General features: G+C 47.5%; 100 protein-coding genes (1 of these 100 running past the window's edge). 66 read left to right on the forward strand and 34 right to left on the reverse strand.

Annotated elements, in window-relative coordinates:
* Positions 1 to 1,819 carry the 5' portion of an RNA polymerase recycling motor HelD gene (gene helD / locus ACWP87_RS03345; protein ID WP_005716749.1) on the reverse strand. Its footprint begins 470 nt before the window's first position, so 1,819 of the gene's 2,289 nt are visible here — the first part of the coding sequence; it begins with the start codon at positions 1,817 to 1,819; its stop codon lies beyond the left edge, outside the window.
* Positions 1,820 to 2,263: 444 nt separating this feature from the next.
* Here helD and ACWP87_RS03350 point away from each other — a divergent pair, with 444 nt between their 5' ends.
* The 3 genes from ACWP87_RS03350 to ACWP87_RS03360 are packed head-to-tail and all read left to right on the forward strand — an operon-like array spanning position 2,264 to position 6,086.
* Positions 2,264 to 3,796, forward strand: a complete 1,533-nt coding sequence (locus ACWP87_RS03350) for an ABC transporter permease/substrate-binding protein (RefSeq protein WP_005716747.1) — start codon at positions 2,264 to 2,266, stop codon at positions 3,794 to 3,796.
* Positions 3,796 to 4,755, forward strand: a complete 960-nt coding sequence (locus ACWP87_RS03355; RefSeq protein ID WP_005716745.1) for an ABC transporter ATP-binding protein — start codon at positions 3,796 to 3,798, stop codon at positions 4,753 to 4,755. Before ACWP87_RS03350 ends, ACWP87_RS03355 begins: the two co-directional genes overlap by 1 nt.
* Positions 4,756 to 4,760: 5 nt before the next feature.
* Positions 4,761 to 6,086, forward strand: a complete 1,326-nt coding sequence (locus tag ACWP87_RS03360; protein WP_005716743.1) for a dihydrolipoyl dehydrogenase family protein — start codon at positions 4,761 to 4,763, stop codon at positions 6,084 to 6,086.
* Positions 6,087 to 6,223: 137 nt separating this feature from the next.
* Here the strand turns inward: ACWP87_RS03360 and ACWP87_RS03365 are convergent, their stop codons facing one another.
* The 5 genes from ACWP87_RS03365 to ACWP87_RS03385 are packed head-to-tail and all read right to left on the reverse strand — an operon-like array spanning position 6,224 to position 9,566.
* A complete protein-coding gene (locus ACWP87_RS03365; RefSeq protein ID WP_223804843.1) occupies positions 6,224 to 6,640 on the reverse strand; it encodes an ABC transporter ATP-binding protein in 417 nt (138 codons plus the stop codon).
* Between the two features lie 38 nt (positions 6,641 to 6,678).
* A complete protein-coding gene (locus ACWP87_RS03370) occupies positions 6,679 to 7,344 on the reverse strand; it encodes an ATP-binding cassette domain-containing protein (RefSeq protein ID WP_014570149.1) in 666 nt (221 codons plus the stop codon).
* Positions 7,328 to 8,068, reverse strand: a complete 741-nt coding sequence (locus ACWP87_RS03375; protein WP_005716741.1) for a hypothetical protein — start codon at positions 8,066 to 8,068, stop codon at positions 7,328 to 7,330. Before ACWP87_RS03375 ends, ACWP87_RS03370 begins: the two co-directional genes overlap by 17 nt.
* Positions 8,069 to 8,071: 3 nt before the next feature.
* Positions 8,072 to 8,773: a hypothetical protein gene (locus ACWP87_RS03380; RefSeq protein WP_005716740.1), complete on the reverse strand. Its 702-nt coding sequence runs from the start codon at positions 8,771 to 8,773 to the stop codon at positions 8,072 to 8,074.
* Positions 8,774 to 8,777: 4 nt separating this feature from the next.
* The gene (locus tag ACWP87_RS03385; RefSeq protein ID WP_014570147.1) at positions 8,778 to 9,566 is read right to left on the reverse strand and encodes a hypothetical protein; all 789 of its coding nucleotides are present in this window, start codon (positions 9,564 to 9,566) and stop codon (positions 8,778 to 8,780) included.
* Between the two features lie 467 nt (positions 9,567 to 10,033).
* Between ACWP87_RS03385 and trpS the strand changes: the two genes are divergently transcribed.
* The 4 genes from trpS (at position 10,034) to ACWP87_RS03405 (ending at position 14,577) form a co-directional block, all read left to right on the forward strand.
* Positions 10,034 to 11,050 (forward strand): tryptophan--tRNA ligase, encoded by a 1,017-nt coding sequence (gene trpS / locus ACWP87_RS03390; protein WP_005685198.1) that lies wholly within the window; start codon positions 10,034 to 10,036, stop codon positions 11,048 to 11,050.
* A 152-nt stretch (positions 11,051 to 11,202) separates the two neighbouring features.
* Entirely contained in the window at positions 11,203 to 11,811 is a 609-nt protein-coding gene (locus ACWP87_RS03395) for a LemA family protein (protein ID WP_005685199.1), read from the forward strand.
* A gap of 8 nt (positions 11,812 to 11,819) precedes the next feature.
* Positions 11,820 to 12,677, forward strand: coding sequence for a TPM domain-containing protein (locus ACWP87_RS03400; protein ID WP_005717828.1), 858 nt, complete (start codon positions 11,820 to 11,822; stop codon positions 12,675 to 12,677).
* 544 nt (positions 12,678 to 13,221) lie between these two features.
* Positions 13,222 to 14,577 carry an MATE family efflux transporter gene (locus ACWP87_RS03405; RefSeq protein ID WP_014570146.1) on the forward strand — a complete coding sequence of 452 codons (1,356 nt, stop codon included), beginning with the start codon at positions 13,222 to 13,224 and terminating at the stop codon, positions 14,575 to 14,577.
* A gap of 133 nt (positions 14,578 to 14,710) precedes the next feature.
* Here ACWP87_RS03405 and ACWP87_RS03410 read toward each other — a convergent pair whose 3' ends face one another.
* The 3 genes from ACWP87_RS03410 to ACWP87_RS03420 form a co-directional block, all read right to left on the reverse strand.
* A complete protein-coding gene (locus tag ACWP87_RS03410; protein WP_005716734.1) occupies positions 14,711 to 15,205 on the reverse strand; it encodes a GNAT family N-acetyltransferase in 495 nt (164 codons plus the stop codon).
* Between the two features lie 18 nt (positions 15,206 to 15,223).
* A complete protein-coding gene (locus ACWP87_RS03415) occupies positions 15,224 to 16,048 on the reverse strand; it encodes a class I SAM-dependent methyltransferase (protein ID WP_005716733.1) in 825 nt (274 codons plus the stop codon).
* A gap of 94 nt (positions 16,049 to 16,142) precedes the next feature.
* Complete coding sequence (locus ACWP87_RS03420) at positions 16,143 to 17,075, reverse strand: aldo/keto reductase (protein ID WP_005716732.1); 933 nt, start codon at positions 17,073 to 17,075, stop codon at positions 16,143 to 16,145.
* A 360-nt stretch (positions 17,076 to 17,435) separates the two neighbouring features.
* On the opposite strand from ACWP87_RS03420, the gene ACWP87_RS03425 reads away from it, so the two are divergent.
* The 5 genes from ACWP87_RS03425 (at position 17,436) to ACWP87_RS03445 (ending at position 23,465) form a co-directional block, all read left to right on the forward strand.
* Positions 17,436 to 18,965: a Ppx/GppA phosphatase family protein gene (locus ACWP87_RS03425; protein WP_015765074.1), complete on the forward strand. Its 1,530-nt coding sequence runs from the start codon at positions 17,436 to 17,438 to the stop codon at positions 18,963 to 18,965.
* A complete protein-coding gene (locus tag ACWP87_RS03430; RefSeq protein ID WP_014570144.1) occupies positions 18,962 to 21,124 on the forward strand; it encodes an RNA degradosome polyphosphate kinase in 2,163 nt (720 codons plus the stop codon). Before ACWP87_RS03425 ends, ACWP87_RS03430 begins: the two co-directional genes overlap by 4 nt.
* Positions 21,121 to 22,062 (forward strand): exopolyphosphatase, encoded by a 942-nt coding sequence (ppx, locus tag ACWP87_RS03435; protein ID WP_005690971.1) that lies wholly within the window; start codon positions 21,121 to 21,123, stop codon positions 22,060 to 22,062. Before ACWP87_RS03430 ends, ppx begins: the two co-directional genes overlap by 4 nt.
* A gap of 91 nt (positions 22,063 to 22,153) precedes the next feature.
* Positions 22,154 to 23,137, forward strand: a complete 984-nt coding sequence (locus ACWP87_RS03440; RefSeq protein WP_005713465.1) for a DUF1002 domain-containing protein — start codon at positions 22,154 to 22,156, stop codon at positions 23,135 to 23,137.
* 49 nt (positions 23,138 to 23,186) lie between these two features.
* Positions 23,187 to 23,465, forward strand: coding sequence for a hypothetical protein (locus tag ACWP87_RS03445; RefSeq protein WP_005716729.1), 279 nt, complete (start codon positions 23,187 to 23,189; stop codon positions 23,463 to 23,465).
* Between the two features lie 101 nt (positions 23,466 to 23,566).
* On the opposite strand, the gene ACWP87_RS03450 is transcribed toward ACWP87_RS03445, so the two are convergent.
* A complete protein-coding gene (locus ACWP87_RS03450; RefSeq protein WP_005685214.1) occupies positions 23,567 to 24,076 on the reverse strand; it encodes a YbhB/YbcL family Raf kinase inhibitor-like protein in 510 nt (169 codons plus the stop codon).
* Between the two features lie 131 nt (positions 24,077 to 24,207).
* On the opposite strand from ACWP87_RS03450, the gene ACWP87_RS03455 reads away from it, so the two are divergent.
* Positions 24,208 to 25,134 carry a hypothetical protein gene (locus ACWP87_RS03455; protein ID WP_005716726.1) on the forward strand — a complete coding sequence of 309 codons (927 nt, stop codon included), beginning with the start codon at positions 24,208 to 24,210 and terminating at the stop codon, positions 25,132 to 25,134.
* On the opposite strand, the gene ACWP87_RS03460 is transcribed toward ACWP87_RS03455, so the two are convergent.
* Complete coding sequence (locus ACWP87_RS03460; RefSeq protein WP_005685216.1) at positions 25,131 to 25,277, reverse strand: hypothetical protein; 147 nt, start codon at positions 25,275 to 25,277, stop codon at positions 25,131 to 25,133. The two genes, ACWP87_RS03455 and ACWP87_RS03460, sit on opposite strands and share 4 nt — an antisense overlap.
* Positions 25,278 to 25,495: 218 nt before the next feature.
* Between ACWP87_RS03460 and ACWP87_RS03465 the strand changes: the two genes are divergently transcribed.
* From ACWP87_RS03465 to metG, 7 genes are all read left to right on the forward strand, one after another.
* Positions 25,496 to 26,188 carry an NAD-dependent protein deacylase gene (locus tag ACWP87_RS03465; protein WP_005716724.1) on the forward strand — a complete coding sequence of 231 codons (693 nt, stop codon included), beginning with the start codon at positions 25,496 to 25,498 and terminating at the stop codon, positions 26,186 to 26,188.
* Between the two features lie 34 nt (positions 26,189 to 26,222).
* Positions 26,223 to 26,819, forward strand: coding sequence for a TMEM175 family protein (locus ACWP87_RS03470; protein WP_005713460.1), 597 nt, complete (start codon positions 26,223 to 26,225; stop codon positions 26,817 to 26,819).
* A 24-nt stretch (positions 26,820 to 26,843) separates the two neighbouring features.
* On the forward strand, positions 26,844 to 27,749 hold the full coding sequence (locus tag ACWP87_RS03475) for a lactate/malate family dehydrogenase (protein ID WP_005685219.1): 906 nt from the start codon (positions 26,844 to 26,846) through the stop codon (positions 27,747 to 27,749).
* 157 nt (positions 27,750 to 27,906) lie between these two features.
* A complete protein-coding gene (locus ACWP87_RS03480) occupies positions 27,907 to 28,386 on the forward strand; it encodes an NUDIX hydrolase (RefSeq protein WP_005685220.1) in 480 nt (159 codons plus the stop codon).
* Positions 28,379 to 29,191 (forward strand): DUF72 domain-containing protein, encoded by an 813-nt coding sequence (locus ACWP87_RS03485; protein ID WP_015765072.1) that lies wholly within the window; start codon positions 28,379 to 28,381, stop codon positions 29,189 to 29,191. Before ACWP87_RS03480 ends, ACWP87_RS03485 begins: the two co-directional genes overlap by 8 nt.
* 536 nt (positions 29,192 to 29,727) lie before the next feature.
* Positions 29,728 to 30,606, forward strand: coding sequence for a proline iminopeptidase (gene pepI, locus ACWP87_RS03490; RefSeq protein ID WP_015765071.1), 879 nt, complete (start codon positions 29,728 to 29,730; stop codon positions 30,604 to 30,606).
* Between the two features lie 519 nt (positions 30,607 to 31,125).
* On the forward strand, positions 31,126 to 33,108 hold the full coding sequence (gene metG / locus ACWP87_RS03495) for a methionine--tRNA ligase (protein ID WP_005685224.1): 1,983 nt from the start codon (positions 31,126 to 31,128) through the stop codon (positions 33,106 to 33,108).
* Positions 33,109 to 33,166: 58 nt separating this feature from the next.
* Here metG and ACWP87_RS03500 read toward each other — a convergent pair whose 3' ends face one another.
* From ACWP87_RS03500 to ACWP87_RS03535, 8 genes are all read right to left on the reverse strand, one after another.
* Positions 33,167 to 33,613, reverse strand: coding sequence for a hypothetical protein (locus ACWP87_RS03500; RefSeq protein ID WP_005685225.1), 447 nt, complete (start codon positions 33,611 to 33,613; stop codon positions 33,167 to 33,169).
* 50 nt (positions 33,614 to 33,663) lie between these two features.
* The gene (locus ACWP87_RS03505) at positions 33,664 to 33,876 is read right to left on the reverse strand and encodes a helix-turn-helix transcriptional regulator (protein ID WP_005685226.1); all 213 of its coding nucleotides are present in this window, start codon (positions 33,874 to 33,876) and stop codon (positions 33,664 to 33,666) included.
* Positions 33,877 to 34,039: 163 nt separating this feature from the next.
* The gene (locus ACWP87_RS03510) at positions 34,040 to 35,953 is read right to left on the reverse strand and encodes an ABC transporter ATP-binding protein (protein WP_005716716.1); all 1,914 of its coding nucleotides are present in this window, start codon (positions 35,951 to 35,953) and stop codon (positions 34,040 to 34,042) included.
* Entirely contained in the window at positions 35,940 to 37,766 is a 1,827-nt protein-coding gene (locus tag ACWP87_RS03515) for an ABC transporter ATP-binding protein (protein WP_005685229.1), read from the reverse strand. The genes ACWP87_RS03510 and ACWP87_RS03515 overlap by 14 nt, the downstream gene beginning before the upstream one ends.
* A gap of 53 nt (positions 37,767 to 37,819) precedes the next feature.
* Positions 37,820 to 38,731 (reverse strand): sensor histidine kinase, encoded by a 912-nt coding sequence (locus ACWP87_RS03520; RefSeq protein WP_005685231.1) that lies wholly within the window; start codon positions 38,729 to 38,731, stop codon positions 37,820 to 37,822.
* Positions 38,718 to 39,422 carry a LytR/AlgR family response regulator transcription factor gene (locus tag ACWP87_RS03525; protein WP_005685232.1) on the reverse strand — a complete coding sequence of 235 codons (705 nt, stop codon included), beginning with the start codon at positions 39,420 to 39,422 and terminating at the stop codon, positions 38,718 to 38,720. The genes ACWP87_RS03520 and ACWP87_RS03525 overlap by 14 nt, the downstream gene beginning before the upstream one ends.
* Before the next feature lie 135 nt (positions 39,423 to 39,557).
* Positions 39,558 to 40,439, reverse strand: a complete 882-nt coding sequence (locus tag ACWP87_RS03530; RefSeq protein ID WP_005685233.1) for an aldose 1-epimerase family protein — start codon at positions 40,437 to 40,439, stop codon at positions 39,558 to 39,560.
* A 421-nt stretch (positions 40,440 to 40,860) separates the two neighbouring features.
* Positions 40,861 to 41,859: a tagatose 1,6-diphosphate aldolase gene (locus tag ACWP87_RS03535; protein ID WP_005685235.1), complete on the reverse strand. Its 999-nt coding sequence runs from the start codon at positions 41,857 to 41,859 to the stop codon at positions 40,861 to 40,863.
* Between the two features lie 214 nt (positions 41,860 to 42,073).
* Here ACWP87_RS03535 and ACWP87_RS03540 point away from each other — a divergent pair, with 214 nt between their 5' ends.
* The 7 genes from ACWP87_RS03540 (at position 42,074) to ACWP87_RS03570 (ending at position 47,449) form a co-directional block, all read left to right on the forward strand.
* Positions 42,074 to 42,565 (forward strand): PTS sugar transporter subunit IIA, encoded by a 492-nt coding sequence (locus ACWP87_RS03540; protein WP_015765068.1) that lies wholly within the window; start codon positions 42,074 to 42,076, stop codon positions 42,563 to 42,565.
* A 6-nt stretch (positions 42,566 to 42,571) separates the two neighbouring features.
* The gene (locus ACWP87_RS03545; RefSeq protein ID WP_005685237.1) at positions 42,572 to 43,351 is read left to right on the forward strand and encodes a TatD family hydrolase; all 780 of its coding nucleotides are present in this window, start codon (positions 42,572 to 42,574) and stop codon (positions 43,349 to 43,351) included.
* Positions 43,348 to 43,917 (forward strand): ribonuclease M5, encoded by a 570-nt coding sequence (gene rnmV / locus ACWP87_RS03550; protein WP_005685238.1) that lies wholly within the window; start codon positions 43,348 to 43,350, stop codon positions 43,915 to 43,917. Before ACWP87_RS03545 ends, rnmV begins: the two co-directional genes overlap by 4 nt.
* On the forward strand, positions 43,904 to 44,794 hold the full coding sequence (gene rsmA, locus ACWP87_RS03555; RefSeq protein ID WP_087307807.1) for a 16S rRNA (adenine(1518)-N(6)/adenine(1519)-N(6))-dimethyltransferase RsmA: 891 nt from the start codon (positions 43,904 to 43,906) through the stop codon (positions 44,792 to 44,794). The genes rnmV and rsmA overlap by 14 nt, the downstream gene beginning before the upstream one ends.
* A 345-nt stretch (positions 44,795 to 45,139) precedes the next feature.
* Positions 45,140 to 45,391 carry a Veg family protein gene (locus ACWP87_RS03560; RefSeq protein ID WP_005685240.1) on the forward strand — a complete coding sequence of 84 codons (252 nt, stop codon included), beginning with the start codon at positions 45,140 to 45,142 and terminating at the stop codon, positions 45,389 to 45,391.
* A 245-nt stretch (positions 45,392 to 45,636) separates the two neighbouring features.
* The gene (gene ispE / locus ACWP87_RS03565) at positions 45,637 to 46,515 is read left to right on the forward strand and encodes a 4-(cytidine 5'-diphospho)-2-C-methyl-D-erythritol kinase (protein WP_005685241.1); all 879 of its coding nucleotides are present in this window, start codon (positions 45,637 to 45,639) and stop codon (positions 46,513 to 46,515) included.
* A gap of 55 nt (positions 46,516 to 46,570) precedes the next feature.
* Positions 46,571 to 47,449: a cation diffusion facilitator family transporter gene (locus ACWP87_RS03570; protein ID WP_005685242.1), complete on the forward strand. Its 879-nt coding sequence runs from the start codon at positions 46,571 to 46,573 to the stop codon at positions 47,447 to 47,449.
* A gap of 95 nt (positions 47,450 to 47,544) precedes the next feature.
* Here ACWP87_RS03570 and ACWP87_RS03575 read toward each other — a convergent pair whose 3' ends face one another.
* Both ACWP87_RS03575 and ACWP87_RS03580 read right to left on the reverse strand, forming a co-directional pair.
* Complete coding sequence (locus tag ACWP87_RS03575) at positions 47,545 to 48,306, reverse strand: ABC transporter permease (RefSeq protein ID WP_005685244.1); 762 nt, start codon at positions 48,304 to 48,306, stop codon at positions 47,545 to 47,547.
* The gene (locus ACWP87_RS03580) at positions 48,303 to 48,953 is read right to left on the reverse strand and encodes an ABC transporter ATP-binding protein (RefSeq protein WP_005685245.1); all 651 of its coding nucleotides are present in this window, start codon (positions 48,951 to 48,953) and stop codon (positions 48,303 to 48,305) included. Before ACWP87_RS03580 ends, ACWP87_RS03575 begins: the two co-directional genes overlap by 4 nt.
* A 221-nt stretch (positions 48,954 to 49,174) precedes the next feature.
* On the opposite strand from ACWP87_RS03580, the gene purR reads away from it, so the two are divergent.
* From purR to ACWP87_RS03610, 6 genes are all read left to right on the forward strand, one after another.
* Positions 49,175 to 50,023, forward strand: coding sequence for a pur operon repressor (purR, locus tag ACWP87_RS03585; protein WP_005685246.1), 849 nt, complete (start codon positions 49,175 to 49,177; stop codon positions 50,021 to 50,023).
* Positions 50,020 to 51,225 carry a VanZ family protein gene (locus ACWP87_RS03590; RefSeq protein ID WP_005685247.1) on the forward strand — a complete coding sequence of 402 codons (1,206 nt, stop codon included), beginning with the start codon at positions 50,020 to 50,022 and terminating at the stop codon, positions 51,223 to 51,225. Before purR ends, ACWP87_RS03590 begins: the two co-directional genes overlap by 4 nt.
* Positions 51,226 to 51,748: 523 nt before the next feature.
* A complete protein-coding gene (glmU, locus tag ACWP87_RS03595) occupies positions 51,749 to 53,137 on the forward strand; it encodes a bifunctional UDP-N-acetylglucosamine diphosphorylase/glucosamine-1-phosphate N-acetyltransferase GlmU (protein ID WP_005685248.1) in 1,389 nt (462 codons plus the stop codon).
* 97 nt (positions 53,138 to 53,234) lie between these two features.
* Entirely contained in the window at positions 53,235 to 54,209 is a 975-nt protein-coding gene (locus tag ACWP87_RS03600; protein ID WP_005691037.1) for a ribose-phosphate diphosphokinase, read from the forward strand.
* Between the two features lie 96 nt (positions 54,210 to 54,305).
* Positions 54,306 to 54,635, forward strand: a complete 330-nt coding sequence (locus tag ACWP87_RS03605; protein ID WP_005685250.1) for an ASCH domain-containing protein — start codon at positions 54,306 to 54,308, stop codon at positions 54,633 to 54,635.
* Between the two features lie 88 nt (positions 54,636 to 54,723).
* Positions 54,724 to 55,164 (forward strand): hypothetical protein, encoded by a 441-nt coding sequence (locus ACWP87_RS03610; RefSeq protein WP_014570138.1) that lies wholly within the window; start codon positions 54,724 to 54,726, stop codon positions 55,162 to 55,164.
* Between the two features lie 145 nt (positions 55,165 to 55,309).
* On the opposite strand, the gene mscL is transcribed toward ACWP87_RS03610, so the two are convergent.
* Together mscL and ACWP87_RS03620 are read right to left on the reverse strand one after the other, a co-directional pair.
* Positions 55,310 to 55,690 (reverse strand): large-conductance mechanosensitive channel protein MscL, encoded by a 381-nt coding sequence (mscL, locus tag ACWP87_RS03615; protein WP_005685253.1) that lies wholly within the window; start codon positions 55,688 to 55,690, stop codon positions 55,310 to 55,312.
* A 62-nt stretch (positions 55,691 to 55,752) separates the two neighbouring features.
* Entirely contained in the window at positions 55,753 to 56,811 is a 1,059-nt protein-coding gene (locus tag ACWP87_RS03620; RefSeq protein WP_005685254.1) for a YdcF family protein, read from the reverse strand.
* 71 nt (positions 56,812 to 56,882) lie between these two features.
* Between ACWP87_RS03620 and ACWP87_RS03625 the strand changes: the two genes are divergently transcribed.
* On the forward strand, positions 56,883 to 57,335 hold the full coding sequence (locus ACWP87_RS03625; RefSeq protein WP_005685256.1) for an NUDIX hydrolase: 453 nt from the start codon (positions 56,883 to 56,885) through the stop codon (positions 57,333 to 57,335).
* An 11-nt stretch (positions 57,336 to 57,346) separates the two neighbouring features.
* Here ACWP87_RS03625 and ACWP87_RS03630 read toward each other — a convergent pair whose 3' ends face one another.
* Both ACWP87_RS03630 and ACWP87_RS03635 read right to left on the reverse strand, forming a co-directional pair.
* The gene (locus ACWP87_RS03630; RefSeq protein ID WP_005685257.1) at positions 57,347 to 58,699 is read right to left on the reverse strand and encodes an HD domain-containing protein; all 1,353 of its coding nucleotides are present in this window, start codon (positions 58,697 to 58,699) and stop codon (positions 57,347 to 57,349) included.
* The gene (locus tag ACWP87_RS03635; RefSeq protein ID WP_005685259.1) at positions 58,689 to 59,537 is read right to left on the reverse strand and encodes a lipoate--protein ligase family protein; all 849 of its coding nucleotides are present in this window, start codon (positions 59,535 to 59,537) and stop codon (positions 58,689 to 58,691) included. Before ACWP87_RS03635 ends, ACWP87_RS03630 begins: the two co-directional genes overlap by 11 nt.
* Before the next feature lie 338 nt (positions 59,538 to 59,875).
* On the opposite strand from ACWP87_RS03635, the gene ACWP87_RS03640 reads away from it, so the two are divergent.
* The 5 genes from ACWP87_RS03640 (at position 59,876) to ACWP87_RS03660 (ending at position 63,138) form a co-directional block, all read left to right on the forward strand.
* Positions 59,876 to 60,322: a YwiB family protein gene (locus ACWP87_RS03640; protein ID WP_005685261.1), complete on the forward strand. Its 447-nt coding sequence runs from the start codon at positions 59,876 to 59,878 to the stop codon at positions 60,320 to 60,322.
* A gap of 52 nt (positions 60,323 to 60,374) precedes the next feature.
* On the forward strand, positions 60,375 to 61,046 hold the full coding sequence (gene rpoE, locus ACWP87_RS03645) for a DNA-directed RNA polymerase subunit delta (RefSeq protein WP_005685262.1): 672 nt from the start codon (positions 60,375 to 60,377) through the stop codon (positions 61,044 to 61,046).
* A 226-nt stretch (positions 61,047 to 61,272) separates the two neighbouring features.
* Positions 61,273 to 62,148 carry a TMEM175 family protein gene (locus ACWP87_RS03650; protein ID WP_005685263.1) on the forward strand — a complete coding sequence of 292 codons (876 nt, stop codon included), beginning with the start codon at positions 61,273 to 61,275 and terminating at the stop codon, positions 62,146 to 62,148.
* 249 nt (positions 62,149 to 62,397) lie between these two features.
* Positions 62,398 to 62,754, forward strand: coding sequence for a hypothetical protein (locus tag ACWP87_RS03655; RefSeq protein ID WP_005685264.1), 357 nt, complete (start codon positions 62,398 to 62,400; stop codon positions 62,752 to 62,754).
* Positions 62,755 to 62,793: 39 nt separating this feature from the next.
* Complete coding sequence (locus ACWP87_RS03660; protein ID WP_005685265.1) at positions 62,794 to 63,138, forward strand: hypothetical protein; 345 nt, start codon at positions 62,794 to 62,796, stop codon at positions 63,136 to 63,138.
* A gap of 100 nt (positions 63,139 to 63,238) precedes the next feature.
* Here the strand turns inward: ACWP87_RS03660 and ACWP87_RS03665 are convergent, their stop codons facing one another.
* Positions 63,239 to 64,426: an NAD(P)/FAD-dependent oxidoreductase gene (locus tag ACWP87_RS03665; RefSeq protein ID WP_005685266.1), complete on the reverse strand. Its 1,188-nt coding sequence runs from the start codon at positions 64,424 to 64,426 to the stop codon at positions 63,239 to 63,241.
* A gap of 431 nt (positions 64,427 to 64,857) precedes the next feature.
* Here ACWP87_RS03665 and ACWP87_RS03670 point away from each other — a divergent pair, with 431 nt between their 5' ends.
* The 3 genes from ACWP87_RS03670 (at position 64,858) to ACWP87_RS03680 (ending at position 68,457) form a co-directional block, all read left to right on the forward strand.
* Positions 64,858 to 66,462 carry a CTP synthase gene (locus ACWP87_RS03670; RefSeq protein WP_005686647.1) on the forward strand — a complete coding sequence of 535 codons (1,605 nt, stop codon included), beginning with the start codon at positions 64,858 to 64,860 and terminating at the stop codon, positions 66,460 to 66,462.
* 387 nt (positions 66,463 to 66,849) lie between these two features.
* The gene (locus tag ACWP87_RS03675; RefSeq protein WP_005686643.1) at positions 66,850 to 68,109 is read left to right on the forward strand and encodes a UDP-N-acetylglucosamine 1-carboxyvinyltransferase; all 1,260 of its coding nucleotides are present in this window, start codon (positions 66,850 to 66,852) and stop codon (positions 68,107 to 68,109) included.
* Positions 68,110 to 68,205: 96 nt separating this feature from the next.
* Complete coding sequence (locus ACWP87_RS03680; RefSeq protein WP_005686641.1) at positions 68,206 to 68,457, forward strand: type B 50S ribosomal protein L31; 252 nt, start codon at positions 68,206 to 68,208, stop codon at positions 68,455 to 68,457.
* A gap of 437 nt (positions 68,458 to 68,894) precedes the next feature.
* Here the strand turns inward: ACWP87_RS03680 and ACWP87_RS03685 are convergent, their stop codons facing one another.
* Complete coding sequence (locus ACWP87_RS03685) at positions 68,895 to 69,323, reverse strand: hypothetical protein (RefSeq protein ID WP_005686640.1); 429 nt, start codon at positions 69,321 to 69,323, stop codon at positions 68,895 to 68,897.
* A 254-nt stretch (positions 69,324 to 69,577) separates the two neighbouring features.
* Here ACWP87_RS03685 and ACWP87_RS03690 point away from each other — a divergent pair, with 254 nt between their 5' ends.
* The gene (locus ACWP87_RS03690; RefSeq protein ID WP_005686639.1) at positions 69,578 to 70,252 is read left to right on the forward strand and encodes a hypothetical protein; all 675 of its coding nucleotides are present in this window, start codon (positions 69,578 to 69,580) and stop codon (positions 70,250 to 70,252) included.
* Positions 70,253 to 70,267: 15 nt separating this feature from the next.
* Here the strand turns inward: ACWP87_RS03690 and ACWP87_RS03695 are convergent, their stop codons facing one another.
* Positions 70,268 to 70,909 carry an SMI1/KNR4 family protein gene (locus ACWP87_RS03695; protein ID WP_014570136.1) on the reverse strand — a complete coding sequence of 214 codons (642 nt, stop codon included), beginning with the start codon at positions 70,907 to 70,909 and terminating at the stop codon, positions 70,268 to 70,270.
* Between the two features lie 201 nt (positions 70,910 to 71,110).
* Here ACWP87_RS03695 and ACWP87_RS03700 point away from each other — a divergent pair, with 201 nt between their 5' ends.
* From ACWP87_RS03700 to ACWP87_RS03745, 10 genes are all read left to right on the forward strand, one after another.
* On the forward strand, positions 71,111 to 71,875 hold the full coding sequence (locus tag ACWP87_RS03700) for a hypothetical protein (protein ID WP_005686637.1): 765 nt from the start codon (positions 71,111 to 71,113) through the stop codon (positions 71,873 to 71,875).
* 146 nt (positions 71,876 to 72,021) lie between these two features.
* Entirely contained in the window at positions 72,022 to 73,410 is a 1,389-nt protein-coding gene (locus tag ACWP87_RS03705; RefSeq protein WP_015765066.1) for a UDP-N-acetylmuramoyl-tripeptide--D-alanyl-D-alanine ligase, read from the forward strand.
* Positions 73,411 to 73,683: 273 nt separating this feature from the next.
* Positions 73,684 to 75,192, forward strand: coding sequence for a DEAD/DEAH box helicase (locus ACWP87_RS03710; protein ID WP_005686635.1), 1,509 nt, complete (start codon positions 73,684 to 73,686; stop codon positions 75,190 to 75,192).
* A 168-nt stretch (positions 75,193 to 75,360) separates the two neighbouring features.
* A complete protein-coding gene (gene acpS / locus ACWP87_RS03715; RefSeq protein WP_005686634.1) occupies positions 75,361 to 75,735 on the forward strand; it encodes a holo-ACP synthase in 375 nt (124 codons plus the stop codon).
* Entirely contained in the window at positions 75,722 to 76,861 is a 1,140-nt protein-coding gene (alr, locus tag ACWP87_RS03720; RefSeq protein ID WP_005686633.1) for an alanine racemase, read from the forward strand. Before acpS ends, alr begins: the two co-directional genes overlap by 14 nt.
* A 111-nt stretch (positions 76,862 to 76,972) precedes the next feature.
* A complete protein-coding gene (locus ACWP87_RS03725) occupies positions 76,973 to 77,221 on the forward strand; it encodes an antitoxin (protein ID WP_005686632.1) in 249 nt (82 codons plus the stop codon).
* 19 nt (positions 77,222 to 77,240) lie between these two features.
* Positions 77,241 to 77,624, forward strand: a complete 384-nt coding sequence (locus ACWP87_RS03730; RefSeq protein ID WP_005686631.1) for a type II toxin-antitoxin system PemK/MazF family toxin — start codon at positions 77,241 to 77,243, stop codon at positions 77,622 to 77,624.
* Between the two features lie 436 nt (positions 77,625 to 78,060).
* Positions 78,061 to 78,588: a QueT transporter family protein gene (locus tag ACWP87_RS03735; RefSeq protein ID WP_005686630.1), complete on the forward strand. Its 528-nt coding sequence runs from the start codon at positions 78,061 to 78,063 to the stop codon at positions 78,586 to 78,588.
* Between the two features lie 296 nt (positions 78,589 to 78,884).
* Entirely contained in the window at positions 78,885 to 83,351 is a 4,467-nt protein-coding gene (gltB, locus tag ACWP87_RS03740; RefSeq protein WP_005686629.1) for a glutamate synthase large subunit, read from the forward strand.
* A gap of 64 nt (positions 83,352 to 83,415) precedes the next feature.
* Positions 83,416 to 84,852, forward strand: coding sequence for a glutamate synthase subunit beta (locus tag ACWP87_RS03745; protein ID WP_005686628.1), 1,437 nt, complete (start codon positions 83,416 to 83,418; stop codon positions 84,850 to 84,852).
* Positions 84,853 to 84,931: 79 nt separating this feature from the next.
* On the opposite strand, the gene ACWP87_RS03750 is transcribed toward ACWP87_RS03745, so the two are convergent.
* The 4 genes from ACWP87_RS03750 to ACWP87_RS03765 all read right to left on the reverse strand — a co-directional run bounded on the left by ACWP87_RS03750 (position 84,932) and on the right by ACWP87_RS03765 (position 88,872).
* The gene (locus ACWP87_RS03750) at positions 84,932 to 85,630 is read right to left on the reverse strand and encodes a L,D-transpeptidase (RefSeq protein WP_005686627.1); all 699 of its coding nucleotides are present in this window, start codon (positions 85,628 to 85,630) and stop codon (positions 84,932 to 84,934) included.
* Positions 85,631 to 85,926: 296 nt separating this feature from the next.
* On the reverse strand, positions 85,927 to 86,592 hold the full coding sequence (gene cbpA / locus ACWP87_RS03755) for a cyclic di-AMP binding protein CbpA (RefSeq protein ID WP_005686626.1): 666 nt from the start codon (positions 86,590 to 86,592) through the stop codon (positions 85,927 to 85,929).
* A 168-nt stretch (positions 86,593 to 86,760) separates the two neighbouring features.
* Positions 86,761 to 87,357, reverse strand: coding sequence for an NAD(P)H-dependent oxidoreductase (locus tag ACWP87_RS03760; protein ID WP_005686625.1), 597 nt, complete (start codon positions 87,355 to 87,357; stop codon positions 86,761 to 86,763).
* A 63-nt stretch (positions 87,358 to 87,420) separates the two neighbouring features.
* Positions 87,421 to 88,872 (reverse strand): YhgE/Pip family protein, encoded by a 1,452-nt coding sequence (locus tag ACWP87_RS03765; protein WP_005686624.1) that lies wholly within the window; start codon positions 88,870 to 88,872, stop codon positions 87,421 to 87,423.
* Positions 88,873 to 89,018: 146 nt separating this feature from the next.
* On the opposite strand from ACWP87_RS03765, the gene ACWP87_RS03770 reads away from it, so the two are divergent.
* Positions 89,019 to 89,555 carry a PadR family transcriptional regulator gene (locus ACWP87_RS03770; RefSeq protein ID WP_005686623.1) on the forward strand — a complete coding sequence of 179 codons (537 nt, stop codon included), beginning with the start codon at positions 89,019 to 89,021 and terminating at the stop codon, positions 89,553 to 89,555.
* 128 nt (positions 89,556 to 89,683) lie between these two features.
* Here ACWP87_RS03770 and ACWP87_RS03775 read toward each other — a convergent pair whose 3' ends face one another.
* Both ACWP87_RS03775 and ACWP87_RS03780 read right to left on the reverse strand, forming a co-directional pair.
* Positions 89,684 to 91,054, reverse strand: a complete 1,371-nt coding sequence (locus ACWP87_RS03775) for a L,D-transpeptidase family protein (protein WP_005686622.1) — start codon at positions 91,052 to 91,054, stop codon at positions 89,684 to 89,686.
* Positions 91,055 to 91,461: 407 nt separating this feature from the next.
* Positions 91,462 to 92,469 (reverse strand): L-lactate dehydrogenase, encoded by a 1,008-nt coding sequence (locus ACWP87_RS03780; protein ID WP_029943808.1) that lies wholly within the window; start codon positions 92,467 to 92,469, stop codon positions 91,462 to 91,464.
* Between the two features lie 433 nt (positions 92,470 to 92,902).
* Between ACWP87_RS03780 and pth the strand changes: the two genes are divergently transcribed.
* From pth to lysS, 12 genes are all read left to right on the forward strand, one after another.
* The gene (gene pth, locus ACWP87_RS03785) at positions 92,903 to 93,460 is read left to right on the forward strand and encodes an aminoacyl-tRNA hydrolase (protein WP_005691240.1); all 558 of its coding nucleotides are present in this window, start codon (positions 92,903 to 92,905) and stop codon (positions 93,458 to 93,460) included.
* 75 nt (positions 93,461 to 93,535) lie between these two features.
* Positions 93,536 to 97,063, forward strand: coding sequence for a transcription-repair coupling factor (mfd, locus tag ACWP87_RS03790; protein WP_014570133.1), 3,528 nt, complete (start codon positions 93,536 to 93,538; stop codon positions 97,061 to 97,063).
* A gap of 77 nt (positions 97,064 to 97,140) precedes the next feature.
* Positions 97,141 to 98,715, forward strand: coding sequence for a putative polysaccharide biosynthesis protein (locus ACWP87_RS03795; RefSeq protein WP_014570132.1), 1,575 nt, complete (start codon positions 97,141 to 97,143; stop codon positions 98,713 to 98,715).
* Between the two features lie 6 nt (positions 98,716 to 98,721).
* Positions 98,722 to 98,985 carry an RNA-binding S4 domain-containing protein gene (locus tag ACWP87_RS03800; protein WP_005686616.1) on the forward strand — a complete coding sequence of 88 codons (264 nt, stop codon included), beginning with the start codon at positions 98,722 to 98,724 and terminating at the stop codon, positions 98,983 to 98,985.
* A 92-nt stretch (positions 98,986 to 99,077) separates the two neighbouring features.
* The gene (locus ACWP87_RS03805) at positions 99,078 to 99,479 is read left to right on the forward strand and encodes an FtsB family cell division protein (protein WP_005686613.1); all 402 of its coding nucleotides are present in this window, start codon (positions 99,078 to 99,080) and stop codon (positions 99,477 to 99,479) included.
* Between the two features lie 283 nt (positions 99,480 to 99,762).
* On the forward strand, positions 99,763 to 100,242 hold the full coding sequence (locus tag ACWP87_RS03810) for a S1 domain-containing RNA-binding protein (protein WP_005686611.1): 480 nt from the start codon (positions 99,763 to 99,765) through the stop codon (positions 100,240 to 100,242).
* A gap of 120 nt (positions 100,243 to 100,362) precedes the next feature.
* Entirely contained in the window at positions 100,363 to 101,670 is a 1,308-nt protein-coding gene (tilS, locus tag ACWP87_RS03815; RefSeq protein WP_014570131.1) for a tRNA lysidine(34) synthetase TilS, read from the forward strand.
* Positions 101,670 to 102,215 carry a hypoxanthine phosphoribosyltransferase gene (gene hpt / locus ACWP87_RS03820; protein WP_024129392.1) on the forward strand — a complete coding sequence of 182 codons (546 nt, stop codon included), beginning with the start codon at positions 101,670 to 101,672 and terminating at the stop codon, positions 102,213 to 102,215. The genes tilS and hpt overlap by 1 nt, the downstream gene beginning before the upstream one ends.
* Before the next feature lie 61 nt (positions 102,216 to 102,276).
* The gene (gene ftsH, locus ACWP87_RS03825; RefSeq protein ID WP_014570130.1) at positions 102,277 to 104,427 is read left to right on the forward strand and encodes an ATP-dependent zinc metalloprotease FtsH; all 2,151 of its coding nucleotides are present in this window, start codon (positions 102,277 to 102,279) and stop codon (positions 104,425 to 104,427) included.
* Positions 104,428 to 104,848: 421 nt separating this feature from the next.
* The gene (gene hslO / locus ACWP87_RS03830; protein ID WP_005686604.1) at positions 104,849 to 105,733 is read left to right on the forward strand and encodes an Hsp33 family molecular chaperone HslO; all 885 of its coding nucleotides are present in this window, start codon (positions 104,849 to 104,851) and stop codon (positions 105,731 to 105,733) included.
* 62 nt (positions 105,734 to 105,795) lie between these two features.
* Positions 105,796 to 106,797 carry a tRNA dihydrouridine synthase DusB gene (gene dusB, locus ACWP87_RS03835; RefSeq protein WP_005686603.1) on the forward strand — a complete coding sequence of 334 codons (1,002 nt, stop codon included), beginning with the start codon at positions 105,796 to 105,798 and terminating at the stop codon, positions 106,795 to 106,797.
* A gap of 147 nt (positions 106,798 to 106,944) precedes the next feature.
* Complete coding sequence (lysS, locus tag ACWP87_RS03840) at positions 106,945 to 108,444, forward strand: lysine--tRNA ligase (protein WP_005711014.1); 1,500 nt, start codon at positions 106,945 to 106,947, stop codon at positions 108,442 to 108,444.
* Positions 108,445 to 108,715: the final 271 nt, after the last annotated feature.

The following is a 108,715-nucleotide window of genomic DNA, read 5'->3' on the forward strand; positions in this document are numbered from 1 at the left end:
GTTTTGGCAACAAGGCTTTGGCAAAGTTCGTAATCGGTTGGGTTGACCGGTAACTCTTGTTCAACGTAATCAAACGGATCTTATAGCCGGAAAAAACATCCTTAATTTCGTGGATGAAGTCGCTGGGCTGGTAATTGCTGGTGAAGACGTCTTGTTTGGCATCCCCAAGCAACGTTAATTTCGCCTTGGGAAAAGCATGTTTCAGATACAACAATTGCGCCATACTGAAGTCTTGCATTTCATCAACGAACACATATTGAATCAAACTATTTTGGCCGCTGCCAGTGCTCAGGTCGCGCAGATAAAGCAAGGGAGCCGCGTCTTCTAAGCGTAAGTGATGAGCTTCAATGCCGTTGCTAAAAGCAGTGATCATCGTCTGCCAAATCGGCACGTTCACCGGAGCTGCTACTTGCTCCATGAATTGTTGATAATCCTGGAAGACGTCATAAAAATGATCATTGTACAGTGCGTCGTAAATCGGGGCGAAGGCTTTTGCAACAATGGCTTCGGAAACGAATTGTTGCTCGTCTTCACCGGTTTCAAATTCGTGATCAGCTGTCAACGTTTCTAATTCGGTTTGGGATAAGTCAGAGACACGCAGTTGAGCCCAGTCGTGCGTGGCTTCGTCGTGAATACGAGCGTTTAACTGTTTAATCAGTGCGTTTTTAGTAGCGGTAAATTTGTCGATGGGTTTCATCAAGGTCGGTTGCGACTGATAAATATTGTCAATCGCGGTGGCAGAAAAGAAGACTTCACCATTGAATTCAACGTCAATGAAATGAGGGACGCGATCCGGATCGTTGGCGTAATCGGCAATGGCTTGTAAGTAGCTAGGAGCCTCTTTAAAGCGGCGAATGGTTTCGGCTGCTTGCGGTAAACCGGCTGCATCGTGTTCGTACCGTTCAAATAAGGTTTCGACATGCAGGCCGGTAAAACGATTGGCGAGGAACTCGAACAAGGTGGCCTGACGCATATTCTTTTCACCTAAGCTTGGCAAGACTTGAGAAATGTAGTTGGCAAAAAGCCGGTTAGGAGAAAAGAGCACCATTTGGTCGGCATCCAAATCGCTGCGGCTGTGGTAAAGCAAGTAGGCAACCCGCTGGAGGACCGCACTGGTTTTGCCTGAGCCCGCAACGCCTTGAACGACTAGCAAGTCACTTGAGGTATCGCGAATGATGTCGTTTTGTTCGCGCTGAATGGTGGCGACGATGTTTTTCATATATTCGTCAGACTGGTCGCCAAGCACCGATTGCAGAATCTCATCGCCTACTGTTTCGTTCGTATCAAACATGGTTTTGATATGACCGTGTTCGATTTGAAATTGGCGTTTATTTTTCAATGTCGCATGTTGCTCGCCAGCTGGGGTTTCATAGGTCACATCCCCCAGCGTGCCGTTATAATAGATGGAACTGATCGGGGCGCGCCAATCATAAACCAGAAAATCGCCATCTTCGTCAATGAAGGTCGCGGTGCCAATGTAGAGCGTATCCGGTTCGCCGTCTTCGTCAATGTCGATGCGGCCAAAATACGGGTTGTCTGCCAATAAAGTTAAGCGATCGCCTTCATGTTTAAGGATGGTTTCATTTTCAACCGCCCGTGCAACCATGACTTTTTGTTGCTGAACGGCGGCGTTGGTTTCCATTTGGTCATCGACTTCAGTCACGTTGACTTTGGTGTTTTCGCCATATGCCCGTTCGATGCGACTGGTTTCACGGTGCGCCGCTTCGATTTGCTCATGGATGGCAGCCAACCTCGCTTTTAGTTTCGCAATGACCGCCGTGACCCGTGCCTGTTCTTCTGCTTTCGTTGCATTCTTCATAACCGGCGCTCCTCTCCGATTCAGTATGCGTGCGTTGATGTGACCAGGATCGAATCCTGAACCAGCGAACGCGTTATCGTGTTTAAAATAGTGTCGATAATCTTACGCCCGGTTGAGGGAAAAGTAAAGTGAGCGCGAACCGGCGCGGTTAGAAGTCGGAGTGTAAGCGGCCTTAAGCGTGATGGCCCGGTTTTGGCCATTGCGCTTAAGGTCCTTACACGCAGACTTCTGCGCCGGTGAGCGCGTTATGGGCGTAAACCAGAACGTAAGCGGCCTTAAGCGTGATGCTGGGCTTTAGTCATTGCGTTTTAGGGCCTTACACGGAAATCACTTAATTAGAATAGAACCGAGAAAAGTTGACACTTACTACACTTTGCTTCATGTTGTTGCATCGGAAAACAAGGTGGTACACTTAAACATAATGACTTCACACGGAGGTTCGAGATGGCTGATTTATGGCGGACGATTGCTGAGCGCCACGGTGAATTGCTAAGTGCACTGGGACAGCATATTGAAATATCACTGATTGCGCTTATTTTAGCGGTGGTAATTGCGATTCCGTTGGCGGTTTGGGTCCAGACACATGCCAAAGTCGCGGCAGTTTTGCTTCAGATTACCGGCGTGTTGCAGACGATTCCTTCATTGGCATTGCTGGGGTTATTGATTCCGTTTGTCGGGATTGGAACGTTGCCGGCGATTATTGCGTTAGTGGTCTATGCGCTGTTGCCGATTTTTCAGAATACATATATCGGCCTGCGCGACATTGATCCTTCTTATGAAGAAGCGGCGGATGCATTTGGGATGAGTCGGTTGCGGAAACTATTTAAAGTCGAGTTGCCGATTGCGCTGCCGGTGATCTTGTCGGGCGTCCGGACGGCGATGGTAATGATCATCGGCACGGCGACTCTGGCAGCGTTGATTGGTGCAGGCGGGTTGGGAACCTTCATTCTTTTGGGCATTGACCGTAACGATGCCGCACTGACACTTATGGGTGCCCTCGCTGCGGCGTTATTGGCGATTGTCTTTTCGTGGTTATTGAACTTGATGCAAAAAATTAACTGGAAGCTGAGCGTCGGGGTTGTGGCGTTGGCGGTTTTCGGACTCGTCGGCACGCAGGTTTACAGCCGGGTGACTGCGCCGAAAGAAACGATCACCATTGCGGGTAAATTAGGCAGCGAGCCGGATATCTTGATTCATATGTATAAGGAACTGATTCAAAAAGCCGATCCTGATGTTGGGGTCACATTGAAACCAAACTTTGGGCAAACGAGCTTCTTGTACAATGCTTTGCGAACCGATAAGATCAACTTGTACCCAGAATTTTCCGGAACGGTCTTGGCTAGTCTGACGAAACCCTCTGCAACCCAACAGCAGCAGGTAGCGGCAGGCAAAAATAATTATCCATTAGCCAAAAAGTTGTTGGCCCGGCAAGGCTTCACTTATCTGAAACCAATGGCCTATAACAACACATACGCACTGGTGGTTAAAGCAAGTTTTGCCAAGCGTTATCAGTTGCAAACTATCAGTGATCTGGCAAAAATCGCACCATCAATTCGCGCTGGCTTTGACTTGGAATTTATTGATCGCCAAGATGGATATAAAGGCATTCAATCTCAATATGGTTTGCAATTTAAGGTGGATTCCATGGATGCCTCGTTGCGATATCAAGCATTAGATCGCGGGCAGATCAACCTGACTGATGGCTACACAACTGACGCGCAATTGCGACAGTATCATTTAGTGGCCTTGAAAGATGACAAAGGTCTGTTCCCGATTTACCGCGGGGCACCACTCATGCGGGCTGCGTTTGCCAAGCAGCACCCACGACTGGTTGCGGCGTTGAACCGGTTAGCCAATCACATCACCGAAAAACAGATGCAGGCGATGAATTATGCCGTGAGTGTGCAAAATCAAAAAGCGGCCACGGTCGCTCATCGCTATCTCGTGCAACATGGTTTGCTCAAGGAGGTGCGCTGATGGCATTGATCAGTCTGGAACACGTCACGAAGACTTATGATGACAAGCCGGTTGTCAACGATTTGAGTCTACAGGTCGATCAAGGTGAACTGTTCGTCCTGGTCGGCACTTCCGGCAGTGGGAAAACCACCACGTTGAAAATGATCAATCGGCTGGTTGATCCAACGGCAGGTGTCATCAAATTTGCCGGTAAACCACTGATGGCATACAAGGTACGTGACTTGCGTTGGGATCTAGGCTATGTTTTACAGCAAATTGCATTATTTCCAACGATGACAGTTGCGCAAAACATCGCGGTCATTCCGGAAATGAAAGGGTGGTCACGGCAAAAGATCCGCACGGCAACCGATGACTTATTGGCAATGGTTGACTTGCCGCCAGACGAGTATCGAGATCGCATGCCCAGCGAGCTTTCAGGTGGCCAGCAACAGCGGATTGGTATTTTGCGGGCTTTAGCATCGCGGCCGAAAGTGGTGTTGATGGATGAACCATTTTCCGCGCTTGATCCGATTTCACGGACCCAGCTTCAGGATATGTTGCTGCACTTGCATCGGGCAATGAAAACCACGGTTGTTTTTGTCACGCATGATATGGCTGAAGCGATGAAACTCGGCGACCGGATTGGCGTCATGCATAACGGTCGGCTCTTGCAGGTGGACACTCCGGAAGCAATTGCCACGCAGCCAGCCAATGATTTTGTTGCTGATCTTTTCAAAGGAGCGCAGGCAAATCAAGGGTTGCAGGTGACATTGAGTCAATTAGCACCATTTGCGGTTGAGCAATCAGCTGATCATGCAGTTGGCGGTAATTTAACGTTGGCCGAGGCGCTGCCGTTGTTGGACGCCCATGAAACATTGCGGGTCAAGAGTGACCATGGCGTCTTCGTGATTGATACGCATAGTGTGGTGGCGTATCTTGCAAGTGCATTTGTTGATCAGGACACAGAAACGAAAGGATGATCGAAATGGCGTATGATTATGACACGATTGTCATTGGTGGCGGTCCCGGTGGGTTGGCGGCTGCTTACGGACTTGCCGCCAAGCAAAAGGTGCTGGTGATTGAAAGCGATCTGTGGGGCGGCACCTGTCCCAATTACGGCTGTGATCCCAAGAAGATGCTTTATCGCGGAGTTGAAGTCAAAAACGCTACTTTGCGGATGAACGGTTTTGGCATCAGTGGTACGGCTAAGATTGATTGGCCGTCACTCATGGCCTTCAAGCGCAGTTACACAACCGGTATTCCGGCTGGGACGCTAACCGGCCTAACGCAGACTGGCATTAAAACCTTATACGGACGGGCCCAATTACTCGGCCAGCATATGGTTAAAGTCGGGTCGCAAAATGTGACCGGTGAACATATTGTCATTGCCACCGGTCATACGCCGCGTTTTCCGGATATCCCCGGTGCCAATTTGTTGAAAACCAGCCGTGACTTTCTAGACTTGGACGAATTACCGACTAGCATTGCGTTTATTGGTGCCGGTTATGTCAGTGTCGAGCTTGCTAACATTGCCGCGGCAGCTGGAGCAGATGTGCATATCATTGGTCATTCCGACCGACTTTTACGTGCTTTCCCTAAAGTTGCCACAGAGGCATTGAAGCAGCTGTTGCTTAAAACCGGGATTCATTTTCACCCTAATGTTGAACTGACAAAAATCAGTCCGCTTGGAACGATGACGCACTTGCATGCAGATAGGTTTGATCTCAATGTGGATATGGCAGTTACGGCGATGGGCCGAATTGCCAACGTTGCGGATTTAGGCTTGGCCAATGCTGGGATTAAATCCGACCTCCGCGGTATTCCCGTTGACGATCACTTACGGACGGCGGTTGCCAACATTTATGCAATTGGGGATGTCAACTTAAAACCTCAACCGAAACTGACACCGGTTGCTGGCTTTGAAGGCCGCTATGTAGCCCAACAAATTCTTGGCAGTCAGGAACCGATTCATTACCCGGCGATTCCAACCATTGTCTTTGGCCCCACAGAGCTGGCTAAAGTCGGCGTGGCGCTTGAAGATGCCCTAGCCGCACCGGAACAGTATCAGGTCACCCACAACGAGACAACGCATTGGTACACATACAACCGCATACAAGACCCGGATGCGCAGGTATGGACGATTGTTGATAAAAGCACCGGCAAACTTGCAGGCGCCGTTGTCCTCGCAAGTCTGGCGGAAGGCCTCATCAACACTTTTGCCGCTGCAATTGATGCCGGTCAGGAACCTAGTGATCTCAACCGGATCTATGCTTATCCGAGTGCGCAAAGTGATTTGCAGTACTTGTTTTAATCTGCAGAAGTAGGTTTGAGGAATTCGAACGTTAAAACAAAAGGGATAGATTTAGCAATCAAGTTTGCTAGGTCTATCCTTTTTTGAGTGCTCGAGGCGGGGGCATCATTCATGCAGTATAGATGCATAAAAGCGATCTACTCAGCCTGAATAATTTGAATTTTATTTGGCTCGTTAAGGCTTTTTGGCAGCGTGATGATGGCAAGACGATTTTGATTGGCAGCGCTATAAACCGGGTTAGTAAACTGCAGTGTGTGTTTGTCCGCACTGATAACCGGTCGTAATGAAGACGGGACATCGCGGCCTTTTCGTTTTTGTGACAGCATGAAGGTCATTTGCTCTAAATCTTGATGCGTCAGGGTGCTAGCAAAATGCAATTGCAAGTGCCATTCACCATTCTGTTCATTGCATTTGAATGCGGTCAGCCGGACTTGACGCCGCCCCAACATGATACGCGCTGGCACTCGATAGGTTTTGGTAACGACAGCAGGCTGGGTAATCGGTTGATTGACTTGCTGATAGCGCCATATGACTAACCCAATTAATATGAGCATTGGGAGGATAAACATGGCTATTTTTAGGCTTTTTTTCATCAGACATTCGCCTCTTCCACTGGTTTTAGCTGGCCATCCGTCAGTTCGTAACTGTGATCGGCTAACGAGTAGAGCCAAGCTAAGTCGTGGCTGGCAATTAGCACCAATTTGCCTTGTTGGCGTAGGTCGGTTAGCAATCCAGTGAGCATTTTAACGCCATCTTTATCCAAAGCATTCGTGGGCTCGTCCAAAAGAATGACATCCTGGTCTTCCATGATCGCTTGGGCAATGCCGAGCCGTTGAATCATCCCTAGCGAATAAGAAGCGACCGGTTTTTTATCAGCAGCCAGTCCGACGCGTTTTAAGACGTTAACCACTTCATCATGGCTAAGCTGACTGCGTATACGCCCCAAGGCCATCAAATTATCATACCCGCTCATATCCTCGATGAAACCCGGATGCTCAATCACCGCGCCAATCTTTGCTGGAAAAGGACGCCGTGGATCGATCACCACCTGATTAATGGCAACGGTGCCTTGTTGTGGTCGAATGAACCCCAAAATTGTTTTCAAGAGAACCGATTTACCGGTACCATTTGGCCCAACGATGCCGTAAATACCCGGTCCGGCAAATGAAATGGTGATGTCGCTGAGAATTTTCCTACGCTTGAGGACGACCGAAAGCTGCTTGATTTCGATTTGATTGTTGTTAGTGGGTTGCGCCATTATTTAACCACCTTCCTGGCATGTAGATGACTTGAATGAGTAGCAATAAACAAATGAGTATGAGCAGATAACTGCTAGTGCCAAGTAGTTGTGCATCAGTCGGGAACGTGCTGCCAATCAAGGTGGCAAATGGCATGAATGGCACCTGCAACATACTAAGAAACAAGATGCTTAGCGAAACGGTAATGCCAATGACAAGATTGAACCGGCCTTCAATGACCAACATGATGACTAATTGCAGGATTTGAGCCAAGACAAGTGCGAGCCAAAAAGCCGGATGCGTAAACCCGCGTGACCCGAAAAAGCCCGCCTGATTTGCCAGTAAGATCGTGCCACCCATGAAGATGAGAAAAATCATTTGCAATAAGAGCAATTCTCTCAGCGGCCATAAATAAGCCCAAAATCGCTGATGGAAGCGCACAGCGTAATGGATAAACATATTCTGCTGATAAGCTGACGTGACGCCAGCACTCAAAACGATCGGCAAAAACAAGTAACCAAACCACAAAAATAACCACAGCACCTGGCCACTCGCAAAGTCTTCCGGTGGCGCACCTAAAAAAATCGCCTGTACGGTGTCTTGAGTTGCCACTAAGAAATGATTATGTACATATTGCGCATCTAACCCGATGGAGCCGCCCAATAAAACCAGAAATAGTCCACAACAGGTAACTAAGCGTTTATATCCCGATTTTGAAACCAGGCGTGTTCGCCGTAACCACAAAGATCACACCTCCGCCGGTAACCGGATCACGTTCAGCACCATCCGTAACGCTTCTGCCACCGCGATTAAAAGCAACAGCTGTTTAACGACATCAATTGGCCACAGTGCATCGCTTAGGGTTAAGCTTGGCGTGATCAACGATAAAAAAGGATCAAGCTGCAAAACATAAATCGAAATAACCCCACCGAGGCTAATCAGGACACCAATGGCAGCTGAACGCACCAGGAGCATGATAACGATGGCCGCAAGTGTATATGTAAAACAGGCCGTCAGCGTGTTCATGACCAAGTTGATGATAGCGGCCACGCTTGCCATCGTCAGCGTAAAAGAACCAACAACGGCAAACGTCGCTAACCAGATACCCACAATCAAACCGGTCACAATAGCAGTTAATTTGAGTAAACTAATTAAAAGGTAATTTGCAAGGGCAGCTCTTGAACCTAAGCGAATTAACAGATTGGCTTTTCGTAATTTACTAATGATCATCAATGCCATGATGCCAATAATCGGCAGAAAACATATCAGTTGTCCGAATGTCCGCTGAATGACGAGATTAGCCCATAGAAGACTGACCGAAAACTTACTGGCAGTGCGGCCAATGAAAGTCAAACTGAGCGAGCACGCAAGACTCATCAAACCAAACAAAAAACTCTGCCATTTTGGTAATAAACCAAAGACGCCAATAAGCGGTTTCGAATTCACCATCGCATCAAACCTCCACGGCTGGCCGATGAAAAGCAAGCAGACTCAACGCAATAAAGACAAGCGGCCAAAGAAAGACGTAAGCCAGTGATGGCTGGCCGATAGTTGGTACGACTTGCATGTAACCAATTGGCGCAAGACTCTGACCCAAGATCATCGACAGTCCTAATAGCATTAGTTGCAAGACCATGACGCCGAGCAACGAGATCGTCATCTTTTTGGTCTCAAAATATAAATAGTTAGAAAAGATGGCATAACTAGCACCATACACACCAGCCAGTAGTATCCACCCCACAACGTACCAGCCTGAATGCGCATAGAAAAAAGCGCCAAAAAAGCCCAAGTAACTAATGGCAACATTGTTATTCAACCACGCATTAGGAGCAACATTGGGCTGAATCAAAAATTGCATTAAAAAGTCCACCGTTAAGAGAAAAATCGGCAAAAGTGCGCCCCAAAAGCCACCAGCCAGTAAAGTCTTACGCCGATATGCTGTAAAACTAAGCCGGGTTCGCAGCATTTTCGAAAAGCCCTTTCGTCCCTCAAAAGCAGCAAACATCCCGCCTGCCAGCACAGACAAAAGCGGCGCGGCCATGCTCCAAACCACAAATAAGTTAGACGAAATGTCGACCGGTAACCAATTCATATAGGGCGAAAAGAAGAAAAAGCCTACTGTTTGTTTCCCGCCAAACTTATCAAGTGAAAGTAAGGTCATCAGGTGCGAAATAAGCAGCAGAAATCCTAATAAAAAGGCGATGAGTGTTGCCTTTGACTTCCAGTAGCGTTGATTAAACACTGAGTCACCTCCAGAAAAAACTATCTCACTGAAAATATCATTTCGATGATCTCCATATTTTCAATTTAGACTTCTCACGCTTGAAATCAATTAAGATGATGTAAACAAATAGTAAATTGACTGTAAATGTATCCTATGGTGGTTCGAAGCACAGTCTATCTTTAAAATTTAAGGTTTTTGGTCAAGATGTTCCTTTTTAAAGCCATTGACTTCTACCAAAATCTTAGCTAACCTAAACCCATATTCATACAAACGATGAGTACCCTATCCAAATGGTCGCCAGAGAGTCGGCAGCGCTGAGAAGTCGATGGCCAGGGTAGGTGAAATTGGGTCGTTTGCGTTACGTTCGGTGGGTGCGCCTTAAGCCAAGAGCGGTCCGAAATTCGGACAAGTTAGGTGGTACCGCGCGCTTGCGTCCTATGTTGTCATGACATAGGACGCTTTTTTAAATTAAGGAGGAAACACGCATGGCAAAAAAAGTGATTTTGACGGGTGATCGGCCAACGGGACGGTTGCATATTGGGCATTATATTGGTTCTTTGAAGAATCGGGTTGAGCTCCAGAACTCAGGCGAATATGAGCCGTTTGTGATGATTGCCGATACCCAGGCATTAACCGATAATGCCAATGATCCAGAGAAGATTCGTCACTCGTTGTTGGAAGTGGCATTGGATTATCTGGCCGTCGGGATTGATCCGGATAAGACGACCATTTTGGTACAAAGCCAAATTCCGGCGCTTTTTGAGTTGACCGCTTATTATCTTGATTTAGTGACAGTCAATCGCTTGGAACGCAATCCGACAGTGAAGGCAGAGATTAAGCAAAAAGCGTTTGGCGACAGCGTTCCCGCGGGATTCTTTATTTATCCGGTGAGTCAGGCAGCAGATATTACCGCTTTTAAAGCTACCACGGTCCCGGTTGGCGATGATCAGGAACCGATGCTTGAACAAACGCGCGAAATCGTGCGCACGTTCAATCGGACCTATCACAAAGACGTCTTAGTCGAACCAGAAGGCTACTTCCCGCCAAAAGGTCTGGGACGACTGCCGGGGATCGATGGTAACGCCAAAATGAGCAAGAGCCTGAACAATGGCATTTACCTAGCCGATGATGCGGATACTGTTCAAAAGAAGATTATGTCAATGTACACCGATCCAAATCACATTCATGTCAGCGATCCGGGCAAGGTGGAAGGCAATGTTGTCTTCACTTATTTGGATATTTTTGATCCGGACAAGGACCAGGTGGCTAAGTTGAAGGAGCAATATCAACATGGCGGCTTAGGTGATGTGAAGATCAAGCGCTACTTAATTGACGTGATGGAGGCGGTTCTTGAGCCAATTCGGACGAGGCGGGCCCACTATGCCGAAGATATGGGTGCAGTGGCCGAAATGCTTCAGCAAGGGTCGGCGAAAGCTAATGTTGTCGCGAATCAAACGCTGCAAGAAGTCCGGGATGCGATCGGCTTTAACTATTTTAAGTAGGTAATTACGTCTTAAGCCGGATGTCGAATGCAACCAACATGGTAAAATATAAAGGAAGTGGTAATTGATTACGATGCGAGTTAATAAGTTTATAACTGAAGACGACGATTAACAGTCTTATTAACGGCGCATGTACTAGAGGAGAATCCATGATGAAAACGAAACGATTAAGTCCAGTTGCAGTCACGAGCATTGTGCTTGGTGTCATTGTTGCGATCTGCCTGATTTTTGGTATTGGCACTTATAACTCGTTGGCCAAGCAGAATCAAGCTGTTGAAGCCCAATGGAGCCAGGTGGAAAATGTGATGCAGCGGCGCGCAGATTTGGTGCCGAATCTGGTGAATGCAGTTAAAGGCCAGATGGGTCAGGAGCAAAAAGTCTTCGGCGATATTGCTGAGGCCCGGAAGTCTTATGCTAACGCCGACTCAACAACCAGCAAGGCTAAAGCCGATGATCAACTGAATAAGAGTGTTGGGACGTTGATTAATGTGATCAAGGAGAACTATCCTAACCTCCAAAGCAGTAATCAGGTCAACACGCTGATGACGCAGCTTGAAGGTAGTGAAAACCGGATCTCGGTTGAACGCAAGCGTTACATTGATCAGGTTCGGGATTATAACCAAAGCGTTGTTACCTTCCCGAAGAATATCTTTGCAAGCATGATGGGGCTGGGCAAGAAGGACACCTTCAAAGCTACCCCATCAGCACAGACCGTCCCGAGTGTTGATTTTTCAAGCAATAGCTCCAGTTCTGGGAAGTAGGTGGCGCCATGCGCAGGCATTTAGCGTGGTTACTAGCCGCGCTGACGGGCTTGTTGTTGTTTACCGGTGCAGCTCGTCCGGTAGCAGCGGCCGAGGATCTGCCGGCACGACCAACTGACCATTACTACCTGGACCAGGATCGTTACCTTGATCAGGAAACCGAACAACTGGTTGATCAAAAGAATCGTTATTATCAAAGCACCAAACAACAGCCGCAAATTGCGGTAGCCGCACTAAAGTCTACCCACGGCGATCCATTGTCGGATTATGCGCCTGATCTTTTCCAAAAATGGGGGATCGGGAAAAAAGGCACCGACAACGGCGTGTTGATTTTATACGCTGATAATAAAGGTAAGCAAAATCTGCGGATCGAAGTAGGGTACGGCCTTGAAGGTGACTTGCCAGACGCTTTGGCGGGACAAATCCTCAATACGAACCTAAAAGGGATTAAATCGGGTAATAAAGCCGAACTGAATCAGGCTTTGCGTAAGGTCTTCAATGCCGTTGCGACCGTTATTGATAAAAAGTATAAATTCCCTAAGGATCAAAACACGGTCTCGGATGAAACGATGAATCGCTACCAAAATGCAGACCGAAATCGCGGTGGCAGTTTGTTAGGAAAGATTGTTGTGATCTTTCTTGTCGTTGTGGTCGTAGCAGTCATCTTCGGCGGTCGCGGCGGCGGTGGCCGTGGCGGACGGCGCCGCGATGGCGATGGCGGCTTCTGGCTATGGCTCATCCTAGATGCTTTGTTCTCTGCAGGCCGAAGAGGCGGCGGAGGCGGATTCGGCGGTTTTGGCGGCGGCTCCGGCGGTGGCTCAAGCTGGGGCGGCGGCAGCTCCGGAGGCGGCGGTGCCGACGTTTGATTGCAAATATATTTCAATTGCCAGACAGTTATTCAGCTGTCTGGCTTTTTGTGATATCGTGGGGGGATTGCAGTTTAGTGAGCGCGAGCCGGCGCGTTTAGAAGTCGGAGTGTAAGCGGCCTAAAACGTGATGGCCGGTCTTTGGCCATTGCGTTTTAGGTCCTTACACGCAGACTTCTGCGCCGGGGAGCGCGTTATGGGCGTAAAGGAGAATCCCGTGGCCTCAGGCGTGATGGGCCCGGTCTTGGCCATTGCGCCTAAGGTCCTTACACGCAGATCCCTGCTCCGGGGAGCGTGTTATGGGCGTAAAGTGGTTCGTCGTGGCCTAAAGCGTGATGGCCCGGTCTTTAGCCATTGCGTTTTAGGTCCTTACACGCAGACTTCTGCGCCGGGGAAGCACATTTGAGCGAAAAAAGCGCAGAAAGCCCAAAACTACAAACCGCTCCCGTACGTCACAACCCCATAAGTTTCGATGATGCCCAACCAACACACGCGCTGACATCATCACGTAACCAGGTATGAAAGAATCTTGGAGGATAGATTGATGCGCAATTTAACAATTGGCAAACCCTTGAAACTGATCATCTTATTTACGATCCCGTTGTTAATAGGGAATCTTTTTCAACAGCTTTATAGTTTTATGGACGCGCTGATTGTCGGTCGTACGATTGGCAAAGCGGCTTTGGCTGCGGTTGGTGCGACTTCGAGTATCGTCTTTTTGATTATCGGCTTTGCGCAAGGCACGACAGCTGGACTGTCAATCTTGACAGCCCAAGCATATGGAGCACGTGATTATCGGCGGGTGCGGCGTAGTTTCGGGACGAGTGTCTGGATCACGCTAGGAATTTCCGTTATTTTGACAATCGGTGCCGTGACCATGACGCGGCCGTTATTAACCGTTATGCAGACGCCGCCGGATATTATGGATGACTCGATTGCCTTTGTGCGGGTGATTTATTTTGGCATTATTGCTTCGATGAGTTTTAACTTGCTGAGTAATATGTTGCGGGCATTGGGGGACTCACGAACACCGCTGTTTTTCCTGATCATTGCGACGATTATTAACATCGTGCTGGATTTCTGGTTTATTCTGGGTTTTCATTCCGGCGTGGCGGGTGCCGGGTATGCAACTGTCAGTGCGCAGGTGATTGCGGCGTTACTGTGTTGGATCTATATTCGCATGCGGATTCCGTTGTTGGTCATTAACCGCAGCGACTTGCGCTTTGATTGGCAGGATATTGTTAAACACTTAAAAGTCGGCTTGCCAATTGGGTTCCAAATGTCGATCATTGCAATCGGTGCTGTTATCTTGCAAGTGATGCTAAACACGCTTGGTACGAATGCGGTTGCTGCCTATACTGCAGCTGGCCGGATTGATCAGCTCGCGACACTACCTTCAGCTTCGTTTGGGGTAGCGATGGCAACGTTTGCCGCGCAGAATCTCGGTGCCAAGGCGTACGGTCGAATTCGCCGCGGCGTGTATCAAACCTTACTGGTCAATGTTGGCTTATCGCTGGTGTTGGGTGCCTTGATCATTGTCTTTAGTAAACCGTTAGTCAATTTGTTTCTCGGACCGAATCAGCCCGCCGTTACCGCTTTGGCCCAAACGTATTTCCACTACAATGCCAGCATGTATTGGCTGCTAGCCATCCTATTTACCGTCCGGAACCTGCTTCAAGGATTGGGACAGACGCTGGTGCCGACTGTGGCCGGATTTTTTGAATTAGGTATGCGGGCATTTGCGGCGATTTTCCTTGTAGTACCGTTTGGCTTTGCCGGGGCATCGGCGGCCAATCCCTTGGCATGGCTTGGTAGCGTGCTCGTATTGGTCAGCTCCTACATCCGCACCATGCGGCGGATTAGACAGCAAGAAGATACGAAAGCAGGGGAAAAAGCGTAGAAGTAGCCGTTATGGGAAAAGCAACATGACGGAATATAAAAATCAGTTCTTCCTAAGTTAGTGGGCTGCAGGAAGAACTGATTTTTTTGGCGATTAACCTTAGTAGGAAATTTTTTGTTAGTGGGCGCCCCAATCAGCTTTTAAAATGTTTGCCGTAAATTTCCAGATCGGCTTTTCCTTCTGGTAGATCGGCAATAGCTGGTAGATGGCCCCAGTGGTCGTAGTTAAATTTCTTAAATAAACGCCGACTGGCCTGGTTGTGGCCGAAAATTCTTGCGATGATCGTTGTCAATCCGCGAGCCGGTGCTTCTTGATCCACAAATGCCAAGGCCGAACTGCCGATATGGTGACCGCGGGCAGTGATGTCCAGATACAAGCTGATTTCCGCGGTTTGATCATACGCTGCCCGGTCACTGTAGGCGGAAAGCGTTAGCCAGCCGACATTGTGATGATCAACCTGAATCATCCATGCCGGAAAATGATCATTGTGCGCTGCAAACCAAGCAGCTTTTTGGTCAACAGTTTGAGGTTGCAAATCTGCTGTTGCCTGATGCGTGGGGATGGTCTCATTATAAATGGCAACAATCTTGGGTAGATCTGCGGTGGTGGCGGGAACAAATTCGATCATGCTGACGCCTCCTATGCATTAGAACGTGATTCGACCGGTAAATGTGGGCAAACTAGCGGTACCATTATGCTGCATGGCCTCTAGCTGCGGCTTTACGCGATCACGCAAATCGGTACTAAGTTTTAGCTCGGTCAATAAAGCCTTAGTGGTGGCGATTTCCCACTTGGCATCATCTAGATCCGGACATTCTATTAGCTTGCCAGCAGTGTAGGACCATGTGTGATCATGGGCAATCTGCGCTAAGGTATCAGGCGTGATTAAAGTGCGAATGTTGGCAACATCACTTGGCGCAATCGCATAAAGTAACCCTTGAATCATCGCGGCTTGTAAATGACCAATTTGATTGAGTGCGGTGGGGTGAAGTGACCATTCGGCAAGATCGACATAATCGCCAATGGTGCGCAAGTTTTTCAAAAGCAAGGCAAACGCATTGGCTGATGCGAAGTACCATAAACTATGCGCCATCACAATGCGGTCAAAATGTTGATTGGCAACCGGTCCGAGGCTGGCGGTGAGATTGGTATCAAAGTGTACTGTCAGCCGACTTGCTAACGGCCCGTTTAACAGATGATCCCACGCTTGTCCGAGTGTGAGCGGCGCACCGTAATCGCGCGAAGCAATGTCGATCCCGGTGACATGCCCGTTGGGACCCACTTGATCTGCCAAAACAGCACTTAAGTCACCTTGACCGCAGCCGATTTCCAAGATGTTTTCGCCTGGTTGAATTTGCCAAGCGTCTGCAATTGCGATTCGGTGGGCGGTTTGACGTCGCTGAATGTCACGGGCGTCCGGGGTCGGACCAAGTGCCATTAAATCTGTAATATCATCGAGTCGATTCTTCATGCGAAACTCCCTTTATAGAAAGATTAAATGTGTCAATTTTTAGGTCATTTACGAGTTGGTGTCTGATAGCTACCAATCAAAATGGCATTTAGGCTTAAGGCAGGTCGTTACCGGCCGCAAAATAAAGATCATACCATTCTTGACGGCTTAAGGTGATGTCTGCTGCCTCAGCAATCGCCCGCAGACGCGCCGGTTTGGTGGTGCCGGCGATGACCTGCACATTCGCTGGAACGCGCAAAAGCCAAGCAGCCGCGATGGCATTAGGATTGGTGGTGTATTGGTCGGCTAGTTTTTGAAGCAGCGCATTTAACTTAGGGAATTGATCATTATTGATGAAGACCCCTTCAAAGAAACCGTATTGGAACGGACTCCAAGCCTGAATGGTCATATGATGTTGTTGACTATACGGCAAAAGGCCACCATCATGATCGATGGAACGTGCATCGGCCATGTTGGTATGCATGCCGGCATCAATCATGCCAGTATGCATGAGCGAAAATTGCAACTGATTGATGATAAGGCGTTGCGGGACAGCTTGCTGCAGCAAATCGACTTGAGCAGGATTAAAGTTGGAAACGCCGAACTGACGCACTTTGCCTTCATTCTGCAACTGAAGAAACGCCTCAGCGACTTCTTCAGGTTCCATGAGCGGATCGGGACGGTGTAGCAGTAAACTATCAACATAATCCGTTCCCAGACGCTTTAGACTTTGGTCGACAGCCGTCACCAGATGCGTTTTGGAAAAGTCATAGCGGTGCATGCTTTTGCGATCATTGATAATCCCGACTTTGGTTTGAATCAAGACTTGATCACGGGTGAAGCTCGCTTTTTTCAGTGCGTCACTGAATAACTGTTCGGCCTTACCATTACTGTAAATATCGGCGTTATCAAAGAAGTTAATTCCGACATCGTAAGCAGCATCGAGCAATTCCGTTGCGCGCGGACGATCAAGATTCGGTAGGCGCATGACGCCAAGAGCGATGGCAGAAGCGTTTAAGCCGGAGCGCCCGAGATTGATCATTTTCAATTGTGAGACTTCCTTTCAGAAAGGTTTCATGATGATTTAAGACTATCACAAAAATGATGGCGCTTGCGCAAAAGATTGGGTCGTTACAATCTTTTTACGCAAATACCAATAGTTGAGGTGATGACCCCAGTGGAAGCGCGCAAAAACCGGATTGCCGATTGATGGCTATCTGAGAAAAAATAAATAGCACTCTTTATTTATAAAAGAAATGATGGGATCTTTGGTAAACTGAAACTGCTTGAGAAAACGGCTTTGAATAAGGCTTGTCTAAAAATTCTCACAGCGGATAATAGCCGTGCTATCATGGCATTAGAACATTAATGATCTTTGGAAAATTCAGAAGAAACGGATGGAGCGGACATGGCAAACAATATACAGGGGTTCGTGATGATTAGCGCACAGTCGATTCTTTTTAGTATCACGAATCTACGGACGCTTAAGGCAATCGAGCGCGGTAAATACCCAGTTGCTATTGGTGATGATTTTTATGCTGAACATGAAATTTTACCGGAAACCGTTGACACCATTGTGCAGGCCTTTGACGCTATTGATCAGATCTTTAAAGACTATGGCGTTGCAACCGTTAATGTTTATGCCAGTACAAGCTGGGCAGAGGCGGATAATGCCGAGTTTGTTCGGGATCAGCTATACACGCGTACCGGCTGGCTCATTAAAACCACTTCTTTGTCAGAAGAGGCATTTTTCCGTACCCAGGCGATTATGGTCAAGTTTCCCCAGTTTGAAACGATTACCCAAAAAGGAACCGTGCTTATTGATATCAGTTCCGGTTCAGTCGAGTTGACGACTTTTAGTCAAGGAACGTTTGGGTTTTCACGTAACCTGTCACTGGGACCGTTGCGGGTATATGAAATTATGAGTGATGTCCAGCGCTCGGTAACCAATTACGTTGAGGTTATGCGTGATTATATTGACAGCCGCTTACTGGATTTTATGCGCTTATTGCCACAAGGGGTTGAATATACCAATGTGATTTTAATGGGCAGCAGCTTGTCGATTTTTCAAAACCTGATTCCAGAAGGTAAGCGGCAAGTTGAGACTGATCGTCCCGGCTTTGATTTGCTTTATGATGAAGTGACAAAAGCTTCCGACCAATATCTGGCCGATACTTATGATTTAACTTCAAATCAAACGTCATTGGTTTTACCGACAGTCCTGTTGGTTTATCGGTTGATTGAAACGTTAAACAGTCAATCAATTTGGATTTCGGATTTAAAGGCGATTGATGGTTTGGAAGTGCACGCGGCCCATGCTGGTGGCTTCAAAAAGCTGGGTTTTGATCCAGATGAAGAAATTGTCATCAGCGCTAATAATCTGGCTAAACGTTATCGGGTTGATTGCGACCATATGCAGACAACCCGTACATTTGCCTTGCAATTGTTTGATCGACTCAAGAAATTACATGGAATGGGCAAGCATGAACGGCTGCTGCTAGAGGTTGCGGCAACGGTTAGTGATATTGGTAGTTATATTGAAACGCACAAACACTATGCGCATTCGAATTACATCATTAAGGCTTCTGAAATTATGGGTCTAAATGCACTGGACGTCACCATGGTCGCTACCATCACGCGCTTTCACAGTTCGGTAACCCCCCAGTCGGATTTGAAGAACTTCCCGATCATGTCGACCGAGAATCGCTTAGTTGTCGCCAAACTATCAGCCATTTTACGGGTAGCAGACAGTTTAGATGCATCGCGGCAGCAAAAGATTCAACGAATGCGCGTTTCGCTGAAGCCAGACAAAGTGGTGTTGTCGGCGAAGGCCAATGATGATATTGAACTTGAACGCTGGACCTTGGCGCGTAAAGGTGAATTTTTCTCCGAGGTTTTTGGCGTAGGACTTGAGCTGAAAGGACGAAACACGTTATGAAAAAGCTTGATTTTTCGAAGCCGCGGTATTTTAATAACCGCGAACTAAGCTGGTTGGCGTTTAACGATCGGGTGTTGGAAGAAGCCCGGGATAAAAATAATCCCTTACTCGAACGGGTTCGGTTTTTAGGCATCACCCAAAGTAATCTGGATGAGTTCTTCAATATTCGCGTTGCATCATTGAAAAAAATGGTGACGGTTAATTACGATAAGCCTGATGCTGCAGGGATGAAGCCTCAGGAACAGCTTGATGCCATTTCAAAAACTGCCCACGAAATGGTCGAAAAACAATACAACACACTGGTACGCTCGTTGATACCAAAATTGAATGCTGTCGATATTCAGTTGCTGCATGCCAAAGACTTAACCCAAAAGCAACAGGATTTTGTGTCGGATTATTTTCACTATGAGCTTTATCCGGTATTGACGCCAATGGGAGTGGATCCAACCCGGCCATTTCCGTTTCTCAGTAACAACAGCCTGAATTTGGCAATCCGACTTGTGCGACCAGACGATGATGACGATAAGTCACGATCGTTTGCGATGGTGCAGGTTCCCGATGTCTTCCCGCGGGTCTTGCGGCTTCCAGGCGGTGATAACGTATTTATTTTGCTGGAAGAGGTCATTCGCATGTTTGTGGGCGAACTCTTTGTAGGCGCTGACATCAAAGAAACGGCAACTTTCCGGGTGACGCGTGATATGGATATGGACGTGGCCGAAGAAGATGCCTCTGACTTGATGAAGGAGATTCAGTCACAACTTAAGAAGCGCCAACGTGGTAAAGTGATGCGGCTGGAGATTGAAGCAGGGATGGGTAAACACCTGCGCAAACGCCTGACCAAGGCCATGAACGTCAAGGAAGAAGATATTTACGAAATTCACGGCCCGATTGATTTGAACTTTCTCAGTAAGTTGGTTAAGCAGGTGCATGGACATAAGGAACTACTCTTTAAGCCATTTACCCCGTATATCGATCCGGCATTTAAAGACACTTCGATTTTTGATGTGATTAAAGAACGTGATGTTTTCATGCAGCATCCGTATGACAGCTTTGAGCCAGTTGTTGACTTTATTCGGGAAGCTGCTCAGGATCCGCAAGTTTTAGCTGTAAAAATGACGCTTTATCGGGTATCGAGCAAATCACCCATTATTCGTTACCTTAAAAAAGCGGCGGAAAATGGCAAACAAGTGACTGTATTGGTGGAATTAAAAGCACGATTTGATGAAGAGAATAATGTCCACTGGGCGCAAGAACTTGAACATGCCGGCTGTCACGTTATTTACGGGTTAGTCGGACTGAAAACCCATTGCAAGCTCGCGTTAGTGGTTCGGCGTGAAGAAGATGGCATTAAACGCTATATGCACATGGCAACCGGTAATTACAACGATGTCACCGCCCGCCTTTATACGGATATGGGCTTGTTCACCTGCAATAACGAAATTGGCGAAGATGCGTCAAACATTTTCAATATGCTATCGGGATTTTCCGAGCCGCCTTATTTCCACAAGTTAGTCATTGCGCCGCTTGGCATTCGTGATTATCTAATGGATCGGGTTGACGAAGAAATCGCGGCAGCTAAGGCCGGACGCAAAGCTTTGATCCAAATGAAAATGAACTCACTGTCTGATACCGCCATGATCGAGAAGCTTTACGAAGCCTCGCATGCCGGCGTCGAAATTCATTTACTGATTCGCGGCATTTGCAATTTGAAAGTCGGAATCCCCGGTGTTTCGGATAATATTACCGTTCATTCCATTGTCGGCCAGTTACTGGAACACAGCCGCATCTATTACTTTTATGCAGACGGGCAGGAAAATGTGTATCTGTCCTCGGCAGATCTGATGAATCGGAATTTAAGCCGGCGCGTTGAATTGCTGTTTCCGATTTTGCAAGATGATATTCGGGAACGGATCATCAAGATTTTCGATATTATGTGGCATGATAACGTCAAAACGCGTATTTTACAGCCAGACAGTACCTGGATCCGGGCACAATTGCGCGGTGTGACAAAACTCAACGCTCAGGCTTACTTCATTGAACACGCTGTGGCCATGGGTGAGGCGTTACGACGTGAAGAAATTGATCAGGCACCTGAGGATTTACACGCAACCCACACGTTTATCCCAATGACAGCACCAAAGGAGGATGATGATGCATGACGCACCACTTCGCAGTCATCGATCTAGGTAGCAACTCTGCACGAATGACAATCTGGTCAATTGAGCAGGAAGTCGTTAAGCCCGTCAAACGGCTAAAAGAAATGGTGCGCTTGTCAGAAGATATGGGATCCTCCCGTATTCTGCAACCTGCCGCCATGGCGCGGACGCTCAAGGCGCTGCAAGGGTTTAAAGCCGAACTGGATAAGTACGATGACATTGATCTAAAAGCCGTGGCAACTGCTGCCGTTCGTGAGGCCAAGAATCAAAAGGACTTTCTTAAACGGGTCAAAAACGAAGCCGGTTTAACGATTAGCGTCATTCCGGGTACGCGTGAGGCAGAATACGATTTTCTGGGTGTTATCAATACGTTGCCGATTCAAAACGCCTTGATTATGGATACTGGCGGTGCTTCGACGGAATTGATTCTGGTTCAAAATCGTAAGTTGCAACACCTGGTATCGATTCCATTCGGGTCGGTTAACTTATCTGAGCGGTTTTTGAATCCTGATGTAATTTCAGCCGCCGAATATTTTGCGCTAAGCACCTTTATTCAACAGACTTTTAATAGTGTCTGGTGGTTACGACGCGCGCAAAACCTGCCAATTATTGCGTTGGGCGGGAGTAATCGGACCTTGGCGAAGATCGAACGGCGTAAGGAAAAATTAGCCGATTTTGAAGCCATTCACGGTTACCGCATGCCGACACAGCAGGCCAACAATATTTTTAAAGAAATTCTCAGCTCCGACCTGGCAGCCCGCGAAGCCATTCCGGGATTGTCCAAATATCGGGCTGACATTATTGTCGGCGGACTCATGCCGGTTATTTCGATGATTCGGTACCTTGATTCTGATCGCTTAACCTTTTCACAGTTTGGGTTACGTGAAGGCGCGCTTTACGATCACCTGAACACCCGAGCCGTGAATCAGCGGGAACATTAATTAATCATTGCTTAAACCGAATGCTGATTTCTGACGAGCCGCAGCAAATCAGCGATAATAGTCGTAACAACTTAAAGGACGGTTTTGAGTTATGAAAAAACTGATTAAATGGCTGGGACTGGCTGCGGCTGGGCTGGCATTGATTACAGCGGTACCACAAGTCGTGCGGGCTGATGATGCCTGGACCCAGCCGGTTGCAACGCTAGGGTCTTCGCTGACAACCGACCAGAAAAACGGAACGCTGAGCACATTACAAAACGCAGCGGGCGTCTCCAATGCCACACAGTTGACGGTTAATGGTGCCACCTTGGTGAAGTATCTCAATCCTTCTGGCAGCTCGTTTACGGAAAGCTCCGGCGTGTGGTCCAGTGCCTTAGTACAAAAGACAAATAATGGCGGTATTAATGTCACCATTGTGCCGTATAACGGAACGAATAACATTACCACGATTACGGCAGATCAATACCGAAACGCCGCATTAACGGCCGGGGTCAGCAATGCTAATTTATACATCACCAGTGCGGTCAAAATCGATGGTTCCGGTGCGTTAGCGGGGGTTTATGCAGCGTTTGCCCAAAATGGCGAGAACCTGAATAACCAACAGATTAATGCCGCCCAGCAGGAAGTCAATACGCTGAGTTCGATCACGCAGGCTAATAAAGGCAAAGATGGCTATACCGACAAACAGCTGAACAATGCAGTTGCCGGAGCCAAACAGCAAATGGCTTCGCAAAGTAACAATGGGCAGCAAACCCTGTCGCAGAACCAAATTGGCAATATCGTTGACAGTCAGCTGAAACAGAATAATCTGACCACGATTATTAATAACAATCAGCGGCAATTAATCATTAACTTGCTAGTGAATGTCCAAAAGGCCGGTTCCTTGAAGAATACCGATTTTAAAGCGCAGGCTGGCAAACTGGCAGATTCAATTCAAAATTCAGCTAAAGGCTTATTCGACAAGCTTAATAGTAGTTTGAATACGCAGGAAAATCGTAATTTCCTACAGAAAATCTGGGACGGCATCGTTAGCTTTTTTAGTGGCATTGTCCAGTGGGTTCGCAGCATGTTTTAGTCAAATCGGGCAGCTGCGTGGGATTGGCCATTAAGAGAGGTGAAGTTTCATGATGTTACCAAGTATGCTGGCAAGTACACAGAGCGAAAACGGACATACGCTAACAGGTGCCATCACGATTGGCGCTATTGTTGCCATCATTATTATCCTGTTCTTGGTTGTTAAACTCCTCGGTGCAATTTTGCGGCACCCGTTTATTAGTCTGGCGCTGTTTGCACTCGGCGGTTTTGCAATTTTCAAATTTGCCTTGGTCGGTATTATCGGCATTGGCCTGGTAGCCGCGGTCGGTGCCGGAGCGTTATGGATGAACACCGGCGATGGCAGTTGAAGGACTGGACTGTAAAGTTGCGAAGTTGAGCTAAATTCAAAAAGCCTGCTGAAACTGATCAGCAGGCTTTTTGAGTAACTTACTTTTTAGCAACCCCGCACTTAAACCCGTGATGGGAGGTCAACTTCTGCCTGGGCTAAAATATGACCTTTCATGGCATGGCGGGCTTCATTTAACCAGAAACCCGGTTGCAGTGGTAACTTAGTATCTAACGCGAAAACGATCAACGTGTAATCGTGATCCTTGTCAGGTGGTTGCGGGCCAACATAGCCTTCCCGTGTAAATGGATCCGTGTTACCCACCAAGTGACCGGCCGTCGCATTTTTACCTTCAATCATCGGCACGAGGTCGTGATGACTGGCACCAGCAGGAATCTTAGTGACCGATGCCGGAATATTGGCTGCGTTCCAGTGAATCCACGGCAGGCCGCCAACCGGAACGGCATCATAGTCGAGGAACCAAAGGGCAAAACTGACGGTGCCTGCAGGGGCATCTTCAATCGTAAACGGAAAACTCGTAATCGGGTAACCGTTTTTAACATCAGCACCGGTAGCATGTTTGCCATAACGATCATCAAGCTGGCCGTTAACAAGTGGTACGGATAGTTTCATTTGAATTTCCTCCTTTTTATCGCTACCTTAATGATAGTGGATCAAAAACATGAAAGCCAATCGTTACCGGAAAAATGACTGCTTAATTGGCTCAATATTCCGATCACGCAGGCAAAAGGAGAATTATTGGCATGCAAGAAAATGTTCAGGTATTACTTGACGAGGTTAAACAACACTATGATCATCCGTTAGAAGTGGTCATTCAAGGCGAGGCAAGTGGGGTCTTGACTCACGACCAGAGCCATCAGCGATTGAAAAAAGATGGTACGCTAGAGGTAGTGGTGACGGATACAACGAATGCGGATTACACACTGAGTCACGAATTACTTCACTTGTTGTATCAGATGAAAGGCTATCCGCAGTTGCAATTTCATTTGCTAAGCGGTGATCCTCAAGTCGATGATCAGCTTTACGCCACCAGTACCGCTTTGTATAACGCTGCGGTGCATATGTTGGTGGTGGCATGGCAACGCGAACACGGGTTAATCACGGATGCGGTCGTGGCGCAAGTGTTAGCCGGATTCAAGCAAAATGTACCTGCTGAAGCTGACAATCAATTGGTCATCTACCGAATTTTATCGTTACTTGATCTGTTAGGCTTTTTAGATGGCAAGCTGCCCGCTGATTTGGCAGCTGCCTACCCGCAAGCATTGCCTTACGCTCAAGAACTTTTTCAGTTGATTAACGAGCAGAAACTCGATTCACCGTTTGGGTTGCGCCGTGCCATCGTGCATTTGTTTAGCCGCTTTGATGCCTTAATTGAGCAACTAGGCTATCAACCCACAAACGATCAGGAATTCGCTACGTTGTCACCGGTTTTATCCAAACGGCAATTGCGACTCACCTTGGATCAGGTTTACCTAATCAAGCACAGCGGCTACCGCGATCGGGAGACTAAGCAGCCTGCTTATGTTGCCATGGGTCGAAGTGATGACCAAAATGCATTCGTCTTGCCGCTGCCCGAAAACGCAACAACGCCAGAAGCCTTCCAGCAGCTGTATCAACAACCGCTGAATGACGTTCTGGCGCAGTACCAACTGGATTATACAATCCGTTAATGATGACCGAAATTAATAAAGAAGCCGTTAGTGACGGATTGAATACCAAGCATGACTACCTGGTAAAGAACAATGGCAAAGAAAACTAAAACAATGGCCATAATCAAATAACTAAAGAAGTGCGACCACCGAAAGGATTTCATGACAATCAAGACTCCTTTCTATCAATCTTTATATAGAATAATATTACACCTTTCGACCGTAGAATGTTAAGAAATACAAAATTATTTTTGACGGCTGAATGCGCTGTCATGGACTTGAAACGACTTGTCAAGGGGAAACGTTGACGGCAATTAAATAATACTGGTTGGGATGCTTGCTATATTGGTGATAGGAAGAGATAACGACGGAGGGATGGCTAATGTTTGATTTACAGACGGCAGTGACTCAGGCTAAGTATGTGACGTTTATGACCGGAGCAGGGGTGTCAACGGCTTCGGGGATTCCGGATTATCGCTCAAAGGGTGGCCTGTATGCTGATAAGGTTGATCCCGAGTACGCGCTTTCCATTGATAATCTGCAGGCACATCATGAAGATTTTCATGAATTCGTCGTGAACAACATGTATTACCCTGATGCCAAACCCAATGTGATTCATGAAAAAATGGCGGCGATTAGTAATCAAAAGGGCGCCATTGTTACGCAAAACGTTGATGGACTTGACCGCCAAGCAGGAGCCAAGCATGTGGTCGAGTTTCACGGTAATCTGTACCGCATTTATTGTCAGAAGTGTCACCAACATTTTGATTATCAGACTTATTTGAAAAGCGATGTGCACGCAGCAGATGGCGGTATTTTACGGCCGGATATTGTGTTATATGGCGAACCAATCAACCCGGATACGGTCAGTGCCGCCATTAATGCGATTGCTTCGGCTGACTTATTGATTGTCGTTGGCACCAGTTTTGTGGTTTATCCATTTGCCGGACTTATCGGTTATGCGCAACCGGATGCGACGATTGTGGCCGTTAATCGGGAGCAGATTGCCTTGCCTCAAGGTGGCCACATGGTACTGGGAGATGCCACCGATATTTTTGCCGATTTGCACGTCTGATCATTTACAAGGTGCACGAAAAGGGGAATGGCTTGTGAACAAAGGACGGCTAGAAGCATTTACCGATGCTGTGATTGCCATTATTTTGACGATTTTGGTGTTGGAATTAAATCCGCCCCACAGCGGTTCATTGGCTTCGCTTTGGGAACTTCGCGGCGTGTTTGGTATTTACCTGGTCTCGTTTTTAACGTTGATGGTGTACTGGAATAATCATCATCACCTTTTTCAGCTGGTTAAGCGCATTGATTGGCGGGTGATGTGGGCCAACTCGCTATTTATGTTAGCTATTTCAATGTTTCCTTTTGCTACCAGCTGGGTTGGCGAAGGGCATGTTGATGCGTTTGGACCGGAATTGATCTATGGCTTTGTGGTTTTAATGGCCAATATTAGTTATCTATTGTTGGTAGAAACATTGCGGCGAGTTAATGGACCACACTCTGAACTGGCTGCTTTATACAATCGCCAGCATAACTGGAAAGCAATCGGTTCGATCATCATCGCATTTGTTGCCATGATTTTGGCTTTGCTTTGGCCACCGTTAACGATCATACTGGACTTGGTAATGTTACTCTTGTGGGCCATCCCGGATCAGCGGGTTGAACGGCATTTGCTACATGGCCCGAAAAACTAAACTTTGTGAAAAGGGGTTTTTATCTTGGCAAGAACCATTGGTATTATCGGTATTGGACATGTTGGGGTGACAACAGCATTTAATCTCGTTAGCAAGGGGATTGCGGATCGTCTGGTGCTAATTGACCAAAAGGCTGATTTAGCTGAAGGCGAAAGTTATGATTTGAAGGATGCACTTGGTGGATTGCCGACTTATACCGAGATTATCGTCAATGATTACGATGCTTTGAAAGATGCAGATGTTGTCATTTCCGCGGTTGGCAATATCGGTGCGATTTCAAACGGCGATCGAATTGGTGAAACCCAAACGTCAAAACAAGCATTAGACGATGTGGCACCAAAGTTGAAAGCGTCCGGATTCCATGGCGTTTTGCTGGATATCACCAATCCTTGTGATGCTGTCACCAGCTATTGGCAATATTTACTTGACCTACCAAAGTCCCAGATTATTGGCACCGGCACCTCGCTGGATACTTATCGGATGCGGCGCGCGGTTGCTGAATCGCTAAATGTGAATGTCGCCGATGTTCGCGGTTATAACATGGGTGAGCATGGCGAGTCACAATTTACGGCGTGGTCAACGGTGCGGGTTAACAACGAGCCAATCACGGATTATGCGCAAGTAGATTATGATCAATTAGCTGATGCGGCGCGGGCTGGCGGCTGGAAGATTTATCAGGCCAAACATTATACCAGCTACGGTATTGCCACCATTGCTACTGAAATGACACAGGCGATTATCAGTGATGCCAAGCGGATTTTTCCGTGCGCTAACTATGATCCTGAATTCGGTATCGCCATCGGTCATCCGGCGACGATTGGCAAGCTCGGTGTTGTTAACACGCCTAAGTTGAAGCTTACCGATGAAGAGCGTGCTAAGTATGTTCATTCCGCGGGCATCATTAAAGCTACAGTGGAAAAGATGAAGTAAGATTAATCCAGTAGCATTGATGTCATGCATAAAAAGACGCCAAATTGTGACCGGTATTCTCTAACGTTTTACTCCAACGTTGAGGGTGCTGATCAAATCGGCGCCTTTTTACTAGAGTTAATTTGAATGTTACGCCTTAATAAGGAGTTTTTCGGGTATGGTTAAAAAATATACGTTGGTGACTGTTGAAACGCCAAGTGGTTGGTTGTTAATTAACCGGACGAATCCACCGTATCGCGGGATGTGGAATACGTTGGGTGGTAAGTTCCTGCCTGATGAAACACCTGCTGTTTGTGCAGCACGGGAGTTACAGGAGGAAAGCCACATTATCATCCCTGCTCATGAGTTAACGGGCGTTGGGCGCGTTTTTTGGCATGTTGATGGCCAATTACGGGGTGAGCTTTACGCCTTTTTCGGGAAAACCGATGAGCCGTTTTTAGGACCGCGAGCGACGCGGGAAGGTATTTTAGCGACCTTTTCCAAAACGTGGCTGCTGGCGGATAATCCCGGGTTGGTGCCGGATCTGCAGCCGTTGTTGAAATATGCGTTGAATGGCGAAAAACATGATTATGCTTCCTACTTTAACGGCGACACGCTTCAGGCATTTCGAATTGCGGATGGTGAGTTCCATGATTAGGGTCGGATTAACCAGCGTGGCCGATCACCCTAGCTTGGCGGCCAATGGTAAGCGCAGTACGTTTGCTGATTACGCCCAGTATTTTCCGGTCATTGAACTGGATACCACGTTTTATGGGTTGAAAACCGCTGATCTAGTGCGACGGTGGCAGGCGCAGGTGCCGGCCGGCTTTCAGTTTATAATCAAAGCAAGCAAATTGATGACGAAACACGCCGCAACGCAAGACCTGGTGGCCGAATTTTCGCGCTTCAACGACATGGTGGCGCCGTTGACTGCCACGCATCAATTACACGCGGTTTTGTGCCAGTTCCCACCATACTTTGGCGTAACGGCGGAAAATGTCCGATATTTACAAAATATGAATCAGTGGCTGCCTGATCTACCAGTGGCTATTGAGTTTCGTCATCCTAGCTGGTACTTACCGGCGTATCGTGCCGCAACGATTGACTTGCTCAAAGCAGCTGGTGACATTCATGTGGTGGTCGATGAGGCGCAGACCGTGAGCGGTTCAGTCCCATTGGTGCCAATTGCAACGAACCCTGAACTGACAATTTTACGGTTGCACGGACGCAATCAGGCTTGGGGGCAAAGCGGTGCTAAGACAACGGAACGAACTAATTATCGGTATAGTCAAGCCGAGTTAGAGGCGTTTGCCTTAATCGTGAAGCATTTGAAGAGCAAAAATGTGACGGTTATCTTCAATAACAATGGCGGACATGACGCAGCAGCAAACGCTCAAAGTTTCATCGAAATGTTAGGGCTGGATTTTCCCGGGTTGGCGCCGCGGCAGTTGGATTTGTTTTAGCGTTTTAATGGTTTTTTTAGACAATTTCCATATTTTGTCTGACAGTATTGCCGATGCGTAGTAAAATCGCAGTAAGTACGCTAGGTTGCGTGCGTGCGATTTTTGGCAACGATAACGTAACGTGTTTGCTAGCGTAGAAGACCGTTTGTTCGCGCTCACCATAACGCGCTCCCCGGCGCAGAAACCTGCGTGTAAGGACCTTAAGCGCAATGGCCAAAGCCCGGCCATCACGCTTAAGGCCGCTAAAGTTCTGGCTTATGCCCATAACGCGCTCACAGGGCCAGAAACCTGCATGTAAGGACCTTAGACGCAATGGCCAAACCCGGGCCATCACGTCTAAGGACGCTTACACTCCGGTTTCTAACCGGCCCTGTTCGCGCTCACCATAACGCGCTCCCCGGCGCAGAAACCTGCGTGTAAGGACCTTAAGCGCAATGGCCAAAGCCCGGCCATCATGCTTAAGGCCGCTTACACTCCGGTTTCTAACCGCGCCGGCTCGCGCTCACTTTCTTGAAAGGTCGAATGTTTGGATGGTTGTGAAGATTAAAGAAGGATACATGCCGTTTCATGAATATAAAACCTACTATCGCATTGTCGGTGAACCTAGTGCCGATAAAGCGCCGTTGTTGTTGATTCATGGTGGCCCGGGTTCGTCGCATAATTATTTTGAGCTCATGGATGACTATGCCGAAACCGGTCGGCAGTTGATTATGTATGATCAGGTTGGCTGTGGTAAGTCATCGCTTCCGGAAGATCCGGGGGTTTATGTGAAGGAAACTTGGGCCGAAGAGCTTGTTGCTTTGCGTAAGTTCCTGCACTTGGATGAGTTACATATGCTCGGTCAGTCATGGGGCGGGATGTTGGAGATGTATTATCTGACTAGCTTTGACCCGCAAGGCATTAAAAGTGTCATGATTGATGGCTCACCGGCATCAATTAAGTTGTGGGTTCAAGAGCAACATCGGCTAATCAAGTATCTTAGTTACGAAGACCGAGTGGCAATTGCTGAAGCAGAGCGCACCGGTGATTTTACCAATGTGAAGTATCTGGCAGCAAATGATCGCTACATGGAAAAGTATTGCTGGGATGATCCAGATGAAAATTCGCCTGAACCATTACGCCGACCCACGAATGGGAAACGCGCTAGTCTCATTGCGGAAGGGCCAAATGAATTTACGGAAAATGGTACCATCAGTGATTTTGATGTGACTGACCAGTTGCACAAAATCCATGTGCCTGTTTTGGTGACGAGCGGAACGGATGATCTGTGCACGCCTTTGATTGCCAAAAGCGTGGTGGACCATATTCCCGGTGCAAAGTGGCATTTGTTCGCTAATAGTCGGCATTTGGCGCTGCTAGATCAGCATGATGAGTTCATTCATGTTCTGGATCAATGGTTGGCGGCAAATGATTGACTGCTTGGGGCGTATGGATTTTGGCTTGAGAAGAGTAGCTGGATAAAGGTGGAGCGGGCCATCGTGTCTGAGATCGCTTGTGCTCCAGCTTATGCCCATAACCGCGCTCACAGGGCCAGAAACCTGCGTGTAAGGACCTCAGGCGCAATGGTCAAAGCTCGACCATCACGCCTGAGGCCACTTACACTCCGGTTTCTAAGCGGCCCTGTTCACGCTCACCATAACGCGCTCACCGGCGCAGAAACCTGCGTGTAAGGACCTTAAGCGCAATGGCCAAAACCCGGCCATCACGCTTAAGGCCGCTTATGTTCCAGCTTATGCCCATAACGCGCTCACCGGCGCAGAAGGCTGCGTGTAAGGACCTCAAACGCAATGGCCAAAACCGGGCCATCACGTTTGAGGCCACTTACACTCCGACTTCTAAGCGCGCCGGTTCACGCTCACTTCGATTTCTAAGCGTTCCTGCTCACACTCTGTTATACTAGACTCATTCTGAATTAATGTACGGGAGGCACTTGCATGGCAAGCAAACCAACTTTTTATGTGACGACACCGATTTATTATCCATCTGGCAAACTACATATCGGCAATGCGTATACGACCATTGCGGCAGATGTATTGGCACGATATAAGCGGTTGATGGGTTATGATGTTTTCTTCCTGACCGGGACAGATGAGCATGGCCTCAAGATTGAGCAAAAAGCCGACAAGCTAGGGGTCACACCGCAAGCTTATGTTGACGGGATGGCAGCACAGATCAAGCAACTGTGGAAAATGCTTGAGATCACGAATGATAAGTTTATTCGGACAACGGATAAGGAACATGTCGAGGCAGTTCAGGAAATCGTTGAACGGCTAATTAAGCAAGGCGATGTTTATCTGGGCGAATACACTGGCTGGTATTCAGTCGAGGATGAAGAATACTTTACCGAGTCGCAGCTGTCTGAAGTTTATCGTGATAAAGATGGCAAAGTCATTGGCGGCAAGGCTCCATCTGGTCACGAGGTTCAGCTGGTTCATGAACCAAGCTACTTCTTTAAGATGAGCAAGTACACGGATCGTTTGCTGAAGTATTATGATGAGCATCCTGATTTTGTGCAGCCGGCATCGCGTAAGACGGAAATGATTAACAATTTCATCAAGCCTGGTCTAGAAGATCTGGCAATGAGCCGCACCAGTTTTAATTGGGGCGTTCAGATTCCGTCTGATCCTAAACACGTGGTTTATGTCTGGGTCGATGCGTTGTTAAACTATATTACCGCGCTGGGCTATGGCAGCAACGATCACGCCTTATTTGATAAATACTGGCCGGCTAATGTTCAGTTAATCGGGAAGGAAATTGTTCGCTTCCACATCATTTACTGGCCGATTATTTTGATGGCCTTGGATTTGCCATTACCGAAAAAGATTTACGCACATGGCTGGCTGGTCATGAAAGACGGCAAAATGAGCAAGTCAAAAGGCAATGCTATTTATCCGGACATGATTGTGGAACGTTACGGACTGGATGCGCTGCGTTACTACCTGATGCGCGCGATTCCATTTGGTAACGATGGTATTTTCACGCCTGAAGATTTCATTGATCGGATTAATTATGATTTAGCGAACGATCTGGGCAACTTGTTGAATCGGACAATTGCTATGATTAACAAGTATGAAGACGGGATCTTACCTGCCTTCAAGCCGGATGTTACCCCATTTGATCAGGATCTTGGCGATGTTGCGCAGGCAGCGTTGGCGCAATATCACAAGCTTATGGATGAATTACGGTTCTCAGATGCGTTGGATCAGGTCTGGAAGATCGTTTCCCGCGCCAATAAATATATTGATGAAACCGAACCATGGAAACTCGCCAAAGACCCAGCCAAGAAAGACCAGCTTGATTCGGTCATGGCACACTTGGCTGAAAGTTTGCGCCTGATCGCTTTACTCATTCAGCCAGTGATGACCCATGCACCGGTTCAAATTTTCGGTCAACTTGGCTTAGATCACGAAAACGAAGATCACAAAGTCGTGAAGTGGGGAGCCTTGCCTGCCGGTGCCAAAGTCGTCGAACAAGGCACACCGATCTTCCCGCGGCTTGATGCTGAAGAAGAAGTAGCGTATATCAAGAGCAAGATGACGCCTGGCACGGCTAAAGCAGCTGTCGATGAAAAGACCCGCAAGCCGGAAATCGACTTCAAGCAATTCGATAAGAGCGAAATCCGAGTGGCAGAAATTCTAAACGTTGAACCGGTCAAGGGCGCTGACAAGCTGTTGAAGTTTACCCTTGACGCTGGTGATGAGGGTACGCGCCAGATTCTGTCCGGTATTCGTGAATTTTATCCGGATTACCAAAAGTTGAAGGGTAAAAAGGTCATGGCTGTGGTCAACCTCAAGCCACGCAAACTTAAAGGCGAAATGTCCGAGGGGATGCTGTTATCAGCCGAAAGCTTGGACGGCAAGAAGATTACATTGCTGGAAGTCTCAGAAAACCTGGAAAATGGCAGTTTGGTTGGTTAATTGAACGCTATAATAAAAGGGCACTTCAAAATGAAGTGCCCTTTTTATGCGTTTATGGTTACATTGTTCGATTCAAGTGTACCTGAAGGATGATATTGAGAATTGGGATCATAATAGTGCTTAGTGCAAGAAGAACTATGGCAACGCTTGATACGTCCAATGCTGCCATGACAAACAAGGCGGCGATGTTCAAAAGGACAATCCACTTAATAGAGAGAAAGGCTGCTTTGCCGATAATCATTTGATTGCGCTCATCGTTCATCTCATTAGCAAGCCTCTTATCAGAAAGCGATCCATGTTGCAGCTTTTGGATTCGCTGAGTTTCGGTTCGCTGCTGAGTGGCAAAAATAGCATAGCTGACAAGGACCGCAACTGTTACCAAAAGAACCTTTCCGATACTTTCTGGAACAGTGGCCTTGCTATACCGGTATAACATGGCAAAGACGAAAGCGCCAAACCACGCTAACCAACTCGTTAAAGGCATAACGTGCAAAATTCTTTTCATGACGGTTACCTCCTTGGTAAAGCAAACAGTGATTGATCATTCAGGATGGGTTATAGCAACTTCGAATCCGCACTTTCATCGATAAAAATGCGTTCGATGGGTAGGTTAAATACATGTGAAAGCTTAAATGCGAGTCCGAGTGAGGGGTTATATCTGCCGTTTTCGAGAGAACTAACGGTTTGGCGCGACACTTCTAAGCGATCGGCTAAGTCTTGTTGCGTTAAGTGATGTTGATTGCGCAATGCTTCGATCCGATTTTCCAAAAGCTACACCTCGCTTTGTAAAGCTTACTTTACATCATGAATGTAGTCTCTTTTGGCTAAAATGTCAAGCAAACTTTACATTGGTATTTTTAAAAATAATAAAAGACACACCATGCCAAGATTCTTCATAGTGTGCCTTCTGGGTGACGTCAGAATAAGTTGTCTAATCCGCCACTGCAGTTGTTGTCGTTGCCACTTTTTTACGAGCCGCTTTGATGCGATCTTCGGTGTAGTATTGCGCCTGAGCATTGAATAAATCGCGATAAATACCGGGTTCTGCCATGAGGCTGTTGTGAGTACCGTCCTGAACAATCTTGCCGTGATCGAGTACAACAATTCGTTGCGAAAAACGGGTTGAGCTCATTCGGTGGGAGACGTAGATGGCAGTTTTACCTTCGATGAGCTCATCAAATCGCTGATAAATTTCATATTCCGAGATGGGATCGAGTGCTGCGGTTGGCTCGTCAAGAATCATGATCGGGGCGTCCTTGTACCACGCCCGCGCAATGGCAATCTTCTGGGCCTCACCGCCGGAAACGGTCACGCCGTCATCACTCAGCGCCGTCGTAATCGGTGTATCGATGGTTTTAGGCATACGCTTAACCCGGTCGGCTACATCGGCTACTTTCAAGGCTTTCCAGACCCGTTCACGATCGGGGTGAGCAGTAGCGGCAACATTTTCGGCAATGCTGTAGGCAAAGAGGCGGAAGTCCTGGAAAACCACGCCCAAAAGACTGCGATATTCGTCTTCATCGTATTTTTGAATGTCGATATCGTTTAAGGTGATGACGCCCTCAGTAGGTTTAAATAGCCGCACGAGTAGTTTGATTAGCGTTGTTTTCCCGCTGCCATTGCGACCGACTAAGGCAAGCCGTTCGCCGATATTCAGTGTCAGGTTCACGTGTCGCAAGGCCCATTGATCGCTGCCCGGATATTTGAAGCTGACATCATGAAACTCGATAGCGAATTCATTGTCGTTGCGTTTTTCAACCGGCAGTGTGCCAGACTGATCGTGGTCCGGCAAGTTGAGAAAATCAGCATAAAATTGGAGGTAATCAATCATGTTGATATACCCGCCAACTTCTTGGAGAAACTCATAAGCAGTTGTCATGAGTTGCTGAAAATAACCAACGGCAATCATGACGCTGCCAATGGCGAGAACCCCCATTAAGGCTTTGGCTCCGACAAGGATGTACAAACCGATGACGGATAAGGCAATAGCAACATTGGGCCAATGACCGAACTTAGCGATTTCCCAGTAACCAAGCCGAAGCTGATCCATGAAGTGATACATGCTGTCGCGTTCATTCTTCATGACAAGCGCGGATGCCTGATAAAGCCTAATGACTTGATGATTGTCCATATTTTGCGTGAAGTTTGAAAAATAGGTGAATCGGCGGTTGTTTGGCAGAATCTTTCTGATAAGTTTTTGCTGGATCTGATTGTTATGATGAACACTCCAACCACCCACGATGATTGGAAAAAGGAGTAACGCGATGATCAAGAGCGGATAGCGGGCGTCATTAAACCAAGTAGCTGCATGATTGGTTGCCTGCGTGAGGTTGATTAAAGTGGCGACCGCAAAACCGATGGCGATCACTAGCGAGAAGAAGTCTTGAAGGCCATCTTTCATAAGTGATGTGATCCCGCCACTAAAAGTCTTACCTTCTACGGCACCGGCGTATTGATTACGCATATCCGGATCTTGAAGCGTTGTATAGCTTACGGTGAGCAGCTTTTCAGTGGTAGCGCGATCAAGTCGTCGATTTACGCCGGTCTCATGGTCTTCAGCCAGTTTGGCAAACCAGTTACTAGCAAGTTGCAACAGATATCTGGCAAGCAAAAAGCCGCCAATGAGGAGAATGACTGGCCGAAAAGTTGCATGTTGCTGCAATTGATTCAAGACCAACCCTAAGAAGGCGATGTTTAAATAGGGGATACCGACAGTTGTCAAAGCGCGGAGAAATTCAACCGGGATGGCTAATTTATCGAGCTGGTGGATGATGCGAACCACTCGCAGTGCCCGGTTTGCGGTTTGCTTTGAAGGTTTTGGTTCAGAATGATTAGAAGTTGCCATTAGCCGTTACCTCCTTTGCAGCTGGTTGGTAATACTTGCTTTGAATCTGATACATGTGGGCATAGTGGCCGGCCTTAGCCATCAACTGTTCATGAGTGCCGGACTCAAGTACCTGTCCGTGGTCCATGAACAAAATGCGATCGCAAAAGCGGGTTGAAGCCAGTCGGTGAGAGATAAACAGGGAGGTTTTACCAGCCGCTAGTTGGGCGTAATCCTGATAGATTTCATTTTCGGCAATGGCATCCAAGGCGGCAGTTGGCTCATCTAAAATGAGCACTGGTGCGTCTTTATATAATGCCCGAGCCAGCATCAACTTCTGCGCCTGACCACCGGATAATTCAACGCCATCATCGCTGGTGTATCGCGTCATGGGGGTGGCGGCTTTTTGCGGTAAGGTTGCTACGAGTGCGTCTAAGTTTGCGGCTTTCAATGCGCTCATGACGCGGGTTGCGTCTGGGTGGTTGGTCATTGCTACGTTATCGGCTAAACTCTGAGCCAGCACAATGGTTTCCTGAAAAACCGGTGCGAACAAAGCAAACCGAGCTGCTAGCGGTATTAGCTTCGCATCCAAACCGTTAATGGTAATGGTGCCTTCAGGGGGATGCAGCAGTCCCATCATCAGCCGGGCCAACGTTGACTTGCCGGCTCCGTTGATCCCGACAATGGCCAATTTTTGACCGGCTGTGAGTGTGAAGCTGACATCGTTAAGACTGGCACTTTTCGCTTCCGGATAGCGGTAAGTCACATGTGAAAACGTGATGGTGACAGGACGCTTGGCTAATTGGGCTTGCTCTGCTTTTGTCAGTGTCCGTGCTGGCGTTTGCGGTTGCAGGGCCATAAATTCGCGTACCTCTTGTAAGTCGATGCTGGCATTTTGCAAGCCGTTAAAATCAGTGAGTAATTGATCCAGTAAGATGATGAAACTATTGGTCATGCCAAACATCAAGGTGAATTGAGCGATGGAAAGACGCCCGCGAAGAATCGCTGCAATCAAGGTGCCATAGACAATTGCGTCCCGCACCAAGCCGGCCAGTTGTCCCGCTTGTTCGCCTAAGAAGCGCCGGAGTGAGTTGCGACGTTGCCAAGCGTCTTGCAATGTCACCAGACGATCGAGATGGTGATGGTACCAGTCGGCCATGCCGAACATGCGAATGTCTTTTCCGTTTTCCAAAGCATAGGCATTGCGGGTAATATAATCCTGTTGGCGCCCTAACTTGTTCCACTTGACGTTGTTTTGTTGATACCACTGCCGATACCAGCTCATGCCGGCGTAGCTAATTGCCGCGCTGATTAAAACCAGTGCAAAAACCCATGGCACCGCAAATGACAGTGTCGCTAAGAAGACAATCAAGGTTGTCAGATCGACCAAAGTACCACGACCGTAAATGTAGATAGCTTCGGCCCCTGCTAAAGTGCGACTTAAGCCCTTATTGAAAGCGGTGTGGGCCAATTCTTGGAGTTTGCCGCTGCTAATCTGATCGTAATCAAGCTCCCACTGTTTTTGGTGGAAGTCCATTTCAATATCGACTCGTACTGCAGAGCTTGCAACGCCATCATGATTCATAATCAGATACGCTATCTCACTAGTTAGCGCTAATCCTAGTCCGGTTAACACTGCCAGCCAGGCGAATTCACCTAAGGTAGCATGGGTGGTAATAGCGCCGACTAACAGTGCCGGTGTAAAAACACCAAGCAAAGCCGCGGCCGCCTTATCAAGAGCCAAGCCGCTTGCAGTCCATGCCAAAGCAGGTTTGGATTTGCGTAAATTGGCAAAGTACCAGCGAAGGTTATTCCATAGGCTATATTTTTTCATCGCATTCACCTCGTTGACCTTAACCTACCAAAAAACCGACTCGCTGACGCAAATTATGCGTGAGTGGTCGGTTTGGCTGCGTGAATGGGAATGGCAATTTCGGTGACAAAAACCGAAGCTTCATACTGACGATTGATCATGCCATCATATTTTGCCACTAATTTATTGACCCGGCGAATTCCCAATCCTCGTTTATCGCTTTTGGTTGAGGCGTATTGATAGTCAATGACTTGATCGGCCGGCCGGGTGTTGGTGACCGAGATGTAAAATTGCTGTTTAACGATGCCGATGTAAAGCCGCAACTGCCGCTTTTCGTCGGGCGGCTGTTCACTGATTGCTTCAATGGCGTTATCGAGTAAGTTCCCCAAAATCACCACGAGGTCAACATCTTTGATCAGTGGGGTGTTGCCGACAATGACTTTTTCGTTTACCGGAATGTGCAGTCGTTCGGCCAACGTCAATTTAGCATTTACGATGGCGTCAAGCATGGCATTGCCGGAATGCACAAGTGGATCAACCGCATCAAGCTTGTCTTCCAGTTCATTTAGGTATTGGCGCGCGGCAGCAGTATCTTGATTGTCTAAGTAGGCTTTTAAAGCTTGAAGGTGGTCGTGGTAGTCATGCCGCCAGCCGCGCATATTCGCATAAAGTTCTTGTACTTCTTCTGAATATTGGGCCATCATTTTATCAAGACTGCGGGCAAACACCGCATCCTGGTCACTGAGAAATTGGCGAATTAAGATGAACTCCAAACTGCCTGCTAACACAGTGATGGTAAAAAGCAAGCCGCGGACAACCGGAAGCGGCCATAACCACCAACTGCTCAACGATACGATGGCAATGATGAGGTTTAACCAGCGCACCGGCCAGTTTTGCTGGCGCCGAAAAATCCACCATAACTGCCACATACAACCTACTACTAGCAACCCAAAGGCGACCAGCCAGAACCAACTAATTGCTGTCATGGGTCAACCCCCGAAAATGCTTGAAGAATGCCTGTTTAACTAGCGGTGCCTGCTGGCGGGAAACGGGATAAGTGGTGCCATCTGCCATCACAACGGTTCGTTTATCCAGCTGCGAGAGGAAATTCAGGTTAATGACGATGGAGCGGTAAATCTGAATAAAGTTGTCATCTAAGCGCGGTAAAAAGTCTTTTAACTGTCCGTTTACCAGATAGTGATTTTTTTGCGTATGGACTTGAAGCCGGTGATCCGTGACTTCGATGGCGCTGATGTCATACATTGGCACGCGTACTAGACCGGCAGCGGTTTGCAATGCCAAGAGTTTTGGCTGCGTCTGGCTAGCTACCTTTTCAATTAGGTGTTTGAGTTTTGCCACCGTAAGCGGCTTGAGGATGTAGTCAATCGCGTTCACATCGTAACCATCGAACACGAATTCGTCGTAGTTACTGACAAAAGCGATGGCGGTTTCGGGATCATGTTGGCGAATTTTTTTGGCAAGCGCCATGCCGTCCATGCCAGATCCCAACTTAATATCAAGCAACAGCAGATCGGCTGATTTTTCTGCAAACAGGAACTGCTCGGCATTTGAATAAGCCGCCACCTGCAATGGCTGTGACGGTTGCGCTAACTGCCGAATGAGCTTGACCGTTGCTTCTCTAGTCGCTGCTTGATCATCAATGACTGCAATGTGCATGAACCCTTCATTCCTTTCACCGCTTTGGTGCTATTGTACCGCAACTATTTTGCAGTCGCTTAGTGATGGTGTTTGTACAAAAAGTGTGCACAAAAAAGCCGTCTGCATAAACCTCAGGCGGCATTAAAAGATTGTTTAGTGCAATTCAATTTTCAAGGCAAGCTGTTTATTGGCACCTGCAGAAAGTGTGGTGTTGCCAAGCTTAGTGTACCAATCGGATGGTTCGCCGGCTTGGTCAGGTAACCCGTCAAACGGTTCAACCGCAATAAACGGAGCCTTTTTATGTTCAGGACTCCAGATAGTGAGATAAGGGAAGTCATTGATATCAAGCGTGAGACTGTGCTTGTGATGCGGGGAGGATAAGGTTGCTTTGCTGATTTCACTGTTAGCAAGAATCACTAACCCACCGTCTAACAGATCATGTGTGAGTGGCAATTTATTGCCTTCTGCGCCTGCAATATCTTCAACGTCACCATTGCGAAACGGTACTGGCCCGATACCAAAGCGCTGCAACGGGCTGTTTAACGGTTCAACCGTCAAATCGTAGTCGTCAAAGCTGCCATCCGCCTTTAATGCAACGTTGAAGGCGGGGTGGAACCCTAACGCAAACGGCATCGAATTGCTGTCATCATTTGTCACGGTGTAATGAATGCTCAGACCATCTTCGGTTAGCATATAAGTAACGGCTAAAGTATATTTAAACGGGAACTTTTTCAAGGTTTCTGAATTTTGGTGCTGGGTGAACGTCACCGCTGAGTCGCTATGATCGCTGACCTCAAAATCATAATCACGCGCAAAACCATGTTGGCCCATCGGAAATGTTTTGGCACCTAGCCGATATTGGTCTTCGTTAGATTTACCAATGGCCGGGAACAGAATCGGTGCGTGGCGATTCCAAAAAGTCTTGTCGCCGTTCCAGATATAATCATAGTTATCGGTTTTGTTGACGAGTGACTGCAGTTCAGCACCGCGTTCGGCAATGCTGGCTTTAAATTGTTGATTCTCAATTGTGATCAAGCTTAACAACCTCCTAAAATAAGAAAACGCATTCATCTATCAGTCTACCACTGTGCCAGCGTGCTGCAATGGTTGTTGATGATTTATCTTTGCGTTGGCCCTTACTTGCCCCTTACTTGCCATAACGCGTTCACCGGCGCAGGGATCTACGTGTAAGGACCTTAGCCGCAATGGTCAAAGCCCGACCATCACGGCTAAGGCCACTTACACTCCGGTTTCTAAACGGGCTGGTTCACGCTCATAACGCGTTCCCCAGCCCAGAAACCTGCGTGTAAGGACCTTAGCCGCAATGGTCAAAGCCCAACCATCACGGCTAAGCCCGCTTACACTCCGGTTTTTAAGCGGGCTGGCTCACGCTCACCATATAAAAAACCAGCCGCATCTGTGGCTGGTTTTTGAACGATTAATTAGTTAAAAAGAATTAGCCTTCAACCTTGTCTGTCCAAGGAGTAGCAGTGTCAGCCAAAACCTTGTTCAAACGATCGATGTTAGCTTTACCTTCCGTTTGCAGCCACTTCTTGCCGGCAGCTTCGCCTTCAGCAGCAAATGGCTTAACGCCTGGCTTCCAGGTTGCCCGGCCGCAAAGCACACCGTTAAAGGTTGAACCGGCTTCCTTAGCAAATTTGAGTTCTTCAAGGAACAATTCGTTGGAAACACCAGCGGACAGGAAGATGAATGGCAAATCGGTTGCATCGGATTGAGCCTTGTAGTACTTAGCAGCTTCTTCCTTGCTGTAAACCGGCGTTACGCCTTCATCGGTGTAACCTTCAACAAACTTTTGATCAACCGGAACTTCAAGCTTCAAAACAGAAACGTTGTATTGCGCCTTGCTGAATTCCTTAGTGATCTTGATAACTTTTTCAGGCTTTGCTTTTGCCCATGCAGCGGTGCCGGTTTCGTTGGTCTTGCCATCGTAGGAAACTAATTCCAAGAACAGTGGCAGATCATTAGCCTTAGCTTCAGCACCAACCCGTTCAACAAACGCATATTTACGATCGTTGATACTATCAGGTTCGTCAGGGTCAATGTACAGTAAGAACTTGACTGCATCGCCGCCTTCGTTCTTGATGCGCAAAGCACTTTGGTTATCAATCAAATCTGGGAAACGGCCAGGTTCAGTCGCATCGTAGCCGGTCTTTTCATAGGAAAGCAAGAGGCCGGACTTAGGATCGCGAACCTTGGCAGCTGGCAGGCCGTATTCTGGATCAAGCAGAATCGCGCTGGCGTATTTGGTTAATTCTTCAGAAACAGCTTTCTTGAAATCAACAATCGTGGTTTCGTCAGCTGGCTTGTTCGCTGCAGCTGCAAGCATCTTCTTCAGGGAACCGCGTTGGTCAATGGCTAAAGCCGAGATGACGTTGTTGTCATTGGACAATTGCTTCAAATGCTCTAACTGACCAGCAGTAAGTTTAACAGACATGTAAAAATACCTCCTAGGTAATCCTTAAATGTTCAGTACACGATTAGTATAGAACAAAATGACAATAATAGACATTTTTCGCCGATCATTTTCATGAAACTCAAAGAAAGTCAGTCAATAATAGAAGCTTTAACCCAAAAACCACCTGCGAGCTGCTTGGCTTGGCGTGCTATACTCTAACCATATTGAGTTTATGTAAAGATAGGTGAAGCGCTTGGCTGAGTTTAGTATGACCCCATTAGTTTACTTTTTAGAGACGCCAACCCAAGAAATTTTTTTTGATGAGATTAGTCGCAAACTGGTTGCACGCAATGTGATGCAGACGGAGGGAAAAGCGGCACTGATTGCCCGGGAGCAGACATTTCCTTCCGGTATGCAATTGAATCAGATTGCCAATGGTTTGCCTAATATTGCGATACCACATTTAGAAGGCTCATTGGTGCAGACGGGCTGCTTAGTGGTGGTACATTTTGAAATCCCGGTTGCCTTCAAAGACTTGGCCGATGTGAGTCGGATTTTACCGGTTAGCTGGGCCTTTATGTTGTTCAATCCCGAGCTTAAACAACAACCGTTACGAATGGCGCAGTTAATTCGAACTTTGACCCAGTCGCCGGTTGCCAAACTACAACGGCTTTTTGCAGCCAGAAAACCGACCCAAGTTGAGCAGTTGTTGCCACAATTACTGGCAGCAGCGGAAAAGGAGTAAGCGTCCATGGATATTTTTGATTCGCATACCCACTTGAATGACACGCCTTATCATGGCAAGGAAGCGAGTTACATTGAAGCGGCTCGAAAGCTGGGCGTGAAGAAAATGGCGATTGTCGGCTCGGATACGACGTTGAACGCCGGCGCGCTGCAATTAGCCCATCAATATGCCAACTTATATGCAATTGTCGGTTGGCATCCGGAATCAAGCAAGGACTATGATGCCGCTAAAGAAGCCGTATTGCTAGAACAGTTAGCTGATCCTAAAGTGGTGGCGTTAGGCGAAATCGGGTTGGACTATCACTGGAATACCTCGCCGCGTGAAATTCAACGGCGGGTGTTCCGGCGCCAACTGGAACTGGCGCGCTCGCTGCACATACCGGTGTCCATCCACAGCCGCGATGCTTTTGAAGATACCTATGCGCTTCTAAAAACGGCGCATGTTGAAGAATTTGGCGCGATTATGCACAGTTTCACCGGTGATGCAGACTGGGCACGGCGGTTTTTGGACTTAGGGATGTATATTTCCTATTCCGGCATCGTCAGTTTCAAAAATGCCCCAGAAGAACATGCCAGTGCCAAGATAATCCCCAGTGACCGCTTGTTGGTTGAAACCGATGCCCCATATTTAACGCCAACGCCTTACCGGGGCCGACAGAATCAGCCGGGCTATACGCGCTATGTGGTGGAAGCTTTAGCTAAACTACGCGAAACCACCCCGGAAGTGATTGCTAAGCAGACGTGGGATAATGCCCACCAAATTTTCAAGTTAAAGGAAGACGCATGACAACGATTAAACAAATTGTGGTTGTAGAAGGCCGCGATGATACTAAGCGATTAAAAGAAACTTTTGGCAGGATCGACACCATCGAGACTCGCGGTAGTGCCATTGATGAAGCAACATTGGCGCGGATTCGGCAAGCCCAAGCAAAACGGGGCGTGATCGTCTTAACTGATCCTGACTTTCCCGGTGAAAAGATTCGCAAAACCATTTCGCGTGCCGTACCAGGTGTTACCCATGCATTTTTACCGCGGGCGGAAGGCGTGCCGGATCATAAAGGGTCGCTTGGGATTGAGCATGCTTCTCCAGCGGCGTTGCGGGCAGCACTCCAGCACTTGTTTACTGAAGTGCCCGATGCTCCGCAAGTGATCAGTCAGCAGGATTTATTGGCAGCGCATTTGCTCGGTGGAACCGGTGCTCGTCAGCGTCGGGAACAGCTAGGCGAACGGCTGCATATCGGCTATACAAATGGGAAACAGCTTTTACGGCGGCTGGCTGAATTTCAAATCAGTCGCGCAGATTTTCTAGCCGCGGTTGCCCAGGTGAACGAAGGAGCGAATAACCATGCATGAAAAAGTGGCACAACCAGCCGTAACCAATGCCATTTTGAAGCGGCATGGCTTTCATATGCGTAAAGGGTTAGGGCAGAACTTTTTGACCGACCCGCAGATTTTGCAAAAAATTGTAGCTGCAGCTGATGTCTCCGAGCAAGATGATGTGATTGAAATCGGTCCCGGAATTGGTGCACTGACGCAGTTTCTGGCTGATCAGGCGCATCAGGTGGTGGCATTGGAAATTGACGATCGTCTGCTGCCGATTCTCGCGGAGACACTTGCGGATTATCCTAATACAACCGTGGTCAATGAGGATGTTTTAAAAACAAATTTGACCGAGCTGGTAGCGACGCATTTTGATGGGAACCACACGCTAAAAGTCGTTGCTAACTTGCCTTATTACATTACAACGCCGATTTTACTGCACTTGTTGCGAGCACATTTACCACTGCACAGCATGACCGTGATGATGCAAAAAGAAGTGGCAGCGCGATTAAGTGCAGTGCCTGGATCGAAGGATTATGGCAGTTTAAGTATTGCCGTGCAACTGGTGGCAGATGTGGCGACAGCTTTTACCGTCAGCCGGCACGCGTTTGTTCCGGCACCAAATGTGGATTCGGCCATTGTTACGTTGACCCAGCGCTCAGAACCGTTGGCGACCGTACAAAGTCCAGAAAGTTTTGACCGGCTTGTCCGTGGGGCGTTTGCGTCTCGGCGTAAAACGCTTTGGAATAATCTAGTGGCTTTGTTTGGTAAACCGAATAAGGACGCTATTCGTACGGCGCTCTCGGTGGCGGAGATTGCACCGGAGACGCGGGCAGAACAGTTGGCGATTGCGGATTTTGCACGGTTGGATGAAGCGTTGCGGGGTGAAGGCTTGGGCATTGCGGGATAGCGGGTTGTCACAGTTAAGGCTGCGAGCCCAACTTTAGGTCCATAACGCGCTCCCCGGCGCAGGAGTCTGCGTGTAAGGACCTTGAGCGCAATGTTCAAGAGCGGGGCATCACGCAAGTTCTCCTTTATGCCCATAACGCGCTCCCCGGCGCAGAAGCCTGCACATAAGGACCTTGGGCGCAATGGCCAAAACCCGGCCATCACGCCCAAGGCCACTTATGCTCCGGCTTCTAACCGCGCCGGCTCGCGCTCACTCCTTATAAAAATCTTGCCGAAATAAGAAACACATGGTATAATTGCAAATTTCTTGCATTCGTGTTATGATGTATTTCAAGAGGTGAAGTGCATGCCAATCACACTAGCAAGCATCAAACGGAAGCTCGATGGGAAAATCGGTGAGAATTTAACGGTCGTTGCACAAGCAGGACGCAAGAAGGTTACTCGGCGTCGGGGGACCTTGAAGGAAACTTATCCGGCTATTTTTGTGGTCGATCTCGACCAGAATGAAAATGCGTTCGAGCGTGTCTCTTATAGTTACGCGGATCTTCTGACTAAGTCAATCAAGATCACCTTCGAAGGCGAAGAAAAAGCGTCATAATTTCAGATACTAACCGACGATTAAATCGTTTATTTTGAGCAGGCCTCGATGTCATTGGCATCGAGGCCTTTTGCTATCTTCTTGAAAGACTGATCTGTACAAGGTGACGAATTTTTGACACGCGGCAATGAAAATCCGGACGCAAAACAGTATACTGAAAATAACGATACGGCGGATGCATGCATCGTCGTTTGCAGTGTGAGCTCTCCCTGTAAATACATGCATCGCCAGAGACTGGTGGTTAGATGGAACTGATCGAGAAAGCGCCGGCCAAGATTAATCTAAGTTTGGATGCTTTGTATCGTCATGCTGACGGCGAACATGAGTGGCAGATGGTGATGACATCAGTTGATTTGGCTGATTACGTGAGCATTAAGCCTAGCCATAGCATTCAGGTTTCCACAGATAGCGGTTTTTTACCTGAAGATCCGCGAAATCTGGCCTATAAAGCGGCATTGGCGCTCCAACGCCATGCCAATATCCGCCAAGGTGCGCGGATTCATATTGAAAAACACATTCCCGTCGCTGCAGGTTTGGGCGGTGGTTCGAGTGATGCAGCTGCCGTTTTGCGGGGCTTAAATTCACTATTGCAGTTAGGTTATAGTCGCTCGCAGCTGGCTCGCATCGGCTTACAGGTTGATAGCGATGTGCCTTACTGCGTTTACTCGGAGACGGCCTTGGTTACCGGACGCGGCGATGTGGTCACGCCATTGGGAAGTTTACCGAACTTTTGGGTTGTTTTGGCTAAGCCGCGGGTGTCAGTGTCAACGCCAAGTATTCTTAATGCAATTGACTATCAGGCCGGCCTTTTGCACCCAAATACACCTGAAGTCGTTTCCGGGATTCAAAACCATGATTTCGCCCAAATGATTAGCGGAATGGGGAATAGTTTAGAGGCCATTACGGCAAGTCGTTATCCTGAAATGACCGCATTGAAACAGCGGCTAAAAAAGTACGGCGCTGAAATCGCTCAAATGTCAGGTAGCGGTCCAACGGTGTTTGGTCTTTGTCAGAAGCATTCTCGGGCAATGCGGGTTTACAACAGTATGAAGGGATTTTGTCGTGAGGTTTATCTGTTGCGGCCATTTTGCCTGTCAACGAATAGTCATCGGCTGAGGGGTTGATTTTTAGGTAGCACTAAACCATGATGGAAAAGGAAACTGAGGAGCTGATGATAAGATGGAACAAGTTCAGCCAAACAAGGCCTTTTTCTGGGGTATTCTGCTTAATTTGATTTACATTATTGCCGAGGTTGCTTTTGGGATCGGGATTGGCTCGGTCGCGTTGGTCGCCGATGCCATTCATAATATGAGCGACGTCCTAGGCTTGGGCTTAGCGTGGTTTGCGGAGTGGCTTTCCAATCGGCACCCGACCGTCCAGCGTACATACGGGTATAAGAGTTCGTCCATTTTAGCGGCGTTAGCAAATGCGGCATTTTTACTGGTGGCGATGGGTGCGATTATTGTCGAGGCGATTACCCGATTGTCACAAAATGCTCCGGTTGAAGGCGGCTGGATGATGGTCGTCGCTGGTGCCGGGATTTTGGTCAATGGCGCAACTGCAATTCTTTTTCATAGCGGCTCGCAACATGATTTGAACATTCGTGGTGCGTTTATGCACATGGCTGCCGATGCTGGCGTGTCGCTGGGAGTTGTTTTAGCCGGGGGATTGATCCTGCTGACTGGCTGGGAATGGCTTGATCCGGTCATGTCCATTTTAGTTGCAATTGTGGTTTTGATCGGGACTTGGGATTTATTGCGGGATGCCGTTAATTTAGCAATGGCCGCGGTGCCTAAGGAAATCGATCCAGTGGCGGTTAAAACATTGGTTAACGCCTATCCAACCGTTGCATCTTGCCATGACCTGCACATCTGGGCGCTGAGTACAACTGATGTCGCGTTGACGGTACATGTGGTGCGAACAACTGCTGAAGGCAATGACGCCTTCTTGGACGCACTGAGTTTATCGTTGCGAGAAAGCTTTGACATTGCCCACACCACGATTCAAGTTGAATATGGGCCGTATTTACCGGATAACAAGATGGAAAATCCTTACTGACTAGTCTGTGAAAATGCATAAAAACCAAAAAAGTTGCTGCAGAGGCAAAAAGATTCGCTTCTGCAGAAACTTTTTATTTTCGGAGGACAAGGCCGCTAACGTAATTGCTTTTGATCATTATAAAAGCGGGGGTAACTGCGATAGACCGCGATAAAACTACCAAGGCTGGTGGCGCCTAGCAGCATGAAGGTTACCATGATCTGATACATAATGGCTTTGGTAGGATCGATACCGGCAAAAATCAAGCCGGACATCATTCCCGGTAAACTAACGAGCCCAACGGTTTTAGCCGAATCAATCGTTGGCGCCATCCCGGTTTTGATGGCATTGACGATGAGCGTCTGACTGGCTTGTTTGAGGTTGGCGCCCAATGCAAGGCGTTCAAGTACTTGTGGCCGCAAGTCTTTAAATTCGGTGTTGAGGCTGCGGTAGGCTAAACCGATCGCGACCATGACGTTGCTGGCAATCATCCCACTGATCGGAACAATCTGTGCCGGAATAAACCGAATGGCCTTTACCGACACTAACATGAGCAGCGTTAACCCTGTTGCAGTGGTGACGGCTAACAGGCTGGTGACAAACGCATCAGGAATGGTGCCGGCACGTTTTTTGGCATTCCAGGCAGCGTTGAAAATGATGATGGCTACCATGGCTAAAGTCAGCCAAACGGCATCCGCTTTAATAATATAGGTCAAAACAAACCCGACAACCGTTAGCTGGATGACCGCGCGTAGAACCCCTACGATCAGATCCTTGGTCATGCCCAGATCTTCTTTGAGGTTAATGACCAATGCAATCACAACTAGCGCCAAAGCTAGCAAAAGTGCTAACGGCGAAACGATTAACTGACTATTCATACCTTGGCAACCTCCTCAAATTGACCGGCAACCAGCGTCATGAGATTCTTGGCGGTCTGCAGTTCACCTTCATCATGCGTCACACGAATCAACGTGATGCCTTTTTCATTTTGGCGATTCAGAAGTTCATGAATAATCGTTTTAGTATCCGGGTCGAGTCCGGTTGTGACCTCGTCTAAAAGCAGCACTTTAGGCGGGAAGAAAAGATGCCGCAACAAAGCGACTCGTTGGCGTTCACCACCGGATAAGTTTTGCGTTGGCGCATCGAGCATACTTTTAGCCAAATCGACACTTTCAAGCGCGGCTTCGGCTTGTTCGCGTGGCATTTCAGTGTTGCGAATCATAAATGGAAACCGCAGATCGTCAGCAACCGTGGCGCCAAATAATGCCGGCTGCTGGGCGCAGTAAGAAACTTCACGCCGATAAGCAATCGGATCGTAGTCGGCTTGGGCTTTACCGTTGTATAGAATGGTTCCGTTAGTTGGCGTCAATAAGGTCGCCAACAATCGCAACAAGGTGCTTTTACCAGAACCCGAATGGCCTGCAATGGTCAGATCAATCCCCCAAGGAATATCCAGATTGATGTCGTTTAAAATAGCGGTTTGCGTTGGTGCAAAGGTCATATGATGTAATTCAAAACAGTTCATGATGATTTCTCCACCCCTCTTTGTAACCATTCTAATATAGAAATGAATACAAGGCTACTGAGACGACTTAAAAATTATCTGAGTGAACTAGGGACAAATGCGAACGTTCGGTGAGAATTTGTCGTAAAAGGGTCGAAATTTTCGTTAAAAGCATTTATACTGGATAAGATTATCCCACAATGTTAATACAGAGCTAAATATTCGGAGTTAGGAGCGGAATAATGAAAGTTAGACGCAGCGATCGATTAATCGATATGACACGGTACTTGTTGGAACGGCCACACACACTGATACCGTTGACTTTTTTCTCAAAACGCTATGAAAGTGCCAAGTCATCTATTAGTGAGGATTTGGCTATCGTACGCCGGACTTTTGCCCAGCGACAAACCGGCATCCTTGAAACCGTGCCCGGTGCCGCTGGTGGGGTTCGTTATATCCCAATCATGGGTGAAGATGAGGCGGAAAATTTCATTGCGGCCATGGCTAAGCGACTTTCCGAGACTGATCGACTGTTGCCAGGCGGTTATGTGTATCTCTCGGACTTACTTGGTACACCGAGTGTTCTACGTCAAATCGGGCGGCTGATTGCGACCCAGTATCGCGAAGCCAATGTGGATGCGGTCATGACGGTAGCCACTAAAGGCATTCCGATTGCGCAAAGTGTCAGTCAATATCTGAATGTGCCGTTTGTTATTGTGCGTCGCGATTCCAAAATCACGGAAGGTTCGACGGTTTCGGTTAATTACGTTTCCGGATCCTCGGCTCGGATTGAAAAAATGGAGTTGAGTAAGCGCAGTCTGCCGGCTAATTCGCGGGTCTTGATTGTCGATGACTTCATGAAAGGCGGCGGCACCGTTAACGGCATGAAGGCGTTGATTGATGAGTTTAACGCAAAAATGGTCGGAATTACGGTTTTTGCTGAGGGCAAGTTTGACGGCGATCGCATGGTGAACGATTACACTTCGCTTATTCGCGTTGATAAAGTGGATACAAAGGCAAATACGCTGCATGCCACAGCCGGTAATTTTCTTAGCCAGAATCGGCAGTTACTTGAGGTGAGTCATCAATGAGTGCTTACCTTGGACCGGTTAGAACAGCAGTAATCACATTTCCGTTTTTAGCGCTGCTGCTTGCGCTACCGTTTCTTGTGGTTGTTTATCGACGTTACGGTGCGTTTAGCTGGTGGCGGGCGATTGTCATTTATTCGTTTGTATTTTATCTGCTGTCGGCTTATTTTCTGATCATTTTGCCATTGCCGGCTCGTGAGGCTGTCGCACAGTTTACCGGGGCGAAGTATAATCTGACGCCGCTAATGGCACTGCGGTATTTCATTCATACGACCGTCTTTGTGCCGAGCAATCCTCACACCTGGCTGGCCGCGCTCAAGCAGTCCAGTTTCATTCAACCTTTCTTTAATATCGTTTTGACGATTCCATTTGGCTTTTATTTGCGGTACTACTTTAAACGCAGCGTACCGCAGATCATTGTGATGAGTTTTGGGTTGAGTTTATTCTTTGAGCTGACACAGCTGTCCGGGTTATATGGCTTTTATCCGCGGCCTTATCGACTCTTTGATGTGGATGATTTGATTCTTAACACGACAGGTGGATTGGTTGGCGGGGTGCTGGCGCCGATTCTGATGCGAGCGTTGCCATCCCGCGATACCATTGACGCTAAAAGTCAGGCTCGTGGTGCGCGGGTGACTTTTGCCCGACGATTAGCCGCTTTTTTAGTCGATTTTGTCTTATTCAGCCAAATTGTCGGTCTTATGATCAAATTCCTGTTTCATTTGTTAGGGTTGGATCAATTGCCGGACTTTTTGAGCGAGGCAGTTTTGCCGCTATTTTTTGTCTTCGTCATTTGGCCTGCCTTTAACAACGGCCAGACACTTGGAAAAGGATTGGTGCGCATTAAAATTGTGCGTACTGATGGTCAAGCTGTCGGATTTTGGCGGCTTTTGTTGCGCGAAGGACTGTTATATGGCCTGGCCTTTTCCAGCTTGGTAGGGTTGAACAATTTCTTTATTGCGTATTTTGCCAAGTTTCAACGAACTCAGATTAATTTGGCTGCGCTAGGATTCTTTGCGGTTTTGGTCTTTCTGTTCATGATTAATTTTGTTTGGGAAGTGGGCTCGCGGCATTTTCGCTTCTTTTATGATGCGTGGGCTGATACGACTCAAGTTAGTACGTTTGAAGTGCCAGCGGAGGTTAAGCAGCAGGTTGACGATGCGAAACCGGATGTGGATGAAGAGCATGACAGGTCGAATGAATAGTATTTGGAAAACAGGCTTGGGATGTCGACGGGCCTGTTTTTTGTTTTGGTTGGGTTTTGGGAGAGGGTAGGAGTTTGTGGGGAAGGACCTGGCGCGGGCATCACGTTTTAGGGTACATCCACCTTTACGCCCATAACGCGCTCACCGGCGCAGGAATCTGCGTATAAGGACCTTAGGCGCAATGGTCAAAGCCAGGGCCATCACGTTTTAGGACGGACGTACATCCACCTTTACGCCCATAACGCGCTCACAGGGCCAGAAACCTGCGTGTAAGGACCTCAGGCGCAATGGTCAAAGTCCGACCATCACGCCTGAGGCCATGAATTCTCTCTTACGCCCATAACGCGCTCACCGGCGCAGAAGTCTGCGTGTAAGGACCTAAAACGCAATGGCCAAGAGCGGGCCATCACGTTTTAGGCCGCTTACACTCCGACTTCTAACCGCGCCGGCTCGCGCTCAGTTGTTGTCAGTATCGGCTGGCTGGGCTATTATGAAATAAGATAATTAGGAATGGAGTATTCATATGTCAAAGAAATTCACCATCATTCTCGCGGCCGGTAAGGGGACGCGGATGAAATCGAAGTATTATAAGGTTTTGCAACCGGTCTGTGGTAAGAGCATGGTCGAGCATGTGGTGAGCCAGGTGGAAGCCATTCATCCTGACGCTATCGTGACCATTGTTGGCCATGGTGCCGAAGAAGTTGAAAAGACACTTGGAAAGCGGACTGAATTCGTGTTGCAGGCGGAACAGTTGGGCACCGGTCACGCGGTATTACAAGCAGAGCCATTGTTGGGGCAAAAGGAAGGCTCCACGCTGATTATGAGCGGGGATACGCCTTTGTTTACGGCTAAGACTCTCAATGATCTGTTTGCTTATCATGAAGCTAAAGGCGCCAAGGCAACCATTTTGACTGCCAATGCCCCGGATCCTACTGGCTATGGTCGGATTATTCGCGATACTGACGGTAATGTCATTAAAAATGTAGAACAAAAAGACGCTACTCCGGAAGAAGCATTGATTTCCGAGATCAACACCGGGGTTTATGTTTTTGATAATCAGGCGTTATTCAAAGCGCTGCACCAGGTTAAGAACGACAATGCACAAGGCGAGTATTATCTACCAGATGTCTTAGGCATTTTACGGGCAGCCGGTGAAAAGGTTGCTGCTTATCAAATGCCGGATTACACCGAATCTCTGGGCGTTAACGATCGGGTTGCATTGGCACAAGCAACCCGGCTCATGCAGCAGCGTATCAACGAGCAGCATATGCGTAATGGCGTCACGTTGATTGATCCGGCAACGACTTACATTGATACGGATGTGAAAATCGGTGCCGACACCGTGATTGAACCAGGCGTCTATTTGAAAGGTAAAACCGTGATTGGTGAAGATTGCCACATTGGTACCCATTCAGAACTAGTGGATGCTACGCTGGAAGATGATGTTACCGTGACAAGTTCCACCATCGAACACGCGGTGATGCACGCACACAGTGATATCGGCCCCAATTCACATTTGCGGCCAGACGCAGACATTGGCGAATACGTTCATCTTGGTAACTTTGTAGAGATTAAAAAAGCCAAGATCGGTGCACGCACCAAAGTCGGTCACTTGACGTATGTCGGTAATGCAACCTTGGGCAGCGATATTAATGTGGGTTGCGGCGTTGTGTTTGTTAACTATGATGGCGTTCAAAAATGGAATAGTACGATTGGCGACCATGCCTTTATCGGTTCTAACTCTAACATCGTGGCCCCAGTTGAAGTGGCGGATCATAGTTTCATTGCGGCGGGTTCGACGATTACGAAAGATGTACCGTTTCACGCAATGGCGATTGCCCGTGCGCGTCAAACGACCAAAGAAGATTACTGGAAACGACTGCCGCTCGCGAACGATCCAGATTGGAATTAGGTTATAATTCGTTTTATATGCTTGCTTTTTTTCGTCAATCCGCTAAGATTTTTGTGGAACAATTATTCGCAGCCTATAATATTTCGTGGAGGAACATATGTCTGAGCAATACGGTGACCCGAGATTAAAGATTTTTGCCTTGAATTCGAACAAACCACTGGCAGAGAAGATTGCTGCCGAGGTTGGTGTGCAACTAGGAAAGTCGTCAGTGAAGCGGTTTAGCGATGGTGAAATTCAAATCAACATCGAAGAAAGTATTCGTGGCGATGATGTGTATCTGATTCAGTCCACGTCCAGTCCGGTTAACGACAATCTGATGGAACTATTGATTATGATTGATGCTTTACGGCGGGCCTCGGCACATACGATTAATGTCGTGATGCCGTATTATGGCTATGCACGTCAGGATCGCAAAGCGCGGTCACGGGAACCGATTACTGCTAAACTGGTTGCCAACATGCTTGAACGTGCCGGTGCCACCCGGGTCTTAGCGCTTGATTTACATGCTGCCCAGATTCAGGGCTTCTTCGACATTCCGGTTGACCATCTTGTCGGTGCACCATTGTTAGCCGACTACTTCTTACGCAACCATTATGACGGCGCTGATACGGTTGTGGTTTCGCCTGATCACGGTGGTGTAACCCGGGCGCGTAAATTAGCAGAATTTCTCAAGGCGCCGATTGCAATTATCGACAAGCGGCGGCCACGGCCAAACGTTGCTGAAGTTATGAACATCGTCGGCAATGTTACCGGTAAACAATGTATCATTATTGACGACATGATCGACACCGCGGGCACCATCACCCTTGCAGCCCAAGCGCTGAAAGATGCCGGTGCAACCGAAGTCTTGGTCGCAGCCACCCACGCAATCTTCTCCGGCCCGGCAGTTGAACGGTTGACCCACTCGGCCATCGAAAAGGTGGTCGTAACGGACTCCATTAACTTGCCAGCCGATAAACACATGGATAAGTTAGATGTTGTTTCTGTTGGCCCATTAATGGGACGTGCAATCATGCGGATTCAGGAAAACCGATCCGTGACTCCATTATTCGAAAATCGATTCACCAAGTAACATCAAGTTTGCGCACCTTCACTGTAAGGTGTGCTTTTTTGATGGTTTAGGTTTGGCCTGGGGATTTAGCAACGTAATGACAAGGAGAAAAATGGCATGGAAATGGGACTTGCGCATGATCAGTTTCTGTTGGTGCAAGCAGGAACTAAGACGATAGAGATTCGCCTCAATGACGAAAAGCGCCAACAGCTAAAGGTTGATGATCAAATTGTGTTTGAGGATCTCGCCACTCAGCAACAAGTTACCAAGAAAGTTACTCAGCTTGAAAAGTTCGGAACCTTTTCCCAGCTTTATCAGCAATATCAGGGTACCGCCGTGGGAAGTGCACCAACCGATTCCGTGGCTAAAATGGTCGCTGACACCTATCGCATTTATACGCCGCAACAAGAGAAAAAATATGGCGTTTTGGCAATTCATTTGGGCTAACCCTATACAAAAGTGATTGTTCGGCTTATGATATCAGCATTCAGATAGGACCCGGTAACTTGATTAGGTGATGTGTGGGGTGGCTGGTATGCACAAACGACTGAGACTCATTGCAGCGTATGGCTTGTTAATCCTTTTCTTTCACCTTAAGAAAACAAGTGGGTTCGATTTCACGCCCACAATCGGTGATGGTTACTTATTGATCAGCTGGCTGGTCCTGGCCCCGCGCTACCTTGATCAAATTGACCACAGCGCCCAACGATTTGCTTCTACTGGCCGTTCAATCAAAGATTATGTAGCTGACATGAAAAAGAATATGAATCTTTATCAAGACTTTATTTACGCGACGACACCGGTGATGGCAACAATCCTAGAAAGCGGCGGCATTGACACTATTGGCGTTGTGATTGTCAAATTTGTGTTTCAGGTATTGCTAATCTTGACGGCACCCATACTATGGACTCTGGCGCTTGGCTTCAGACAACTTCAGCAAGCATGGCACAGGATCCACTTGCGACAGTGGCCGTAAAAAATGCTATGCGGACGGTTTCTGAGTTGTTTTCGCAGCAGGTTATTGAAGGTTCATAAATGATGGGAATAAACAGAAATGGCTCAAGGATAACGCTGCTGCGTCTTCCTTGAGCCATTTGATTTTTATTGACTTTTTTAATCAATTAAACCTGCGAATGGTCGTTCTTCTCCTTTAATAAATCGCGAATCTCCGTGAGCAATTCTGCTTGGGTGGGCCCGGCGGCTTTGGTCGGCTTGGCGGGCAAGAAACGATTGACACTGCGAACAATCATGAAAACAACAAAGGCGATAATCAAAAAGTTAATCACATCGTTAAGAAAATTGCCGTATGTAAATTTGGCGCCTAATAACGTAATGGATAAACCGCTAAGATCGGTTTTACCGGCAAAGATTGATAAAATCGGGTTAATCAGGTTCTTAGTCAAGGAGGTAACCAGACCGGTAAAGGCACTACCGATAATCACCCCGACAGCTAAGTCCAAAACGTTGCCCCGCATGATGAATTGACGGAATTCTTTTAACATCAACATAACCCCCTCGTATAGTTAGTGTACCGAAATTGCCACCTACTCTGCACGTTAAGCGCTCAACCCAATTGCCAGGCCCGGATGAATTGCCCTAGCGCGATCAGAACAATCACACCGAAAGCCACGGCATGCCGGCGTTTGTACAAAACCACCAAGGCCAGATATTCACGAATAACCGCATTAGGCAGAAAATAAAAGGATGTATTACCGCCGACGCCATTAGCAGCAATACCCGCCATCCGCGCGAAAATGCCCGCTCGAAGCAAGTGATAGTTGTTGGTAAAGAAGCTGGCTTTATAAGGAGCTTCTCCAATCTCTTGGATGATCAACCGTTTTGAAAACCGCATATTTTCAAGGGTGGTAGTTGACTGATCTTCGAGTAAGGTATCGGCCTCGGGAATCCCTTTTCCCAAAGCGTAACGCTGCATGGCGAGTGCTTCGGAAATAGCCTCATCTGCGCCTTTACCCCCGGAAAAAATAATTTTTGGAGCGGGGCGGCCTTTTTTTAATTGCTTGTGATAAAACTTAATAGCCGTATCAATGCGACTGGCAAGTAACGGTGACACTTGATCACCGTGCAGTAGTCCGGCGCCAAGCACGATGAGAAAAGTTCGATTATGCGGTTGTGGCCGGAGATTGTACAGGATTAACGCGGTCAAGAAGTTATAAAGCGTTAATAAGACATATAACCCACCTAAGCCAAAGAAGACTGCCAAGGCGACGTATAAAGGTTCGGGAATAAAACGGCGGCCAAACGAAGCAGCAATTTCCAACAACAACAGTCCGATGGCAATATAAAGCGTCAACATGTTACTTAACGAATGGCCTTCACGCTGCCACACAAGGATAGCATTCCATAGCAGCCAAAATAAGTGCAAGGCAAACAGCAAGAACACAATTAAGACCGTAATCACAAAAAGCGTTCCGGTTACAGCAATAAGTAGTAGGTTACCGGATTTTAGAATCGCGGCTGCCAAAGCGATCAAAAATACCACGGCGAATAAGTTGAACAGCCAGCCGTTAAGCAAACGCCGCGGTTCAATGGTGAAGCTGATAGCAAAAATAATTCCCAGCAAAAGGGGGATGGTAAAGACAAATAACGTTTCCTGAGCTGACATCGAAAAGTCTCCTTGTGTAGAGGTTAGAAATTGATTAGGGTATAATGTGATTAAAAGCGGAGGGATGCAATATGATTGATCCTGTGTTTGGTCGAAAAGATCCAAAGTTAGATTATCACACCCGAATTGGCGCGTATGGCGTCATTCCGGATCATAGCGGCGCGCGGTTGCTGATTTTGCAAGCGCCGAATCATGCGTTGTTTTTACCGGGAGGCGGCGTTGAAAAAGGCGAAACTCCCGAAGAAACGCTGGCACGGGAGTTGTTGGAAGAATTTGGGGCAACCGTGCATGTGACCAAAAAGCTCGGCAAATCGTCTGAGTATTTTTATTCCCATCATCGTCAAACCGCCTATTACCATCCGGCGACGTTTTTTGCCTGTGATGAACTGGCTTTTGTACAGGATCCGCTTGAAACCTTCAATACATTGATGCTCATGCCGATCGATCTGGCCTTGGCCGAATTGAAACGGCCGACGCATCGCTGGGCCGTGGCTAAGTGGCTCGCCCAGCAACCCAAACAGTGAAGCCCACCTTGCTAATCCGTTAAGTGTGGATCAATCACACCACCGTTGAGCAGATAACGTTGGAACTTTTCATAGATAGGTGAAAAGAGGCTGCTATCTTCAGAGGCGAGCATTTCTTTTGGAAAATAAAACCGTTTATCGCCTGTTGCCCGACCACTCAGCGCAGCAACCAATGGTGATAAGGTTGACAGTTCCTCTAAAGTGCCGTCTTTTTGCATGATTTCGATTTGAGTTTTCGGGTTCGCTGAGGCAGGATCATATTGATCATATGGCAAGTCGAAACTATCATTTTCGGCGGTGTAATATTGCGGATCAAACCCGGCTTGAGCCACCAACGCGCGTAGTTTTGGAAGCAGCGCGGCCGTTTGATCGGTAAATGTCACTGATTTCAGTGGGCGGCGATTCAAGAAGCGATCCGCAAAGTCGCTTAAGATACTGTCGGGATAATCTAACCAGTACGTAAAGTAGGTGTTGAGCACACCGTCATCTAACTTGAGGTAGTCGCTTAAGCTAAAGGATTGCTCGAAAAAGGGCACCAGTAAGCGTGGTGAAAACCCGGGTTCAAACTGTCCGGACTCATACAGAAACTTAGCCCGTTTTAGTAGGTGGAAGAGAATGACCTCCATGCCGCGGGATACGGGGTGAAAATAGACTTGTTGATACATCTGAAAGCGGCTGACAACATAGTCTTCTACCGCATGCATCCCGTTGGCTTCATAAGCGATACCATCAGAATAAGGTCGCATCACCCGCAAGATTCTAGAAAGATCAAAAAGCCCGTATTTGGTGCCGGTATAGTAGGCATCATGCAGCAAGTAATCCATTCGGTCGGCGTCAATTTGACTGGAAATCATCTGGACGACTTGCGGATTGGGATAAGTATGGTTGATCACTGAAGCCACCTGCTCGGGAAATTCCGCACTCACACCGCGCAGGATACGGTTAACATTGGTATGCGGATCCGTGAGAATAGCGCGGGTAATTGCCTCATGATCTGTCCCGAAAATATGCTCAAACGTATGTGAGTATGCGCCGTGGCCAATATCATGCAACAGTGCAGCACACAGGACAACCGGACGTTCAGCGTCATTCCAAAGGCCATCACCAGGCGTTTGACTGGGATAGTTAATGACAAAATTGTCGCACATCTCCCGCGCAATTTCATAAACCCCAAGTGAGTGGGCAAAGCGCGTATGCTCAGCTCCTTGAAAGACATAATCCGAGACCCCTAGTTGTTTGATTCGCCGCAACCGCTGAAACTCCGGGGTATTGATTAAATCAAGAATCACGCGGTGTTGGACGTGAACATAATTATGAACCGGATCGCGAAAAACTTTTTCCCGTGGTAATTTTTCAAATTGCATGATGTTCTCCCATCTTTTTTAAGTTGCGATTGCGTGTACGTAAATCGGCGGTGGCTGCAGCGAGCGCTTGATGGTAAGCAGGATCGCGCAATATTGCCGGCATCGAGTTCATGTCGGCTGCGATGCCGTAAGTTGCTAAGGCATTCAATATGGCAAGAATCGCCTCATTACGCGTCAGTGGCCGATCAAGTAAATCGCTAAGGGTGGTCATCGTTTCTGAACGGATAAGCGGAAAAGTAAAATGGGGACTGGCGCTGGCATGCCCAGCCCGATAAAATCGACGTAGTAAATCGCAGCGGGCATTTTGATCACCGAAAATGCTGCAATAAAGCATCACGACCACCCCGGCCTGATTCCGGCGCTGGGCCATGCCGGCGAATTTTTGGCCGCCGACACTCAAATCGTATTTGCCGGGACAATAGGAATGCGTGATTTCACTGGTGGCAATTTTCAGCGCTGGAAATGCGGTCCGAAATAGTGACGTCATAAGCTCATAAGCAGTATCGATGGTCAGGCGCGTTTCATTGGGTAAAAAAAGCGAGACATTCAAAACGCCGCTGTCGGCAATCACCGCTAGCCCACCGGAATTGCGGACAAAGACGCCATATTGTTCGCTGCTCAGGACTGGCAGCCCATGCCCCAATTGTGGTAACTTTAAATCTTGCATACCAAGAATGACGGTTTGTTCAGCCGTCCAGAAATGCAGCATCAGCGGTGGATGGAGCTCGGGATGGGCTAATAACGCATTGGTGTGGGCAAAGCTGAGCGGCGCCTCATCTTTGGTGAAGTCTTGCTGGAAGATGGCTGCTTGCTGACCAGCCAGTGACGTTAAGTCCATTGTGCGCCTTCTTTCATAATAATAGATTACCTATATTATAGCGAAGGTAACCGAACACGTCAGGCACAAAGCCATTTTCATTGGGATAAAGGTGTTTGGGGGTGCGGGAGTCTGGCGTGTAAGGTTTTGGGCGCGAGTTCTCTTTTATGCCCATAACGCGCTCCCCGGCGCAGGGATCTGCGTGTAAGGACCTCAGGCGCAATGGCCAAGAGCGGGCCATCGCACCTGAGGCCACTTACACTCCGATCCCTAACCGCGCCGGCTCGCGCTCACTCACGCTCTGTACTCGACCCTCTTGACCTGTGAGCGTACAATACTCTATAGAAAGGATTGACATTATGGATCTTTCACAAGGAGTGCCGATTCAGATTCACCTTGAAACGTTTGTGACGCAAGGTGATGATCAGGAGACACATGTTTTTGATGAACCCGGAACGTTGGTACAGATGGGGAACGCACTTTATATTCGCTATCAGGAAGTGGACGAGGATGCAGGAACGAGCATGCCGGTCACGATGAAACTGCGCGAAGACGGTGATATTCAACTTTCGCGTGGCAGTAGTAATGGCGATACTCAGTTGAAACTGTTTTTTGCGGATGAAAAACGGGTTTTGACCCGCTATCGGACGCCATACGGTATTATTCCGGTTGAAACGGTGACACCTCGGATCGATGTGCGAATGACCACGGAACCGGTTGCGGGTGAAATTTATGTTGAGTATGAGCTTTTTGCCAATCGCCAACATTTAGGAAATTATCGGTTGCGATTGCAATTTAAGGCCTGAGCGGGTATGATAGAAAACAGACTGTAAAGACTGTGGAAAGGGCGTGTATCGGTTGAAACTCAAAGCATTTGCCAATGCCGATAAATCAGAATTATCAATGATCGAAGTAGCCCATGAGATCCTCGAAGAAAAAGGGGATACCATGGCGTTCGTTGATCTGGCCAATGAGATCCAGAATTATCTCGGTAAGAGTGACGAAGAGATTCGTGAACGTTTGCCGCAATTCTATACGGATCTCAATGTGGATGGCAGCTTCATTTCTTTAGGCGATAACGTTTGGGGCCTGCGCGCTTGGTATCCATACGATTCCGTTGATGAAGAAGTTAACCATCCGGAAGACGAAGAAGAAGTGCCACGTCGCAAGAAACGTAAGAAAGTTAATGCGTTCTTGGCGGATGTTGCCGATGACGATGACGTGATCGATTACAACGACGATGATCCTGAAGATGAAGATCTCGACGCTGATAGCGATGACGATGATTTCGATGATGATGACAGCACTGGCTTTCATGACAAGATCGGCAAGGCCGGCGATAGTGACGATGACAGCGATGATGATCCTGATGATGGACTTCCCGATGGCATTGAAGGTCAGCTAGCTGAATTTGGCGACAATGACAGCGACGAAGATGACGACACCGATGACATCACAGCTGACTTCTCCGGCGATGACGATGATGACAGCGATGATGCTGACGATGAAGACGACAACGATAAACATTAATGGTTTAACGGTCACACTTTTTAAGGTGTGGCTTTTTTGTTTTCACGAGCTTGACATTTTTCCTGAAAAGCTGATACTGCCATCATAGTGTAATGACTCACGCTTATCATGATGCGTTTCCCAGCGCAGAAATTTGCGTGTGAGGGCCTCAGCCACAATGATCCAAGCTGATGGCTCGCTTACACTTCGATTCTAAGTACGCTGGCACACACTCAGGAGGCTATTTATGATTTCAGAGGATCTTAAAACCCGTCTGGATACGTTTATCGATGCTATTCTTGCTATTATTATTACGATCATGGTTTTGGAATTGCCGGCGGAGAGTTGGCAAAATCATACACATATCAGCGAGTTTTTTCTAGCGGTTGGCATTTATGCAGTTAGTTTCTGTTTTGTAGCAAATATTTGGTATCAGCAAGCGACTTTGTTTAGTCAGGTCAAACAAATCCCGCGGCGAATTGTCATCTGGGAATTTATTTTAGTTTTCCTACTTTCGCTGGTACCGGCATTGACGCGCTTGATGTCTGGTGACGTTGAAGTGCTTTCGGTGGTTATTTATGGTGCACTGTATCTTTTAGTGATTACCGTTTTTCGCATTATTTCACGAACGATTGTGCATCAGCAAGCTAGTAATAAGGCCGAAATGCAACAAATCTACACGAGCATTTACGGCGCCCACAACTTGGAAAATTTCTTGATGATTGCCGCAATTATGGTGCTGGCGGTATTTTTACCTAAAGCTGCTTATATTTTGTACATTGCCATTCCAATCCGCTCATTTTTTACAATCGACAGCGATGCCCGCGAACTCACCGGTATGCAGCAGATGGCGACAACAGGGCAACGGAATTACTTGAAGATGAATCGAGATCAGCAGATGCGATTCCGGCGACTTGTAGGTGAATACATTCGCGATTTACGCAGTGCTCATGGCGACCAAGCGGCAAACAAGGCTGCTTGGGAAAAGTTTAGCCGTACTGCGCAACAGGAATTGAAAATTGATCCGGCAATACTTGATCAGTGGTTTACGGCATTTCGGCAAAGCAAAAATAAAGATTACCGCAATAAGACGCCTAGACGACCAGATTCAAGGCGTTCATGAGCAGCATTGGAAAATTTTCAAAATCGTTGACGTAAAAAACACAATTGGTATACTTGAAATAATTATTTATTTAATCTTTGGATAGGTGAAATTTTGGGTATTGTTGAAACGAATAAAGGAATGTTGGCGATGCCGGCTTGTCGGGGCAAGCTGTACATTCAGCGGGATGCTTATTGAGTGTTATCCCTGACGTTGGAACCAGTTTCTAGGATCGTTAACGTTCAGTCACCATGATTGCGGAGATTTTTCATGACATATTTTGATAAAACTATCGACTTTTTTGCGAAAACATATCAGGTTTCAGATCTTCTAGAAAAAGACGAGAATGATGACTTTGTTTTCTTTAAGATTAGAGGCCTTTCATCCTACAACAACCTTATGCATGCGCTAATTTTTCTTTCAGCAATGGCCGGTTTCCTTGAACAGCTAAGTCTGCCGCTGCAAATTCAGGTTACGCAAATACCACTTTCCGGGAATGAATCTAAGGTCGACTTCATTGTCACAAAGCTGCTCAAGTCTGAGTATCGTCATGCCGTTCAAAAGCTTGAGAAGGCTGTCAATCAAACTAATAGAAATGCAAACGGTGGAAAACGATTCGGCTTCTAAGATTGTTTTTAATTAGCCGCTATTAGTGGGAGGAACGCTATGACATATTTTGATAGAGCCATCAATAACTTTGCTGAAGCATGTAAGGTGTCAGAATTGCTAGAAAAAGAAGAAATTGAAAATTATATCTTCTTGACTATTAATCATCTTTCATCCTATGGCAATCTCATGCATGCACTCCAATTTCTTTCAGCACTATCCGATTTTTTTGAACAATCAAATCTGCCGCTGCGGATTCAAGTCACAACCATACCACTTCCGCATAATGAATCTAAGGTTGATTCCATTGACATCAGGTTACTCATTACTGAATATAACCATGCTGTCCGCAAGATGGAGGAAGCCGTTAACCAAAACGATAGAAATGCAAATCAAGGGGAATGACTTAATACCATACCTTTAAGCATCAAAAAAGCAGCGATATTCGCTGCTTTTTTGTGATCATCATTGACCTAGTACGTGCTTGTTGCTTTTACCGGAACGTTTAAAGCGGCCAACGTCCTTGCTTTAACATCGTGCTCAAATTGGCGTCTTCAAGCAGTGACTTATCTGTGATCACACGCTTGAGCACCTTGGCAATGAAGCCGGTGTACTTGTGGCTCTTGCCGATTTGGGCGATACCGTCTTGACTGCCAAGCGATGCCACAGTGCCCTTAGGTTTGTAAACAAAGTCCGTTAACGGTTGACCGTTTAGTGCTGCGGCGACATTCTTGCCGGCGTGATCGCCTTCTTGGGAGGAGATTTGCGCCGTGGTTGGATAAGGTCGGCCAGCGTCTGTCATCACTGCCGATACATCCCCGATGATGAAGACTTCAGGATGGTCGGTTAGATTCAGGTGATTGGAAACAACTACGCGATTGCGGCGTTGGTTGAAGCCGGAATCGGCGATCACATCGCTGCCTGAAACACCGACTGTCCAGATGATCGTGTTGCCTTCGACCTTCTTTTCCTGATCGCCGTCAGCATAAACAACGGCATTAGGTTCGATTTTGGTAATCTTGGAACCGGTCATCATCGTAACGCCATGGCTCTTTAGATAATCCATTGCATAATTTGCTAACTTTTCATCGAACATCGGCAAAATACGCGTTGCCATTTCCATGGAGATGATTTTGACAGGTGGCGTATCATACTTTTTGGCTAATGCCGGTAGACTATGTGTCAATTCGCCTAATAATTCAACCCCAGTGAACCCTGCGCCTGCGACAATAACCGTTAAGTCTTTGGGATCTTGTGACTGCTTGTAATTGGCGACACGCTGTTCAATTGTCTTGGCAATCGTTTCGGCGGAGGTCACATTGTCCAGTGGCAAGGCGTTTTCTGCGGCGCCAGGTAGCCCAAAGTCTTCAGAGCGAAAGCCGAGCGCGATAATGAGATAGTCGTAACGCAGCGGCGCATGATTTTCCAGTACCACTAGCTTGCTCGACACGTCAACCTTGCTGACCTTTGACTGGATAAACTGAACATCTTTGGGAAGAACCTGCTGGATATTAAATGTAATTTTCGTTGCAGGCACGGTACCTGCTGCTACTTCATGAAGCTGTGTGCGCTCTTCATGATTGGCGTTTTGGTCAACCACTGTGAGCGTCGTTCCTTTTGGCGCGAGCTTACTCAAAGTTTTAACGGCCCGAATGCCCGCATATCCGGCACCTAAAATGACAACATCTGCCATTGATTTACCACTTCCTCATTTACAAAATTGTTTTTACATGCGTTCAATTGACCACAACCTTATTGTAACAATCTTATTGCTATTCACAAATGTTAGGCTCATATATTTGTAGGAAAGTGAGTGAAAGAGTGAGCGTGTTTTGACCAAACTTCAGTCGAGATGATGGACATGGGCCTCAGGAGACTGATAAAATTCACTGATGGAGCATCGTTGACCTGACGTATCCTTTTATTCAGTTAGGTTTGAGTTTTTCGTTCATGGTTTTGATACTTACTTTTTTTCATTAATGCTTGACGGATCTCGTACAATTGGTTAATATACATTTTGGGCGCTTTACAGAAGTGTAAAGCCAATACGGTTCAAGCTCCCTGTTCGTATGAACAGGGAGCTTGTTTTTGTTTTTCCCGATTAATTTAAAAAGGAGACTGGCTATGACCAAGTATATTTTTGTTACCGGTGGGGTCGTATCGTCATTAGGTAAAGGGATTGTTGCTGCATCCCTGGGTCGTTTGTTAAAGAATCGCGGTTTGAAGATTACGATTCAAAAATTTGATCCATATATCAACGTTGACCCAGGCACCATGAACCCTTATCAGCATGGTGAAGTGTTTGTCACCGATGATGGTGCTGAGACTGACCTCGACCTTGGCCATTATGAGCGGTTTATTGATATTAACCTGAACAAGTACAGCAATGTCACAACCGGGAAAATTTATTCTGAAGTCCTGCAACGCGAACGCCGCGGTGAATATCTCGGCGCAACGGTTCAGGTCATCCCCCACATCACCAACATGATTAAGGAAAAGGTTATGCGCGCTGCCAAGCATAGCGATTCCGATGTCATTATCACCGAAATCGGCGGCACTGTCGGGGACATTGAATCCTTGCCATTTCTTGAAGCAATTCGCCAAATGAAACGTGATGTTGGTTCGGAAAATGTTTTCTATATCCACGCAAGCTTGGTACCATACTTGCGCGCGGCAGATGAAATGAAAACCAAGCCGACTCAGCATAGCGTCAAAGAATTGCGCAGTATCGGGATCCAGCCCAACATGCTAGTCGTACGAACCGAAAAACCGATTACAGAAGAGATGAAGAAGAAAATTGCGTTGTTCACTGATGTGCCGGAAAATGCTGTCATTGAATCACGCGATGCCAAGACCCTTTATTCAATTCCGTTAGCCCTGCAAGCCCAAAAGATGGATCAGATCGTCGTCGACCACTTTGGCTTTGATGTCCCACCAGCCGATATGACTGATTGGACTAAGCTTGAGCATAAGGTTCAGCACCTCACGCATCAAACCAAGATTGCCTTGGTTGGTAAGTATGTTGCGTTGAAAGATGCCTATATCTCAGTTGCCGAAGCACTTAAGCATGCTGGTTACTACTGGGATTCTGATATCGACTTGCAGATGTTTCAGGCTGAAGACGTTAATGATGACAATGTAGAAAGTCTGTTACAAGGTTTTGATGGCATTTTGGTTCCCGGTGGTTTTGGCGATCGCGGATTAGAAGGCAAGATTGCGGCCATTCGTTACGCACGGGAGAATGATATTCCGTTCCTGGGCATCTGCTTGGGTATGCAAATGGCTTCGATTGAGTTTGCACGTAATGTCTTAGGACTCAAAGATGCTGGAACAACCGAGACACATCCTGATGTCAAGGATCCGGTCATTGATTTAATGCGTGATCAGGTTGGCGTGAAGAATCTTGGCGGAACACTGCGGCTTGGCCTTTATCCATGTGTCTTAAAGCCGGGATCCGTCGCAGCAAAGGCTTATGACAATGCTCATGAAATCGAGAAACGTCATCGTCATCGTTATGAGTTCAACACCAAGTACCGTAAGCCAATGGAGGAGAAAGGCTTGGTCTTTTCAGGGGTTAGCCCGGACGACCGTTTGATGGAAATCATTGAGTATCCGAAGAATAAGTTCTTCGTTGCCTCACAGTACCATCCAGAGTTCCAATCACGGCCAAACAAGCCAGAAGGACTGTTCAAAGCCTTCATCCAATCAGCTGGCGATTTTAAAAATTAGTATTTTTGCGTTTGAAAACTGCCTTGAGGTTCAGTCCTTGAGGCTGTTTTTGTATTTGGGGGTGGGATTGTGGCGGAGGTCAATTTATGCATTTTCGTAATGCGCTCAGAGTTGCAAGGGGTCTGCGTGTGAGTGGCTCGAAGGCGATGGCAAAAGGGGCATCATGGTTGAGGCCGCTTACACTCCGATCCCTAAGCGCGCCGGTTCGCGCTCACTAACTTTTAGTCCTTGTTTTTTGCGTGCTGATTCATTAAACTTGTATATTGAGTGCATGGCGAATGGGTCATGGCTTGCCTACCAGTGTTCGTGATTGATATTTGAAGCATAAAATGCAGGTCAGCTTCAGCCTACTTGAAATGAACGACCTTAAGTGAGGATTTAATTCAAATGGAAAAAATGCTGATCCACGGCGGAAAGAAATTATCCGGTGAAGTTGTGATCGGCGGTGCAAAGAACAGCACGGTTGCTTTGATTCCGGCTGCAATTTTGTCGCGCACCCCGGTGACACTTGATTCAGTGCCGCATATTCAGGATGTCTATAATTTGATGGCGATTCTGAGTGATATGAATGTTAAATCGGATTTTACCGAAAATGTTCTGACAATTGATCCAACCGAAATTAATGATGTGCCGCTGCCAAACGGTAAGATTAAGAGTCTGCGCGCCTCCTATTATTTTATGGGCGCGTTATTAGGGCGCTTTGGCAAAGCAATTGTTGGGCTGCCTGGTGGCGATGATATCGGTCCGCGGCCTATTGATCAGCATATTAAGGGATTTGAAGCGTTGGGTGCTTCAGTGAGCAATGAACACGGGGCGATGGCAATTAAAGCGCCGGCTGAAGGCTTACATGGTGCCCGTATTTTTCTGGATATGGTTTCAGTTGGCGCCACCATCAATGTCATTCTGGCGGCGGTGACGGCAAAAGGACGAACGGTCATCGAAAACGCTGCTAAAGAGCCGGAAATTATCGACTTGGCAACCTACCTGAACAATATGGGTGGCAAAGTTCGCGGTGCCGGCACGGACGTTATTCGCATTGATGGGGTGCCAACGCTTGAGGCGCATAATTCGCATACGATCATTCCCGACCGAATTGAAGCAGGCACTTACTTAGCCATGGCGGCTGCAGTAGGTGAAGGCGTTAAAGTTAAGAACATCATTTCCGAACACTTAGATGCATTTTTGGCTAAGTTGGAAGAAATGGGTGTGGTGATGGATGTGGGCGAGGATAGCATTTTCGTCTATCCATCCGGCGACTTGAAAATGGTCCAAATTAAAACAATGCCGTATCCGGGATTCGCAACGGATTTACAACAACCGATTACGCCACTTATGTTAAAAGCGCATGGTGAAGGCTTGATTATCGACACCATTTATCCCAAACGAGTTCGGCATATACCGGAACTGTTACGTATGGGCGCTGACATTACGATTGAAAATGACGTGATTATTTTGCACCACTGCGATCATCTTCAAGGGACCGAAGTTGCGGCCGAGGAAATCCGTGCCGGTGCGTGTCTCATGATTGCTGGGCTAATGGCTGAAGGCACCACAACGATTACGAAGGTCGATAATATCTTGCGCGGCTATGACCGGGTTGTGATGAAATTACGTGGTTTAGGTGCAGATGTTGAATTAGTAGATTGAGATTGCGTTTACTGTTTGCGCGTGATAGACTGTTAGAGTTGTAGTCAGAGTATCTCTAGATCAGGCAATGATTTAGGGCAAAAGGAGTAATTGATTATGAAGCAAGGCATCCATCCAGATTATCATCTAGTTGTATTTATGGACTCAGCAACTGGTTTCAAATTTATTTCGGGTTCAACCAAAACTTCAAAAGAAACCATTAAGTGGGAAGATGGCAAAGAATATCCGCTGGTTCGGGTTGAAATTTCATCTGATTCACATCCCTTCTACACCGGCAAGCAGAAGTTCACGCAGGCTGATGGTCGGGTTGATCGTTTCAACAAGAAGTACGGCTTCGACAAGAAATAAGCAAAAAAAGCAGCCTTTTGAGGTTGCTTTTTTGTTAGCTTCAACTTATATAAGCATAAGCCGTTTTATTTATTAAACATATTTCTTGTTGAAAATGGAATTACATATCATTAAGGAATTGATATACTTAAATCAATAAGGCAGAGGTATTTTAGCCTTAAGCTTACACATTAACTTACACTCCCAAAAAAGTTCCCCCAAACTTTTCCACCTTTAATGGTGGTTTTTTTGTGTTCTCAAAGTCTTGAGCGTGGGCATTATATTTTTAATATAAAATATTTATGGGTTCCCTAAATCGGCCGTTAAAATGTGAATTCTGCCGAGAAGTATATTTTGCTTCGATAAAGTTTTTTTGCGGCTAAACTGAAGGTTACGTGGTTAACAAAACCGAGGATAACAAAAAAACAGCTTTTCAGCTGCTTTTTTAACGCTAAGATTCATTGAGCTTGTGGGATGACTTGGTTGATTAAGTTTTCAATTTCGGGGCCTGACAGAATCTGTTGTTCTAATTTGAGATTTTGAACAACCTTACCATCATGGATGATAATGAGATACGAATCCTTGTACCCGTCGTTTAGATAAATAAACGTGATATCAGATAGAATCGTCACTTGTGCAGAAGCGGCGCCGCCCATAATTGGATCGGCGCTGGCGTCACTGTAAAAACTGATGGTGCGCTCTGGATCGGGGTCGTTCAACAAGGTGAGCTCAAATTCGAGCTTGGTCGCAGTGTGATCAGTGTCAAAATTTGCATCATGCGTCAGATCATTGACATAATAAGGAAAGTTAAAGGCTTTGGCGACTTCTTTGACGACGGACTGGCTCATGGCAATAAGTTGATCTTCGGGTAACGTTTTGATTGGCATGGAATCACCTCCTAAAGCTGAGTCTACACCAAGCGCTTACAAAAGCATATTAATTGCACTGATGCCAGAAAATGGCGGGCTTCGTTTCTCGAGTTTGCTCTTGAGCCAAAACCCACGACTTAAATGGCGCACTCCCGACCACCATATTGATGGAAGCGGGAGCCGGAAACAGACATAAACAAAAGCGCGGGTTGCCTCTGCGCGTGCCAGGAGTAACCAAGCTGGTTCACAATCACAAAGAAAAGAGGAAAATGATGACTAAACGATCGAATTTTTTGTATTGGTTAAACATCGGTGGCGATATACTTTACTTACTGATTGTCGGCGGGCTTTATCTTAGTGGTCATTCTTTGTTTCATGGTCAGATGATGCTACTTGCTCAGGTGGCATCAGGCATCTTAATTGTTAGTTTGCCGCGTTTGATGGAGCACTGGTGGCATTTCCGTTTTCCGCCGAGTTTGATTTACTTATTTGAAATTTTTATCCTCTTGAGTGTTTTACTGGGTACAGGATTGCAATGCTATAGCGTACCGTACTGGGATAAGTTTGAGCATTTATTCAGTGCGGCGATGCTTGCTGGGCTTGGCTTTGCTATTTTTACAGCGCTGACGCCGGCAAAACGGTTGGCCGCGACAAGTCCATTGCTCATGGCTTTATTTGCCCTTGCGTTTGGGACAACCATCGGGGTATTGTGGGAGTTTTATGAGTTTACATTTGATGGGTTACTGGGTATGAACATGCAGCGATATATGGCTGCTGGCGGTGAACTATTACGTGGGCGGGCCGCGCTCATGGATACGATGGGTGATTTATTGATGGACTTTCTGGGTTCATTAGGGTTGGCGTTGGTTGGCTATTTTGGCATTAAACGTGACTTAAGCTGGTTGAAGACGTTTGCTTTTCAACCGCATCAAGCTCGGCATAAATGAGTTGCCTAGTGCTACTTAATGCAATAAATGTTGCAGGTTCATGGTGACATTGGGCGTAAGCAAGTTGGGCTGATAGCGCACGAGAAAACGGTACTCTTCTGCGGCAGCTTGGCGTTTAGCCGGATCATCGCTGGCGGCTAGCCACATTAACCATTGGCCGAGTGTTTCGCCAGACATAAATTCGCGGGCGTGATCAAATAAGGCCGGCCAATCTGAAGCCGTTGCCATCACGGCCATGTGTCCGAAAATCTGTGGGTCGACCGGTAGCTCAGGTAGCTGAATCGGACGCGGTTGCAGGCGCTTGAGAAACGTATCAAAGTCCGGCGCAACCGTCAGCCATTGATCGACTTCGGTGTCAATGTAACGTATTCGGCGAACCTCATGATGCAAATCAAAGCCGAAGTATTGGTGAGCAGTGTGGGCAAAAGGCAAAAAGTCTGATGGCAGGTCGTCTGAGGTGATTGCCGGACCGGGTGTTGCCAGTGCATGAAGGCCGACGCCGGTCAAACCATCGCTTGTCGGCTCCGATGTCGGCAACCACCAATTTTTAGGGAAAATCCCATTTTGAATGATTGAAAAATAAGTCGAAGGTATGAGGTCGGTTTCTGGAATTGTTGGTAAATTAGGTTGTGGGATCTTTTTTGGCCATGGCAGCATGTTGCAACCTCCTCTTTTCTTGTTAGCGCCAGTACCTAGGTGATGGGTGCGATTTTTAGCGTGTTTTCATAGCTGCAGAGAGGGCCGGTGCCTAACAGTGCAGTTTGTCGATGTCACGTGCGCTTTAAATTCATCATACTGCATGAATGAAGAGCCGCGAAAGTCGTATAATAGTGGTGGGAGTATTAAGGGGTTTTAACCATGCGGAATGCACTGATTTATGTTCATCATGAACCATTAGCCCATTTGTTTTTGACTTATGGGATTTCGGCGAGTGACTTGCTGAATAGCCATCAAAAACTGCCGGAACATTTGCTCCTGTTGCCACCTGTCAATGAACAGGAACAGATTGATCCGCACACTTGGTTTAATGTTATCAATGGCAAAGATCAAGTACGGGATTTTTTGCGTAGTAAGGAAGGGCAAACCCGCTGCTGGTTGGATTATTCGCGTTCGCGGTTTTTGCAGGAACTGACCCCTAATGAGATCGCAGAACTGCTATACTTAGGTCATGCGAAAACGCATCTGAACTCACCGTTTTACTATAAATTGCAAAATGAGCTGGTTTATTTGCCGATGCGTAATGGCACGGTCAATATGTATTTACGGCATGAAAGCTTATTTGAGGCCTTTTTAGCTGCGGCGATCAATAAATACTTACGACGAATTGCCAATGAACAGCCATTTTGGTTGCGGCTGCGACAACAACACTTTTCACACTTGTCGCACGGTGCGTATACGCAGCTGCTACCTTTACTTGAAGATGGTGTGGTGTTTGATTTCCGTCACGTTCAGTTTTCGCGTGAACGGATCACGATTCCGTTGCTGGCGCTGCATGAGCGGTTTATTCCGGATGGTATTTTTCCGGATGAGACGGCGCGTAAACTCGGTAAGCTAGTTTTAATGCGGCAAAAGAATCAATGGTTGCTAGATCCCGATAGAAATCAAGAAAAAACCGAGCGCTAAAGAAACTGCCTGTTGCGGGGCAGTTTCGTGTTTTTAGGCAGGAAGAACCTGTTGTAATTGCAAATTGTTCCGTGATTTTGATTGAAAAATGTTTGTCATCTTGTTGAAAAACGAGGTGAAGTTGAAGAATTGGAGTCGAGTTAATGATGAAAATGACATTGGCAGAGATCGCACGTGTCGTAAAAGCCCAGCCGCTCTCTGAAACAGTCGGTTCGCAAGTGGCAACCGGGGTGGCATTTGATTCGCGGCGATTGAAGCCGGGAATGTTATTTGTCCCATTGCGTGGCGAGCGTGACGGGCACGAGTTTATTCCAGCGGCGGCTGCTGCGGGGGCAGTCGCAACTTTTGTGGCAGAGGACCATCTGCCAATGACGACTAAACTGCCAACATTGGTGGTCCCGGATCCGCTGGCCGCCATGCAGAAGTTAGCCCAGTATTATTTGCTAATGAAGGTGAACCCTAAAGTCGTTGCCATCACCGGCAGCAATGGGAAGACCACGACAAAAGACATGACTGCGGCGATTTTGGCAACGCAATACCATGTTGTGAAGACGCCGGATAATTACAATAATGAAATCGGTGTCCCAATGACGATTCTCAGTATGGAGCCCAATACCGAAGTGCTGGTGCTTGAGATGGGAATGGATCGGCCTGGCCAATTACATGCATTGTCATCGTTGGCCGAACCGGATGTGGCAGTGATTACCATGATTGGCGAGGCTCATATTGAATTTTTCAAGACGCGCGCTAAGATTGCAGATGCCAAGATGGAAATTACGGATGGCTTGAAAGAGGATGGCACCTTTATTTTTAACGGTGACGAACCATTATTAGTGAGCCGCGCTAAGCAAGTTACCCAATCGCAAGAAACATTTGGTTTACATCCGGAAAATACGCTTTTTGCCCATTCGATTAGCGGCCATCGCAATCATACCGAATTTACCGTCGAACAGTGGCCGGAATTGACCTTTTCAATCCCTATTATGGGTGAATACAATGTGGTCAATGCTTTGGCTGCGTTGCTAGTAGGTCGGCGTTTCCATGTCAAGCCGGAAGCCATGCAAAAAGCACTGGTGCATTTTCAGGTGACGGCTAATCGCACGCAATGGTTAATTGGCGATGTCGGCGAGCAGATTCTGAGCGATGTTTACAATGCCAACCCCACTGCGATGAAAGCAGTCATCCATGATTTTAGCGAGTTTCAGACGGCAGGACGCCACATTGCTGTTTTAGGTGACATGCTTGAACTTGGCGAGCAAAGCCGGGCGTTGCATGCGGGACTAGCCGATGCACTTGATCCGCACGAGATTCAGGAGGTTTACTTATACGGTTCGGAAATGCAGGCACTTGCCGAAGCGTTAACGACAAAGTATCCGCAAGATCAAGTACACTATTACCCGCTGGATGCCAAAAGTACCATGATTCGCGATTTGCAAAACGATGTCGGGCACGATGACATGGTGTTGCTAAAAGCGAGCCATGGTCTGCATCTGGAAACTGTTTTGGCTGCGCTGGTCGCAGGCGGACATGCGTGAATCGGACTTTGAACAAGATATTGAGGGGCATCAGTAAGTTTAATTTTCTTGAAAATACTAAAAGCTTTTACTACTTTTAATAGATGAAAGTGGGCATTACCTGTGCCTGGTTAACATATCTCGCAATCGCCGTCCTTGTTTTTCGATAGTGGACGTGCTACTATTGTTGGGATATGTTTTTTTGTCATTTACTGAAAATGCACGTGACGCCCGCGGATTTCTTGAAAACACGCTTGGGTAAACGCGTGCAAGAATTCTCAAGGAGGAACTCATTTGAAGTTTAAAGAACTAGGTTTGGATCATGATCTCTTAAAGGCAATCGCCCAGTCAGGTTTTGAGGAAGCGACGCCGATTCAAGCGGAGACGATCCCACTGGTTCTGGAAGGCAAAGATGTGATCGGTCAAGCCCAGACCGGTACCGGGAAAACGGCAGCATTTGGCTTGCCAATTCTGCAACACATCGATAAAGCCGACCGGAGTATCCAAGCATTGGTCATTTCCCCAACTCGGGAATTGGCGATTCAGACCCAAGAAGAGCTTTACCGTTTAGGCCGCGACAAGAAGATCAAGGTTCAGGCTGTCTATGGCGGCGCTGATATTCGCCGCCAGATTCGTCAGCTTGCTGACCATCCGCAAATTGTGGTTGGGACACCTGGTCGGATTCTTGATCATATTGGTCGTCATACCTTAAAGTTGGAACACCTTGATACCTTGGTGTTAGATGAAGCCGATGAAATGCTCGATATGGGCTTCATTGACGATATTGAAAAGATTGTTGAACAAATGCCGACCGAGCGTCAAACATTACTGTTCTCCGCGACGATGCCGGCAGCGATCATGCGCTTAACCAACAAGTTCATGAAAGAACCTGTGATTGTCAAGATTAAGGCTAAGGAACTGACAGCAGATACCGTTGAGCAATATTATGTTCGGGCCAAGGACTATGAAAAGTTCGATGTCATGACACGACTGTTTGACGTTCAGGATCCGGACTTGGCACTGATTTTTGGACGGACCAAGCGTCGTGTTGACGAACTGACACGGGGATTAAAGGCACGCGGCTATCGGGCTGAAGGTATTCACGGCGATTTAACCCAGCAAAAGCGAATGAGCGTTTTGCGGCAGTTCAAGAGCGGCCAATTGGATTTTCTGGTTGCAACCGATGTCGCTGCTCGTGGGTTGGACATTTCTGGTGTCACCCATGTTTACAACTATGATATCCCGCAAGATCCGGATTCCTATGTTCACCGTATCGGTCGGACGGGACGCGCCGGACATAAAGGGGTATCCGTAACCTTTGTCACGCCAAATGAAATTGAATATCTGCACACCATTGAAGATCTCACCAAGAAGCGGATGTTACCGATGAAGCCGCCGACAGCTGAAGAAGCATTAATGGGCCAGATCTCCAGCGGCTTAGCAACCATCAAGGAACAAGTTGAAGCTAACGATACCGAAAAGTATGAAGCAATGGCTGAAACCTTGTTGGAAAACTACACCCCGTTGCAGCTGGTTTCGGCGTATCTCAAGGCAGTCAGCCCTGACGATGCGAGTGCCGTTCCGGTTAAAATTACACCAGAACGTCCATTACCACGCCGCGGCCGCAACAATCACGGCCATGGCAACAATCGTGGCGGTTATAAAGGCGGCTACAAAGGCAAGCGACGCGATGGCGGCTATCAAGGTAATCGCGATGGCAAGCGCAGTTACGACAAGAAGCGCAACTTTGGCGACAAACGTAAAAACGTTAAGCGTAATTTCAAAATCCGTACGGGTGAATAATCACCAGTACGTTAATAGACCGGTCATTCATGCGAATCAATGACCAGTGCTGAAAAGCGATCCTGGTGATGCAAGTCTGCATCTTCCGGGATCGTTTTTTCGTGCTCACTAGGCGGCTGTTTGGTGAAATGTTAAAATAGCGGTATCACAGATTTGTGGGAGGCGGCCATGATTTATGGTATTGGAGTTGATGTGACAGACTTGGCGCGGATTCAAGCGGCTCAAGAGAAGAACCATGGATTTGCTGCTAAGATTTTGACGCCGAAAGAATTGGCGAATTATCAACAACTCGATGGTCGGCGAGCGGTGGAGTATTTATCCGGTCGCTTTTCGGCTAAGGAGTCCTACTCAAAAGCTTTTGGGACAGGGCTGGGTAAAGTTGCCTTGCAAGATGTGGAAGTTTTGAATAACGAACTTGGCAAGCCAATTGTGACGAAACATCCCTTTCCCGGAAAGGCATTTGTTTCCATTTCCCATAGTGAGACTTTGGTGTTTACCGAGGTAATATTAGAAAAAGAAGGTCCTGAACGTGACGATCGGTAACTTGCGACCAGCAACGGTTTTGATTGATGAAACGGCAATTTTGCATAATGTTCAACATGAGGTGGCGCGCTTGAAAAAGCAGACGCAACTGTTTGCCGTGGTAAAGGCGGATGCATATGGACACGGCATGTTGCGGGTGGCGCATGTGGCTAAGGCGGCCGGTGCCAGCGGTTTTTGTGTGGCGTTGCTTGATGAGGCGTTGGATTTACGGGCGGCAAACTATACAGAGCCAGTGCTGGTTTTGGGAATCGTTCCGAGTCAGTATGCTGCTATTGCGGCTGCGCAGACGGTTTCGTTACCGCTCAGTAGTGTTGACTGGCTCAAGCAGGCCTTGCCAGTTTTAGAGGCGCAACCGGAGTTACCACCATTGCGGCTGCATATCGCTTTAGATACTGGTATGGGTCGGATCGGATTTACGGATGATCAGACACTTTTGGATGCCGTTGCCTTCATTCAGGCACATCCCAAGGCGTTTACGATTGAAGGGATCTTCACGCATTTTGCTACGGCTGATGATCCTGATGATGCTTACTTCAAACAGCAAGTTGCCAAATTCAACCATATGGTGGCTTTGTTACCGCACCGGCCACGCTATGTCCATGTGTCAAATTCGGCAACAAGTCTTTGGCATGCAGCATGTAACGGCAATATGGTTCGTTATGGTGTGGCAATTTACGGTTTGAATCCATCAGGTGATGTGATTCCGACCACACCGTTTCCGCTTGAGCCGGCTTTGTCACTGGAGAGCGAATTAACTTTTTGCAAGCAAGTTCATGCCGGCGATGGGATTTCTTATGGGGTGACGTATCGCGCTACAGGTGATGAGTTTATCGGGACGGTGCCAGTCGGTTATGCAGATGGCTGGCTGCGGCGGTTACAGGGCTTTCACGTCTTAGTTGATGGTCATCTGTGTGAAATCGTCGGGCGAATTTGTATGGATCAGTTCATGATTCGCTTGCCAAAAGCTTATCCGGCAGGTACAAAAGTTGTGTTAATCGGGCAAAGTGGCGACCAGGAGATTACGCTATTGGACGTTGCTAAGTATAGCCACACCATTCATTATGAAATTGCCTGCAATTTAACATCGCGGTTGAAACGTCAAAGTATCAACCCGATTGCGCGTTAAAATCGGTTTCGGTCGCACAGGATGAGACGAGGCGATTTTTTGACAGGTAGCCCATCAGCTGATTTTGTGCTAAAGTATCACCATGAACTTGGGAAGTTGGAGGAAGTTGTCATGAAGAAGGAAACGTCAGTAACGGTCGCGCTTGATAGTGCTATCAAAGCGCGTTTGGATGCCTATTGTGAGTTGAATGATATGGGTGTTCAGGATGTCATTACTGAAGCAGTGGCGAAGTTTTTGCAGTCACAAGCACCTGAGATCAATCAGTTGATTTCGGGCTATGTGGCAATGGGACAAATCAATACGGAAATCAGCCATGCTTTCTCCGCCTGCGAAAGTGAGGCATACGCCCATATTCGATAAGCAGCAAGGGGGCCAAAGCATGGATGTAACAGTCAAACGCGGGGATGTATTTTTCGCCGATTTATCGCCGGTTGTCGGGTCGGAACAAGGCGGCAACCGGCCCGTACTTATTATTCAAAATAACGTTGGCAATCACTATAGTCCCACCGTCATTGTGGCTGCCATTACCTCCAAAATCCAAAAACCCAAAATGCCCACTCATGTCGGTTTGCGCGCCAAGCAAGACGGGGTTGAGCGTAATTCAGTCATTTTGCTTGAACAGATTCGTACAATTGATAAGCAACGGTTACAGGCACGCGTTACCGCTCTTTCAAGTGCCAAAATGGCAGCGGTGGATCGAGCACTGGCGATATCGGTCGGACTCGTCAGCTTGCCTAAGCCGAAAACATATAATAAAAACTAAGCAAACGCCTCGATGAAAAAGAGGCGCTTTTTTGATGAGCGTGAGCCAGCCCGGCTTCTGGGCTGGCGAACGCGTTATGGGCGTAAACCAGAACATAAGTGGCCTCAGGCACAATGGCCGGTCTTTGGCCATTGCGCCTGAGATCCTTACACGCAGATCCCTGCGCCGGCGAACGCGTTATGGGCGTAAACCAGAACATAAGTGGCCTTGGGCGTGATGGCCGGTCTTTGGCCATTGCGCCCAAGGTCCCTACACGCAGGCTTCTGGGCTGGCGAACGCGCTATGGGCGTAAACCAGAACATAAGCGGTCTCAGACGTATGGCCGGTCTTTGGCCATTGCGCCCAAGGTCCTTACACGCAGATCCTTGCGCCGGGGAGCGTGTTATGGAGAATAAGTAATACATAACCAAGCTTAAGTAAGGGAGCGGTAAACGGTATGAAGCAAACAAAAATGGGTATTCGCGGTTGGGTTTTAAATGCTTTGGTGGCGGCTATTTATATTGTTTTATCGTTAGGACCGGCCAGCCTTAATCTTGCCAGCGGGGCGATTCAGTTTCGACTCTCGGAAAGCTTGAATCATTTAGTGGTCTTTGATCGGCGCTACTTGATCGGCGTGGTTTCTGGCGTCGTCATTTTTAACGCGATTTTTTCGCCATTAGGTTGGTTGGATGTTGTCTTTGGTGGCGGTCAGAGCCTTATAGGGTTATTGTTGGTAGCTTGGTTGGCGCCTAAGCTAAAGCAATTATGGCAACGTTTTGCGTTGAATATTGCGGTCATGACACTGACAATGGCGTTGATTGCAGTTGAAATTATTTGGACCGGTCACTTGAAGTTTGCCACCATGTTTCTGCCAACATATGGATCTCTGATGCTGTCTGAGTTCATTGTCATGACCCTTTCTGCTCCAGTTATGCTGGCACTTGACCGGATTGTTCATTTTCGGACGACCATGGCGCAAAAATAGGGATGGTGCCTAAGTTCTTTCGTGATACAGGGTTTATTTGGAATCTGTGAAGACTTATTTGAAGTTATAAGCGTGTCATGGTACAGCGGATAAACGGTTCTAAAGCAGCAAATTGCCTGCTTGGAGCCGTTTTTTTGTGGTTATGACGGCAATTTAATTTGTGCATGACAAAACAAATATGCGCAATCATCACGCGTGTTCGGTCAAAAAAATCTTGTCAATGAGACATGATTAGAATAATATGAGAACAATAACGCTGATAAGGACCGGACGTTAATGAATAAGGCGGAGATTCTATGAAAAGATTAAAAGATGATACCAATCTAATGTATTTGCCTGAATATGAGCATGCGGCTTGTGGCATGGGTTTTATTGCCCAAGTTGATGGTCATGCCAGTCATGAAATCGTGGAAAAGGCATTGACCATGTTGCAGCGGATGAATCATCGTGGGGGTACTGGCGCGGAACCTGATACCGGTGACGGTGCCGGAATCTTGATGGCGATGCCGGATGCGTTTTTTCGCGATGAAATGACGCAAGCAGGATTGACACTGCCGGCTAAGGGTGACTATGCGGTTGCCCAGTTGTTCTTACCCCATGATGAAGCCAAAAAGGCCGCCATGCTGCAGGCTGTGGTTGATCAAATTGATGACGCGGGCTTTCCGATACTTTGGACCCGTAACGTGCCGTTTATTTATGAAAATTGCGGTCCGGCTGCGCAACAAGCAATGCCGGGTTTTGTTCAGATTGTGGTGCAACGTCCAGCTGACACAAAGGCCGGGCGTGAATTTGAGGATCATTTATATGCGTTACGCCGCCAGTTGGAAAAGACCTTTGATCGGCAATCAATGTACATTTGTTCTTTTTCCAGTCGTACGCTAGTCTATAAAGGCATGTTGCATGCGTATCAAGTCAGTCTTTTTTATCCGGATTTGCATCGACCACAAATGCAAAGTGCTATCTGCTTGATTCATTCTCGTTTTTCGACCAATACGTTTCCCAGCTGGGATCGGGCACAACCGTTTCGTTTTCTGGCGCATAACGGCGAAATTAATACGCTTAAGGGCGCCGAAAATTGGATGACAAGCCACGGTATCGAAATTTATGACGAAACCGATTCCGACTCTGCTAAGCTGGAAAACTGTATGGAATACTTATATCGACACGGCCGTTCAATTCCGCAATCGTTGCTGATGATGGTACCGGAAGCCTGGGGTGCCGGTACCGAAATGTCGGATGAACAGCGCGCGTTTGACGAATATAATGCGACGTTTATGGCACCGTGGGATGGTCCCGCTGCTTTATGTTTCACTGATGGTATTCAAGTCGGCGCATTTCTTGACCGTAACGGATTGCGTCCATCGCGGTATACCTTGACCAACCAACGCCAACTGGTCGTCGCATCAGAATCCGGGGTCGTGGATATTGATCCTGGCGATATTGTTGAAAAGGGGATTCTGGCACCTGCAGAAATGCTGCTGCTTGATACAAGTACAGGGCGGATTTTCAAAACCGATGAGCTAAAACGGCATTGTGCAGAAGGCTATCCATACCAACAATGGCTCAATGCTAATCGGCTCACACTTGATCAATTGCCAGAGGTTCAGCCTAAAGAAGACATTGCACCTGATCAGCTCAAAAAACTATGGTTGCGGCACGGGTATACGCATGAAGTCATTCAGACAGCGTTGATCCCGATGGCTGAAAACGGCGGCGAACCTGTCTTGGCAATGGGGTTTGATTCGCCATTAGCAGTTTTAAGTAACCACCCGCAATCACTCTTCACCTACTTCAAACAATCTTTTGCGCAGGTGACCAACCCACCGATTGATCCATTACGGGAAAAAGTGGTCATTGGAACGTTTGGTTTTCTTGGCCGCGATGGCGATTGCACGCGCGATACTGCGGACAATTGTCACAAACTCAAAATTGACAGCCCTATTCTGGATGACCGGGCATACGCTAAAGTGCTTAGTTTGGACTTGCCGCTTTTGAAGGTCGCTAAGTTATCTTTGGCCTACGACTTGACGGACCGACCTGATCGCCTGGCACATGTGCTCAAAGAATTGTTTACCCAAGCAGAAAATGCGATTGATAACGGGGCGACGATTCTAATCTTGACTGACCGGCCAGTTGCCGATAACCAGCTGACGATTCCGGTTCTTTTAGCCGTGTCGGGATTGCACAATTATCTGGTACGTCAAGGCAAAGGGACAGCGGCATCGCTAGTGGTGGATACGGCCGAAGCTTGCGAAATTCATCATTTTGCCTGCTTGGTCGGGTATGGTGCGGCGGCCATTCATCCTTATGGCGCATTTGCCACCTTGCGTGAGCGCGGCTATGACCAGCAACTGCCGTCATTTTGTGCTGCTGCCACCAAAGGCATTATTAAGATTATGAGTCGGATGGGGATTTCGACGACTGCCGGCTATCAAGGAGCCCAGCTGTTTGAAGCGGTTGGACTGGCGGATGATGTCGTTGCCCAATACTTTACGGGCACCCCAAGCCGAATCGGCGGGATTAACCTGAATCAGTTGGAAAATGAGTACTATCAGAAGTATCAACTGGCTTTCAGTCATCATGCCATTGATGATTTACCTTCAGGCGGCAGCTTCCAATTCAAGGCAGATGGAGAAGCGCATCTTTATAACCCTAAGAGCATTTACCAGTTCCAAAAAGCGGTCAGAAGCGGTGATTATCAGGCCTATCAGCAGTATGCAGCGGAAGTAGAACAGGAAGCCAAAACAACCCCGGTCACCTTGCGTTCGATGTGGACGATCGTACCAAGCGGCCAACAAGCGGTTCCTTTGAGTGAGGTCGAACCGGTCAGTGCCATTGTGAAACGCTTCAAGGCCGGGGCGATGAGTTTTGGCGCCCTTTCAGAAGAAGCGCATGAAACCATTGCGATTGCGATGAACCGGCTGGGCGCCCGTAGCAACTCGGGTGAAGGCGGTGAAAATCGCAATCGGTTCCATGTCGGGGCAGATGGCGTTAACCGCAACAGTAAGATCAAACAGGTTTCCACGGCACGATTTGGCGTCAATACCGAGTATCTGATGAGTGCCGAAGAAATTCAGATTAAAATGGCGCAAGGGGCTAAACCCGGTGAAGGCGGGCAACTACCTGCTGGCAAGGCATATCCGTGGGTGGCGAGCATTCGGGGTTCGATTGCCGGCGTCCAGCTGATTTCACCACCGCCGCATCATGATATTTACTCGATTGAAGATTTGGCCCAGTTGATTTACGATCTCAAACAAGTCAATCCTTATGCCAAGATCAACGTTAAGCTTGTGTCCTCGACCGGAGTTGGCACGATTGCCGCCGGAGTGGTGAAAGCCGGCGCGGATACGGTCGTCATCTCAGGTTATGACGGCGGGACCGGCGCTGCTCCCCGAAACTCCACGCGTGACTGTGGCTTGCCGTGGGAAATGGGATTGGCAGACGCCCACCAGACGCTGGCATTAAATCGATTGCGGCAGCGAACGACTTTGGAAGTTGACGGTAAACTCTTAACCGGGCGCGACATTGCGGTTGCGATCATGTTAGGCGCCGAAGAGTTCAGTTTTGGCACCCTGACCATGGTAGCGCTGGGATGCGTGATGATGCGAAAATGCAATCTCAACACCTGTCCGGTCGGCATCGCCACCCAGAATCCGGAATTGCGCAAACTCTACGCCGGACGTCCGGAAAACGTCATGCATATGATGCAATTTTTAGCCGAAGATCTGCGCGAACAAATGGCGGCTTTGGGTTATCGCACCGTAGATCAAATGGTTGGACACGGAGAACACCTAAAACCTCGCTATGTGCCATATGGCAAGGCAAAGACATTGAATTATGACCGAATGTTAGGCAAGACGATTCCGATTGCGCGTAAAAAAGCCAATCCATTTAAGCCAAAATACGACTGGCCGGATTTGGATCGGTTTGCTGAAACCAGTCTTAAACAGCAAAATGCCACCTTGATTGATTTACCGATTAATAATGTGGATCGGGCGGTTGGAACGCGCCTGGGCGGATGGATTGCCGCGCATTTTGGCAATAATGGGTTGAAACCGGGGCAGCTGCAGTTTAACTATCACGGTACGGCAGGCCAGAGTTTTGGGGCGTTTATTACGCAAGGATTAGCCATCAAACTGGTCGGGGAAGCTAATGACTATGTGGGTAAAGGACTTTCTGGCGGCCGGTTGATTGTGGCGGCACCAGAACAGGCGCGTGAACTTTATACGCATTCACCGATTGTCGGCAATGTTGCATGCTTTGGGGCAACGGGCGGTGAGGCTTACTTCAACGGGCGGGCCGGTGAACGTTTCTGTGTCCGTAATTCCGGGGCACAAGTGGTCGTTGAAGGCGTCGGCAATAACGGCTGCGAATATATGACCGGTGGGGTTGCCGTCATTTTAGGGCGCACAGGGCGCAATTTTGCGGCCGGGATGACCGGTGGCGTTGCGTATGTTTACGACTGGGCACATGACTTTGCCAAAAATTGCAGTCAGGAGCTCGTGGACTTGTACCGGCTAGATGAAGCAGGCGATGATAGTGTGCTGCTGGATTTATTGAAAAAGCATGTGCAATATACACAATCCGAGACGGCCGAAATGATTTTGACACACTGGGAAACCGAGAAAACAAAGTTCGTGAAAGTTTATCCGCGTGATTATCATAAGATGCGCGATCTCATTCAAAAGTTTACCAAGCCCGAGTTGTCTGAAGAACAGGTCATTGAGCAGGCTTTTGACACGGCGATGGGCAATGGACACTAGCCGATGATTTTGATAAAAGCACGACTAAAGAAGTACCTACGAATGATATGAGGAGGGCAACGTGATGGCAGATCCCAAAGGCTTTTTGAAGTATCAGCGCAAAGATAATCCCATGCGTCCAATTATGCAGCGGGTCAAGGATTTTGATGCGTTGGAACTGGACGTCAGCATGGAGGAACGACGTAAACAGGCAGCGCGGTGTATGAATTGTGGCATTCCATTTTGTCATCATGGTGTCTTTTATGGTGGCGGTCGCGCGGTCAGCGGGTGTCCCAATGACAATCTGATTCCCGAATGGAACGATCTGGTTTACCGTGCGGAAGACAAGCGGGCGTTTGAACGGTTGAGTCGCTCCAACATGTTACCGGATATGACAGGACGCGTTTGTCCGGCACCCTGTGAAGTTTCCTGCGTTCAAGCACTTAACGGTCCCGGCGTTACCATTCGTAACAATGAAAAGTACATCATCGAGCAGGCGTTCAAAAATGGCTGGGTTATTGCATCCGGAAAGCCGCTGCAACGTACCGGGAAAAAAGTGGCGGTCATCGGTAGTGGGCCGGCTGGCATTTCCGCAGCATGGCGGCTTAATCAGTTAGGCCATTCCGTGACAATATTTGAGCGGGATGATCGCTTCGGTGGCTTTTTGATGTACGGCATTCCCAACATGAAGCTGCCAAAGACTGTTGTACAGCGGCGTATCGAAACGCTGAAGCAAGTCGGGATTGAATTAGTTGCCAATACGGAAGTCGGTAAAGATATTTCCGCGGATGAACTCAAGCGGCAATTCGACCGGGTTATTGTTTGCACAGGTGCTCGCCAGGCTCGTGAGTTACAAGTTCCGGGGCGCGAGTTAGGCGGTATTGTTCAGGCAGTTGATTTTCTCAAGACAGCAACTCAGACGGTCCTCAAAGATGGCACCCAAGCGAATACCCAATTGAAAGGTAAACGCGTCTTGGTTCTCGGTGGCGGGGACACGGGCAATGATTGTATTGCAACCGCGATTCGCCAAGGTTGTGCCGGCGTGACGCAACTTGAAATCACCCCAGCGTTACCACCCAAGCGTCCTGCTGGCAATCAGTGGCCAGAGTGGCCCATGACGTTAAAAACCGGTTATGGCCAGAAGGAGGCAAAAGCGCTTTTTGGCGGTGATGTGACCACCTATGCCGCTACGGTGACTGCTTTCTTTGGCGAGCATGGTCAAGTGAGTGAAGCCGAGATTAGCCAAGTCGATCATTTTAAACCGATTGCGGGAACGGAGAAGAAAGTCAAAGTTGATCTGGTGGTGCTGGCCATGGGCTTTACCGGTCCGGAAGCTGATGTTTTTGATGCATTTGGGATCACTGCCAAGAATGCTAACTTCACAACCAATGATACCCAGATCTATGTTGCTGGCGATTGTCGCCGCGGCCCCAGCTTGGTTATTTGGGGGATTCACGAAGGCCGCATGTGTGCGGAAAAAGTCGATGCGTCCTTGCAAACATTGGCAAGTGAAGCGTTATAGGTTGGCGGTTTAGCCTTTGAAAAAAGTCCCCTGTGGCAACGAATAAGTTGCTACAGAGGACTTTTTTGATAGGCATCTGTTAATGAATTGAAACCGGCGTTCCTGTTGGGATATGTTCATAAATCCATTTGGCATCAGAAATACTCAGCCGCACGCACCCGTGTGATCCCGGCTTTTTACCCAACTTTGCTGCTTCGGATTGAATGTAGTTGCCGTTGATATCTGTCGGTACGGAATGAAAAAGATAGGTACCGTGTAAGTAAAAACTGGTGTAATAATGTGCACCCATTTGCTCGTTAGGATTAAAGAATTCATAACCGCGCTCATCCTGAATGGTAAAGTCACCATGCGGGGTCGCGTCGTCAATGCCCGTGGATGCATACATTGTATAAAGCGTTTTGCTGCCATCTTTAATAAATACCCGCTGCTTTTTCAAGTTTACATGCAAAGAGAGGTTGGGATGCTTGGAGACGTCAGGATAAGGCCGACTTTCGGAAGGTGCTTTCCAGTCAATCTTCTTAGGCGTAACCCGAGTAATTTCAGCAGCGGTGTAACTCGGCGTGTGGTTAGTCTTGGCGAGTTTTGTGACCGATGCATAGCTTGACGCTGTCGAAGCTGACTCTTTAGCATGTTGTCCGGTAAAGACTGCGATCAAACACACCGTTATGAAGACAGCAATGAAAAGCAGGCGATTCCGGTACTTTGGTTTCAGATGATGTGAATGAAGGTAATGCATCATCGCGGCAAGATGATGCATCAGTTCGGTTATTCGTTTCACATGTAGCATCCTTTCTATTCGCACTTGATGCATTTGCAGCAATAAAAATAAAACAACTTCACTGTTCACTGTATTATAAAGGATCGCCAAAGTCCAAACCAGTGCACGATTCCAGCACCTTTGCTCGTATCATCATGGCATTTTTCAACCATCACAAAAGCCCGACAGTCAATGCTGCCGAGCTTTTTGTAAGCGTGAGTCGGCTAGTCGGAAACGAACGGCTAAGTGGCCTTAATGGTTGTGTCCGAGGTTCTTACACGCTTGTCTTGTACTGATGGCGCACGTGATTGGGCAGATTAAAGCTCTTCGTCTACTCGAAGCGGCTGACCGGATTGGAGATCATCAATTTCGACAACCCGGAAGCTCTTCTTCTCTAGCCGAGATACAATTTCATTTAATGTATTTTCATCTGTACCGGCCGGCAAGGTGAAAAGTGTCCGCCGCACAAACTCGTCACGCTTAGCATCCAACGTGATACAACCGGAAATCGAAACGTAGCGAGCAAGGATTTTACTCATTTTTGCCAGGTCTCCGCGTTCACCGGTTGACATCACCGTCAAAACGTAAGAACCGACATCGACATTCCATGCTTCTGACAGCATCCCAAGCAGTTTAGCGTGGGTCAAAATACCATAGAAGTTGGCATTTTCATCTAAAACAGCAATGTACGGCAAATCCTTGATGTTAAAGAAGACCTTAAAGAATGGTGCATTGACCGGAATGGTTTTGGTTGCATTCTTCAGCAGATAAGTAACCGGCAAACTCATATCGCCGCCTTGAGATTTATGGCGATAGATATGCATCTTGTAAATATTGCCGCGGAAGATCGTGCCGCTCTCATCTAGGATCGGCACACACCGAAAGCCGGAGTCTTCAAGGATCTTCAGCGCTTCTTCAAGGGTAACCGTTTCCTTGACAGTGGTCAGGAATTCCTTTTTTAATACTAACGACTTAATTAACATGCGCTTTCCTCCATCAAACAACTATCACTTTATTAAAATGTTCTAATCTTGCTTTATGATACCATAGTTCGCTGGCGGTGTAACGTTTTTCTGGGGTGTTCATGCGGAAGAAGACTGTCAGCGACCTGATAGCTATGTTTGATGAGTGCCGGGCAATAACTCTGACTTTCAAAAGAGCAGGGGTCGTTTCTGGCATGTCACCAGATAATGATCGCGTTGGGTTTTCGATGCATGACTGATGTTGCCGAAGTTATACCACTTGGCTTTCTGAATGCCCAATTGTTTCAGCGTTTTATTGATGAAGATTTTCTGAATGCTGTTTCCAGATGTGGTAAGGAACCAAAATGTTGGTGATGTAGAAGTGGTGAAAACATAGGCTCGTTTTAAATTAGTCAAGCAGCCGCGGACGCCAGTTTTGGTGACAGTATGCGTTAAACCGTCGCCTTCCTTCATCACTTTATCAATGAAACCTTTGAGCATGCCAGGGACGCTGTTCCACCAAATTGGCGTGACGAAAATGATCCCTTGAGCTGTTTTTAATTGATCAAGATAATGTTTAACAAGCGGATCATGTGTTTGCCCTTGATGGAACAAGCGCAACTCTTCAATATCGTAAAAAGGTTGAAAGTGATCGCCGTATAGGTCGATGAGTTGATAATGAAGACCATGATCGGTGAGGTTTTTTTCTAAGTGCGTTAACACAGCATGATTAAAGCTGTGGGTGTAAGGGTGACAATACACGATCAAAATTAATTTAGTGGCCATATTCCTTGTGACGCCTCCTGGATGATGACATGCGATCTGCTTTTTTGCTGATTGCCAGCGAGACTAGTTGATGGATGACACGACATCATCAACAAGATCGCTAAACTTTTCGTGTTTACGATCCAACTCAAGTTTGACAATGACTAAACTATTGATGACAAGGGTGACTACTAACATGACAACCAAGTCGTGGGTCATTTGACCGCCTATTGAAATTGCTTCGCGCATGGCGTGGATGCCATAGGTCATGGGCAAGAATGGGCTAGAGATACGGGTGAAAACATTGGCTGTTTCCAACGGATAGACGCCGGTCGAAGCACCTAGTTGAAGAATCAATAAAATGGTGACCAGGTATTTGCCGAAAGCACCAAGAATGGTATTTAGGCCAAAAACACAGGTTATGAAGGTGATAGCCGTGACCAACATTGCTAAACAAGTGTTGCCAATGGATAACGGTTTTAGTCCTAGGCTCATGACAACGATGGCCTGACAGCCTACTTGAATCCCAATTAGAACTAACAGCAGACTATATTTGCTCCACCACCATGCAATTGCTTTGGTTGGTTTTGTTTTTGGTGAGTACATGTCGTACATAAAACTAAGCGAGATGCAGCCGACATAAAGGCCGATTGCAATCGCGAATGGTGCCATGCCGACGCCGTTAGTAGGTGTATGGGAAATGTCAACACGGGTTAAATTGACAGGGGCGGATAATAAGCGAATATTCTTGGAGGCGACGGCTAGTTTGGGCTGCGTTTTAAGTGATTGGGTCAAGGTACTTTGAACCTTTGCCGTACCAGCTGTTAGCGAGGTTGCAGCGTTAGATAATGCAATGTTCGATGAGGTTAGCTGCGTTGCCAACGGTTGGGCTGTACTCGGAAGGTTGTTACTGAGTGCGGTGATCGCCGTTTTCTGTTGCGACAGACCAGTGGATAAGGCTTGACTGCCGGCATTAAGTGCATCAATGGCAGTTAGTAATTTTGCGTTGCCTTGGGTTCCAGAAACGACCCCTGCTGTTAGATTTTTAAAGTAAATAGCGGAAATCTGTTGGTTGAGCTTGGCTTGAATAGCAGTGGCCGTGCCCTTTGCTATTTGTGAGGCAAAGAAATCTGTTCCTGGATTCACTTTGTACGTGATATTCATGGCCGTGGGATGTTGCGTTAAAAGTGATCGGGAGTCTTTTGAAAAATGATTTGGAATTTCAATGACAAGATAATAGTCGCCATTTTTCAAACCGCGGTCAGCTTCTTGTTTTGAAGTGACGTGATAATGCATTGAATCTGACTTGAGCACCCCTTTGACAAGATCTTTTCCGGCGTTAACCGCTTGACCGTTGTCGGTTATACCAGTGTCGTTATTAACAATTGCGGCAGGTAAATCCTTCGTGTGCTCGTAGGTGTTCCACATTGAAGAGAGATAGACACCTGAATAGATTGCCGGAATAAGAGTAATGAAGAAAAGAACAACGATCACCATTGGTCGTTTTAAGACAGATAACCATTCTGATTTAATCATGTTGCGCCTCCATATTTTTTGCGTTTATATTAACGGGATTAATATAAAAGGATATTAACGCGCCCTCATTTATATGTCAAGAATTAATATTGTTTCCGTTAATATTAACGTGGTAAGATATAGACAACATCATTGGAGGTTTTAGCATGAATAATGAGCAGATTATCCTTGGCTTGCTATATAAACATTCGAGAACAGGGTACGAATTGAACGAAGTCTTTAAAAATATTTTCAGTCATTTTTATGACGCTTCTTTTGGTATGATTTATCCAACCTTGCGACGTCTAGAGAAGAATGGCCTTGTTTCCAAAAAAATGGTCGTCCAAAGTGGGCGACCAAATAAAAATCAATATGCCATTACTGAAGAAGGTAAAAAGGTTTTTGAAGACTCGCTTGATGCGTCAGTTGTTCCGGATACTCGTCATTCAGATTTCTTGATGCGACTCTACTTTGGTGAATACGAATCGGATACAGCCTTACAAGCGATGATTCAACAGCAAATTGGGTGGTTAGGAATGCAAATTGACAAATTACAGTTGCGGCTAAAAGAATGGCCAAACATGACTAAAACCCAGCATCTTTCTTTTTCGGTTGGCATTGCCGAGTATGAGGCGCAGATCAAGACGTTAAAAGCATATTTACAGACAGACGAGCAAAAGGGAAACGACTCAGAGCACCGCTAGTCTTCGAGGTGACAGCTGTAATTCTGATTGGATAAACATGTACGTCCAATCATGGCCAAAAAAAGACTTGATTCCGTAGTAGTTTGGAATCAAGCCATTTCTTGTACCTTCATTTTATCAGGTAGGTCTTAATACACGATCACAGGCGTGCCTTCGTCAACTGCGGCATACAACTTTGCCATGAAGTCTGGCGGGTTGTTGACACAGCCATGCGATCCGTGTTCCTTGTACCAGTCGCCGCCGTACTTAGGCTGCCACGGACTATCGTGGAGGCCGACCCCGGTGTAATCAATTGGCATCCAGTACGAAACAGGACTGGCGTAGTCGCTGCCATCGTCGTTTTTTCCACGTAGCGTTGCGTTACGCTGTTTGGACCAGACATAGAAGACGCCGGATGGGGTGTCTTGACCTGGCTTACCGGTGACAATGTCGGAGTCCATGACGACTTTACCATCTTTAATATACCATTCATGTTGTTTTTCTTTGGATACTTCAACGTACGTGTTGCCAATGTCGCCGTCTGTTGAGTAACCGGAACCGTTGTGGACAATTTCTTTATTGAGATCCTGTCCGGCTTTGACACTGGCAACAATCATGGCGGTTGTGGCGCTAACATTAATGCTCCAGCCATAGGTGCCAGCAGGAACACTCACTGTTCCTTGTTGTTGCGAGTTGAATTGACGCGTTTTTTTGATGGTGCTGTACTGTTGCGATAAGGCAGAAACGTAATTGGTAACGGCCTGACTTGAAACCGTTGCCTTGCCATTATCGTTTATGATCCAACTCATCACGGTTGCTTGCGGAACGGTCACCGTTTTGGTCTGAATCTGCAATGAAACATTAGTCCCTGCCAGCTTGTTCATGTCGCGTTCGGTTGTTTGCAAGCTGCTACTAGACGCGGTAACAGTCGGCTTCTTGTACGCAGCGGCCAGATTAACGGTTTGCTGATGATTATCAAGGACATTCGTTACCGTTGTTGCAAGCTTATCCGCATCGATTTGGGTACCGTTGACTTCTTTTTGAATCTTATATTTAGTGCCATCCGCGACTAGTTTTGCATTTTCCGGCCCCTGACGCCCTTGATTAAGCTTGTCAGCAGTCGTCTGAGCAAACTTGGTTAAAGCCGTCTTATTAATTGACGGGTCTTCCTCGGCATGGGCTTTTTGGCCCGCAAAAATGGAAGTTGTCCATTGCCAAGGATTTTGCTTATTCAGCACTTGAGTAAGTCCTTGCTTGAAGTCTTGACTGATACCCAAAGCACTGCCTTTGACTTTCAAGACTTTTTTATCATCTTCAACAAAGGTATATTGGCGTTCACTAAATTGTTGGATGAGTTTCTTATTTGCCGCGCTAACGGTTTGATCGGAAACATCAACGCCCAGAACTTCTGTATTGGGCAAAAAATGATCGCGGTAGTGCATACTTCGGAAGATATAGAATCCGCCTAGAAGAATGACTACGGCGCCGAGCGCGAGGAGCCACCATTTTTTCTTATTCACTGATTGCTGCCTCCTGCTTCTTGTTTGTTCCTGTTTCGTAACAAGCACTTCCTCAAAAATGACGTTATTTTTACTTATTATAAGATACCAACGCCGGAAATAAAAGCAACGCCCCTCGAACGGTGGTGAAGGAACTGCGGTATCATACCACTTACGGTTAATGAACGGTAAACTTAAAAAAACATTATGAAACGAAGCGCAAGCCAATGACTTTGAAAAGCACGGACTGGTGATGATATGGGAATTGAGTCGGCCATCTTCGGTATTGGTTGACGCCACCTGCATCGGTTGTGGTGGCGTAAACGAAATCAACCCCAGAGACGTTTTTCGTCTCTGGGGTTGATCTACTTTGATACTCACTGATTAAATCACGGTTGATGCCGGTTTAAAATCAGTTATGGTGAAGATTACTGACGTGTTTCGATGTCGTTCTTAGCAAACGCATCGGTCAGAACTTTCTTCAATTGTGAAGCCGACTTCTGCATGGATTCTTCTTCGTGGTCGGTCAATGGGATTTCCAGAATGTTCTGAATACCATTGCGGTTGATCACAGCAGGTGTACCAATGTAGATGTCGTTCAAGCCATATTGGCCGTCCATGTAAACGGACAATGGGAGTACCGCATTTTCATCGTTAAGAATTGCTTTGGAAATCCGTGCCAAAGCAGTTGCGATACCGTAGAAGGTTGCACCCTTGAGTTTGATGATTTCGTAAGCAGCGTCACGAACGTCTTCAAACATCTTAACAAGTTTGTCTTCTTTGATTTCTGGATGTGCTTTAACCCATTCAGCGATGGTAACGCCACCAATGTTAGCGTGGGACCATACAGGGAATTCTGTGTCGCCGTGTTCACCCATGATATATGCGTGGACGGAACGAGCATCAACGTTAACCATTTCAGCAATGGATTGACGGAAACGAGCGGTGTCCAGAGAAGTACCTGAACCAACAACCCGGCTCTTCGGGAATCCGGAAAGCTTCCAAGTAGCATAAGTCAAGATATCAACTGGGTTAGCAGCAACCAAGAAGATACCGTTAAAGCCAGAATCCACGATCGGATCAACAATGGACTTCAAAATCTTCAAGTTCTTGTTAACCAGATCCAAGCGAGTTTCGCCAGGCTTTTGAGGAGCACCAGCAGTGATAACAACCAGATCAGCATCCTTGGCATCGCTGTATTCAGCAGAATAAATCTTCTTAGGACTGGTGAATGGGAGCGCGTTGCTTAAATCAATTGCGTCACCTTTCGTCTTGTCCTTGAAAATGTCAACAATCCCGATTTCTTGAGCGATACCTTGCAAAACCATTGCATAGGCATAGCTTGAACCAACGGCGCCATCACCAACGAGAATAACTTTTTGGTGATCCTTATCCGTAATACTTGCCACGGTGATATCATCCTTTCTTATGTGCATGCAAACTGCATTTCATTGTGAGTATAACACATTATCAAATCACTGAAACAAAATTGACTGACTTTTTCATGATTTTGTCATTGTTAAAAAGCGGGGCTGAGCCTTACAATGCCAAGGCTTGTGAATCCTACGACAAGCTGGCTTTCAGGAACGTAAACGCTTGCAACATCTATTTTCACGAATTAACAAAACTTAACAGTTCGCAGAAAGTGAGACATACAGTCAGTCAGCCGGCATGTGTTATACTACTTACTAATAGAAAACAGTGCGCGGACATGCAGCATTTAACATTCGGCGAAGCAACACCAAACAGCTAACTTCCTTACTTGGGTTAGGCGTTTGGTGTTCTTCGCTTGGCTTGGTTAAGTGTCAGCATCACCGGTAAACCAAGCAGGATTGCATGAATTTAAGCTCGATACGATGAGGAGATAATATGAAAATGATTGTGGGTCTGGGAAATCCCGGACGTCAATATGCAGGCACGAAGCACAATATGGGATTCATGGTGGTTGATGGCTTGGCACAGCGAATGGGGCTCACCCTTAACAAGCTTGAATTCGATGCTGCTACAGCAACGACACGTGTTCATGATGAAAAAGTTTTCCTGGTTAAACCACAGACCTATATGAACGCGTCGGGACGCGCAGTGCGGCAGTTAATGATGTATTACCAGATTAGGTTAGACGAAATTCTAGTGGTACACGATGATATGGATCTGACATTGGGCAAGTTACGATTGCGCCAGCGAGGATCAGCCGGCGGTCACAACGGTATCAAGGACATTATCAGCGCTACGGGAAGTGACGAATTCTATCGGTTAAAGATCGGCATTCAGCACCCGCAGCGGCAGCGGGTTGTGGACTGGGTGTTGACCCCATTTGCCAAAACCGATCAACCAGTGATAGATGCTGCTATCACTAAAGCGGATGATGCATTGGAAGATTGGCTAAACGGCATGCCATTTGCCCAGTTGATGAATAAGTTTAATTAAAACTTGTCCCTCGCTGGCTGATGAAGCTTGGGGTAATGGGTAAACTTGAAGAATATGAAAGAAGCAGGTGGAGCGATGAATTTAATCGACATGGTGCAGGCAGATCCGGAACTGTCGGCATTATGGCCTAAGCTCGAGACAGGCCGCCATTTGGTGACAGGACTATCAGGTTCGGCCAAGACGGTCTTTTTTGGCGCACTCTTGCAGCAGCAAAAAAAGCAGCTGCTGATTGTCGAAAATAATCGGTTTCATGCAGACGAGTTGGCAGCCGATTTGAGTAGTTTATTAGGCGATGCGCTTGTTTATGATTTTCCGGTTGAAGATGTATTGGCGGCTGAAGTGGCGGTCAGTTCACCGGAAACCCGCAACGACCGGATCAACGCACTGACCTTTATTCAAAGCGGCCAACCGGGCATTATTGTTACCAGCCTGGCAGGATATAAGCGAATTTTACCCGCACCGGCTGCATGGGCGGCAAGTGAGTTGGTTGTTGATATGGATTCAGAGCTTGATCCGCAAACGGTCGCCAAGCAGCTTGTGGCGATGGGTTATCGGCGTGATTCATTAGTGAGTGCGCCCGGCCAATTTGCCATTCGCGGCGGGATTATCGATATTTATCCATTAAATCAGGATGATCCGATTCGCATTGAGTTGTTTGATACGGAAATCGACTCGATTCGCAGCTTCGACATTGCTACCCAGCGCAGTTTGAAAAAGCTTGATCAGATTGCCATTGCACCGGCTACTGACATGATCGCTTCCGATCAGGTGCTGACCGATGCCGGTGCGCGAATCGGTAAGCAGGCAACAGCTTACAAAGCGAAAGTCAAGGATGCAGCGGCAAAGCAAGCGATTACCGATGGCTTGTTGACGACCAGCCAGCAGTTACAAGCATTAGAACGGCCAGAAAACCTGGCATTGTATGCGCCGGAGCTGTATCCGGAACATCACCGCATTACTGATTATCTGGCCAGTGATGCGCTGGTAGCGTTTGATGATTACAGTCGCCTGTTGGATAGTGATACGAATTTGGTGCAGGATACGGCTGAATGGTATTCACAGCTGCAAGCGGAAGGCCGTTTGTTGCCTAAAACACCTAATCCTACGATCCAAGCGCTTAATCAGCGTGATCGGCATCCGCGGCTTTACCTGAGCCTTTTCCAAAAAGGAATGGGTCAGTTGCGGTTGGATAGCTTGACTAACGTGCCGAGTCGCAATGTTCAACAATTCTTTAGTCAGATGCCATTGCTCAAAACCGAAACGGATCGGTGGGTGAAACAAAAACAGACCGTGGTTTTCCTGGTTTCCGATAAGAATCGCTTGGAGAAATTAAGTGCCACCTTACATGACTTTGAGATTAGTAATGTGGTGACCGAACCTAATCAGCTGCTTTCAGGAAAAGTTCAGTTAACCGATGGCAGTCTGAAGAACGGCTTTGAATTGCCGGATTTGAAGCTGGTAGTGGTGACCGAACACGAGCTGTTCAATGCTCGGCAGCGGCGGCGGGCTCGCCATCAGACGTTGGCAAATACGGAACGCCTCCGCAGCTATAATGAATTAAAGCCTGGCGATTATGTTGTTCATGTCAACCACGGGATTGGGCAATATACCGGCATGGAGACGCTTGAAGTTGACGGTGTCCATCGCGATTACATCACCATCGTTTATCGCAACAATGACAAACTGTTTATTCCGGTTGACCAATTAAATCTGGTTCAGAAATATGTTTCTGCAGATGGCAAAACGCCTAACGTCAATAAGCTTGGCGGTACCGAGTGGCAAAAGACCAAACGCATAGTGGCGGCTCGAATCGAAGACATTGCCGACGAGCTGATTGACTTGTACGCAAAACGGGAAGCGGAAAAAGGTTATGCTTTCGGGCCGGATGATGATCTGCAGCAAAAATTTGAAGATGAGTTTCCTTATCCCGAGACGCCTGATCAACTGCGATCGGCAAAAGAAATTAAGCGGGATATGGAGAAACCCAAACCCATGGATCGCTTGCTTGTCGGGGATGTGGGCTTTGGCAAAACCGAAGTCGCGTTACGGGCAGCATTTAAAGCAGTTGACTATGGTAAGCAGGTCGCAATTTTAGTACCGACTACCATCTTGGCGCAGCAGCATTTTGACACCATGAAGGATCGATTTGCCGATTTTCCGGTTAAAATCGGCTTGTTATCGCGCTTCCAGACACCGCACCAAAATAAAATGACGATTAAAGGACTCAAAAACGGCACGATTGACATTGTTGTCGGCACCCATCGACTGCTTTCTAAAGATGTGGCATTTCGTGACCTCGGTTTGTTGGTGATTGATGAAGAGCAGCGTTTTGGGGTGAAGCACAAGGAACGGATTAAGCAATTGAAAAGCAATGTAGATGTGTTAACGCTGACGGCAACGCCTATTCCACGTACGCTAAACATGTCGATGCTAGGCGTTCGCGACTTAAGTGTCATTGAGACGCCACCGACAAATCGCTATCCGATTCAGACCTTTGTAATGGAACAAAACCCCGGGGTCATTCGGGAAGCCATCGAACGCGAAATGGAACGCGGTGGTCAGGTCTTTTACCTGCATAATCGGGTGGAGGATATGGAGCGAACCGTGAGTCAATTGGAAGAGCTAGTGCCTGACGCCAGCATCGGGTATGCCCACGGCCAGATGACGGAAACCCAGCTGGAAAATGTCATCTATGATTTTCTGCATGGCGCGTATGACGTATTAGTGACCACGACCATTATTGAAACCGGGGTCGATATGCCGAACGCCAATACGCTGATTATTGAAAATGCGGATCATTATGGGTTGTCCCAGTTGTATCAGTTGCGCGGACGCATTGGGCGGTCCAGCCGCGTTGCATACGCTTATTTCATGTATCAACCGATGAAGGTACTTAATGAAGTGGCCGAAAAACGGCTCCAGGCGATTAAGGATTTCACGGAATTAGGTAGCGGCTTTAAGATTGCGATGCGTGATTTGTCGATTCGCGGTGCGGGGAACTTGTTAGGCAAACAACAGCATGGATTTATTGATTCGGTTGGGTATGACTTGTACACGCAGATGTTACAAGAGGCGGTTAACAAACGCCGCGGACTTAAAACTGTTCAAAAAACCGATGCGGAAATCGACTTGGGTCTTGAAGCTTACCTGCCAACGGATTATGTTGCCGATTCGCGCCAGAAAATTGAATTGTACAAACGGATTCGTGAAGCAGACAGTGATGAAGCCGAAACCGAGATTAGTGAAGATTTGATTGATCGATTCGGCGATTATCCACAGCCGGTGACGAATCTTTTGGCAATCGCACATCTGAAACGTTTCGCTGATTTGGCTTGGGTGGATCACGTCCAGAAAAACGACCAGAAAATGACGGTGGTGTTAACCCCGCAAGCGACTGCTAAAGCACAAGGCGAACCGATCTTTAAGGCGTTGGCGGCTACGACTTTGAAAGCACAAGTAGCAATTGCCGATGGAAAGCTGACGGTAACGCTCGCTGTGCCAGCAACCATGAAAGAAGACGAGTGGCTAGGGCAACTAACTGCTTTCATGAAGGGATTGCTGGCGGTTGTGAATCCGCAGCCGGAAAAAAAGCCTGCCGCCTAATAAGATGAACTGCTGGATATCGATGTGCGCTGCGTTATTTTGGCACAGCGATACAGCGATGTTGATAGGAGATCACCATGCATAATCAACAAATGAAACATTTGATGCGCGGTGCGTGGATCTTGAGTCTTAGTTCCTTGATTGCAAAGATTCTAAGCGCCGTTTATCGCGTTCCTTTCCAGAATATGGTTGGCGACACTGGGTTTTACGCCTATCAGCAAATTTATCCGATTTATGGACTGGGCATGACGTTTGCGTTGTCAGGGTTTCCGGTTTATATCTCCAAGCTGGTTGCAGAAGCTGACAGTCTCGAAGCCAAACGAACCGTGGCCCATCAAAGTCGGGTCATTTTGACTTGGATTTCGTGGGCGTTATTTTTGGGACTCGAATTTTTTGGGCCCGCAATTGCGCAGGCAATGGCGGATCCGGAATTGTTGCCGTTAATCCAAATGGTGGCCTTTATGTTCTTAACCATGCCGCTACTGGCAACTGGCCGCGGTTATTTTCAAGGTACTTTTGATATGGTAAAAACCGCGACGAGTCAAGTGGTTGAACAGCTTGTCCGGGTGGCGGTGATTCTGCTAGCGGCTTGGTGGTTTCTGCAATATCACTGGAGTGTTTATCAAATGGGCGCTGTTGCCATGAGTGGGGCATTTTTTGGCGGGGCTGCCGCTGCTTTGACTTTATGGCGGCCTTATCGGCAAGTGTTTGGTCAGCAGCAGTATCAATTTCCCGGGCTTCACGCATACGGCCGCTTAATTAGTCGGTTTATCCGTGAAGGTGGGGCGATTACGCTTTATGCGGCTTTGTTGATCTTGCTACAGCTGATTGACAGCTTCACGGTGACGAAAGGTTTGACGGGTTCAGGGATTGCAATGGCAACTGCCAAGAGCTTAAAAGGGGTTTATGATCGCGGCCAGCCACTGGTTCAATTGGGCTTGGTGGTGGCAGCGTCTTTGTCTACAACGTTGCTACCCAGTCTGACTCAGGCGCGGCAATTACGGCAGCGCCGCCAGTTCATTCAACGCGGAGCCGAATTAGTCCATTTCAACTTAGCCTTTGCATTGGCGGCGGCTTCGGGACTGATTGTTTTGATGCCAGCGATTAATCTATTATTGTTTGGCGATACAGCTGGCACTTATGCCTTGCAGTTATATGCACTTGCCATTGCCGTTGTTGCCATGATCAACGCGTATAATGCGATTTTACAAAGCCTTGATCGGTATACAGGAATCAGTGTGGCTTTATTACTCGGCATCGTGGTGAAGGCGCTGAGCAATGAACCACTGGTGATGCGCTTTGGAACAGCAGGAGCAAGCGGAGCAACAATTTTGGCCTTGGGTGTGATCCTGTGCTTGATTTATTATGCAGTTCCTGAGACGATCAAAGGCAGAAGTGCACTGCGGTTGTTTGTACCCAAGCTTGTCGCCGTGACCGGGATTATGACGGTTATTGTGCATGTCACGGTAGGATGGATTCCGCTGAGCTCAAGAACTGTGGCAGTCGGTGTCACGTTACTTGGCGTTGTCATCGGCGTCATGGTCTTCTTGATCGCCGGAACATGGCTGCGATTGTTGACGTTACGCGAGATGCTAGATCTGCCAGGCGGAAAAAAGTATTTACGATTGTTACGACGAATAAAAGCGAGGTAAAAAGACATGCGATTGGATAAGTTCCTTAAAGTCTCACGAATCATTAAACGGCGCACCGTTGCCAAGGAAATTGCGGATAAGGGCCGGATCACGATCAACGGTAAAGTTGCCAAGTCGAGTACCGATGTTGGGGTTGGCGACACGCTGGTGATTAATTTCGGTAACAAAACATTGACCGTACGTGCGGATGACTTAGTTGAAACAACGAAAAAGAACGAAGCGGCCGATATGTACACGGTTTTGAAAGAAGATTATAAAGAAACATTTTAATGCCGATTTATTGAACAGCAGCCCCTCTGATTTGTTATACTTGATTTACTGAAGTAGTGATACACGGCTGGTGAAAACGAGGGTGCAGACAGATGGCGAAAAATAATATCAGTCAATTAAATAATGCATATACACGTGAACACAGGCAAAAGTCGACACGTGTGCCTAAGTCGCGGGCACACGCGGTACATATGAAACGAATTCGTAATTTGCTAATTGTGATGGTTGCTATTTTGGGCTTAGGCGGCGTCAGTTTAATGCGCACGCAAATGACACTGGGGGAAACAAATCAGGCGGTTGCCAAAGCCAAGTCTAATTTGAATAAATTAAAGGCGAACAAAGCCGCCCTTAAAGTTCAGGTTGACCAATTGCATAATGACGATTACACGGCCAAGCTGATTCGTGAAAAATACCTCTATTCGAAACCGGGAGAGATTATTTTTAATTTGCCGGATAAAGCAAACAAAGTGCCGGATTTAAACGTTACCCAATGACGCGATAAACGGGTTGCAATAAACGCAAGTGCCGGTCGTTTTCTATATTCGCGTCCCTGCAGTCATTTGGCTACTTTAGAGTTGTTGGTTTGAGATTCAGTGGTATTCTTGATGAGGTGGCAAGCATTGGCGGGGAGCACAGACGCTGAAATGTTTTCTTCATGGCGAATTGCCTTTGACGACTGCATTCAGTTGCTTTGGTTAGGCTAATACGTCGTGCTTGCGTGTCTTTTCACTCATGCTATACTTATAGATACATTTAATTAGGAGGACTTCTTTTTTTATGGCAGTTGAAATTGGTACGAAAGTGGCTGGTAAAGTCACCGGGATCACGAAATTCGGTGCATTCGTTGAGTTAGGCGATGGCAAGACCGGATTGGTGCATATTAGCGAAGTCTCTGACGCTTATGTCAAGGATATTCATGATGTGCTGCATGTTGGCGAACCGGTGACGGTTAAAGTCCTTTCGATCCAAGATGGTAAGATTGGCCTGTCTATCCGGAAAGCAGTTGACAAACCGCAACAACGTGAAAATGATCATCATCACGAAAACCGACACGCATCCGCGCCACATGCTGGCAATAACCGCTTCCAAGGCGGCGCACGCAATAGTGGCAATCGATTCGGCCACAAAGCCCAACCGGTAAAAGGCGATTTTGATGCAATGATGTCCGGCTATTTGAAAGAAAGCGAAGATCGTCTAAGTGTTCTTCGCCGCAATACCGAAGGCAAACGCGGCGGCCGAGGCGGTCGGCGTAGTTAAAAAAATCGGGTCTGGGACAAACGGTTATTTGTTCTGGGCCTATTTTGTTGCCAAGCCGATTTGATAGTGGTTATGCGATCAATATGCTTGGCCAAGTATGCTAAGCGGAGGAGCAGACACATGAGTCCAAAGCTTTTTGAACAGTTTGAGTTTACGCCGCATACCCGGGTGTTAGTGGCAGTTTCCGGAGGCGTGGATTCGATGGTCTTGTTGGACCTGGCAGTTCGAGCACCGAATCTGGATGTCGTTGTCGCAACGTTTGATCATCGTTTGCGGCCAGAAAGCCGACAGGAACAAGCATTTGTGGTGGCCGCAGCAGCGCGTTATCATGTTCCGGTTGTGACTGGAACATGGCAGCGATCGGCCGCCACTGCGGTAAATGAAGCTGCGGCGCGACAGGCACGCTACGACTTCTTGAATGCGAGTGCCGATTCTCAGGCAGCCACGGTGATCATGACAGCGCATCACGCGGATGATCAACTTGAAACGGTCCTGTTTCGGTTAGGACGCTCCGGTGATCCGGCCGCCCTTGTAGGGATTCACCCGGATCAACCGTGGCGTAAAAAGCGGTTGGTGCGTCCGCTGCTGAATTTTAGTAAAGATGACATTCGAGCTTATGCAAACAGGCACGGTCTGGATTTTTGCGACGATCCATCCAATGCCGATACGCGTTATGCCCGCAATCAGTTGCGCCATCAAGTGATTCCGGCATTTAAACAGCAAAATCCCGAGTTGTTGCGGCATGTCCAAAGATTTACGACGGAACAGTCGGGCTTGGTTGCACTGGCTCAAATGCAACTGAGTGAATGGCAGCAGCGGTTGCGGATTAATTCGGTGACAATTGATTGGCGCGCGGCAGCAAATCAGCCGCGCACGATCCAGCTGATGCTGCTGGTAACCTTGCTACGCCAATGGCAGCCGCGAGTTAACCACGGACTGCTCATGCCGATCCTGAAAAGCCTGAATGATACTCGCGAACGACGATTTGATCTTGGCGCTGGCGTGACGATTGCGGTTCAAGCGGCCAAAATTGTGAAGTTGGTGCCAAAACCAAAACTAGCGCCGGCAACATTTTCTCGTATTGGCCAAAAATGCCAAACTGCTCGCGGTACATTTCAGCTACAAACAAAAGTGGCTGGTGACCAAGGTATTCCGGTACGTGTGCGCTTGCCGATTACATTAAGGACCCGCCAGGCCGGTGATATTGTTTACCTGCCTAATGGCGTGAAGCAGAAGCTGCGGCGATTTTTTATCAATGCAAAGGTTCCGGCCCGAACACGCGATCAATTACTGGTATTAGCGCAAGGTCATCAGATTTTTTGGATTGAAGGTCAGCCTTTAGAACGATTGTCGCTCCCTGCTCAAACTGATATACTCCATGTTGTACTGGTGAAATTGCCAGATGTTGACAGAAGTGAGGATAAATGATGAATCCCGATATTTTAAAGGTTTTGTATTCTCAAGACGATATTCACGCCATCACGACAAGACTTGGCGCGGAACTTAAGCGTGATTACGCGGGGAAGAATCCGTTAGTGGTGTGCATTTTAAAAGGTGCCATCATGTTCATGACTGATCTTGTTCGCGAAATTGATGATTATATGGAACTCGATTTTATGGACGTGTCAAGTTATGGTGATGCGACTGAATCTAGCGGTGAGGTCAAGATTATTAAAGATCTTGATGCCAGCGTGAAGGATCGCGATGTCTTAATCGTTGAGGATATCGTTGATACAGGACGCACCTTGAAGTACTTAACCGATATTTTTAAAACCCGCAAAGCAAAATCAGTCCGCATTTGTGCGCTGATGGACAAACCTGAAGGACGGGTTGTTGATGTTCAGGCAGACTATGTGGGAACCACAGTGCCAAACGAATTTGTGGTTGGGTATGGCTTAGATTATGCCGAACGTTATCGTAACTTACCTTATATTGGGGTATTAAAGCCAGAAGTCTATGCGGCAAAATCTTAATCTAAGTGCCGTGTTTGTGGTAGTATGTAAGGAACTAATTGAATGTTGCCGGAGGTTCTAAATGAAGAAAAAACAAAACGGCCTGTTCAGTAGCACGCTGACGTATATCATCATTTTTGTGCTGCTGGTCACCGGTTTTGCGTATTATATGCGCGATAATGGGACAACATCGTCCCAAGAAATTGAAACAAGCACCTTTATGTCCGAATTAAAAAAGGACAATGTCAAAAGTTATTCGCTCCAGCCATCTGGTGGCGTTTATAAGGTCAGCGGTGAATACAAGAAGGCCGAAAAGTCTTCCGGTACGAACAACTCTCTGAGCTTTTTTGGCAATCAGTCAACCAAAGTTACCAAATTCTCGACTTATATTCCGACGAATGATGCAACTTTGAGTCAGATCCAAAAAATGACCAATGCCAACAATGTCAAGACCAATACGCAGGAGGAATCGCAGTCCGGTGTTTGGTTTAGCTTGTTGATTACAGTTGTACCGATTGTCATCATGATGATCTTCTTCTATATGATGATGAATCAGGCAGGCCAAGGCGGCGGCTCCGGTCGCGTGATGAGTTTTGGCAAGTCGCGGGCTAAACAAGCCGATAAAAATGCCAATAAAGTTCGCTTCTCTGATGTTGCCGGTGCAGAAGAAGAAAAGCAGGAACTGGTTGAAGTGGTTGAGTTCCTGAAAGATCCGCGTAAATTCTCGGCATTGGGTGCCCGTATTCCAGCCGGGGTTTTGCTTGAGGGTCCTCCTGGTACTGGTAAAACCTTACTAGCCAAGGCGGTTGCTGGTGAAGCCGGCGTACCGTTCTTCTCGATTTCCGGTTCTGACTTTGTCGAGATGTTCGTTGGTGTCGGGGCTTCGCGTGTTCGTGATCTTTTTGATCAGGCTAAAAAAGCAGCTCCTTCGATCATCTTCATTGATGAAATTGATGCGGTTGGTCGTCAGCGTGGCGCCGGTATGGGCGGCGGTCACGATGAACGTGAACAGACATTAAACCAGTTGCTGGTTGAAATGGATGGGTTCACGGGTAATGAAGGCGTGATTGTCATTGCTGCCACGAACCGTTCCGATGTTCTTGATCCGGCTTTGCTGCGTCCAGGTCGTTTTGACCGGAAGATTTTGGTTGGCCGACCAGATGTTAAAGGCCGTGAAGCCATTTTGAAGGTTCATGCAAAGAACAAACCGCTGGCACCAAATGTCGATTTGAAGGAAATTGCACGTCAGACTCCTGGTTTTGTCGGGGCTGACTTGGAAAATCTGCTGAATGAAGCGGCGTTGGTTGCAGCACGACGAAGTAAGAAGCAAATTGATGCAGCCGATGTGGATGAAGCCGAAGATCGTGTCATTGCCGGGCCAGCGAAGAAAGACCGCGTCATCAGTCCGAAAGAACGGACGATGGTTGCGTATCACGAGGCTGGTCACGCCATTGTCGGCTTAGTCTTAAGCGATTCGCGGACGGTACGCAAAGTCACCATCATTCCGCGTGGTCGTGCAGGCGGGTATGCGATTATGCTGCCAAAAGATGATCAGTTCCTGCTAACCAAGAAGGAATTGACAGAACAAATTGTTGGTTTGCTTGGTGGTCGCACAGCTGAAGAAATTATTTTCGGCGTTGAATCCACTGGCGCGTCCAACGACTTCGAGCAGGCAACACAAATTGCGCGCAGCATGGTCACACAGTATGGGATGTCTGATCGGCTTGGAACCGTTCAGCTTGAGACTGAAGGACAACCATTCTTGGGTGCTCAGTATGGGCAAACACCGCCATACTCAGAAACAACCGCAACGGCAATTGATGATGAAGTGCGGCGGATTATTGACGAAGCCCACAAACAGGCCTACGAAATTATCCAGGCCCATCGCGATCAGCATAAGTTAATTGCCGAAGCCCTGCTTAAGTACGAAACCTTGAATGAAAAAGAAATTCTCAGCTTGTTCAATGACGGCAAGATGCCAGAACGCGATCAAGACGAATTTCCAAGCGAAAAGGCCGCAACTTTTGAGCAATCCAAAGCAGCCTTGGAACACAAGGATAAAGAAAAGCAAGCAGACGAAGAAGCACATGCTAAGTCTGAGGGTCAGACGAATGCTGATCAAACAGACCAAGATGCGCATGATGACAATACGACGGACAGTGTGGAAAAGCCAGACGACACAACACCTGGCAGTAACCCGTCCGATGACGATCATCAGAATCCGCAAGCCTAAGTATAAAAACACTGCCAAATGTTGGTGGTGTTTTTTTGTTAAGCGCGAACCGGCGCGTTTAGGGATCGAAGTGTAAGTGGCCTCGAACACAATGGCCCGGGCTTGGCCATTGCGTTCGAGGCCCTTACACGCAGATCCCTGCGCCGGTGAGCGCGTTATGGGCATAAACCAGAACACAAGCGGCCTTAAACCTGATGGCCCGGACTTGGCCATTGCGTTTAAGGTCCTTACACGCAGACTTCTGCGCCGGTGAGCGCGTTATGGGCATAAGCCAGAACACAAGTGGTCTTAAACGTGATGATCGGACTTTGACCATCGCAACCAAAGCTTTGACATGTGGGTTTCTGCGCCGGCTTTTCAATAACGGCAATTTTTGGTAGAATAGCCACGTTTAACTTTCAGAAAAGAGGATCAATCCAACATGAGTGACTACATCGCGAGTGCATTGTCGCGCAACGCCCATTTTCGAATTTTCGCAGTTGACGCCACGCAAACGGTAAGCGAAGCACAACGACGCCATGACACCTGGAGTGCGGCTTCGGCTGCGCTGGGCAGAACTTTAATTGCCACAGCGTTATTAGCCGCATCGGGATTAAAAAACACGAATGACTTGCTGACTGTGCGTATCAAAGGGGATGGCCCGGTTGGCTCGATCGTCACAGATGGTACGCAACTCGGAACCGTTCGCGGGTATGTTCAGGAACCGCACGTGAATCTTCCCCTCAATCTCGTCGGTAAAATCGATGTGGCAAAAGCAGTCGGCAAACACGGCATGCTTGCGGTGACGAAAGATATCGGAATCGGCGAGCCGTTTACGGGACAGGTACCACTGGTTTCAGGTGAGCTAGCAGAAGATTTTACGTATTATTTAGCTAAGTCTGAGCAGATTCCCGCGGCAGTCGGACTCTCTGTATTTGTCAATGCGGATAACACGATTAAAGTTGCTGGCGGTTTCATGCTACAGGCGTTGCCCGGTGCGACCGATGCCGAATTGTCAGAACTGGAAGCAAACGTCAAAACACTACCGCTTGTATCAGAGTTATTGAAAAGTGGCTTGACTCCCGAGCAGATTATCCAACGCGTTGCAGGCAAAGAGCCCGTTCGCTTCCTGGATACCCAAGCAGTACGGTTTGCATGTAATTGTTCCAAGAAACATTTTGGCGATATTATGGCCACTTTGCCGCGGAAACAATTGCAGGAAATGATTGATGAAGACGGCGGTGCCGAGACGACCTGTAAGTTCTGCGGTAATCAATATCATTACAGTGTGGCCGATCTTGAAGCTTTGTTGGCCCGGCATGAATAGTTGCAGTGTTTGCTTATTTTAAGTAAAGTTAACAACGCGAAAGCAAGAAAGAGGTGGCTTGTATGTGGCACATTGCCGATGTTGAGATCCCAAACCGACTCGTTGTTGCACCCATGGCTGGTGTGACGAATGCGGCTTTTCGGGTGACAGCCAAGGAATTCGGTGCTGGTTTGGTCGTTTGTGAAATGATTAGCGACCGCGGCATTATGTACAAAAATAAAAAGACGTTAAGTATGCTGTTTGTTGATCCGCGTGAACATCCGATTTCCATTCAGATTTTCGGTGGCACCAAGGAAACGTTGGTGAATGCAGCTAAGTTTGTCGATCAAAACACGGCTGCAGACATCATTGACATCAATATGGGTTGCCCTGTACCTAAAGTTACCAAGACCGATGCGGGGGCACACTGGCTTTTAGACCCGGAGAAAGTTTACGAAATGGTGGCGGCGGTGACCGATGCCGTTTCAAAGCCGGTCACGGTTAAGATGCGCACGGGTTGGGATGAAGACCACATTTATGCGGTTCAAAATGCATTGGCAGCTGAACGCGGTGGCGCTGCCGCATTAGCCATGCATGGGCGGACACGCAAGCAGCTATATTCCGGACATGCTGACTGGAACATCTTAAAAGAAGTTAAACAACACCTGAGCATTCCATTTATCGGGAATGGTGACGTGCGAACCCCACAAGATGCCAAACGGATGCTTGATGAGGTTGGCGCCGATGCAGTCATGGTGGGCCGCGCAGCATTAGGAAATCCGTGGGTCTTGAAGCAGATGGCAGCTTATCTTGATCATGGGGAGCTGATTCCGGAACCAACACCGCGCGAAAAAATCGCCACTGCCAAGTTGCAGTTACAACGGTTGGTTGACCTGCACGGAGAACACCAGGCCGTTCGTGAATTCCGGATGCAAGCAGCCTATTATTTAAAAGGCATTCCTCGCTCGGCAAAGACCAAAGCAGCCGTTAATATGGTTGATACGCAAGCAGAAGTCAATCATATTTTTGATGACTTTGTGGCGCAAACTGAAGCGCGCGCCCGTCAGCGTCAAGGCAGCCATTAAGCCATAAAACCTTTGATGATAAAAGGCGTTCAAGGATGATTGATTGACAATAAATCATGGCGAACGTCTTTTAATGCGTAGAAGGTTGCTTTTTAGCGGTAAAATTGTCATCATCAAAGAGTGGTATAAATTGAAACGGAGGAACTTGTGTTGGCTAAGGATAACGGACAGCAACCAGAAATGAACGATCAAATGATTGCGCGGCGGGAAAAGATGGACGCCTTGCGAGAAGCAGGAATTGATCCATTCGGTCACCGGTTTGACCGCACGCACTCTGCAGCAAAGGTACGTGAAGAATTTGGCGAAGACGACAAAGAAACGCTACTTGAAGAAAAGCCGGAAGTGACGATTGCTGGACGCATGATGTCCAAACGCGGTAAAGGTAAAGTCGGGTTCGCTGACATCCGTGATCGCAGCGGTAAAATGCAGATCTATGTTCGTAAAGACGTGGTTGGCGATGAAAACTACATGATCTTTAAGAAGGCAGATTTGGGCGATATTTTGGGTATCAGCGGCGAAGTCATGAAAACCGACTCGGGCGAGCTGACCGTCAAAGCCAATCACGTGACGCATCTAGCCAAAGCATTACGCCCATTGCCGGATAAGTGGCATGGCTTAACCGATGTCGAGCAGAAGTACCGCAAGCGATATTTGGACCTTATTTCGAATCCTGACAGTTTTGATCGGTTTGTTAAACGCACCAAAATCGTGAGTGCTGTTCGCGAATACTTGGATAACCATGGATTTCTTGAAGTCGAGACCCCGGTTTTGCATAATCAGGCCGGTGGTGCGAATGCGCGGCCATTTATCACACACCATAATGCGTTGGATATCGACCTTTATTTGCGCATTGCATTGGAATTGCACTTGAAGCGGTTGATTGTTGGTGGCATGGAGCGCGTTTATGAAATCGGCCGCGTTTTCCGTAACGAAGGCATCGACACGAAACATAATCCGGAGTTTACGGAGCTTGAAACCTACGCCGCTTATTGGGATCTATCCGATGTCATGGTCGAAACCGAGGGCATCTTTAGATTTGCCGCCCACAAAGTCCTTGATTCCGGGAAGCTAACTTATCAAGGGATGGACATTGACTTAGATGCACCATTTGCCCGTATCAACATGTTAGACGCTATCAAGGATAAAACCGGCGTTGACTTCTGGCCGGAAATGAGTGTAGATGAAGCGCGTAAGTTAGCTGATGACCATGAAGTTCACTACGAACCTTATTGGAAGGTTGGTCATATTATCAGTGCCTTCTTTGATCAGTTTGTTGAATCAACGCTTATTCAACCGACCTTCATTACCGGCCATCCAATCGAAGTTTCCCCGTTAGCTAAGAAAAATCCAAAAGATCCACGATTTGTTGAGCGTTTTGAACTTTTTGTCGGTGGCGGTGAGTACGCCAATGCCTTCACCGAATTAAACGATCCGATTGATCAGCGTCAGCGTTTTGAAGCGCAAGCAGCTGAAAAAACGGCAGGCAATGAAGAGGCACAAGGCATTGATGACGATTATGTTGAAGCGTTGGAATATGGCATGCCGCCAACAGGTGGACTCGGAATCGGTATCGATCGCTTAGTTATGCTGTTAACCGATGCACCGTCAATTCGCGATGTTCTTTTGTTCCCAACATTGCGCCCGTAGTTATGTGATAATGTCGCCATTTTAGGCGGCATTTTTATTTTCCGAAAGTTCCAACACTTTTGTGGTGCTCTCACGATCATTTTACGAATGATATAAGGTATTCGATAAAAAATATCCGGATACCTTTTTTTAATTGAAAAAGTTGTTGACGATAGCGCAAACCGTTGGTATGATAAAAAGCGTCGTAAATGAGCAACGCTGATGTGCAACAAAACATCAAAAAAAGTTATTGACAAGCGTTGATCGCTTGTGATAATATATCAAAGTTGTC

The organism is Lacticaseibacillus sp. 22 (genome assembly GCF_055413445.1).

Excerpts from the sequence above, each read along its gene's own strand:
- ACWP87_RS03350 (WP_005716747.1), top strand. The coding sequence starts at position 2,264 with ATGGCTGATTTATGGCGGACGATTGCTGAGCGCCACGGTGAATTGCTA.
- ACWP87_RS03355 (WP_005716745.1), top strand. The coding sequence starts at position 3,796 with ATGGCATTGATCAGTCTGGAACACGTCACGAAGACTTATGATGACAAG.
- ACWP87_RS03360 (WP_005716743.1), top strand. The coding sequence starts at position 4,761 with ATGGCGTATGATTATGACACGATTGTCATTGGTGGCGGTCCCGGTGGG.
- ACWP87_RS03365 (WP_223804843.1), bottom strand. The coding sequence starts at position 6,640 with ATGCTCATATTAATTGGGTTAGTCATATGGCGCTATCAGCAAGTCAAT.
- ACWP87_RS03370 (WP_014570149.1), bottom strand. The coding sequence starts at position 7,344 with ATGGCGCAACCCACTAACAACAATCAAATCGAAATCAAGCAGCTTTCG.
- ACWP87_RS03380 (WP_005716740.1), bottom strand. The coding sequence starts at position 8,773 with ATGGTGAATTCGAAACCGCTTATTGGCGTCTTTGGTTTATTACCAAAA.
- trpS (WP_005685198.1), top strand. The coding sequence starts at position 10,034 with ATGGCAAAAAAAGTGATTTTGACGGGTGATCGGCCAACGGGACGGTTG.
- ACWP87_RS03395 (WP_005685199.1), top strand. The coding sequence starts at position 11,203 with ATGAAAACGAAACGATTAAGTCCAGTTGCAGTCACGAGCATTGTGCTT.
- ACWP87_RS03400 (WP_005717828.1), top strand. The coding sequence starts at position 11,820 with ATGCGCAGGCATTTAGCGTGGTTACTAGCCGCGCTGACGGGCTTGTTG.
- ACWP87_RS03405 (WP_014570146.1), top strand. The coding sequence starts at position 13,222 with ATGCGCAATTTAACAATTGGCAAACCCTTGAAACTGATCATCTTATTT.
- ACWP87_RS03410 (WP_005716734.1), bottom strand. The coding sequence starts at position 15,205 with ATGATCGAATTTGTTCCCGCCACCACCGCAGATCTACCCAAGATTGTT.
- ACWP87_RS03415 (WP_005716733.1), bottom strand. The coding sequence starts at position 16,048 with ATGAAGAATCGACTCGATGATATTACAGATTTAATGGCACTTGGTCCG.
- ACWP87_RS03425 (WP_015765074.1), top strand. The coding sequence starts at position 17,436 with ATGGCAAACAATATACAGGGGTTCGTGATGATTAGCGCACAGTCGATT.
- ACWP87_RS03430 (WP_014570144.1), top strand. The coding sequence starts at position 18,962 with ATGAAAAAGCTTGATTTTTCGAAGCCGCGGTATTTTAATAACCGCGAA.
- ppx (WP_005690971.1), top strand. The coding sequence starts at position 21,121 with ATGACGCACCACTTCGCAGTCATCGATCTAGGTAGCAACTCTGCACGA.
- ACWP87_RS03440 (WP_005713465.1), top strand. The coding sequence starts at position 22,154 with ATGAAAAAACTGATTAAATGGCTGGGACTGGCTGCGGCTGGGCTGGCA.
- ACWP87_RS03445 (WP_005716729.1), top strand. The coding sequence starts at position 23,187 with ATGATGTTACCAAGTATGCTGGCAAGTACACAGAGCGAAAACGGACAT.
- ACWP87_RS03450 (WP_005685214.1), bottom strand. The coding sequence starts at position 24,076 with ATGAAACTATCCGTACCACTTGTTAACGGCCAGCTTGATGATCGTTAT.
- ACWP87_RS03455 (WP_005716726.1), top strand. The coding sequence starts at position 24,208 with ATGCAAGAAAATGTTCAGGTATTACTTGACGAGGTTAAACAACACTAT.
- ACWP87_RS03460 (WP_005685216.1), bottom strand. The coding sequence starts at position 25,277 with ATGAAATCCTTTCGGTGGTCGCACTTCTTTAGTTATTTGATTATGGCC.
- ACWP87_RS03465 (WP_005716724.1), top strand. The coding sequence starts at position 25,496 with ATGTTTGATTTACAGACGGCAGTGACTCAGGCTAAGTATGTGACGTTT.
- ACWP87_RS03480 (WP_005685220.1), top strand. The coding sequence starts at position 27,907 with ATGGTTAAAAAATATACGTTGGTGACTGTTGAAACGCCAAGTGGTTGG.
- ACWP87_RS03485 (WP_015765072.1), top strand. The coding sequence starts at position 28,379 with ATGATTAGGGTCGGATTAACCAGCGTGGCCGATCACCCTAGCTTGGCG.
- metG (WP_005685224.1), top strand. The coding sequence starts at position 31,126 with ATGGCAAGCAAACCAACTTTTTATGTGACGACACCGATTTATTATCCA.
- ACWP87_RS03500 (WP_005685225.1), bottom strand. The coding sequence starts at position 33,613 with ATGAAAAGAATTTTGCACGTTATGCCTTTAACGAGTTGGTTAGCGTGG.
- ACWP87_RS03510 (WP_005716716.1), bottom strand. The coding sequence starts at position 35,953 with ATGGCAACTTCTAATCATTCTGAACCAAAACCTTCAAAGCAAACCGCA.
- ACWP87_RS03515 (WP_005685229.1), bottom strand. The coding sequence starts at position 37,766 with ATGAAAAAATATAGCCTATGGAATAACCTTCGCTGGTACTTTGCCAAT.
- ACWP87_RS03520 (WP_005685231.1), bottom strand. The coding sequence starts at position 38,731 with ATGACAGCAATTAGTTGGTTCTGGCTGGTCGCCTTTGGGTTGCTAGTA.
- ACWP87_RS03525 (WP_005685232.1), bottom strand. The coding sequence starts at position 39,422 with ATGCACATTGCAGTCATTGATGATCAAGCAGCGACTAGAGAAGCAACG.
- ACWP87_RS03535 (WP_005685235.1), bottom strand. The coding sequence starts at position 41,859 with ATGTCTGTTAAACTTACTGCTGGTCAGTTAGAGCATTTGAAGCAATTG.
- ACWP87_RS03545 (WP_005685237.1), top strand. The coding sequence starts at position 42,572 with ATGGATATTTTTGATTCGCATACCCACTTGAATGACACGCCTTATCAT.
- rnmV (WP_005685238.1), top strand. The coding sequence starts at position 43,348 with ATGACAACGATTAAACAAATTGTGGTTGTAGAAGGCCGCGATGATACT.
- ACWP87_RS03560 (WP_005685240.1), top strand. The coding sequence starts at position 45,140 with ATGCCAATCACACTAGCAAGCATCAAACGGAAGCTCGATGGGAAAATC.
- ispE (WP_005685241.1), top strand. The coding sequence starts at position 45,637 with ATGGAACTGATCGAGAAAGCGCCGGCCAAGATTAATCTAAGTTTGGAT.
- ACWP87_RS03570 (WP_005685242.1), top strand. The coding sequence starts at position 46,571 with ATGGAACAAGTTCAGCCAAACAAGGCCTTTTTCTGGGGTATTCTGCTT.
- ACWP87_RS03575 (WP_005685244.1), bottom strand. The coding sequence starts at position 48,306 with ATGAATAGTCAGTTAATCGTTTCGCCGTTAGCACTTTTGCTAGCTTTG.
- ACWP87_RS03580 (WP_005685245.1), bottom strand. The coding sequence starts at position 48,953 with ATGAACTGTTTTGAATTACATCATATGACCTTTGCACCAACGCAAACC.
- purR (WP_005685246.1), top strand. The coding sequence starts at position 49,175 with ATGAAAGTTAGACGCAGCGATCGATTAATCGATATGACACGGTACTTG.
- ACWP87_RS03590 (WP_005685247.1), top strand. The coding sequence starts at position 50,020 with ATGAGTGCTTACCTTGGACCGGTTAGAACAGCAGTAATCACATTTCCG.
- glmU (WP_005685248.1), top strand. The coding sequence starts at position 51,749 with ATGTCAAAGAAATTCACCATCATTCTCGCGGCCGGTAAGGGGACGCGG.
- ACWP87_RS03600 (WP_005691037.1), top strand. The coding sequence starts at position 53,235 with ATGTCTGAGCAATACGGTGACCCGAGATTAAAGATTTTTGCCTTGAAT.
- ACWP87_RS03605 (WP_005685250.1), top strand. The coding sequence starts at position 54,306 with ATGGAAATGGGACTTGCGCATGATCAGTTTCTGTTGGTGCAAGCAGGA.
- ACWP87_RS03610 (WP_014570138.1), top strand. The coding sequence starts at position 54,724 with ATGCACAAACGACTGAGACTCATTGCAGCGTATGGCTTGTTAATCCTT.
- mscL (WP_005685253.1), bottom strand. The coding sequence starts at position 55,690 with ATGTTAAAAGAATTCCGTCAATTCATCATGCGGGGCAACGTTTTGGAC.
- ACWP87_RS03620 (WP_005685254.1), bottom strand. The coding sequence starts at position 56,811 with ATGTCAGCTCAGGAAACGTTATTTGTCTTTACCATCCCCCTTTTGCTG.
- ACWP87_RS03625 (WP_005685256.1), top strand. The coding sequence starts at position 56,883 with ATGATTGATCCTGTGTTTGGTCGAAAAGATCCAAAGTTAGATTATCAC.
- ACWP87_RS03630 (WP_005685257.1), bottom strand. The coding sequence starts at position 58,699 with ATGCAATTTGAAAAATTACCACGGGAAAAAGTTTTTCGCGATCCGGTT.
- ACWP87_RS03635 (WP_005685259.1), bottom strand. The coding sequence starts at position 59,537 with ATGGACTTAACGTCACTGGCTGGTCAGCAAGCAGCCATCTTCCAGCAA.
- ACWP87_RS03640 (WP_005685261.1), top strand. The coding sequence starts at position 59,876 with ATGGATCTTTCACAAGGAGTGCCGATTCAGATTCACCTTGAAACGTTT.
- ACWP87_RS03650 (WP_005685263.1), top strand. The coding sequence starts at position 61,273 with ATGATTTCAGAGGATCTTAAAACCCGTCTGGATACGTTTATCGATGCT.
- ACWP87_RS03655 (WP_005685264.1), top strand. The coding sequence starts at position 62,398 with ATGACATATTTTGATAAAACTATCGACTTTTTTGCGAAAACATATCAG.
- ACWP87_RS03660 (WP_005685265.1), top strand. The coding sequence starts at position 62,794 with ATGACATATTTTGATAGAGCCATCAATAACTTTGCTGAAGCATGTAAG.
- ACWP87_RS03665 (WP_005685266.1), bottom strand. The coding sequence starts at position 64,426 with ATGGCAGATGTTGTCATTTTAGGTGCCGGATATGCGGGCATTCGGGCC.
- ACWP87_RS03670 (WP_005686647.1), top strand. The coding sequence starts at position 64,858 with ATGACCAAGTATATTTTTGTTACCGGTGGGGTCGTATCGTCATTAGGT.
- ACWP87_RS03675 (WP_005686643.1), top strand. The coding sequence starts at position 66,850 with ATGGAAAAAATGCTGATCCACGGCGGAAAGAAATTATCCGGTGAAGTT.
- ACWP87_RS03680 (WP_005686641.1), top strand. The coding sequence starts at position 68,206 with ATGAAGCAAGGCATCCATCCAGATTATCATCTAGTTGTATTTATGGAC.
- ACWP87_RS03685 (WP_005686640.1), bottom strand. The coding sequence starts at position 69,323 with ATGCCAATCAAAACGTTACCCGAAGATCAACTTATTGCCATGAGCCAG.
- ACWP87_RS03690 (WP_005686639.1), top strand. The coding sequence starts at position 69,578 with ATGACTAAACGATCGAATTTTTTGTATTGGTTAAACATCGGTGGCGAT.
- ACWP87_RS03695 (WP_014570136.1), bottom strand. The coding sequence starts at position 70,909 with ATGCTGCCATGGCCAAAAAAGATCCCACAACCTAATTTACCAACAATT.
- ACWP87_RS03700 (WP_005686637.1), top strand. The coding sequence starts at position 71,111 with ATGCGGAATGCACTGATTTATGTTCATCATGAACCATTAGCCCATTTG.
- ACWP87_RS03705 (WP_015765066.1), top strand. The coding sequence starts at position 72,022 with ATGAAAATGACATTGGCAGAGATCGCACGTGTCGTAAAAGCCCAGCCG.
- acpS (WP_005686634.1), top strand. The coding sequence starts at position 75,361 with ATGATTTATGGTATTGGAGTTGATGTGACAGACTTGGCGCGGATTCAA.
- ACWP87_RS03725 (WP_005686632.1), top strand. The coding sequence starts at position 76,973 with ATGAAGAAGGAAACGTCAGTAACGGTCGCGCTTGATAGTGCTATCAAA.
- ACWP87_RS03730 (WP_005686631.1), top strand. The coding sequence starts at position 77,241 with ATGGATGTAACAGTCAAACGCGGGGATGTATTTTTCGCCGATTTATCG.
- ACWP87_RS03735 (WP_005686630.1), top strand. The coding sequence starts at position 78,061 with ATGAAGCAAACAAAAATGGGTATTCGCGGTTGGGTTTTAAATGCTTTG.
- gltB (WP_005686629.1), top strand. The coding sequence starts at position 78,885 with ATGAAAAGATTAAAAGATGATACCAATCTAATGTATTTGCCTGAATAT.
- ACWP87_RS03745 (WP_005686628.1), top strand. The coding sequence starts at position 83,416 with ATGGCAGATCCCAAAGGCTTTTTGAAGTATCAGCGCAAAGATAATCCC.
- cbpA (WP_005686626.1), bottom strand. The coding sequence starts at position 86,592 with ATGTTAATTAAGTCGTTAGTATTAAAAAAGGAATTCCTGACCACTGTC.
- ACWP87_RS03760 (WP_005686625.1), bottom strand. The coding sequence starts at position 87,357 with ATGGCCACTAAATTAATTTTGATCGTGTATTGTCACCCTTACACCCAC.
- ACWP87_RS03765 (WP_005686624.1), bottom strand. The coding sequence starts at position 88,872 with ATGATTAAATCAGAATGGTTATCTGTCTTAAAACGACCAATGGTGATC.
- ACWP87_RS03770 (WP_005686623.1), top strand. The coding sequence starts at position 89,019 with ATGAATAATGAGCAGATTATCCTTGGCTTGCTATATAAACATTCGAGA.
- ACWP87_RS03780 (WP_029943808.1), bottom strand. The coding sequence starts at position 92,469 with ATGCACATAAGAAAGGATGATATCACCGTGGCAAGTATTACGGATAAG.
- pth (WP_005691240.1), top strand. The coding sequence starts at position 92,903 with ATGAAAATGATTGTGGGTCTGGGAAATCCCGGACGTCAATATGCAGGC.
- mfd (WP_014570133.1), top strand. The coding sequence starts at position 93,536 with ATGAATTTAATCGACATGGTGCAGGCAGATCCGGAACTGTCGGCATTA.
- ACWP87_RS03795 (WP_014570132.1), top strand. The coding sequence starts at position 97,141 with ATGCATAATCAACAAATGAAACATTTGATGCGCGGTGCGTGGATCTTG.
- ACWP87_RS03800 (WP_005686616.1), top strand. The coding sequence starts at position 98,722 with ATGCGATTGGATAAGTTCCTTAAAGTCTCACGAATCATTAAACGGCGC.
- ACWP87_RS03805 (WP_005686613.1), top strand. The coding sequence starts at position 99,078 with ATGGCGAAAAATAATATCAGTCAATTAAATAATGCATATACACGTGAA.
- ACWP87_RS03810 (WP_005686611.1), top strand. The coding sequence starts at position 99,763 with ATGGCAGTTGAAATTGGTACGAAAGTGGCTGGTAAAGTCACCGGGATC.
- tilS (WP_014570131.1), top strand. The coding sequence starts at position 100,363 with ATGAGTCCAAAGCTTTTTGAACAGTTTGAGTTTACGCCGCATACCCGG.
- hpt (WP_024129392.1), top strand. The coding sequence starts at position 101,670 with ATGAATCCCGATATTTTAAAGGTTTTGTATTCTCAAGACGATATTCAC.
- ftsH (WP_014570130.1), top strand. The coding sequence starts at position 102,277 with ATGAAGAAAAAACAAAACGGCCTGTTCAGTAGCACGCTGACGTATATC.
- hslO (WP_005686604.1), top strand. The coding sequence starts at position 104,849 with ATGAGTGACTACATCGCGAGTGCATTGTCGCGCAACGCCCATTTTCGA.
- dusB (WP_005686603.1), top strand. The coding sequence starts at position 105,796 with ATGTGGCACATTGCCGATGTTGAGATCCCAAACCGACTCGTTGTTGCA.